The sequence below is a fragment of the Acinetobacter nosocomialis genome (assembly GCF_041021905.1).
GTDB classification, from domain to species: Bacteria; Pseudomonadota; Gammaproteobacteria; order Pseudomonadales; family Moraxellaceae; genus Acinetobacter; species Acinetobacter nosocomialis.
This window is the reverse complement of the sequence record NZ_CP157432.1, coordinates 403700-519042: the sequence shown is the minus strand read 5'-3', so window position 1 is coordinate 519042 and position 115343 is coordinate 403700. Positions and strand designations below refer to the sequence as shown.

Genomic DNA, 115343 nt, shown 5'->3' with positions numbered 1-115343 from the left:
CGGCAAGCGTCCAGTCGTTGGTAACAACGTCTCACACGCCAACAACAAAACCAAGCGCCGGTTCGAGCCGAACCTGCACCACCACCGTTTCTGGTTAGAAAGCGAAAAACGTTTTGTACGTCTTCGTTTAACCACTAAAGGTATGCGTATTATTGACAAATTGGGTATCGAAAAGGTTGTTGCAGACCTTCGTGCTCAAGGTCAAAAGATCTAAGGAGTCTGAGCAATGCGTGATAAGATTCGTCTCGTTTCTTCAGCTGGTACAGGTTATTTCTATACCACGACTAAAAACAAACGTACTATGCCGGAAAAAATGGAAATCAAAAAATTTGATCCAAAAATCCGTCAACACGTGATTTTCAAAGAAGCTAAAATCAAATAATTTTAGCGTCGAAAAAAACGACTTCTTAAAGAAGTCGTTTTTTTTTTGCATTTTTTTTATACCTGCCTTTTTGTTAAACTTTCTACATATTCCGCCTTGGCATTTTTTATGCTTGTCTTTAGCCTAACTCACGTAAAAGGAGTTTTTAGTGCCGCATGACGTAGATTTAATTATTTTACTTGCTGTTGGTTTCGGTGTTGCCCTCTTTTTTGGCTATATAGCCGCCCGACTACGACTTCCCCCTCTTATTGGCTACCTTATTGCCGGAATTATTATTAGTCCGAATACCCCCGGCATAGAAGCAGATATTCATCTTGCCAACCAACTTGCTGAACTCGGCGTAATGTTCTTGATGTTTGGCGTTGGGATGCATTTTTCATTAAATGATCTTTTACAAGTTCGTCGTATTGCCTTGCCGGGTGCAATTTTACAGATTGCTGTTGCCACCTTACTTGGTATTGGCGTTTCAATGTTATGGGGCTGGAGTTTTGGCTCCGCTCTGGTTTTTGGTTTAAGTCTGTCGTGTGCGAGTACTGTTGTCTTATTAAAAGCTTTAGGAGACCGCGGTCTTTTAGACTCTGTAAACGGTAAAATTGCTGTGGGTTGGCTGTTAGTTGAAGACTTAGTAATGGTACTTGTTTTAGTACTTCTTCCAGCTACAGCAGTTTTACTTGGTGGCAAAGCACCAGCAGGCGCGGAAGGTAACATTTGGTTAACGCTTGGAATCACCCTATTAAAAGTGATTGGCTTTATTGCGTTCATGCTCATTGTAGGCAAGCGTGTAGTGCCTATCATTATGCAGTTTGTTGCTCGCTTAGGTTCAAGAGAGCTATTTACGCTGACAGTCGTAGCTGCAGCTGTTTCAATCGCCTATGGCTCTTATGCTATCTTTGGCGTTTCAATGGCCTTAGGGGCCTTCTTTGCGGGTATGGTCGTAAAAGAATCAGACTTTAGCCATCGTGCAGAAGAAGAGACTCTTCCTCTACGTGAAATTTTCTCAATTTTATTTTTCGTTTCGGTAGGAATGTTGTTTGATCCACATATTCTTATCGAGCGTCCACTGCATATTTTGGCAGTTATCGCAATTATTATGGTGGGTAAAACACTTGCTGCAATGGCCTTGGTTTTATTCTTCCGCTATCCAATTAATACTGCTTTGACAGTCGGGGCCAGCCTTGCACAAATTGGTGAGTTTTCATTTATTTTAGCTACATTGGGAGTTTCTTTAGGTCTATTAACCCTAGAAGCGCAAAACCTGATTTTAGCGGGTGCTTTGTTCTCAATTACGCTTAACTCTTTTGTTTTCTCGGCAGTTGAACCTGTACAACGTTGGATTCGTGAACGCTCTCATTTGGCACGACTTCTTGAACGTAGTGGTGACCCACTCGCTATGTTGCCAGATGAAGTCGATCAGGCTTATCTACGCGATCAAGTGGTAATTGTAGGATATGGTGGCGTTGGACGACGTATTACTGAAAATTTAATTAATCAGAATATTAAAGTCGTAATTGCCGAAGAAAATCGTGAAATTGTAGAAAAGTTACGTCAAGCAAATATTGCTGCCGTAAGTGGTGTAGCAACTGAACCCGGCGTTCTCATTCAGGCTCATATCATGCATGCACGACTATTGGTGATTTCCCCTATGGATATTTTAGATATCCACCGGATTGTGGATATTGCCAAACAATTGAACCCTCAAATTCAGGTTTTAATTTGTGCAGAAAGTAAAGAAGAAGCCGCAGTGATTAGAGACGAACACATTGGTGAAGTATTCTATGCGAAAGAAGAAATGGCGAAGAATATGAGCCATCATATTTTAAATCAAATCGAGCTTGCGCATCAGTCAACACATCATTAACGCATACAAAAAAGCGTACTCAAGAGTACGCTTTTTTTAACTTAGGAATTTAGGCTGCTCATCTACAACTTCAGCCTGCCATTCATTAACCTGCTTCTCTAGCAGTCCAAATAAAGCAGCTTGAATCATATGCTGGGCAACGATAGGCGTTTGCTCGCCTAATATCTCTTTTAGTTCATCACTAAATTGAATTTTAACCAAAGGCTCTTTTTCAGAACCAGCATTACGCAAGGCGAGCTCACCACCTTCGAGTTGGACTAACTCCAACACTGCTTCTTGATTTCCAAATAACTCTTTCAATTGCTGTATAGACATATACTTCCTCCATGTTTCAACATGGTGGCAAAGCACCCTTGCACTTTGCATCTCTCGTCTTATTTATATAGGCGCACTAGGATTAAATTTCAAGCGCTCAGACAGTTTAATTTTAGAACTCGACCATTTCGTTACGAAAACCATCAATTAAATGACTTAACTCTCTATGCCATTCACGCAAAATTTTCACATCAGGTAACCATGATTGTGGCCCCTGAGTCACTTTAATGATCAAATTAGAAGAAGTTTCTTCTTCCGGTGTCGGTTCAGTAGGTTCCGGTGCATATTGGCACATGCGGTAAGCACGCTTTAACTCTGCAACAAAACCATCTTTTGCCAATTGCTGCAATACAGAAATTTCAGGAGAAACTTGTCCTTTTGCCGCCATATGCTCTTCAATCGATTTTAATGTCGGCTGCGAGTCATTTAAACGGTAATAACGTACCAGTTCTTGCAGGAATGCTAACATCGCACCATGCAAGTGAAAGACAGCTGTTTCACGATACGCTTGTACCTGCTGTACATGATCAGTTTGCTCTGCTTGTTGACACGCTAGGCGTGCAAAATAGAGTTTTTGATTGGTACGATCGGCATGATAACGAGCAACACGTGACATAACTAAACTTTCCTGTTCTAAAATTGCCATCAATATGGCTATTCTTAGCTTAACGACTCCATTGATAAAATCAACGTTATTTATGGTAAATCCAGAGAGACTTGATAAATTTTACGTTATCCCTCATCACCATCATTGATTAAAAAATTCTTGTTTTCAACAATGAATAGATCTTTAAGAGGTAACTCTGTAGGCACCCATGAAAGGACTTCAAGTGTCTTTACACCTTGGGCTATATAGGTTCCATTTGGAGCAACCACAGAAAGAGCTAAAAATTGTTGCATAAAAGTATTACTCTTCAGCAGCCTTAACGCGAATACCGTAACCTTTTACCTTAAGTGTATTTAGACCTTTGATTGCTTTAATGGCTTCACGCGGATTCGGCATTTCAACAAAGCCAAAACCTTTTGATTTACCTGTATCTTTATCGGTAACAACCACACAAGACTCAACTTTACCATAAGCCTTAAACAGCTCTAAAACTTCAGCTTCAGTCACTGAACGATCTAAATTACGAACTAATATTTTCATTTTCCAACCTTGATTAGCCTTCAAAATAAAGGCCAATATACATTTGAGTATTCACAGTGTCTTATACAGTAGTTTAGTCAAGATCGATACCAAAACCTAAGTTTACTGTTCGTGAAGTGTTCCATTGTTTTTTGGCAAATGGCTGTGGAACTTGCCGATGAATTTTTGCCTGTACCAAATGAGCAGGTAGATCATTTAAGAAATAACTTTCGATTTTACGACCTTGTTCGTCATATGTATCTTGTGACCATGTATTGAGATTTTGCTTCGTCAAAATCAATTCATTTTCCGCACGTGTTAATGCAACATACAATACACGGCGTTCTTCTTCGACTTCATCAAAATCGCCCTGCGCACGCGCATAGGGATATTGATTTGGTGAGACATGCGGCACATAACACACCTTCTGTTCTGCACCTTTAGCCGAATGAATTGTAATTAAGGTCACTAAATCATCATCACCCGCTTTTTCAATTTCAGAAATTGAAATTGGTTCAAGCACATATTCTTCAAGGAACTCACCAAGAGATGCATGCTTGCGAGCAAGTTGTTTGACTAAATCAAAATCTCTAGCGCGACGTGACCAATCTTTAGTTTTATAGTTTTGCTCCAACTGTTCACTTAAGGCATCAAGAGCTAGACCAATACTTGCCTCAACATGCTGCTGTAGCACATCAAGCTGCTTCAAAATCAAAATAGCCTGTAAAGGAACTTTTCCATGACGCTCCAAACGCTGGCAACGCTCTTCGACCTCACTAATGCTCATTAACTCTTGTGCTAACTTGCTGGCCCCAACGTCACCAATACCATCCCATAAGGTTAAAAAGCGCATCCAAGCCAAGTCATCCTGCGGGTTACTCACAATACGTAATAAACTGAGCACATCCTTTACATGCGCTGATTCAAGTAACTTTACGCCCCCAATAAAACGATACGGAATTTCAGCAGCAATAAATGCCCCTTCCAAATAGCGAGCGCTGTACCCAGAGCGGACTAACACCATATGATCGTACCAATTTGCGCCCTGCTGATGCCGCTCTATTAAGTCTTGTGCAATCCAGTTGGCTTCTTCAAATTCATTACCAAACAAATGGAGTTGTGGCTTTTGTCCTTTGCCACGATGTGCCTGTAACTGTTTTTGATAATCGATTGGACTGTGGGCGAGTAACCAATTTGATAAATCTAATATTTCTTGAGTCGAGCGATAATTTAAATCTAAAGTATGAATTACTGCGTCTGGAATCCGCTCTTTAAACGAATGAATGTTTTCAAAGTCGGCACCACGAAAACCGTAAATCGACTGAGCATCATCTCCCACACAAAATAATTTCACCTTACCAATCAGTGGCTGCAAAAGAGCCCACTGTAAAGGGTTGGTATCTTGCATCTCATCAACCAGTAAAGCTTGGCAAAAGCCTGCAACCCAGTTCGTCAGTGCTTCCGAGTTTTGTAAATGAACAGCGACGATCGACAAAATGTCATCATAATCTAAAAAATTACGCTCTCTTTTACGCTGTTCATAGGTTTTCATTAACTCAGCAATTTGTGATTTATATTCATATGCTTCAGGTAATTGCTTGAGTAACGCTTCAGACAGCTTAGATTGCGTATTTCGGGCATAAGAATATAAATCACACAGCTCTGCCGCTTTAGGCAAAACATTATCTTTGTCTTTGCCTCTCAATAAGCGAAACATGAGTAACTGATCATCACGATCAATAATACTAAATTGGGTTAAACCAAACGCTTGCGGATTACGACGCAATAAATACATGCAAAAGGTATGGAAAGTGGATGCGCGAAGGCCTTTGGCTTGTGTTCCAACATGCTGTTCAACCCTTGCAACAATTTCACTCGCAGCACGGCGCGTGAACGTTAAAATCTGAATTTGATTGGCTGACAAACCCTGATCAATTAAATAAGCTGCGCGAGCAACAATGGTTTTAGTCTTGCCACAGCCCGCTCCAGCCAAAACCAAACAGTTTTGTGCTGTAGTAGTTGCTGCTTTTTTTTGCTGAGCATTTAATTCATTAATTAACTTTGCAAGACTCATAACACATATCGCTAAAACACCAAGGCTTAGTTTAACAGACCCATGCCATGAGATGGACCTTCACTCACTAAAAACAAAAAAGGACACCCTAGGTGTCCTTTTGTTCGTTATTTATATTAAGAAACCGTTTTTGAACTAGAAGGCAAATGTTTAATTGCAGAAGCAAGTCCTAAAAAGTTGATTCCCTGAAATAAAATATCTACTGCTAAAAACATTCCCAACACCCAAAAAGGTGAGTCTTTAGAAACTAAAATTAAAATACCGGTAGCGAGTGTTAGTAACCCGGAAAATAAGGTCCAGCCCCATCCAGCGATTGGTCTCAATAAAAATGCATTTATAGTACGAATTACCCCGGCAATAATCAGAGCAATTGATAATAAGCTAGTTAAAACCACAGCCGTAGTCACAGGCGTAGAAAATGCGTAATAGCCCGCCATTAAATACAGCACACCAAAAAGTGCCCACAGCCATCGGCTACCGCCCTTAAATACACTTATGGCAGCGATCAAGTGCAGCACACCACCTATCATCATTAAAATACCAAATAGGAAAACAACCGAAAATGTTGCAAATGGCAGTGAGCTAAATAACACCAAACCAAAAATAATGAGCACAAAGCCTAATATTAGATACCATTTACGATCAGCATGTAGCTGATTACGAACTAAATCATTACCTACAGTTTTCATCATGGCTACTCTTATTATCAGGTATTAGAAAGTTTATATAATGTCATTATAGTGATGTACTTCACATTTATTGTGTGTATAAGATCTGCATCGTTTATTAACAATTGATGGGGATAAAACAGTATTTATCCACAATTTTATTTCAACCATCCAACTTCTTGAGCAGTCGGTAAACCGATTACAGTTTCTTGTAAATCACTTGGCATTTTATTGGTCTGTTCAGATAATGGTGTTCGACCACCCATGATTTCTGCTCGTGTTTGTGGATAAAGAGGCACCTTTTCAGGTTGTGCATAGCCTAATGGATAAATCGGCTGGCCTGTTTTTAAATCATATTTATCTTTTGCGCCAAAGCCGTGTAATAGCTCGTGAACGATAACAACCTGATTTTGTGGGGCTTGCTCTCGTGTAGCAAACAAATTAACGCTACCAATACGGCCTTTTTCTAAAGCAGTCGAATGCACCAAAACTTTTTGATAACTTGGATCATAATAATTTAAATAAAGTTTGAGTGATGCGCCCCTATCTTCAGGCTGCTGTTGTCGCCATGCATAAAAACGAAACTTTAAGCTCCACCAAATGACATTCAGGATATTGGCATTTTGAGGAACTACAGGCGGCCTCTGCTGTAGTTGCTGCCCTAAACGAATATCAAAGTTACTAGATTGCCCACGATAATGCTGTGACCATTCACTTAGGTAGCTTTTAAGCGTTTGGAAGTCAGCGTTTTGTAGCTGATGAATATAAGTTTGCGTGGTTTGTAAACCATCCGCATTTATTGGGTGCAATACCACAACAATAGGCTGATTCCAGTCTTGGTTTTGGTCACGCCATGCCTGAACTGCAACGATTAATAAAACAATCAATAGACACAAAATCCGAATGTTTTTCCACATTCTTGTTCCCCATAAAAATTAAATTTTCTTTTCTTGTTCTATATATAAAAAATGCTAGCTGAGCTAGCATTTTTCATTTGTCTTATTTAGCCTTCAATCCATTTACCGTCTTGGTAAATCAGGCTCCATTTAGTTTGTTTACCTTCTGGTGTTTCAGATCCCACATACTGTGATTGGTTCTTACGACTAAACTTCACAATCGTTGGGTTACCTTCAGGGTCTACATCCGGAGCTTGTAAAATAAACTGGTATTTTGGATCAAGTTGGTCAGCAACACTACGAAGCTCAGCAACTTTTGGTGCACGTGTTTCACGAATTTTCGGGAACTTACTTGCAGCCAAGAACAGACCAGCCGCGCCATCACGTAACACAAAATAATCATCATGTTTGGTCGAGCGCAAATGTTCCATCTTGATTGGTTCTACGCGTGGTGGTGCAGGTTGACCATTTTTCAAGACTTTACGGGTATTATCACAGCTTGTACAAGCGAAATACGGACCAAAACGGCCAGTTTTAAGCTGCATTTCACCATCACATTTATCACATGGAATGGTTGGGCCATCATAACCTTTGATCTTGAACTCGCCTTCTTCAAGCTCATAACCATCACAGTCTGGGTTGTTACCACAAACATGTAACTTACGGCCACCATCAATGACATAACTGTCCATTGCTGTACCACATTTAGGACAACGATGTTTAGACATCAAGTCTGCGGTTTCAGCACTGTCATCATCAGATAACGCTGCTAATGACTCAACTGGTGTTAAGTTCAAAGTTCCTTTACAGCGTTCTTTAGGCGGCAAGTTATAACCTGAACAACCTAAGAATACGCCTGTAGTACCCGTACGAATCTGCATTGGTCGTGAACATTCAGGACAATGTACTGCTGGTACTTCAACTGGTTGATTACGGCGCATTCCCTGCTCACCTTGAGCATTGGTCAGACGCTTTTTAAAATCACCGTAGAATGTATCGAGTAATTCTTTCCAATTACGCTCACCCGTTGCCACACGGTCCAGCTGACCTTCTAAATCTGCGGTAAAAGCATAATTCATCAGGTTATTAAAACTTTCATCAAGACGATCCGTTACGATCTCACCCATTTTCTCGGCAAAGAGACGGCGATTTTCTAACTTAACGTAGCCACGTTCTTGAATTGTAGAAATAATGGCAGCATAAGTTGACGGACGACCAATACCACGTTTTTCAAGTTCTTTTACTAAAGATGCTTCAGTAAAACGAGCTGGTGGTTTAGTAAAGTGCTGACTCGGATCTAGCTTTTCTAATTTTAAAATTTCACCCACTTTAATTGCAGGTAAAATGATATCGTCATCAGATTTGTTAGCACCACGAACTTTAGTGAAGCCATCAAATACAAGCGTACGGCCTTTTGCCTTTAACTCCACATTGCCAGCTTCAACGGTTAAAGTTGAAGATAAATATTCTGCCGGAGTCATTTGGCAAGCAACAAATTGACGCCAAATTAAATCATATAAACGCTGCGCATCACGCTCTACACCTGCAAGTTGATCACCTGTAAGTGCAACATTTGACGGACGAATTGCTTCATGGGCTTCTTGAGCACCCGCTTTGTTACCATAGCGGTTTGGCTTTGCTGGTAAATATTTCTCACCAAACTGGCTTTCAATATGAGCACGGACCATACTTACAGCGTCATCACTCAAGAATGTTGAGTCCGTACGCATATAGGTAATAAAACCAGCTTCATACAAACGTTGCGCCAACATCATGGTTTTCTTTACAGAGAAACCTAAGCGTGTACTTGCCGCCTGTTGTAAAGTCGACGTGATATATGGTGCACTCGGATTCACCTTAGTCGGCTTATCTTCACGCTGTGCAACTTTATATTCAGCGCCCTTTAATACATCCAACAGGGCATCTGTTTCAGCTTTGTTCTTTAATTTAAGTGTTTTACCAGCCTGTTTCACAGCCTCAAGACGAATATCATCTTTTTTAGCTTTAGTGTCTGCAAACACTTGCCAATATTCTTCTGGAATAAAAGCACGAATTTCACGTTCACGTTCAACAACAAGCTTTACCGCTACAGACTGTACACGACCTGCTGACAAACCACGGGCAATCTTTTCCCATAGTAATGGCGAAACCATGAAGCCTACTACACGGTCCAAGAAACGACGCGCTTGCTGTGCATTAACACGGTTTAAATCTAGGCGAGTTGGCTGTTTAAATGCTTCTTGAATGGCATTTTTAGTAATTTCGTTAAATACCACACGATGATAACGGCTATCGTCACCACCAATCACTTCGCGTAAGTGCCAAGCGATTGCTTCCCCTTCTCTATCCAAGTCCGTTGCGAGATAGATTGCATCTGCATCTTTGGCAAGTTTCTTGAGTTCAGCAACAACATTTTCTTTGCCAGGTAGAACCTCGTAGTGTGCTTTCCAGTCATGTTCCGGATCGACACCCATACGATTAATCAGCGCAGATTGGGCTTTTTGTTCTTTTTCAGCTTCAGTGAGTTTTGTCCGGGCAGCCGGCTTTTTCTCTGTTGATTTGCTGCCGCCTGTTGGCAAGTCACGTACGTGACCTACAGAAGACTTAACAATGTACTGCGAACCTAAATATTTGTTGATGGTTTTCGCTTTGGCAGGCGACTCCACAATCACTAAGGCACGTTTATGTGCAGCAGAGGCAGTAGATGCTGTGCTTTGAGATGCAGAGCGCGAGGTATTCGCCATATAAAATGTTATTCCTATACCAATAAATTTAAAAATCAGGCTTCAGCCAAGGCCAACAGATAAGCCTTCATCTCATCTAATTGCGTGGCTTTTAGGTCCGATTCCTCATCCCAATAAAGGCCCACACAGTTTGCCTGCATATCAATAGCATAAATCCCTTTTAATGCAATGGGAGAATCATTAAATTTCTCATCACCCTGCACTACTTTTAATTTTCCGTCTATAACACGAGCACGCATGAGCGTTAAACGAGCATCGGGGATCAATACACTATAATAAGCAACCATGCTGGCACGCTTTTCAGTTGCCATCGGGACATGTGTCCATTCAGGTGCGGCAATTATGCGTGGATGTAGTCCCATTTTACGGGCTTTGTCTCGCATAATACCGAGTGCCTTTTCACGCGGACTCACTCTTAAACCAAAAATGGAGCCCAGCACAAAAAGAACAATGATAACGGTAACCCAAATTCCGATATTGTCCATAGCAAAACCTATTAATCTCTTTTATTAGAGTTGCATAAGCTGACCAGAAAACGCAAGTTACATCATAAAAATAATGTCCAATTAACCGACGAGGTTAAAAACTACAACATTTCCTCATAGATATTCTTAGCAATCTAGGCACAATATTTAGGCGCTCTTTTCAGTTTCAAGAGTAGCTAACTTACCAAACTGATCCAGATGTGCATCTCCCCACGTTTTTAGAGCAAGAAGTATATGCTCAAGCCCACGTCCTAAATCAGTCAGGCTATATTCCACTTTAGGAGGAACTTGAGGATAAACCTCGCGATGAATAATGCCATCTTGTTCTAACTCACGAAGCTGATTGGTGAGCATTCTTTGCGTAATGCTTGGAACTCGTTTACGGATTTCATTAAATCGTAAAGTTCCTTCATTTAATAAATGCCAAAGAATGACGCATTTCCATTTGCCATCAATCAAACTGATCGCGGCTTCAACTGAACAACCCGGTGAGCAGTCAAAACTTGAATGTCGAGCTTTTGCCATTTTACAGTATCCTTTTTGACACTATGAGCGTTATTTGTCTGTAGTCACTATTTTTAAGCTTACGTTATGATCAAACTCTCAACAAGAGGAATCACAATTATGAAAGCTGTCGCATATCAAAAAGCAGGTCCCATTACATCGCCAGAATCACTCGTTGATATTGAACTCGATACACCTGTTGCGAAGGGGCACGATTTACTAGTTCGCGTGCAAGCTATTTCAGTAAATCCAGTCGATACCAAAATACGTAAAAATATAAGTGCGGAATCCGGCTGGAAAGTGCTTGGCTGGGATGCTGTAGGCGTGGTTGAAGCGACTGGAGATAAAGTCACTCAATTCAAAGTAGGCGATGTTGTTTGGTATGCAGGTGCTTTAAATCGCCAAGGCAGTAATAGTGAATTGCAATTGGTTGATGAACGTATTGTTGGTCATAAACCAAAAATTTTAGAAGCAACAGAGGCAGCAGCTCTCCCTTTAACTGCAATCACAGCTTGGGAAATGCTATTTGATCGTCTGCAAGTTCCAAAGACTGCACCTGCTAATACAACTATTTTAGTGATTGGTGGAGCTGGCGGTGTAGGTTCAATTACCATTCAGCTTCTTAAGCAATTAACTAACCTCACGATTATTGCTACAGCTTCACGCCCTGAAACAAAAGAATGGGTAGAACAACTAGGTGCCGACTATCTATTAGATCATCGCGAGCCTTTAGCCCCACAAATCAAGCAATTAGACTTAAATGCACCTTCATATGTGTTCTCGACCACTCAAACGTATCAGCATTTATCAGATATTGTAGAGTTGATTGCACCACAAGGGCATTTTGGCTTAATTGATGACCCTGAACAGTTAGATATTAAACCGTTTAAATCGAAGTCTGTATCCGTACATTGGGAATTTATGTTTACACGTTCAATGTTTCAGACTGAAGATATGCAAAAACAAAGTGACCTATTAAATGAAGTCAGCAAGCTGGTTGATGAAGGGAAAATTAAAACAACTGTGACTGAAGTTTTAAGTCCAATTAATGCTGAAAACTTAAAACGGGTTCATCAGCAAATTGAAAGTGGAACAACAAAAGGGAAGATTGTTTTACAAGGTTTTTAAGTAAAATTCAAAATACCTCCTAATAAAAAGGCAAGTATTGAACTTGCCTTTTTATTAATAGTGCGGAGGTTTATTCGTTAAAGGGTCAAAAGGTGCAATGCCTTCTGATAAATCCGAAGATTCCACACGTTGATAAAGCAATTGCATTTGTTTTTTCAAATCAGCTATTTCCTGAGTTTGAATAGCGAGTTGTTGATTTAATTGTTCAACTAAATCATCCAAAAATGTAATTCGCACTTGCAAATCTTCAATGGGTGCGGAAAATGACGCTTGATCATCATGATATGGTGGTTTAGTCATTTAAATCCTCATTTGAGATTCTGGAAAACATTATGGCCTATATTACCCTAAGGGATGTCCAACTTGCTTTTGGCGGACCTGCCCTGCTCGATGGCGCGAACTTTAATCTAGAACGTGGCGAACGAGTCTGTTTAATTGGGCGTAATGGTGAAGGTAAGTCTACTTTACTTAAACTCATCGAGGGAAGCTTATTACCGGATTCTGGTGAAGTTTCTATCCAAAATGGTTTAACGGTTTCCATGTTAGCCCAAGACGTTCCAATGGATTCAGGTAAGGTTGCTGATATTGTAGCAGACGGCGCAGGAGAAGCGGCTGAAGTACTCAAAGCGTATCACCAAGCAACCGATGCTTGTATGCTTGGCGATATGGAAGCTTGCGACCGTATGGGTAACCTTCAGCACAAGCTAGACCAACTAGACGGTTGGGCACTTGAAAACAAGGTTAATGCTCTATTAAGTAAAATGGGTCTCGACCCAAATGCAGATTTGGCAGACTTATCTGGTGGACGTAAACGTCGTGTTTTACTCGCTCGTGCTCTTTTAACGCAGCCAGACGTATTGCTTCTAGACGAACCAACCAACCATTTAGATGTTGAAAGTATTGAGTGGCTAGAAAAATTCCTACTCGATCAAAATAATTTAACACTTCTATTTATTTCGCATGACCGCTCTTTTGTAGATAGCATTGCGACTCGAATTGTTGAACTTGACCGCGGCATCTTACGTGGCTACGAAGGTAACTATTCACGCTATTTGGAGCTTAAAGCTCAGCAAATGGAAGCCGAAGAGAAACAAAATGCTTTATTTGATAAAAAATTAGCTGAAGAAGAGGCTTGGATTCGTCAAGGCATTAAAGCACGTCGTACACGTAACGAAGGCCGTGTTCGTGCATTAAAAGCTTTACGCGAAGAATCGAAAGCACGCCGTTCACAACAAGGCAAAGTGAGCATGGCGACTCAAGAAGCAAATCGCTCTGGTAAATTAGTATTTGATATTGAGCACTTGAGCGTATCTTATGATGGTAAACCACTCATCAAAGACTTCTCTACGCTTGTCATGCGTGGTGACCGTATTGGCTTAGTCGGTGATAACGGTGTCGGTAAAACGACTTTAATTAAAGCTATTTTAGGTGAAATCGAACACGGTGGCTCTGTTAAAACAGGTACTCAATTAGAGATTGCTTATTTTGATCAATTACGTAATGCCTTAGATCTTGAAAAAACAGTCATGGCAAACGTTTCAGAAGGCTCTGACTTTGTTGATGTAAATGGCAACCGTCGTCATATCTACAGTTATTTACAAGATTTCTTGTTCTCACCTGAACGTGCACGTACACCAGTAAAAGCCCTTTCTGGTGGTGAGCGTAACCGTATTTTGCTTGCTAAATTATTGCTTAAACCATCGAACCTGATTGTGATGGACGAACCAACCAATGACTTGGATATGGTAACTCTTGAGCTACTTGAAGAGATGCTCTCCGAATATAAAGGCACGCTATTACTTATTTCGCATGACCGTGCATTTATGGACAACGTTGTCACTTCTACTTGGGTCTTTGATGGTAAAGGTGGTATTGCAGAGTACATCGGTGGTTACCAAGATTACTTACTACAACGCCCAGATGAAAAAGTGGTAGACCAGAAGTCTGACGTTAAGAAAGCTCAGGCAAAAGCTGAAGCTGAAAAAGCTGCTGTTCAAAGTAGCGTAAAAAAGGTGAAATTGAGCTATAAAGACCAACGTGAACTTGAGCAACTTCCTGCTGAAATTGAAAAGCTGGAAGTTGAACAAGCCGAGCTTTCTGACAAACTTGCAGATGGTTCATGGTTTGTGTCTGATGCAGATGCTGCGACTCAAGCAAGTCAACGCCTAGCAGAAATTGAAGAATTATTGCTTGAAAAATTAGAGCGTTGGGATGAACTTGAGCAAATGAGTAAAGGCAGTTAATCAATAAAAAAGGGCTTTAATTAAAGCCCTTTTTTTGGATTTAGAATTTCTAGTAATGCCATAAAAGGTTTATAAACAAATAAAGAGATGAAGCGAATTAAACGTTCAAATATCTGTAACTGCAAAATCATACAAGTGAGGATAGCCAAAACAAGACTAATCAAAATATTGATCTCGACCGAATATTTAAAACTTAGTTGATGAGTCAAAACAATAATTACAAAACCATGCAATATATAAACTGGTAGCGTTTTTTGGCCTAAACCGATCCAAGGTTGTTTAAAGCTTTGAGTGAGTATAAATAAACTCAAAACTCCCATAGCCGATAGCAACATTATTACACTGCGAATCAGCATTCCTTGCCAAACATCCACATGTAACTGTAGATAAGATAAACTGCCAAATAACCAGTAATAACTATAATGACTTATAGCCGCTACAGCAGTAATGATGAATAATGTAATAACAGCAAATAACTTTGCATAAGGCAACTGCGATATATACTGAAAAATGGTTTTACCATAAATCGCCCCAGCCATAAAAAAAGGTAGAAATACGAAAATTCGACCCATCGAATAGCTGTAATTATTGATGGGTGAGCATCCAACCAGTAAAGCTAAAACTATTGAAAACAGAACTGGATATGCCGTCTTTTTTAGGAAAAAAGCGAGAACCGTCCAAGCTCCCATGCCAAATAAATACCATAACACCCAATAAGGTTTAGCAAACCATACCAAATGAAATGTACCAGTCCAAAGACTTCCATTATAAAAAGCGTCAAGCAATTGAAATAAAAACTGGAATGGCAAATATAACGATAAAAAGTAAATTAATTTTTCTAGTATTTTCTCTTCTTTAAAAAACATGCCTGATATAAAAATAAAAGCTGGCATATGAACAAAGTAAATGCTCCCTAAAATCGCTTGATTTAGAGACTCGTTCCAGCCAATTAACCTTTCAAGGTAATGACCTAATACAACCAGAAAAATTAAGATGCCTTTTGTAGCATCGATATGGAGATTTCTCATAAATTTCTATGAAATCAGGATATTCATATCATACTGAATTATTCTTATTTTTTGATTCAAAAAGACAATGAATAAAGTTTCGCTGTATATAAAATAATTATGATATACCTACCAGTATAATAATATTTAAGGATAATTCCGTGCTAGATCTCTCTCAAATTTTGGCATTCGGACTCATTTGCTTGGCGATGGTACTCACCCCGGGTCCGAACATGATTTATCTTATCTCTCGCTCCATTAGTCAAGGCAAAATAGCAGGTTTTATTTCCCTCGGTGGGGTTGCTGTTGGTTTTGTATTTTATATGCTCTGCGCTTCTTTCGGGATCACAGCGCTTGTTGTGGCAGTTCCATATGCTTATGACACAATTCGTATTGTCGGTGCCATATATTTACTCTGGCTTGCATGGAAAGCATTACGTCCAAATGCAGCGCCTATTTTTAGTGTAAAAGACTTATCTATTGACTCACCATTAAAATTATTTTTAATGGGCTTTTTGACAAATTTACTTAATCCTAAAATTGCAATTATGTATTTGTCTTTATTGCCACAGTTTATACATCCACAACAAGGCAGTATTTTAGCGCAGTCCATTCAACTCGGGACCATACAAATTTTTGTCAGTGTTTCAGTCAATGCACTGATTGTATTTTCTGCAGGTAGTATTGCGCTCTTTCTACAGCAAAAACCGCTTTGGGCGAGCATTCAACGCTGGATTATGGGGACTGTATTAGCCGGACTCGCTGTTCGTATTCTTTTAGAACACCGCCGATAACCCACTTTGTTTTCTTCCCCCTGCTCTAAAACTTCAATTTACTCCTGTGTATTACGACGATAAATTCAGTTCGTGATACACTTTTGCCAGTTTTAACTTTTTAAATTCTTTATATCGTTATGAGCCAAAAGCAGCCTTATACGCCCGGTGAGTTTCAATGGTCCTTTTTATTACCTAAATATTGGGGTGTATGGATTGCGATTACTTTCCTCATGCTTTTGGCTATTTTACCATGGGCGATCCAATGGCGTTTAGCTCATGGATTAGCAAACCTTGCTTGGAAATATTTAAAATCTCGTCGCAAAACTACTATTCGTAATTTAGAAGTTTGCTTCCCTGAATGGTCACCTGAAAAAGTACAGCAACAAGCAAAACAAGTTTTTGTAGATATGATGCTTGGTATTTTTGAGACCTTAAACGCATGGTATAAGCCTTACTGGTTTAAAAACCGCGTCACAATTGAAGGTTTAGAACACATTACTGATGCTCAAGCTCAGGGCAAAGGTGTTTTATTACTGGGAACTCATAGTACTTTGCTTGATGCCGGTGGTTATGTATGTGCTCAATATTTTGAACCCGATGTTGTTTATCGTCCTCAAAATAATCCACTACTCGATATGCTGATTTATCGCTGCCGCGGCACAATCTACAAAGCACAAATTGATCATGATGATATGCGCGGCTTAATTCGTCACCTTAAAGATGGTGATGCCATTTGGTATAGTCCCGATCAAGACTTCGGGCTTAAACAAGGCGTTATGGCACCATTTTTTGGAGTGCCAGCTGCGACAGTAACGGCTCACCGTCGTTTATTAAAAATTTCCAAAGCGGTTGCTGTTCCTTTATATTTTTATCGTCATGGCGATGTACAGGACCCTAAATATCATATTCTAATTGAACCTGCAGTCGACAATATGCCAAGCGAAGATGAAGTCGATGATGCAACCCGCGTGAATAAGATTATTGAGAACCAGCTTCGTATCGCACCAACTCAATATATGTGGTTTCACCGTCGTTTTAAGACACGTCCTGAGGGATATGAAGAGATCTATTAAATAATCTTCAGTAACGGCCGCACTGTAGTAATAAACATCTAAATAAACACCAACATGTACTATCGTGCGAAGGCGACAAGGACGTCGCCCGTTGGACTACGACATCATGGATGTGTCGTTAGTCCAACAAATGGTTTTGTTACTTTTGCCAAAACAAAAGTAAGGAGTAAACTCCACCTATTAAATGAATAACCGGTAAAACACCGCTTTGCTACAACCTAAAGGCAAAATCAATGAAAGTGATGCAACTTCTCCCAGAACTCAATAGCGGTGGCGTAGAACGCGGCACACTGGAAATTGCAAGTGCACTGGTTGCACAAGGCCACCAATCTTTGGTTGTATCAAATGGCGGACGATTAGTGTCTCAACTTGAAGCCGAGGGCTCTAAACACTTAACACTACCGATTCATAAAAAATCTTTATCGAGCTTATGGCAAATCCGCCCTTTACGTCGACTTATTGAAGAGCATCAGCCCGATATTGTTCATGTACGCTCACGTGTTCCTGCATGGCTTACCCATTTTGCTTTAAAAGGAATACCAGCCCATAAGCGCCCTCACCTCATCAGTACAGTACATGGTTTCTACTCAGTCAATCGCTATAGTGCGATCATGACTCAGGCAGAAAAAGTAATTGCCGTTTCTGACAGCGTGGTTAAATACATCACTGACCATTATAAAAACTGTCCACCACAAGATATTGTCCGGATTTATCGAGGGATTGATCCAGCTGCTTTCCCGCATAACTACCAACCCTCAGCACAGTGGTTTAATCAAGTTTTTAATGACTTTCCTGAACTCGAAAATAAATTTTTACTTTGCTTGCCTGGCCGTATTACGCGTTTAAAAGGACATGAAAGCTTAATTGAATTGATGCAACAACTTCAGTCGCAATATCCTCAACTTCATGCTGTTGTTGTGGGGGGTGCCGATGCTAAAAAACAGGCCTATTTAAGTGAGTTGCAAAGCACCATTCAAAACAAAGGACTTGCAGATAAGATCACCTTTGTAGGACATCGCTCAGATATACGTGAATGGCTCGCTTTTAGCGACATTGTGCTCTCTCTATCCAATCAAGCAGAAACATTCGGTAGAACAGCATTAGAAGCACTGTCAGTCGGTACGCCAGTAATTGGCTGGAACCGTGGAGGTGTTGCAGAGATTTTATCTCATGTATATCCACAAGGTCTTGTTGAAGCCGAAAATGAAAAAGCTTTATTAGAAACAGTAAAGCATCATATTGAACAACCTCAAACAGTCGCTCCTGTGACAATGTTCAGTTTAAAAGATATGTGTGACCAAACCCTTGAGCTCTATCAAAGTGTATTGAAATAACATAATAAAAAACCCGCGATCATCGCGGGTTTTTTATTAACTAAAAGAAAGCAGTCTTATTTAAAGGTTGCTTCATAAGCAGCAGCTTTTTCATAGTCATATTGTTTTTCCCACTTACTGATAACAAGTACAGCAAGTGCGTTACCAACAACGTTCAACGCAGTACGTGCCATATCCATGATACGGTCAACACCAGCAATAAACGCTAAGCCTTCCACAGGAATACCAACACTACCTAATGTCGCTAATAACACAACAAACGATACGCCAGGAACACCTGCAATACCTTTCGAAGTAATCATTAATGTTACAACCAAAATAACTTGTTGGCTGATCGACATTTCAATACCGTAAAGCTGTGCAATAAAGATTGCTGCGATACTTTGATAAAGCGTAGAACCGTCAAGGTTAAAAGAATAACCAGTTGGGATTACAAAACTAGAAATCGCTTTTGGTGCACCATAAGCTTCCATTTTTTGCATAATACGCGGTAAAACTGTTTCCGAACTTGCAGTCGAATACGCCAAGATTAATTCATCTTTCAAAATCTTAAACAAAGTAAAGATATTGATGCTGAACATTTTTGCAGTTAAACCAAGTACCACTAAAGCAAAGAACAAGATTGCACCGTAAACCAATACAACCAATTTACCTAATGGAATAAGTGAAGCAAAACCAAAGTTTGCAACAGTTACAGCGATTAAACCAAATACACCCACTGGCGCATATTTCATGATGATGTGTGTCACACGGAACATTGTTTCCGATACAGCATGAAATACATTTAATAATGGGTCTTTTGTTGTAGCTGGCAATGAAGATAAGCCAATACCAAAAAGCACAGCAAAGAAAATCACTGGTAACATTTCGCCATGTGCCATTGAACTAATAATGTTCGTTGGGATAAGCGATAATATCGTCTGGATAATACCATGAGACTGTGACTGTACTTCTTCAGTTGTATGCTTATATTGAGAAATATCAGTTTGAACCAGTTGAGACATATCAATGCCTGAACCTGGATGGAAGATATTTGCTGCAACCAAGCCGACCAAAATAGCAATAGTAGTAATAATTTCGAAATAGAGAATGGTTTTAAAACCAAGACGCCCAAGACTTTTTGTACTGCCAACACCCGCAATACCTAAAATCAATGTAGAGAAAACGATTGGAATAACAATCATTTTAATCAGGCTAATAAAGATCTTACCTAACAGCGTAAGAACGTTATTTACAATACTATCTTTGATTTCAGGCTGATTATGTAAAACAGCCCCGACAACTATCCCTAGGATTAAAGCAATTAAAATTTGCCACGCAAGGCTAAATTTAAAATTCTTCATAAGACAATCCTTATGCACCGCAAAGTATCAAATATGAGAGGGAGAAGACCACTATCTTAGAGTGAAACCTCAATATGTACACTAATTTCCAAACAGAAATTTAAATGCACAAGCAAATCACAACCCGCCGATCCGGCGAAGTAAACAACAATGCCTGTTGACGATCCAACATGTCAACGATCGGCACATTCTATTGAGATTTGCCAATTAAACAAGTCCAATTTATGTCTAAATAGACCAAAGCCTATATTTATTCTTCAATAATCTATAAAAACAAAAACTTATCAAAAAAAATTTTTGTATCTATTTTCATCGAAAAAGGCTCGGATATATAAAAAAACTTATGGACAACTACCTATAATTAAATAGATTTTAAAATTAAGATAATCTTAAAAATATTTCTTTAATTTACAAATAATTAAATAGTATTTATATAAAATATCAACCCGAGTTCTGCGTCCTGCAAAACTCGGGTAAATGAGGTTGTGCTTTCAGGGTATATAATTCTTTTTATTGCTTCCGTTCTAACATCTTATCCGTGATGTCGTTCCATATCAGCTTAGTGCATCCTTACTTGGGATTATCCATTCCCGCTTCCGTGTGCCGATGAATGTAGAATACGGGTTTTAGTTCCCCCTGCCTATTGGACCTAGACTCAAATCTTTGTACGATATTGCTTACAACCTGCTTTTATATACTTTTCTCTTTATAAGGCTCTGCAATTTCATCAGTCACTATTTTTTCTTCTTTTTCAGCTTTAGCAATACCTTCTTGTATTGCAGCTTGAGCTTCTTCTTCATCATCTTGAGTTTCTTCAACTTCTTCTTGAATCTCTTCAAATATTCGACCTGTTTGTAAAACGACGTAGACAGGAAAATGATCTGAGCCCATATGAGATAAACGCTGCATTTTTACTAAACCAAAGTCTGTACTATGAAAGATATGATCAAGTGACCAACGCAATAAAGAGTAATCTGCGTGAAAAGTATTAATAAAGTGTCGGCCAACTCGCGGGTCGAGTAATCCACTAATACGCTGAAATAAACGTGTTGTTCGTGACCATGCGACATCATTTAGATCTCCCATCACGATACAACTCTCATCCAGATCTTTAATTTGATCTCCAACAATTAAAAGCTCTGCATCTCGTAGTGTTGAATCTTTTGCTTCAGTTGGACTAGGCGGCTTAGGATGTAAACAGTAGAGCTGAACAGGCATCCCAGAACGTAAGATTACAGTGGTATGAATAGAAGGAATTTCATTACTTAAAATGAACTTGACCTCAGTATTTCTAAGCGGTAATCGACTATATAAATGCATGCCATATAAATTATCTAATGGTACAGGCACACGGTAAGGGTACTCCTCTTCAATTTCTTTTAGAGCATTTTCCCATGTCTTGTCACTTTCTAACGTCAACAATAAATCAGGTTTTAATGTCCGTACATGCTCAAGTAATAAATGATATTTATCATTGGGTGTAAGCACATTAGAAACAATTAGTGAAATCTGTTTTTTAGGATCTACTTGATGTTGCTTTACCTTTTTAACCTGTTTTTTCCAAAACAAGGTATAAGGCAAAACCATTTTAAGTTGATAAGCAATTGCTGCAATGAGTACTGCAAGCAAAAGCTCACGCCATATGTTCCATTCAGACGGCCAAAACAACATGCCAATTAAAGCAATAAAGCCCACAAACAGAATTTGTAAACGTGGAAAATCAGCCCCTCTAAACCACCACTCATCACGAGGGATAAGTGACCAGAAAGTCAACCAAATCACCACCACAGACACAACTTCGATATAAATCATTGAAATTACTCTTTTAAGATGATTTGTTTTTTAATGTTTTTGTCATCTTTATCAATTTTGTATGTAACATAAACAAGATATTCTACTCAATAAAATTGCTGTTTTGATTCTGTAACGCTTGCAGTTGTGAGCACTTTTGATACACTCAACTCCCCCTAACAATTTTAACGCACCGAGGCAAAATGACATGAAAGTAGGTCTGGTCGGTTGGCGCGGGATGGTCGGTTCCGTCCTTATGCAACGTATGGTTGAAGAGAATGATTTTGCTCATATTGAGCCATTCTACTTCTCTACCAGTAATGCAGGTGGTGAAGCTCCTTCATTTGGTGGTAAGACTGCCCCAGCACTTATGGAAGCTACAGACATTACCAGTCTGAAGCAAATGGATGTCATTATTACCTGCCAAGGTGGTGACTACACGTCTGAAGTTTTCCCACAGTTAAAAGCAACTGGTTGGGATGGCTACTGGATTGATGCTGCATCTACTTTACGTATGTCTGATGATGCAATCATCGTTCTTGATCCAGTTAACCTTAACGTAATTAAAGACGGTTTAGCGAAAGGTACTAAAACTTTCGTTGGTGGTAACTGTACAGTATCACTTATGTTGATGGGCGTAGGCGCACTTTTCCAAAATAATTTGGTTGAGTGGATGACTGCTATGACTTATCAAGCAGCATCAGGTGCTGGCGCACAAAACATGCGTGAGTTGTTAACAGGTATGGGTTATTTGTACAACAATACCAAGACATTGTTAGATGATCCTAAATCTGCAATTCTTGATATTGATCGTCAAGTTGCTGAGTTACAACGTGGTGAAGGCTTCCCTTCTGCGAACTTTGGTGTGCCACTTGCTGGTTCATTGATTCCTTACATTGATAAACAGCTTGAAAGCGGTCAATCTAAAGAAGAGTGGAAAGGTCAAGTTGAAACCAACAAGATTTTAGGTAACTCTCAAATTGTTCCTATTGATGGTCACTGTGTGCGTATCGGTGCAATGCGTTGCCACTCTCAAGCATTAACCATCAAACTGAAAAAAGATGTTCCGCTTGATGAGATCGAAGATATGATTCGTAACTCAAACCAGTGGGCTAAAGTTGTACCAAATACACGTGAAGCATCAATGACTGATCTTACACCTGTAGCTGTGACTGGTACCTTAACTGTACCTGTAGGCCGTTTACGCAAACTCAATATGGGTAAAGAGTATCTCGGTGCATTCACAGTAGGCGATCAGCTACTTTGGGGCGCTGCTGAACCTTTACGTCGTATGTTACGTATTTTAGTAGAATACAAAAGCTCATAATTTGACCTGAATTATTCAGTCAAAATAAAAAGCCGATCACATTTGATCGGCTTTTTCGTAACTGGTTTGTGAAAAATTAACAATTTATTTACATTTCATTATTGTATAATTTTGAACGACTTTACGACTGATCAGGTCATGGATTGAGATGACTGCATATAACAAATTAAAAATTGCCATTTTCACCATTATGTCTTCGCCTTGTGTTTATGCGATTACATTAGATCCTATTCAAATTCAATCTGCACCTGGGGAATTACTTTATGCAGAAATGAATTTTCAGCAAGCGGATCCAAATACCCCATTACAAGTCAGTTTAGCCACTCAAGAAGATCTTAATAGTTTGGGAGTCACTCACCAACCTCCTGGTAATCTGAATTTTTATACACGCCAAAATGGCCAAGGTTCTGGCGTTATTGTGATTACCTCATCTCGCCCTATTATTGATCCTGAACTGAATATTGTCGTAAAAGTTAGTGAGGGTAATGCAACTCGCCTTCAACATATTAAAACTGTTTTAAAGCCATCACCTATTAAAAAGGTTGCTGCGAATGAAACTCCACTTTCACCACAATTTATCGTAAATGAAAAAGACATTGCGTTAAACCTACCTGAAAGTGCTCGTTATACGGCTGCCGATACCTCATCAACCGTAATAGACACTACAACGAATGAACGTAATTTAAGTATTAGCACTGGAGCTGCTCCAACTTTAAATAGCTCTGCTCCTATGGCTTCTGTTACAGACCAATCTTCAGCTCAAGCGCCACAGCAAACTATCGCAGCAATGAGTAATGAACCATCTGCTGTAGAAAAACAGCCATCTACGCCTCTTAAACCAAGCAGTGACAATCAAGCCACTACAGTCAAAAAAGTAGCTCAATCTAAACCTGCTCAACAAAAAAATCTATTAAGTAAAAACACACAAAAAAAACAAAAAATCAGCACTTATAAAGGCCCAGCACCTACCGGTAAATATGTTGTACAACGGAATGAGTCTTTATGGACTATTGCTAATCGTATCGCAGCACAAACTAAACAACCTGTAGCTAAAGTCATGCGAGATATCCAAGCTCAAAATCGACATGCTTTTATCCAAGGCGATGTAAACCGTTTACGTCAGGGAATTTCACTAAATTTAACAGCAGCAAATACAGCCAAAGCGCCTCATACAAAACCTAAATCAACTGAAGCTAACTTAGCAAAACCTACTTCTGGCCGAGCTAAATATCGTTTGCAACAAGCTGAAATGAGCATTGTGGCAGAGAACAGCCCAAATTCTAATCATGGAAGTGCAAAAAAGAGCACACAACAAGGTCAAAACAATACTGAGTTAGCAGTAAAAGTTATGACAACTCGAGAAAAAACCGTTACATTACAAAGGAATGTAACCAAACTAAATCAAACTTTAAGTTTAAAAGACCAACGTATTCAACTTCTGAATGCGCGTTTGGCAGAGTTACAGCAGCAATTAAAAGCACAGCAACAAACTCACAAGCAAAAACACTAAGTTAAAACCAGAGTTAGCTCGCTTTATATTGCAAAATTTTATTTTTTAAGGGGAAAGTAATGTTATATGTGATTCCGTTTATCATATTACTCGTGGTCGCCGTTGTTTTAAAAAAGCGCGAGAATGGCCAAAAACAAGAGACCACCTCCCCAAAAAGTATAAGTAAAAAATCGGGCAAAAAAGCAGGTGCCAAATCGAGTAAAAGCTCGCGTGAAAAAAGTAAAGCCAATGTAGTTGAAGAAATCACTCCTGCTCTTCCACAAAGTAGTCCTGTTCCTGAGGCTGTTCGTCAAAATATTCAACAGCTCATTCAAGAAAAACAGTTTTCAGCGGCTGAAGCTCAAGTCAATCAGGCACTAAAAAAAGACAATACCCAGCACGAATTGTATTTATTACTTCTTGAAGTTCATATTGCTCAAAAAGATGAATTCGCGATTCAACAACTAATTAGCCACATTCGCAGTTTGGCATTAAATGAAATCGCGATTAAAGCAGAAGCAAGACAAAAAGAATATGAGTCTGCAAGACAACCTGATGCTATTGATTTTCCTCAAGCTCAATCATATGAAGAACCGAAAAACACACCTGACACAACTGCTCAGTTTGACCAGTTAACAACAAGTTCTTCTGAAACTTCTTTTGATGACTTACAGAAAGACTATACACCTGTAAAACAAGAACCAGCGGTTGAAGTTGAACCTTTAGAATTTAACTTTTCATTTGAAAAAAATGCAGCTACCGAAAATATCAGTCAACCCGTACAGGAACCAGAACAATCAACATCTCAGCAAATACCAGAAGTTTCGTCATCTCAAGAAACAAATGAACTAGCTGATTTAGAGTTTTCTTTTGACTTGGCACCTCTGCATGAAAATGAAGAAAAAACTCAAGCAGTAGAAGTAAAAGCAAATCAAGAAAATAGCCTTAATGCATTAGATTTTAACCTTGACTTAAATCCTTCAATTTCAGAAAAGAAATCTGATGAACAAGTTCCATCATTAGATGAACTTACACTCGTAGAACAAGCACCATTAGAAGCGACTTCTATCGCACCTCTTGAGTTTTCGCTAGATGAACCTGCACTAGTTACAGCACCAGAAATTGAAACTCAAAACCATTTAGATGTAGTAACTAAAGAGGCTACTCAAACTCAAATAGAGGATCCACTTCTAGAGGCATTTCCAGAATTAAAACAAGTAAATGAAAGTGAGCTCGACTTAAAACTGGCTGAGCAATATATCAAGTTTGGTGAGAACCAAGCAGCGCGCAATTTACTACAGGCTAATGAGCAAAAATTCAACACAGAACAACAACAACATGCGAAAAACCTACTTAATCGCATAGCTTCTTAGAACTGTTCGATTTACCATAAGCAGTCAGAGATGACTGCTTTTTTATGCCTGCAAAAATATGAAAAAAATAGCCTTATTTTACATGGGTGGTACTTTTGGCTGCGTCGGTGAGCCTTTAGCACCTATGCCTTATGACCAATTCTTACCTCAACTTGAGAAAGTGATACCTCCACACTTAACAGTTGACTGCTTTGCAGCACCCAATATTGTCGATAGCAGTGCATGTACGGCACCTGATTGGTTACGTCTAATTCAACGCATACAACAACTACAACTTGAAGGCTATCAGCATTTCGTTGTTATTCACGGTACAGACACGCTCAGTTATGCGGCTGCGACCCTAGCTCGCTTTTTAGGCCAAAGCTGTCATATTGTGATTACTGGTAGCCAATACCCGTTACTCAATGTTCAAGGTGATAATACTCGTGAATTCACTGATGCAATCGAGAACTTATATCTTGCATTAGAACAAGTGATTAGCTTACCTGTAGGTGCTTATCTTGCATTCCATCATCAAGTATTCCATGCACAAACTGCATTAAAAACTCATACAACTGAACTCGATGCATTTTCAGGTTTAAGTAGTGAAGTTGAATTTACGCCTCAACAAAATGAATTGATCGTACAAGATGCTCAAATTGAACGAGCTGCTTCATTTCAGATTTTAAACTGGATGATGCAACCGATTTCAACACAGCACTTGGTACAACAGTTACGTCACTTACTTCCTGCTCCACCGCACTTTTTAGTGTTACAAGGCTTTGGTACAGGCAATATCGCAGTTAACCCTGAACTATTGGCAACATTAGATGAACTCTATGCTCATGGTTGTGTTCCAATCTTGGCAACACAAGTGACATTTGGCGGCATTGACCAACGTTATGCAATTAGTGCATGGGCCAAAACTGCAAAAATTGTCATTAATGATGCACATAGTCATGCAGATCTTTATGCAAAAGCACTTCAAATCTATTTAAAATACCCAACCCCAGAACAATGGCTCAGCCATTGGAATGAAAATTTGCATTAAATAGAGGTAAAGCTATGCAACGTTATGCGGTCGGTATTGAGTTTAGCGGAGTTCAATATCGAGGATGGCAAACACAACAGCCAGGCGTTGCCAGCGTTCAGGAAACTATTGAGCGTGTACTCAGCAAAATCGCAGATGAACCTATTGCACTTCACGGTGCGGGCCGAACAGATGCGGGAGTACATGCAACGAATATGGTGGCACACTTCGATACGAACGCCATTCGTCCAGAAATGGGATGGTTGAGAGGAGCAAATAGCCAGTTACCTAAAGATATTTCCATTCAGTGGATTAAACTGATGGATGAAAATTTTCATGCACGCTTTAAAGCAACGGCTCGACGTTACCGCTATGTTATTTATAACGCTCCTTGTCGACCAGCCCTCTTACATAAACAGGTCACGCACATTTACCAACAGCTAGATGTGCAAAAGATGATTAAAGCTGCTAGTAAATTTGAAGGTACACATAACTTTGAAACCTTTCGCGCAGCAGCATGCCAGTCCAATAAACCTGTTCGACATGTAACGCATTGTCGTCTATTTGAACATGGCCGCTATTTAGTGTTAGATATTCAAGCAGATGGTTTTTTACACCATATGGTGCGTAATATTGTTGGATGCTTACTCGAAATTGGTCAAGGTATGTATGAAATAGACCATATCGATACGATGTTTGCAGCACAAGATCGTAAAGCAGCAGGAGTCACTGCTCCACCTGACGGTCTCTACTTTATTCAATGTTACTATCCCGAGCAGTTTGACTTACCACAACCACCACTTGGGCCACACTGGTTAAACCTACCTGAGTAGGCTTAACCCATTTTTATTAGCGGTGCTGTTTACGCTTACGGTACTCAACTGGTGTTTCATTAGTCCAACGTTTAAACGCACGATAGAACGTACTTGGTTCAGAGAAACCCGTTAAATACACAATACGCTCCACACTCTCACTGGTATTTGCCAAAAGTTTTTTAGCTAAACGACAACGATAGTCAGAAAGTATTTGTTGGAAACTAGTATTCGCTTCACTCAACTGAGTGCGTAAACGACGTGGCGTAATATTTAGTTGTGCTGCTACAGTTTCTAGCGTAGTTTCTCCACTTTCTAGTGTTGAACCAATCGCTCGACGAACCTCACCGACCAAATCATAACGTGCCAATTCTTGTAGCTTTTCAATTGCGAGCTGTTCATGCAGTTGCAATAGTTCAGGTTCCGCCTGCCAAAGCTGGAAGTCTAAAATAGCAGGGTCAAAATATAGCCTTGTTTCTTTTTGCCCTAAACTTACCGGACAGCCATAAACTCGGAAATATTCATCTTCCGAAGCACCTTCACTAAAGTTAAAATCGATGAAGATAGGATGAAACTGACCTTCGGTAATAAATTTGAAGAATCGAAGCACACCAGAAATCGCACATTCTGAAAAATGACGATTCACAAGGTTATCAGCCCCCACTTGCTCACCATTGGTTAAATAGCAACGCCCATCTTCGACAACCAGCTTTGCATCAAATGCATCACTAATTAGACGTTGATACGCTAAAGCTCTTTTAAGGCCTTCACCAAAGGTTTCACTACTAATAAATAAATGTTCAATCACCTGACCACGGTACAAAGGCAAATGCTCACCTAAATGCAAACCGATGTCTGGATCTTTACTGACTTCCTGAGCTGCAGTCCAAAAGGCATACTGTGCACTTAACGGAGTACGTGCATTTGTATCGACCTGATTTAAAGCGACTCCCGCTTTAGTTAATATTTCTTCTGTTGGCAATCCTGCACGACGAATTGCTTGATAGCCAAAACGTAATACAACTGATGCATCTGTTAGCTGACCCACGCAGTGCCCTTCCATGTAGATACTTCATTGATACTTAGGAGCTGTTGACTCTTTATGCATGAACAGTCCCTAATAACTATGATTTTAGATTAGCGTTGATTGACCAAACTGACAACAGAATTAGAGTTGTTTTGTGAAAAAAATTACATCTTTTTTTACTAGTCATAGTTTAACCAGATGCTTTAACAAGAAGATGTCTATCTTGTTTTTTTTAAATAAATTGACTATAATTTGCGCCTTTCCAATTTGATCATCAGGTAGGCTATGGCCAATAAAGAGGAACTCATTGAGTTCGAAGGCGTTGTCACCGAAACGCTTCCTAATACGATGTTCCGTGTACGTCTTGAAAACGGTCACGAAGTTATTGCACACATTTCTGGTAAAATGCGTAAACACTATATCCGTATTCTTACTGGCGACAGTGTAAAAGTCGAAATGACTCCATATGACTTAACTAAAGGTCGTATTACGTACCGTGCTCGCTAATTAGTGAATGCAAAAAAGCCACTTCATGATGTGGCTTTTTTATTGCTTTATTTATTCACTTAATCGACTAGACTTACATCCAACTGTTTGGCATTCACGCAATCTTTCTTGTAGCCAATGGTTTCTTTCCTGCGTTGTCTGTAAACGACACTGCACGTCTACACTATTTCTATTTGAATCTGTACATTCAGCATCACGTTGACGTATCCACGCAAGCTGAGACTTCTTAAGCGTATTTCTTTGCGCCGCATTCAATTTTGCTCTTAATGCCTGATAATTTTTATTTAGATCCGCATCAGCACTCGCATAGATTTTATTTGTACAGTAAATATCATCATAGGTATTACGAGTAGTATCGCAATTATCGGCATATACCGCTGTTACTCCAAAGCTGCATAAAAGTGCTAAAAGTATTTTTTTCATCATGTTTTCCTTAAGTTTTTTGCAAAATAATTATAAAGCCTTTCAGATGTGAGTATGAATTGCTAGATAAACTCATCCTCCATTTATCATAAACTTCCTTTTTTTCTTTACAAGCTAGGCAATCCAACCTACCGTTATCTAACAATAAATATAATTTGATAGAGAGAAAAATGAATATACCGAACTTATGCCGAATAACCTTGCTCTCAGTGATGTCTATTTATTTGAACGGTTGCGCAACTCAACCACGCCAATCTGTCGACTTACAAGAATATTTAAAAGGCTTTCTGGGCAAATCATCGACCACCATTCAACAAGAACTAAACTTACGCGGTCTTGGCTTTCAAATTGCGCATGTTCCACAAAAAACATCAAATCAACTCATCTACACGATTCTACGGCCATTAAGTATTCCCATTCCTATGGTGAGTAATGTAGAGATGGGTGGTAATCCAGTTCCTATTCAATCGGGGACATTAGGGAGCAACTCTTACGATGTTAATTTTAATTGCAAAGTTATTTTTCAGCTTAAAAATGACATTGCTGAATCTATTCAATACGAAGGTAAAGCTTGCTAAACACAACCATAAAAAAACGCAGCTTGAAGCTGCGTTTTTTAGCAAAGTAGCGATTAAGCAAGAGCAGCAACGACTGCTTCACCCATCTCGGCTGTACCTACTTTAGTCATGCCTTCAGACATAATATCGGCTGTACGGAAACCTTGATCAAGTACTTGCCCTACTGCATCTTCAATTGCTTTAGCAGCAGCTTCTGCACGGAATGTATAACGAAGCATCATTGCAACAGAAAGAATGGTTGCTAATGGGTTTGCCACATTTTGACCCGCAATATCAGGCGCCGAACCATGACAAGGTTCATACATGCCTTTGCCATTTTCATCTAAAGAAGCTGACGGCAACATACCAATTGAGCCTGTAAGCATTGCTGCTTCATCAGACAAGATATCGCCAAACAAGTTGCCTGTCACGATTACGTCAAACTGTTTAGGCGCACGTACAAGCTGCATGGCAGCATTGTCCACATACATGTGTGAAAGCTTAATATTTGGATAGTTGGCTTGCTGTAAATCCGTGACTGTTTGCTTCCAAAGCTCTGTTACTTCTAAAACATTGGCTTTATCTACAGAACACACTTTACCGCCACGTAATCCTGCAAGTTCAAAAGCAACTTTTGCAATACGCTTAATTTCGCTCTCAGAATAAACGTCAGTGTTATAGCCCTGTTTTTCACCATTTTCGAGTTCACGAATACCACGTGGTTGACCAAAATAGATGCCACCTGTCAATTCACGAACAATTAAAATATCTAAACCAGCAACAATCTCAGGCTTTAAGCTAGAAGCATCGGCTAATTGTGGATATAAAATCGCTGGGCGCAAGTTAGCAAACAAGTTAAGTTCACTACGAATTTTTAAAAGACCGCGTTCAGGGCGAATAGAGCGTTCAATAGTGTCCCATTTTGGTCCACCAACGGCGCCTAATAAAATGGCATCAGCTTTTTTGGCTTGCTCACTTGTTACAGCTGGATACGGTTCTCCATGAGCATCAATCGCAGCTCCACCTAACAAGCCATGTTCCCAAGTCAAAGACAAATTAAATTTTTCATTTACTTTATTTAATACTTTTTCTGCTGCCCCAACAATTTCAGGACCAATCCCATCGCCAGCCAAAATTAAAATCTGTTTAGACATGAAGTTTTCCATTTTCAAAGACAAGACAGTGTTATGACTGTCGTGGTGTTAGTTTTTTCTGTTCGAGAAATTCACCGAGTCCTGTGGTTACATCAAATGGTCGACAAAAACGGCGAATTACACGCCCATCCTGCTCTAAGTCAACACATAATGGATCTGGTACAGAAACATTCAGCAAACTACCCGAACGGTTAGATTTGTCTCGGTACATTTTAAACATATAGCGATGGTTGGCTTTGAATTGGTGAATAACATGGATGGTTTCTGCCCGATCTGGAGAAATCGGATAGTAACGAATCACCACTTCATATTGTTTGGCAGGCACAGATAAATACAAACTATTGCTTTGACTTAACACCGAACCATTTAATCTCACAATTCCTTGATGAATTGCCTGATTACTAATACGACGTGTCTGTGCATCAACAACAGTAATATCATTTAGCCGTTCAAATTCGCAACTTTTTGCGCCCGAACAATATATTGCTGCATTCTGCCCCAAATTTTCTTGTTCAGCCTGCTTAATACGAACAGTATCCACTACATTGTAAGTGCTCTGACAAGCACTTAGTGTTATTGCGCACAGGCCCAACAAAAAGCTATGAGTAACGTTCCTCTTCATTGTTCAAGCCCAATCCTCATCTAGTGCATAATTTTAAGCTGTTGTTATGCTTTAGCATGTTAGCAAGAGTTTGAACACGACGCCATGACTATGTTTAAAATGTACCAAAAGGTTAATTTATCTCTTGGAATACCCAAGGACGAACCTGTTTGGTTTTTTCTTCATAAGCGCGAATTGCGTCCGCATTTTGAAGGGTTAAGCCAATATCATCCAAGCCATTTAACAAGCAATGCTTACGAAATGGATCCACTTCGAATTTAAATGCTTCACCTGTTGGTGTACGAACTTCTTGCGCAGCCAAATCAATTGTTAATTGATATCCTTCATTCGCAGCACATTCTTTGAATAATTGATCAACAATATTCTCAGATAAAATAACTGGTAACATGCCGTTTTTAAAACAGTTATTAAAGAAAATATCAGCAAAGCTTGGCGCAATAACGGTACGGAAACCATATTCGTTTAATGCCCAAGGTGCATGCTCACGACTTGAACCACAACCAAAGTTCGTACGAGCAATTAAAACTGTTGCTCCCTGATAACGTGGTTGATTCAAAACAAAGTCCGGATTTTTTGGACGTACCGAGTTATCTTGACCTGGGTAACCTTCATCCAAATAACGAAGTTCATCAAATAAGTTGTCGCCAAAACCAGTACGTTTAATCGATTTTAAGAACTGTTTCGGAATAATTAAATCTGTATCAACATTGGCACGATCTAATGGTGCAACGATACCTTGTTCAACTGTATAAGCTTTCATGGTTTGCTCCAGACCGAATTAAAATGAACGAACGTCAACAAAATGACCTGCAATCGCAGCAGCAGCTGCCATTGCCGGACTTACCAAGTGAGTACGGCCACCATTACCCTGACGACCTTCAAAGTTACGGTTTGATGTCGATGCACAGTGTTCGCCCGGTTGTAACTTGTCTGCATTCATGGCTAAACACATTGAACAACCCGGTTCACGCCACTCGAAACCAGCTTCTAAGAAAATTTTATCCAAACCTTCTTTTTCTGCTTGCTGTTTCACTAAACCAGAACCCGGAACAATCATCGCTTGCTTAATGCTAGAAGCCACTTTACGACCTTTAACTACCTCAGCAGCAGCACGGATATCTTCAATACGTGAGTTAGTGCAAGAACCAATAAATACACGGTCAAGTTGAATTTCAGCCAATGCCTGACCTGCGTTTAACCCCATATATTGATACGCACGTGTCCAGTCACTACGTTGTACGTCATCTTTCGCTTGTTCTAAAGTTGGTACAGCTTTAGATACTGGAATTACCATCTCAGGTGAAGTACCCCAAGATACCTGTGGTTCAATCTCTGCGCCATTTAACTCAACAACTGCATCAAAAACAGCATCATCGTCTGAATGTAAAGTGTTCCAATAAGCAACCGCTTGTTCCCACTGCTCACCTTTTGGTGCGTAGCTACGGCCTTTTACGTATTCAATGGTTTTGTCATCAACTGCAACCATACCAACACGTGCACCCGCTTCAATCGCCATGTTACATACCGTCATACGTCCTTCAATCGACATATCACGGAAAACTTGACCACCGAACTCAATTGCGTAACCCGTACCGCCTGCGGTACCGATTTTACCGATAATCGCCAACACCACATCTTTTGGTGTTACGCCCTTACCTAAAACGCCATCAACACGAACCAACATATTTTTTGATTTTTTCTGAATCAAACATTGTGTCGCTAAAACGTGTTCAACTTCAGATGTCCCGATACCATGTGCCAAACAACCAAAGGCACCGTGAGTTGCTGTATGCGAGTCACCGCATACCACCGTCATACCCGGTAAAGTTAAGCCTTGTTCAGGACCAACAACATGTACAATACCTTGGCGAATGTCATTAATACCGAATTCAACGATATTAAATGCTTTACAGTTATCATCTAAGGTCTGAACCTGAATACGAGACGTATCATCTTCAATACCTGCAATGCCCTGATCACGCTCTTTTTTAGACGTTGGAACGTTGTGGTCTGGTGTAGCTACGTTTGCGCTTAAACGCCACGGTTGACGACCCGCAAGTTGCAAACCTTCAAATGCTTGTGGACTTGTTACTTCATGCAATAAATGACGGTCGATATAAAGTAAGCACGAACCATCATCACGCTCTGTAACTACGTGGTCATCCCACAATTTGTCATATAAAGTTTTGCCTGCCATGTCGTCTTGCTCCATTGGACTGGGTAATTCTAATCTTTCTTCGATTATAGCCAGAGTTTTACATAAATCTAATTTATCATTTTTATAAATTAGAAAACTTTTAGGAATCATTCCTGAATGTCTTAATATCGGTCAAAATATATAAATGGGATTTGTTAATGATTATCATTTGCATAATCCATTTTTAATCTTATACTCTCATCTCTATACTAAAAATATCAAATACAGATAGAGAGAATGGTTATGGCTAATATTCAAAAATTCGTTGTTAATAATCAACGTACATTAAAGAAAACCTTAAGTTACTACATTATGCATATTACGGTAGCCATGCTAGTTGCCTACTTTGTAACGGGTAATATTTGGATGGCTTTAACATTAAGTATGTTAGAACCAACAGTACAGGCATTTGCATTTTTCTTTCATGAAAAAGTATGGGCAGCAAAAGACCGCCGTATATCAGCTTTAAGCAAAAATGAGACAACTGCTTAGATTAAGATTAATACGCTAAATCACAACTTTATAGAACGTTGAGCTGCAAGCATGATACGATTTTGGCTTGGCAACTTTAGCCTCTCTCGATTTTTCTATTCCAAGTAGAGTTGTATTATGAATCTTGCAGCCTTTGAAGCTTTTGTAAAAGTTATGGAAACAGGTTCGATCTCTGTGGCTGCGGATCAACTATTTATTACCCAACCTGCTGTCACCAAACGTATTCATAGCCTAGAAGAGTACTTTGGTGTAAAGCTATTTGAGTCGGCAGGCCGTGGGGTTCAAGCAACTCATGCTGCGCATTCATTATTACCAAAAGTTAAAAGCTGGTTAAATGAACTTCGAGATATTCACCACACGCTAAGTCATGAACAAACCCAAATACAAGGTCGTTTAAAAATCGGGACGAGTCATCACATCGGTTTGCATCACTTGCCTGCTCCGCTTAAACACTTCGTTCAGCAGTTTCCTCAAGTCACGCTAGACGTACATTTTGTTGATTCCGAACAAGCACACGAACAGGTACTTGCTGGCGATTTAGAGTTAGCATTTTTAACACTCCCGCCCTCAGGTGATGAGCGCCTTAACTATATTACGATCTGGAATGATCCTTTAGTTTTTGTAGCTGCTCCATTTCATCCCTTGGCTCAAAAAAAGAATTTGACCTTACAAGATTTAATTGAATATCCAAGTTTGCTGCCTGCCGCACAGACTTATACAGCTCAAATCACTTTAGCTGAGTTTGAAAAACAAGGCCTTAAACCGAAAATTACCATGAGCAATAACCCTCTTGAATCTATTCGCATGTTGGTCTCTATTGGTTTAGGTTGGTCAGTTTTACCAAAAACTCTGCTGAATCAAGATATGCAGCAGCTTGATTTAAATGTCGAGATGAATCGTCAATTAGGCATGGTATGGCATCCTGCACGTACTCAATCTAGAGCCATGCAGGAACTAATTAAAATGATGCAAGAATAACGGTATTAATGGCTATATTTTTTAACAAGGATATAAATCAAAACCGCGAAAGGTAGTAGTAAAAATAGAACGCCCCAACTGAAACATATGGCAGCGAAAATAATTCCGCCAAGTGCACTCATAAACAGTAAAGCAATGATATAAATAAGTAACTCACCAAAAATAGCGGTAATGAGCTGATCTATAAATTCTTGAAAGAAACCATTGCTACCTTTACTTTTAGTGCGCTTATTTTTAGTCATGCTATTTTAATTAATAAAGTTATATATTGATTAGAAATAATACTGTAAATATATACCCTTTACTCTACTATCCTTATACTTTTCGCTTAAGATTCATGATCGTGAAGAATCCATATTCAAATATAATTAAAGTCGGTTTATATATATTTATAACTTTAGCTATCTTAGTTCTAGTTACATTTATTTGGTTTAAACCGATACGTGTTATTTTCGCCCATCACCTTTCATTGTTACATTGTGATGGTCAAGTCTGTGTAGATGATCCAAAGACACAACCTCTTGCGAACACACTTTATAATCAGGCATTACAAGAAACCCAAGATAAATTAGGTGCTTTTCATCAACAGCCCACTATGGTTTTTTGCTCCACTCCACAATGTGCCAATACCTTTGGTATGGAAAAAGCAGCCGCTAAAGCGGTTGGTAATTTGGGGTTATTGGTTGCACCACGAGGCTGGAAAGATTTCTATATCACTCATGAACTTATTCATCATCGACAAGCCGAAGAATGGGGAAATATAGCAATGCTGACTAAACCTAAATGGCTGGTAGAAGGCATGGCTTATAGCTTAAGTGATGATCCACGCCCTACGTTATCAGAGCCCTTTCAGCAATGGCGGGCGCAATTCAAGCATTGGCATCAACAGAACCCTGACCCAAATATTTGGCATGTCACAGAGAAAGTTAAATAATTTATTAAAGTGCATCATCTCCGGCGAGCTGAATCTTACTATCAGCAATTTCATTCATAAATTGCTGATAGTCGTTTAGATTACGCTCTGCATATTCTTCTGCATAGGTTTGTAATACGTCTATAATCGTATCACCCTCTCCAAGATATCCTATAAGCACATCTGCATTTCCCGATTTTGCATGGGCATGCGCTAAAGCCAAGCCACAATCTTCAGCATACTTATAGAAATACTCTTCATCCATATCCTTAAGATTAAAAGAGATTTTCATATCACGTAACTGACGTACATGAAAATGTTGAGTTGATATTGAGGAAAATCCAAGAAATATATCACTTGCGGCTTGCATCAGTTGCTGTCCATGTATTACACGTTCACCTTCGTGATTTACTTTTTCTACAAATAACGGACTAAGAATTGATGGATTCGCTTCTTTCATTTGTAAAATTAACGGCTCCCGATCTGCATCCTGAAATAATGCTATGGCTGATCGTGTACCAACACTTCCAATACCAACCACTTTAAAAGCCACATCTGTACATTGATAACGATCAAAAAGGACTTGGCGATCATATTTCAAAGAGTCACGGTATTGTTTAAAGAATACGTCAACATCTTTACTAAATGGTTCATCTGCATTTGGGTGCCATAATAACGGCGCATCATCTACAAAATGACGCAAGCCTGTATCTTGGTCTTGCTGTGTAAGCTTCGGCAATACAGAGTACACCGTTTTTTTCTGCGCAGAATCAAGATCCTTTTCGCTTTTCTTTCTTAGTTTTCGGCATTCAGTATTTTCTAATAAGGTAACAGCATCAATTTTTTCATACCAAACTTGTAGGGGCGAAAGTTTCGCATTTTCCAATAAGTGCTGACGATAACTATTCAGCATTATTTTAACTGCTTTTAAACCCACTTTATCTGCAAGATTAATATCGCGTGCTGCAATCACAAAACTGGTTGCTAAACGCTTTACATCCCATTCAAACGGGGCAACTAAAGTTTCATCAAAATCATTAATTCCGAATAACAGGTTACGTTCTGGACTTGCAAAACCACCAAAGTTACTTAAATGACAATCACCACAAATCTGTTGAAATAAACCTGAATTTAGTGGCTCCCACACTTGGTCAAATAGCATCAAAGAAGGCATGCCACGATAAAATGTAAATGGTGAAACGCTCATCCGTTTTGCACGAATCGGTTTGAGTTTTTCTAAACGTCCTTGGTTACTCCAATCATAGATCGTTAAAGCAGTTGTTCCTTCTGGCCGTTCAGAAAGTTTTGAAAGTTGTTCAAGCGGTACTTTTTTCCGTTGAGTCTTACCTAATTTAAAACCCTCACTTTTACTCAGTAATTTTCCTTGATAGCTATGACGTGTTAAATCAATGCTTTGATTATTCCAAAGTTGTTCTGGTAATTTAATCTGTGGTGTTTTTGACATTATTACCTCTTTTTTTAAATTTATTTTTATTGAACTTATCAATATTTATTTTTGGATTAGGATTTTCATGGGATATAAAAAGGATGATTTAAACCTAATGAATTAAGAGTTGGAAAACCTTAAATACCGTATGGGTCTTCCAACTCTACAATCTTAAATCGACCAGTCCTGAATTTCCCAGTTATGCTCTTGAGCTAACTTTTCTAGACGATCATCAGGATTTACAGCAATTGCATGTGTTGCATATTCAAGTAAAAAACGGTCATTGATTGAATCTGAATAAGCCCAAGACTCAGACACACTGCGTCCAGCCAACCAATCGTCAAGACGCGCAAGCTTACCTTTTTGATAACATGCCAAGCCCGCAACTTTACCTGTATATTTGCCATCAACAACTTCGGCATTGGTTGCTAAAATTTCAGTAATGCCAAATTCACGGAAAATCGGCGCCGTAATAAAATCACTCGTTGCCGTAATACCCACAATGGTATGGCCTAAATCTTGATGTTTCTTAATCGCCTCAAAACCTTTAGGACGCATTTGAGGGCGAATTACTTTTTCCATAAACAACTGATGAAGCTCAGTTAAATAGTTATTGTCATGCTTAGTTAAAAAGCCAAAAACAAATTCATTATAAGCATAGGGGTCAAGTTGCCCAGCTTTGTAATCTTCATAAAATTTATCATTCATCTGACGATGATGAACCGGATCAACCAAACCTTCATTGACTAAAAATTCACCCCAAGAATGGTCTGAATCGGTATTTAACAAGGTATGGTCTAAATCAAACAACGCCAGTTTCATGAAAATTCTCGTTTAAACTGAAATTTAAGAAAAAAAATGTAAATCTATCTCCGCTAGTCGATAGAAATTCGTTAAGATCGTAACAATTTAAACATTTTACTTTGATCTTTTCGAGCTGGACATAAAAAGTTGTTGGTCCCCGTGGTCAAAGTCAACGATATAGACAAATATTTAGGTAGCCAAATGATCGACTCAGAAGGTTTCCGACCGAATGTCGGGATCATTTTGGCAAACGATGATGGACAGGTTTTATGGGCAAAGCGCATTGGTCACAATGCTTGGCAATTTCCACAAGGAGGCATCCAGTTTGGAGAAACCCCTGAACAGGCACTTTTTCGAGAACTGAGAGAAGAAATCGGCTTATTGCCCGAACATGTCCAGATTATTGCGCAAACCAAGGGATGGCTGCGTTATCGTTTGCCACATCGGTACATTCGGTCAGACTCTGACCCCGTATGTATCGGACAGAAACAAAAATGGTTTTTACTGAAGTTAACTGCGCCTGCAAAAAATATTCAGTTGAACCTCTCTGACCCGCCCGAATTCGATGAATGGCAGTGGGTTAGCTATTGGTATCCTCTTGGTCAAGTGGTGAACTTTAAGCGTGATGTTTACCGCAAAGCCATGGTGGAGTTGTGTACACAGTTGCCTATGCAACAATTACCCTAAAAATCATTTATCTAGCAAATGATTTTTATTAAAAGTGCTGTTATAAATACATTCATAGTCTAAAAAATACTGGAGTATACATCCATGTCAAACATGCAACTCGACACTCTAAGACGCATTGTCCAAGAGATTAATGCGTCCGTGAGTTTGCATGAATCGTTAGACATTATGGTCAATCAGGTTGCTGAGGCCATGAAAGTGGATGTTTGCTCTATTTATTTACTCGATGAACGCAATCAGCGTTATGTCTTGATGGCCTCAAAAGGCTTAAATCCAGAATCTGTTGGACATGTCTCATTGCAGTTAGGTGAAGGCTTGGTCGGTCTGGTTGGGCAACGTGAGGAAATCGTTAACCTTGATAATGCCCCAAAGCATGAGCGCTTCTTGTACTTACCCGAAACGGGCGAAGAAATTTATAACTCATTCCTCGGCGTACCTGTCATGTACCGTCGTAAGGTTATGGGTGTTTTAGTCGTCCAAAATAGACTTCCTCAAGATTTTAGCGAAGCAGCCGAGTCCTTTTTAGTTACGCTATGTGCACAGCTTTCCGGGGTAATTGCACATGCTCACGCGGTTGGTAATATCGATGTATTTCGTAAACCAAGCAATGGACCTGCCTATAAAACCTTCCAAGGCGCTTCAGGTGCAGGCGGTGTTGCTTTAGGCCGCGCTATCATTTTATATCCACCTGCCGATTTGGGTGCTGTCCCTGACCGTGAAGCAGAAGATATTAGCCATGAACTTCGCCTTTTAGATCAAGCGATCTCATCAGTTCGTTCAGAGATTCGTTCTTTAGACGAAAAAATGCATGATTCACTCATGGCAGAAGAACGCGCTTTATTTAGTGTTTTCTTAAGAATGCTAGATGAAAATGCATTACCCGCAGAAATTAAAGATCTGATTCGTGATGGTCATTGGGCACAAGGTGCTGTACGTCGTGTAATTGAAAAGCACACTGCCCTATTTGCGCAAATGGAAGATGACTATCTTCGCGAACGCGTTTCCGATCTTAAAGATTTAGGCCGACGTATTTTAGCGTGTTTACAAGAAGAAGATTCTAGCCACCGTGAACTCAGTCCAGACAGTATTTTAATTGGTGAAGAAATTAGTACTGCTGCGCTCGTCGAGTTACCGGTCGATAATATCGCTGCTATTGTAACCTCAGAAGGTGCAGCTAATTCACATATGGTGATTGTGGCACGCGCATTAGGTATTCCAACTGTAGTTGGTGTTACTGAACTGCCTGTAAATACGCTTGATGACGCGGAAATGATTGTGGATGCCTATCAGGGTCGTGTTTTTGTGAACCCTCCACGTCGTTTACGCCAACGCTATAAAGAAATTCAAAAAGAAGACGAGCAAATCGCAAAAGATCTCAAACAATACGAGACCAAAGAAGCGATTACTCCTGATGGGGTTTCTGTTCAACTATTTGTAAACACAGGTCTCATGATTGATGTTGTTCGCGGCGTACAACGCGGCGCGCAAGGTGTAGGTCTATACCGAAGTGAAATTCCATTCATGTTACGGGAACGTTTCCCGGGTGAAGAAGAACAACGTGCAATCTACCGCCAACAGTTGAGTCACTTTGCCAATAAACCAGTGGTAATGCGAACCCTCGATATTGGTGCCGATAAAGATTTACCGTACTTTAGTATCGAAGAAGAAAACTCAGCATTAGGATGGCGCGGTATTCGTTTTACACTCGATCATCCAGAGATTTTCTCAGCACAAATCCGAGCAATGCTCAAAGCCAGTATTGGTTTAAATAACTTGCATATTCTATTGCCAATGGTGACAACAGTAAGTGAAGTCGAAGAAGTACTTTATTTACTTGAGCGAGACTGGATAGCCGTGCAAGAAGAAGAGCAAGTTAAAATTACTAAACCAAAAATCGGGATTATGGTAGAGGTACCAAGTGTACTGCTACAAATTGATGAGTTTGCTGAACTTGTCGATTTCTTCTCGGTTGGTTCAAATGACTTAACTCAATACTTACTTGCGGTAGACCGTAATAATCCGCATGTGGCTAGCGTATATTCACACTTCCATCCATCTATTTTGCGTGCGTTGACTCGACTGGTGAAGGAATGTCACAAATACCAAAAACCGGTAAGTATTTGTGGTGAGATGGCGGGTGACCCATTATCAGCAATCTTACTAATGGCAATGGGCTTTAATACTCTTTCTATGAGTTCAAGCAATATCTTGCGTGTGCGTAAAGCAATTTGCCATGTACCAATGACAGATGCGCAAAAGTTACTTGATGATGTCATGAAAATGAATAACCCGCTTATTGTAAAAAGCTGGCTTGAGTATTACTTTAAAACGCATGGTTTGGCGGATATGGTTAAATCTAACCGCCTTGTCACCGTATAAATATTTAAAAAAGGAGAGTTTTAACTCTCCTTTTTAATTGAACTAGTTTTAGTTTTTTCTTTTTTCAAATCCCCATTTACCGTACTCAACAATTTTGCTTAACCCTTAAAATCGATTTTACCTATTAATATAGACAATTTAATCCATTTGAAAAATAAACAATCAAATTTTAGTATATTTAAAGAACGAAATTGAAAGATATTGCGATGTTTCAATGATTAAGGAGCTCATGCCATGCATCATTATTTGCAAAAGTCGAACCATTTTCCCTCTTGTTTTTTAGCCTTCATGCAGTAAATTGAAGGAATAATAAACAAAGGAAACTCATGTATTGTTGAATAAAAATGATGAGCTGACATAACAGTGAAAAATTTTTAAAACGGTTTATCTCACCACTTGTTTCCTCATTTCTTTATTCGATAAGCATCATTTTTTTAACCCAGAAGTCCAGGAAAATGAGCTTTCGGTTCCATTAAGAGCTCAAATAAATATTACCCAGAGAGAATATAATCATGTCAAACGAATCAAAATGTCCTTTTTCAGGTCATAACTCAAAACCGCAAGTAACAGTCGGTGGTGGCACGACTAATTTGCACTGGTGGCCAAATCAATTACGCGTCGACTTACTCAATCAACATTCAGAACGCTCTAATCCACTTGGTAAAGATTTTAATTACCGTGAAGAATTTAAAAAAATTGACTACTACGCACTTAAAGCGGATATCAAAAATGTCTTAACCGATTCCCAAGATTGGTGGCCAGCCGATTGGGGAAATTACACAGGCTTATTTATTCGTTTAGCATGGCATGCTGCCGGCACCTACCGTATGGGTGATGGCCGTGGTGGTGCGGGTCGTGGTCAACAACGTTTTGCGCCTTTAAATAGCTGGCCCGACAACGCAAGTTTAGATAAAGCACGCCGTTTACTATGGCCTGTTAAACAAAAATACGGTCAAAAAATATCATGGGCTGACTTATTTATTCTTGCCGGGAATATTGCACTTGAGTCTTCTGGCTTCCGTACCTTTGGTTTTGGTGCAGGCCGTGAAGATGTTTGGGAACCAGACAACGATGTAAACTGGGGCGATGAAAAAGAATGGTTAGCTCACCGTAACTCTGAAGCTTTAGCTGGCAGTAATCTTGCGGCAACCGAGATGGGACTAATTTATGTAAACCCTGAAGGCCCAGAAGCTAGCGGTGACCCAAGATCAGCTGCGCCTTTTATTCGCGCGACTTTCGGCAACATGGCAATGGACGATGAAGAAATTGTTGCTTTGATTGCAGGCGGTCATACTTTAGGTAAAACTCACGGTGCAGCCTCTGCTGACCATGTTCATGCCGATCCAGAAGGCGCTCCAATTGAGCAAATGGGCTTTGGCTGGGCAAATAGCTATGGCACAGGTGTGGGTAAAGATGCGATCACGTCAGGTTTAGAAGTGATTTGGTCACAGACACCAACACAATGGAGCAATTACTTCTTTGAAAACCTATTCAAATACGAGTGGGTACAAGAACGTTCACCTGCTGGTGCAATCCAATGGGTAGCAGCAGATGCTGAGGCAATTATTCCTGATCCTTTCGACCCGTCAATTAAACGTAAGCCAACAATGTTGACTACAGATTTGACTTTACGTTTTGACCCTGAATTTGAAAAGATCTCTCGTCGCTTCCATAACGACCCTCAAGCTTTCGCAAATGCTTTTGCTCGTGCCTGGTTCAAATTAACTCACCGTGATATGGGTCCAAAAGCACGTTATTTAGGTCCTGAAGTCCCTGCTGAAGATTTAATTTGGCAAGACCCATTACCGGCCGCTAACGCTATTCCATCTGCTGCAAGTATTGCTGATGCAAAAGCAAAAATTGTTGCATTAGGATTATCTGCCGGTGAGTTGGTTTCTCTTGGTTGGGCATCAGCATCAACATTCCGTGGTGGAGACAAACGCGGTGGAGCAAACGGTGCACGCATTGCTTTAGCTCCTCAACGTGGTTGGGAAGTCAATAAAAAAGCTGTTGAGACTTTAACTAAAATTGAAGAACTCAAAGCATCAACTCAATTATCATTGGCTGACTTAATTGTGCTTGCAGGGAACATCGGTGTAGAACAAGCTGCTCAGGCGGCAGGTTTCAACGTTAGCGTACCATTCGCTCCTGGTCGTGTAGATGCATTACAAAGTCAAACTGATATCGAAACTTTCCAATTACTACTCGGCGCTGCTGATGGCTTTAGAAACTGGAAAAAACAGGGAGTCAACACACCAGCTGAAATCTTATTGATTGATAAAGCTCAGCAACTGACTTTGACTGCACCAGAGTTAACTGCATTAATTGGTGGTTTACGTGTACTGGGCACCAATTGGGATGGTTCACAGCATGGTGTATTCACTCAGCAAGTCGGTGTACTTAGCACAGATTTCTTTACAAACTTACTCGACATGTCGAATGTATGGGCACCTGTTGATTCAACAAGTGAAGTATTTGAAGGCAAAGATCGTAAAACAGGTGCAGTTAAATTTACTGCAACACGCAATGATTTAGTCTTTGGTTCTAATTCAATCTTACGTGCATTGGCAGAGGTTTATGCTCAAGCCGACGGTAAAGAAAAATTTGTTAAAGACTTTGTTGCAGCATGGACAAAAGTCATGAATCTTGACCGTTTTGACTTAGCTTAATTTAAGTCGAAATAATAAAAAGCCAGTTCAATTTGAACTGGCTTTTTTAATATAAAAACCATAGGCTTTTAGACAGTCAATTTATGCCCTTCTCGAATACAATAAAAGGGATTAGCAAGTTTTGATGAAGCTTTAATAGCTTGAGCTAAAGCATGTTCAGGGTCTTCCCGATCTTCATCTGTTAACTGGAAAGTTCGATAGTGAATCGCAACAGAACGATGCGCTTGTAAATCCAAATGTGCATGAACTGCATCTTGAGGGTTCATGTGAACGTAGCTCATTAGTTTACGAGGTTCATAAGCTCCAATTGGAAGTAAAGCAACACGTGGTGCGCCATAACGTGCATGTATCTGTTTGAAGTGTGCTGCATAGCCAGTGTCACCAGCGAAAAAACAATGACCTGTTTTTGCTAAAACCGAAAAACCACCCCAAAGTGCTTTATTTTGATCACGTAAGCCCCGCCCCGAACCGTGCTGAGCAGGTGTATAGACAATTCTTAACTCATGATAAGGAATTTCTTGCCACCAATCCATTTCAATGACATGGAAATCTTTAGGCAAGTAAAACCCGTTGCCAAGCCCTGTATAAATCGGCATCGCAAATTTCTTGTGCAACCATTCAAGCGTTGCCAAATCCATATGATCATAATGATTATGGCTCAGTAAGACTCCATGAATAGTGGGCAACTGTTCCAAAGCAAAACCGGCCGGGCATACACGGCGTGGTCCACGCCCATGCAACGGACTCGCATAATCACACCAAACCGGGTCGGTAATAAAGTTATATGGTCCAATTTGAATGAGTACAGTAGCGTGACCTACAAACCATACTTGCCAATCATCTAAATCCGCATGAGGACGGTTCTGTGGTAAGGCAATTGGTGTATTCACACGAGTTTCGTATTCACCTTGAATATCAACATTCCATGTATAAGATTCACGAGTGACTAACCAACGCAATAATTCTTTCGATCCTCGTGCAGGCGATCTAGGCTGCTGATTATAAAAACGGGTGTCGTTTTCATGGCCCAATTCAGGATGACAAAAAGGCGGTTTTATCCATGTATGCGTCCAACAGGACTGAGTCGGCAATTGATAAGTTAATGTCGGCTTGTCTTTCATGGGCTTATTCTATGGTTGTAGCATCAGGAGGATGATTCATTCAATTTTCTATCTTAGCGATTTAAATAAATTAAGCTATGACACTTACACTTATTTATCATATAAATATCCCTTTATTTTTGTCGCCGCCGACATACACCAATCTAAAGTGCCACAAAAAAATGTTTAGATGTGTTGAGTTTGTGATTCGTTACTTACAGTTCTTATTAAAAGCTACTGTATAACATAACAATAGTATATAATAAGTAATCTACAGCTAAAGCATGAACTACTTTTATCTTAGTTATTCAATAAATCTTTTAAATTGCTTAATTTTATCAACTTTTATCGATGCTTGATAAACTAAAAAATAGAGCAATATAAGTGTGATACATTTACTATAAAAATACTTTCCAAAATTTTTCGCTAAAAAAATCAACACCTAAATCTCTGCATTAATAATAGATTTTTTCATAATATGAGAAAACTTTAAGTGATTTTTAAAAAAGAAATTAAAATTTCCTATGAAAATTTAAAAAAAACAGTTAATAATCGGCAATTAATATATTTTATAAATTAATAATTAAGAAAAATTTCATATTAATTTAATAATGATTTATAAATTTTCATTTATTTTATAAATATCTAAAGCATCTTCACGCTATATAGTTTTATGCTTTATACTTTACTTAAATCATAGTAAGACATTTTTTGGATTAGTCTTATGGAATTACGCCATCTTCGATATTTCATCACTGTTGCTGAAGAATTAAATTTTAGTAAGGCCGCTCTAAAACTCTATACTGCTCAACCCTCCCTTAGCCAACAAATTAAAGATTTAGAAGAAGATGTCGGTGTACGACTTTTAAACCGCACAAAACGTAAAGTCGAGTTAACTGAAGAAGGTGAAGTATTTTTAGAACATGCCCGTTTAACACTTGCTCAAGCAGATAAAGCTGTAGCGATGGCACGTCAAGTCTCAAAGGCCAAACAACAATTATTACGTATTGGTTTTGTCCCCATTGCAGAAATGAAAATTTTCCCGTACGTACTTCCAAATCTACGATTACAACATCCTGACCTGACCATTGAACTATCAAGCTTAAATAATACAGAACAACTCAAAGCATTAAAAAGAGGTGAACTCGACATCACCTTCACTCGTGATAATACCGAAACCGATGAAATCCAAAGCCAATTTGTTTTAACAGAACCATTAATTTTTTTATTACCTAGAAACCATCCTTTGGCTAAATATGAACGCATTCCTGTAAAAGCTTTACACGGTATAGATTTTATTATTCCTGCCGCCGAACAATCGAATACGCTGCACAATACTATTTTAGAATTTACTAAAACTCATGGTATTGATCTGAATATCGTACAAAAGGCCGATAGTATTTTACTCAATATTAATTCTATTGGGTCAGGTCTAGGTTGTACGATTTTACCAGCCTATGTTGCACCTCTAGGTGTATCAAATACAGTAGTTCGCCCTTTGGATGTGGATTTACCTTCTTTAGATTTATTTGTCAGTTATCGTAAAAATACAGAATCTGTAGGTGTTAAAAGATTTATTGACCAGCTCAATAAAGTGTTTCATCTTGATAAGAATCTCGATTAAATACGACAAATTAAAGTTAACTTTATTTGGCAATAATAAATTAGTTAGAAAATCTAAATTAAAGTATAAAATAAATGAGCTTAAGATTTATTTTATACTTTTGATCCATTATTTAAATTGCGATAATTTTTTATATTTTAGCTTATCAAAAATATTATTTAAAAAGACAATCAAAAGTATAAACAATATATAAAACTTAATGTTAAATTAACCAAATAGTAAAAAAATAGTTTTTACGGCATAAGGAGAGTCGAGTAAATGTTGGGACTATTAAAGCATTTGGGGCGTAGCGTAAAAAACCGACCTCACTTCTTTATTGCTTTATTCGTTGGCGTTATTGCCGGAATTCTATTGACTTGGTTTACCTCATGGAAATGGTCTACTATTTTATTAGTAAGCTGGAACGGTTCGATTGGCCTATATTTATTGAATGTTTTCAAACTTATGAAAAATGCTGATCACTCTCAAATGCAGCAGCAAGCTAAAAAACAAGATGAAAGCAAATGGGTCATTATGCTGATTGTTTTACTTGCAATTTCTATGTGTCTAGTTGCTATATTAGTACAGCTGTCTCAGCTTCCTTCTGACCATTATGCAAAATTAGGACACGTTGCTTTAGCTTTACTTACCATTGTTTCAGCATGGCTTTTTATGCACACCGTTTTCGCCTTGCACTATGCACATGACTTTTACATGGCTTTATCCAGAAATGAAGAAAGTGGTGGATTAGATTTTCCAGGGACCAAAAATCCAACATATCCTGATTTCTTATATTTTAGTTATATTATTGGTACTTCAGCACAAACAGCAGATGTATCGGTTACCACTAGGCATATGCGTTTGCTAAACTTATTTCATTTCGTTCTGGCATTTGGCTTTAACACGACTATTTTAGCAATTTGTATTAACGTCGCTGCGGGTTTTATTAGCAATTAAAGCTTTTGATTAAAAAACAAAAAGCCACCTTAAAAGGTGGCTCGAAGCAGCATAGGTTTACAATAATCCGCCCATACTGCTTTGTTTTAGCCCTTCACGTTGTTTAATCGTTTCAACATAACGTGTAATGGTAGGGTGTGATTCAATCGTGTTCATTTTCAATTGCCATAACAACATCGCGCCCACGCTGACATCTGCTGCCGTAAACTGTTCACCACATAAGTATGGATTAGCCTCACTCAGCCCTTGAATCAAAGCTTGGTAAGCATCGTTGTAATCACCATAACTCACAAACATTTTTTGCTCAGGAGATACTTTTATTCCTAGAGCTTTATCAACGCCAGCAGCTTCCCAAGGTCCAGCCATCATAAATAACCAACGATAGTACAAACCACGCTTCGGATCATTCAAGGCTGGTGCCAAGCCTTTGTCACTAAACTTGTCCGCAAGATATGCGCAAATTGCCCCTAACTCATAAATAACAACATCGCCATCTACCAATACAGGTACTTTTCCAAAAGGATTAATTTTTAAATATTCTGGTGACTTCATCTCGGTTCGGTATGCAACTTCAATACGTTCACATTCAACACCAAGCTCGACTAAAAGCCAGTCGATCACTACACCACGCGATTCTTTGTTAGTATAAAGTTTAAGGCTCATTTTTATGGCTCCTTGTTTATCGTGGTTCTAGTCTACAAATATCTGTTGTCAGTTTTTGTCAGTAGTCTGCGATTCTTGTGCCCACCACTGCTGGAAGAGTTGCTGCTTAAATGATGGATATAATTCTTGGGTTAAACTTAAGTGTTGAATACGATCCATTCTAAAATGTCGAAAGTCTTGTCTTAATTCACACCATGCGGCCAACACAATTTTGTCATTAAAGTATCCCAAGGCAAAAGGCCACAAGATTCGAACACTACTTCGTTGTTGTTCATCCTGATAATGCATCGTAATTTTGACTTGCTGCCGAATGGCTAAACGTACTTGTTCAACCTGATTTTTATCTACAGGCAGCCATGTGTTAAACGCTCTTAAGGTTGTTTGCTGTAATAAATATTGGCGATGTTCAGGCAGAACAGAATTTAATTTAGCTAAGATTGATGTAGAAGCCGATTGTAAAGATTGATCGGGTACACTCTTCAACCAATACAACGCCAGAAAAATAGCTTCAACTTCATTTTCATTGAGCGTCATTGGTGGCAATACTATGTCTTCTTTAAGCTGAAATCCTAAACCCGCTGATGCATCGATTCTCACACCTTGGGCACGTAGACTATCGATATCGCGGTAAATACTACGAACACTAATTCCCATACGCTCAGCCAAGACTTGTGCAGTCACTGGATAACGGGATTCACGAAGTTGCTGTAAAAGATTTAATAAACGAATAGAACGGCTCATTTTTCTCGTCTTATTGTTATTGGACATACAATAAGAGGGAATAAATTCCCCCTTCTTATATCATTCTAAATTACGCTACATCTGCATTAGAGAGCTTTGCATACTCTCTTAAAAAGTTGTGCAGTTCAGGTACATCTTTAGCAATCGTTAAAGGCTGGAACTGTTGTAGAACTTCGATTGAATGCACACCATAGCCAACACCAATACGTGGCATACCTAAACGCTGTGCCATCTCAAGATCATAGCTACTATCACCAATCATTATGGCACGCTCGACGCTTACCCCTGTTACATTCAAAATTTCCTGCAACATAAGCGGGTCTGGTTTTGAACGGGTTTCATTGGCTGCTCGAGTAACATCAAACAGATGAGTACTTTGTGTTTTTGCAATCACACGGTCTAATCCACGGCGGTTTTTACCCGTTGCGACTGCAAGTTTTAAACCTTGAGCTTTTAAGTCATGAAGTAACTCAGAAATACCTTCGAACCATGCATCATTTGTCGAGTTGGCAATATAGTGATCGCCATATGCTTTTAAAATCGATTCATGTAGCTCTGGTGTTTCCGGAAATAAAGTTTGCATTACTTCCGGTAAACCTAAACCGATAATACTTTTTGCGGCTTCATCCGTTAGCGTTAACTCATGCTGCTCGGCCGCATGCTGTAAACTTGCCACAATCTGACCAACAGAATTATATAAAGTACCATCCCAGTCAAAAATCACTAATTCGGTTTTCAGACTCATTTTGCTACTCTCAAAGCCTCTAATAACTGGGTCATGTCTTCTGGTAACGGTGCTTCAATCGTTGGATAACCCGGAATATCTAAACGCATGGCATGCAAACACAAACGGCGTGCTTCAGGCCCCGCATAAGCAGTGTTGTGACCATATTTATCGTCACCCAGCAAAGGATGTCCAATACTTAAACCATGTACACGAATTTGATGGGTACGACCTGATAAAGGCGAAGCATGAACCAGTGTGGCATTTTTAAAGCGCTCTGCAACCACCCATTCGGTTTTACTTGGCTTACCTTCTTTAGATACACGTACGCGACGCTCGCCATTTGCTAACTCATAGCGAAATAGAGGAGCATCAATGAGTTGTTTATCAAGACTTACCTGACCTTTTACAATAGCGGCATAGGTCTTACGAATTTTGTGTTCACGCAACATATCTTGTAGCAACTTTAAAGTGCTACGCTTTTTACTAATCATGACCAGACCAGAAGTGTCACGGTCAATACGATGAATCAGTTCTAAATATTTTTTACCTGTTGCCGCGCGTAGTGCCTCAATCAAACCATACGCCATGCCACTACCGCCATGTACGGCAATACCTGAAGGTTTATTTACAACTAATAGGCCTTCATCTTCGTAAACCACACGGCTTAATAAACCTTGAGCTACACTGTCGCTTACAGGAACAGCAGTTTCATCTTTTTGTTCATAGCGAATAGGCGCAACGCGAATCTGGTCCCCAATTGTAAGTTTGGTCTCGGCTTTAATACGTTTTTTATTCACGCGAACCTGACCTTCACGAATCAAACGATAAATTCGACTCTTTGGTACACCCTTCAAACGTGAAAACAGGAAATTATCGATTCGTTGTCCTGCTTGATGCTCATCCACCTCAAACCAAGTGACACTTTGCCATTGCTGTGTAGAATTCATACTAATATTTAAACCTGAAATTTTACGAAATTTGATTAATAAATGACCGATTAGCTTAGTTTTTTCACAAGAAATCTAAGCTTAGCCCATAGGCAGATGCTGCAAGGTTTGATATAGTCAGCGCACGGATACCACCGTAAGTGAACATCTAAAGGGAAATTTTCCTGATTGAAACCTCAATCAAAATGATGCTTTCATCACCAGCTCGGACAGGTCCTAAAGAATTATGCCGACGCCGAAGGCTTATTATATCGGCAAAATGACAAACTGTTGCGTTTAATTCAGTTTGTTCAAAAAAATATGTTACCAACTCTAGTTGGTTATGGAACGTAAACTGATACACATCAGACAAATCGCTCCTTAATGTTGCCTTCAGGCTAAAGCGTTGATGCATTGGAACTGCCGAAAGCACCGATACGATGAGCATTCCGTATCAAACTTCCAATAAAGAAGTCACTTCGCGCCCAATGACAGTGAAAGTCATTAACCAATGCACCGCTCACCCGCCAGTGAAGCAAAAGGGAATTCCGATTTAAAGGTTGAAGCAGTATTGCCTACATCACAGACGAGAATCGAAGCTAAGGCTAAATGTAGCCGGTAACAGATGACTCAGACCACAAGTATTTTGAGATCTGGGAAATGATCCGTCATGTTCGATGTTCGTTCAGAACCTTTAAGTTTGTTTGGTTTGTTTGTGTGAGTCACTATTAGGTGTCACACCCATGAAACGTATGTTGATTAATGCAACTCATGCCGAAGAAGTTCGCGTTGCACTTATCACTGGTAATCGTCTTTACGATTTTGATTTAGAGAATCGTACCCGAGAACAGAAAAAATCCAATATCTATAAAGGCCATGTCACCCGCGTAGAACCTTCATTAGAAGCTGTTTTTGTTGAATACGGCGCAGGTCGTCAAGGCTTCTTATCTATGCGTGAAATTGCGAACAGCTATTTTCAGGCAGACCCACGTCAAACTTCAAACATTCGTGAACTTATTACTGAAGGCACAGAGCTTTTAGTTCAGGTTGAAAAAGAAGAACGTGGTAATAAAGGTGCAGCCCTTTCTACTTTTATTTCTCTTGCAGGCCGTTATTTGGTTCTTATGCCAAACAACCCGAAAGGTGGTGGTATTAGCCGTCAAATTTCAGGTTCAGTGCGTGAAGAGTTAAAAGAAATTTTAGCGTCTTTAAATGTACCTCGTGGTATGAGCGTTATTGTACGTACCGCTGGTATTGGCCGTACTCAAGAAGAATTACAACTCGACTTACAACACTTGCTTGACCTTTGGGCACAAATTCAAAGTACAGCAAGCTCAGGCCCTTCTCCGATGCTTGTTCATCAGGAAGCTGGCGTTGTAACACGTGCGATTCGTGATTACTTACGTGATGACGTTGCTGAAATCTTAATTGATAGTGAACAGGCTTATAACGAAGCATATAACTTTGTTAAAGCAGTTATGCCACGTCAATTAGACAAATTAAAAACTTATACTTTAAACGAGCCATTGTTCGCTCATTTTGGTATTGAAAGCCAAATTCAAACTGCTTACGAACGTGAAGTAAAACTTCCTTCTGGCGGTTCAATCGTAATTGACCAGACTGAAGCTTTAGTTTCAATCGACATTAACTCTGCGAAATCAACTCGCGGACATGATGTTGAAGAAACTGCACTGAATACAAACCTTGAAGCAGCAGAAGAAATTGCTCGTCAACTTCGTCTTCGTGACATTGGCGGTTTAGTTGTCATCGACTTCATCGATATGACTAAAGAACGCAATCAACGTATGGTTGAAGCAAAACTTCGTGAAGCAACCCAAAGCGATCGTGCCCGTATTCAGTTCGGTCAGTTGTCTCGTTTTGGCTTAATGGAAATGAGCCGTCAACGCTTACGTCCATCGCTTGAAGAAGCAACAGGTTATGTATGCCCTCGCTGTCATGGTACAGGCATGGTTCGTGACTTACGTTCACTTTCTCTTTCAATCATGCGTAAAGTTGAAGAGATTGCTCTTCGTGAACGTCATGGTGAAGTTCAGGTTGAAGTTCCAGTTGAAATTGCAGCCTTCTTGCTTAATGAAAAACGCCATAGTTTGGTGTATTTAGAGCAAACTTCTGGTGTACGTGTAACAGTATTACCTCACCCGCACTTAGAAACTCCACATTACGAAATCGCTTATAACCCAGATGGTTTTGCTCCATCTAGCTATGAACGTACTGAAGCAACTCGCTCTAGTGAGAAAGAGTTAGGTTATGAGTCTTCTGAATGGCATTTAGAAGAAGCAGATCATGCTCATGTAACAGCCCCTGCTTCAAAAAATGGTTCTGCTCAGAAAAAGACAAGCCATACAACTCAACCTGTAGTACAGCAACCTGCAGCTCAAAAAGCAGCAAGTCCTTGTGCATGGTTAGAAAACTTATTTGTTCAAAAACAAGCGCAAACTGTTGATCAATCTCGTTCAGCACAAAACGCTGCTGCTGCGATTGAGCAAATGGTAAATACGGGTGCTGTTAGCCGTGGTCAGTTCGGTCAAGTAGCCGTACCTGCTGTTGCAGAAGTTGCACCAGTTCAAACAAATAACGCTTATATTTCACAGTCACCTGTGAAACAAGAAGTTCGTGAACATGTTGAAAAAGACGATAAATCTCAGCAACAACGTCAGAACAACAAAAAGCGTAAACATAAAGAGCAACGTGAGCAGCATCACCAATCTCATGAACAGCAACATCAAGTGCATGAAGAAGTGGTTCAGTTGTCACGCCAAGAGCAACGTGAGTTAAAACGTCAGCAAAAACGTCAACAACAGCAAGATCAGCAACATCAAAATAATGATGTACAACAAACTGAAAATGTTGTTCCACGTCGTGATCGCAATAATCAACAGCGTCCGAACCGCCCAAATCGCCACCGCGATCCAAGCGTATTAAATGAAAATCAAAATACGCCGGCACCAGTTGTTGTTGATGAAAAACAAGTTAAAGTTGATGTGATTGATGCGCCTAAGCATGATGTCATGAACACTGCTTTAATTATTAATGTTGATCAAGGTCAAAGCGAGATTGTGGCGCTTACACCTGAACGCCAAGTTGAGCGTGTTGAGTCTGCTCCTGCTGAAGTTGCTCCGGAGTCAACACCAGCTCCTGTTGCAGAAGAGAAAGCAGTTGTTGCTGAAGCAAAAAATGAAGCTCAGCCAACTGAACAAGCTGCTCAGCCACAAATCCAACGTGCTAGCAATGACCCACGTATGCGTCGTCGTCAGCAACGTGAGGCTAAACAAGCCAAAGCTGCTGTGCCATCTATTGCGCCATCGCAAATACCAACTTTGGCACAACACACGATTGGTAGCTTAATTCGTCATGTATATGGCGAAGACTGTACCGTATTGATTGAACAATTTGGTTTAGTACCAACGTTTAATCGTGCATTGCAAAAGTTTGCAGAACAGTATGCAAGTACTTTAGTGGTTGAAGTAACTTCTGAAACAGAAGAGAAAAAGCCTGTAACTCGTGATGCAGAACTTCCAAGCCATAAACCGGCTGAAGAAGCAGAACCAGCACCAGTACTTCCACTTACTCCATCGCAAACACCGACTCCACGTGTTGCAAATGACCCGCGTGAACGTCGCCGTTTAGCAAAATTAGCTGCGGAGCAAGCATTTGAGCAAGTGAAACAACAACATTCTGCTCAAGAAGAAGTTGTAACTCCTGCTCCTGTAGCAGAAGAAACTGTTGCTACTGCACCAGCTGAAACACAAGCTACTGCTGAACCAGAACAGCAACCGCTTGAACTTAATCAGTCAACTGAAGTTGCACAGCCTGAAGCTGCTCCTGTAGAAGAAAAAACTACAGAAACAGTAGCTGAAGCTCCTGTAGCAAAAGAACCTGCGCCATCAAAAGCAACAAGCAAAGCGAAAGTAGCTCCTGAAGAAACAGCGGCTCCGACTGAAGCGGCAGCTGATGCTGAAACAGAAGACGCTAAAGCCGACAAGGATAAACCAAGTCGTCCTCGCCGTCCTCGTGGCCGTCCGCCAAAAAAAGCTAATCCTGTAGCTGAGTAAGCCATTTGCTCAATTGCAGCTAATTTAAACAAACCTAGTCATTTCGATGACTAGGTTTTTTTTGTTATTTTTAACCAATTAGGTTGATTGCACTAGAAGAAAAGTTTTAAAAGCATGGTGAACCATGAAAACTATTGGACTTTTTGCCCCACAACCTTTTTTGGATTGATCGAAAAATAAATAGGATTGATATGAGCCAGACAACACAGACCGATATCATTACGCTTGGTGATGTTGCCACAAGACTTCCTAGCTTCATTCCCAAAGTACCCCATATCCTAAATGGTCTTAGACAGGCTTATTTAAGAACATCACATACTCCAACAGGTTTGGGTATTGCTTTTGAAAAAGCTGTTAAGCGAAATCCTAAAGGCGCGGCATTATTATTTGAAGATCAAAGTTATTCTTATGAAGCTTTAAATGAATGGGCAAACCAGATTTCCCATTACTACCTTTCGCTGGGAGCGCATAAGGGTGACGTCATTGCTGTAATGATTGAAAACCGCTCTGAGCTAATCGCAACAATTATTGGTTTAGCCAAGATTGGAGTCACGATTGCGCTTGTGAATACATCACAAGTCGGTAAGGTTCTTGCTCATAGCATCAATCTGGTAAAGCCAATTGCTGTTATTGCGGGTGAAGAAGTTCGTGCTGCTATTGACGAAATTCGTCAGGATTTAAATGTTCCTAAAGATCGTTTCCACTGGTTCGCAGATCAGGCAACCCGTCAAAATTCGGGTACAGCACCTCAAGGTTATATCAATCTAGCTGACCAAATTGATCAATTTCCAAAATTTAACCCATCCACTACCCATTCTGTGACTGGTAATGATGGCCTGTTTTATATTTACACCTCTGGTACAACAGGTTTACCAAAGGCGGTTATTTTCAAGCACAGTCGCTGGACATTAGCGTATGGTACTTATGGCCATATCTTAAACTTAGGACCAGATGACGTTATGTACGTCACCTTACCGCTTTACCATGCAACAGGTGTGGTGGTTTGCTGGTGTGGTGTAATTGCTGGAAGTGCAACCCTTGCAATTCGTCGTAAATATTCGACTAGCGCATTCTGGAAAGACGTTCAAAAATTTAATGCATCTGCTATTGGTTATGTCGGTGAACTTTGTCGCTACTTAATGGATGCTCCTGTTACGGAACTTGACCGTAACCATCGTGTTACCAAAATGATCGGTAACGGCATGCGCCCAAATATCTGGGACAAGTTCAAACAACGTTTCGGTGTTAAAGAAGTGCTTGAGCTTTATGCATCGAGCGAAGGTAACGTCGGATTTAGCAACATTTTCAACTTTGACAACACAGTTGGCTTCTCTCCTACACCATATGCCATTGTTCAGTTCGACAAAGAAAAAAATGAACCAATCCGCGATAAAAACGGCTGGTGCCAAAAAGTAAAAGCAGGTGAAGTTGGCCTACTCATTGGGAAAATTACTAGCCGTTCTCCATTTGATGGTTACACCGACCCTGAAAAGAACAAGTCTGTGATCTGGAAAGATGTTTTCAAAAAAGGTGACTCTTATTTCAACACTGGTGATTTAGTTCGAGATATCGGTTTCCGTCATGCTCAGTTTGTGGACCGCCTAGGCGACACTTTCCGCTGGAAAGGTGAAAACGTATCGACCACTGAAGTGGAAAACATGGTGTGTGAATACGAAAAAATTGCTGAAGCTGTTGTGTATGGTGTAGAAATTCCAAATACCAACGGCCGTGCTGGTATGGCAGCAATTACGCTGGCAGATGGTGAAGAGTTAAATGATGCAGATTTAACCGAAATGGTCACTGTGTTTAAGAAGTGTTTGCCTGCTTATGCTGTACCGGTATTTTTACGTGTACAAAAAAAGGTCGAAACAACAGGCACATTTAAATATCAGAAGAATAAACTGAAAGAAGATGCGTTTAATCCGAGCAAAACTTCTGAACGTTTACTCGCTTTATTGCCTGGTGCAAGCAGTTACTGTGACATCACAACTGAAATTTTTGACAACATTCAGGCATATAAATACCGTTTTTAGTTCATTTTTTAGCTAAACAAGAGGAAATCGTGCTTTTTATAGGCAATCATGCAAATGTTTTTAAATTTCCTCTTGTGTTAGTTGAATAACTTGCTAAAATACGCGACATCAAAACGATACGGGTCGTTAGCTCAGTTGGTAGAGCAGCGGACTTTTAATCCGTTGGTCCCGCGTTCGAGTCGCGGACGACCCACCACTTATCTGTTTTGAACCTATTTGGGTCGTTAGCTCAGTTGGTAGAGCAGCGGACTTTTAATCCGTTGGTCCCGCGTTCGAGTCGCGGACGACCCACCAAATTCTAAAAAGCCTCTCACAATTTGAGAGGCTTTTTTTATTGTTATCTTATTTTCTTTTTATGACTAAAAGATGACGATACATTTTCGATTTAAAACCTCTCCCACCCAATTCATAAAAACTTCTAATCGTTTCGGAATATAAGTCCTGTTGGGATATAAAATATTAAGTGGAAGTGACGGTGCACTATAAGCACTCAGGACTTCAACCAAGATTCCCTGCTCAATTTTATCTTGAACATCATAGTAAGGAACTTGAATAATCCCTAAACCTGCACAGGCCGCAGCACTATAAGCTTCGGTATTATTTACACTTAAAGCACTATCCATCATCACGCTTCCTCCTTGATATACAAACTCCCCCTGCTTTTCACCTACGGCTCCTGCATAGTTAATGAGTTTGTGCTGAGCTAGATCTTCTAATTGTTCAGGCATACCGTACTGTTCTAAATAGCCTCTACTTGCACAATTCACCATAACTAAATGACCAATAAATCTTGCAATTAAACTACTGCTATCTAGTTCACCTACCCGAACAACACAGTCAATTCCCTTTTCAATTAAGTCAGTCATGTCATCAGAACTATTAAGCTGCAAATGTATATCTGGATAGCAATGATAAAAATCTGACAGTTCAGGAATAATTACTTGATGCACAATCCGACTGGGCATCGAAATTTTTAATGTACCTCGGTAATGCTGTTTTTGGGTCTGAATGAGTTGTTCTAATTGTTCATAGTCCAATAAAAGATTTTGGCATTCTGGCAATATTCGCTGTCCATCTTGCGTAAGACTGACTTTACGTGTAGTTCGATGAAATAAGCGTACGCCATAGTGAGTCTCAAGCTGTTGAATAGCACTCGTTACTGTTGAGCGCGGTAAATCGAGTCGATGTGCAACCTCACTAAAGCTTTGTCGTTTAGCGACTTCTGTAAAAATAAAAAATTGCTGCAAACGATCCATTTAATTGTTCGTATTTTCTGAATAGTTAAACCAAACTAGCACAATTGATCAAAAATTACCGCCAATCTAGACTAAAAATACATTAAAACAAGTCATCATAGGAACAATCATCATGACAACTCATAGCCTCAAAGATAAAGTTGTATTGATTACTGGCGGTGCTAAAAACCTCGGCGGACTCATTAGCCGAAAATTTGCAGAACAAGGAGCAAAACTCGCAATTCACTATAATAGTTCAGAAACTCAAGCAGATGCCGAGCAAACACTCGCAGACGTAAAAGCCTTAGGTACAGATGCAATTCTAATTCAGGCAGATCTAACAGATATCGATAACATCGAGAAGCTATTCTTAGACACTAAGCAGCATTTTGGTGGAATAGATATTGCGATTAATACAGTTGGAAAGGTCTTAAAGAAGTCGTTTTTAGAAACAACAGAACAAGAGTTTGATAGCATGAGCGATATCAACTCAAAAATTGCCTATTTCTTTATTCAATCGGCGGGTCGTCATTTAAATGACGGCGGCAAGATTTGTTCAATCGTGACTTCACTTCTTGCAGCCTATACTGGGTTCTATTCAACCTATGAAGGTTTAAAAGCACCTGTTGAACATTACACTCGCGCTGCATCAAAAGAATTTGGTGACCGCCAAATTTCTGTGACTGCTGTTGCGCCAGGACCAATGGACACACCATTCTTTTATGGTCAGGAGTCTGCTGAAGCAGTGGCTTACCATAAATCGGCTTCAGCTTTAGGTGGACTTACTAAAATTGAAGATATTGAGTCTCTCGTTCGCTTTTTAGTCACCGATGGTTGGTGGATTACGGGCCAAACGATTTTCGCAAATGGCGGTTATACCACCCGCTAAAATTAAAAAAGCCGCATCTCATCATGCGGCTTTTCCTTTAGGACTATTTAATTATAAAAACTCTTCCAGTACCGAATTTAAGAAAATATGCCCTTGCTCTGTACAGGCCAAACGAGCGCTGTCCTCTACCAGAAGTTTCCTCGCCCGTAATGAAGTAAGCACATCATTTAAATCATCTAAACTTAAGCCTGTACGCTGTTTATATAAATCGGCTTTTACCCCATCATTTAAGCGTAAAGTATTCATCATAAACTCAAAAGGTAATTCATCTGCTTCAATCTTTTTCATTTGCAAATGTTCTGCTGGAACTTTAGCTAAATAGTCTTTCGGCAAACGAGTCTTTTGGAAACGATAGACGCCATCTGACTGTGTTACTTTGCCATGTGCACCTGCACCAATTGCAAGATAATCACCAAACTCCCAATAATTTAAATTATGAGCTGAAGGCTGCTCTTTACGCCAAGCTGACACTTCATAATTGATAAAGCCATTTGCTTTTAGATATGCTTCGCCTTGCTCTTGAATATCTTCTAACACTTCATCTTGAGGTAGAACAGGCTGCGTTCGGAAAAACACGGTATTTGGCTCAATAGTAAGTTGATACCAACTGATATGTGTAGCACCATGCTCTACAGCCATCTTTAAATCATAAAGTGCTTGCTCTAGTGTTTGTTCAGGCAGCCCATGCATTAAATCGACATTAACTCGCTTAAAGCCTGCTTGTCTTGCTTGCTCTATTGCATCCATAGCATTGTTTGCTGAATGAATACGTCCAAGCTTTTGCAAGTGATCTGTATTAAAAGTCTGTACACCAATCGACAAACGATTAATACCCGCCTCTAAATAGCCTGCGAACGGGTCATGTTCTAGTGTTCCCGGATTAGCTTCTAAAGTAATTTCACAGTCATCTTCAAAGTTAAGTAATGACTTAAGCTGCTCAAACAGCCATGCATAACCTTTAGCAGAAATAAGTGAAGGCGTTCCCCCACCAATAAATACACTGTGAATTGAACGCCCTTGTGCCATCTCAACTTGAGTTTCAAAGTCGGCCACTAAGGCTTTTAAATAGATTTGCTCGAGTTCTGACGAAAGCGCACCATCAGGCACCGCATGCGAGTTAAAGTCACAATATGGACATTTACGCACGCACCAAGGCATGTGGATATATAAAGATAACGGAACAGAAGCAGGGTTTAATACAGCCAAGGAACAGGGTCCAATTTACACAATATTTCTATTTTAACATGACTGCATCAATGGGCTTATGAAAACATACCTTAATTGCTTTAGACTGTTTTTAAACATACTTAAATATTGATAAAAATGATGAAATTCTCTAGTCAACTTTTCCTGATCTTACCCTTAGCTATGGGAATCGGTGTTGCCATGGCTTTTCAGACTGCAATCAATGCTCAGCTTCGTGAGCAATTACACTCACCATTACAAGCGGCATTGTTATCATTTTTCATAGGCACTATTGTCTTGGCCATTATGGTGTTCTTCCAAAGTGCTGAAAAACCCTCTTTAAGTGAAATATCTAATATTCCTTGGCTTCTTTGGACCGGAGGATTCCTTGGGGTTTATGCAATTAGCATGAGCATTTATACTGCACCTAAGCTTGGTTTTTTAACCTTTACAGGGTTAGTCGTTTTTGGACAATTGGTCATTTCTATGTTACTTGATCATTTTGGCTGGTTAGGTACCGAAAAGACACCTGTTACATGGCAACGGTTTCTTGGTGGAGTGGTCATCTTTGTTGGTGTGTTACTCACCTTGCAGCGCTAGTTTCATTTTTATATTTATAAAGAGTACCTTTTGTGTCGAATGTCACGTCGTTTCGGGCTGAATTAAAACAACTCTTCCATTTAATGTTACCTATTTTAATTACGCAGTTTGCTCAAGCAGGGTTCGGGTTAATTGATACCATTATGGCTGGGCATTTATCTGCCGCAGACTTAGCCGCTATTGCGGTAGGTGTAGGTTTATGGGTTCCCATTATGCTTCTGTTTAGTGGAATCATGATTGCCACTACGCCGTTAGTTGCAGAGGCAAAAGGCGCGAGAAATACAGAACAAATTCCTGTGATTGTTCGTCAGTCATTATGGGTTGCCATCATTTTAGGTGTAATGGCTATGCTCATTTTGCAGCTTATGCCTTTTTTCTTACACGTATTCGGTGTTCCAGAAAGCTTAAGACCTAAAGCAAGTTTATTCTTGCATGCTATTGGTTTAGGTATGCCTGCTGTAACTATGTACGCAGCGCTACGTGGCTATTCAGAAGCTTTAGGCCACCCACGTCCTGTAACCGCGATTAGCTTATTGGCCTTAGTGGTTTTAATCCCACTTAACATGATTTTTATGCATGGCTTAGGACCAATACCTGCTTTGGGTAGCGCAGGCTGTGGTTTTGCGACCTCCATTTTACAATGGCTGATGCTGATCACTTTAGCAGGCTATATTTATAAAGCTTCTGCTTATCGAAATACCTCTATTTTTAGTAGATTTGACAAAATTAATCTGACTTGGGTTAAAAGAATTTTAAAGCTTGGCTTGCCAATTGGTTTAGCAGTGTTCTTTGAAGTAAGTATTTTTAGTACAGGTGCATTAGTCCTTAGCCCATTAGGTGAAGTGTTTATTGCTGCACACCAAGTGGCTATTTCAGTTACTTCTGTGTTGTTTATGATTCCGCTATCACTTGCAATTGCCTTAACCATTCGCGTGGGGACGTATTATGGTGAAAAGAACTGGGCTTCCATGTACCAAGTACAAAAGATTGGTCTAAGCACAGCAGTATTTTTTGCTCTACTGACCATGTCTTTTATTGCTCTAGGCCGTGAACAAATTGTCTCGGTTTACACTCAAGATATAGACGTTGTACCTGTTGCCATGTATTTGCTCTGGTTCGCAATGGGGTATCAGTTGATGGATGCCCTACAAGTCAGCGCTGCCGGCTGTTTAAGAGGCATGCAAGACACACAAGCACCAATGTGGATTACCCTAATGGCTTATTGGGTGATCGCTTTCCCAATCGGGCTTTATTTGGCACGTTATACCCATTGGGGCGTAGCTGGCGTATGGCTTGGTTTAATTATTGGTTTAAGTATTGCCTGTGTTTTACTGCTCTCACGGCTCTACCTAAATACAAAGCGCCTAAGTCAAACCTAATAAAAAAGCCGATGAAATATCGGCTTTTTTATTTTATGCAGACTTTGCGCGCGGGCTTGCTCCAATTTGCCAGACAAAAGGTAAATCCGTACGGTTTACTTCCCAATCTCCAATCACTTTTTCTTTATAAATAAGCGGATTATGTGAAGACACAGTACGCGCATTACGCCAGAAACGGTCAAGTTGTTTCGTTTGGCTACTTGCTGATGCACCTAATGCATTAAATAACTGACTTGTTAAATCAAGCACTAAATTGGAAATCACGACCTGCCCTTGTGCCGACTCAAGCTCGGCATCTACATTAAACTGATGCTCTTTCACTTCAGACTCGGCAAAATGGCTTTCATAAGCCTTTTGTAATGCCTCGGCCGTTTTCAAGGTGATTGCTTCACTTGCATAAGCTTGAGCTGAGGCCTTACCGACCACTTGTAAAACTTGTGGGTCGTGACGAACCAAGTCACCATTACCATGACTAAAAATACGTTTGCGTTCACGAATTTCCTGACTGAACGTCTCGACTGCAGCGCGCGCAATACCTGTTAATGTTGCAAGATGCACCACCTGATAAAAAGCGGTTTGATACTTAAAACGTTGGTCAAATGGGATGAGGTTTGAAGCTGGCAAATGAACTTGATGTACTTTTAAAGTACCACTGCCGGTTGTCTTTTGACCAAAGCCATCCCAATCATCAAGTACACTTACACCTGTTTCATGACGGTAAATAGCAGCAATCACATGACGGTCATTCACCTCATCGTAAGCAAATAAATCAATCCAGTCAGCAAAAATACTTCCTGTTGAATAGTACTTTTCGCCATTTACCACCAAGTTACCCGAAGCGTCTTTGGTGACACGTGTAACGACATCACCAATCTGTACGTTTCCAACTTCTGTCCATGCATTTCCGACTAAATCGCCTTGTATAAAACGCTGAAACCAGACCTCTTGTGAGTGCTCTTTATGAGCAACCAAACGGTCTTCAACAAATGCAAAATGACCACGTAAAGCTTGTACAATATTGGAATCAGCTTCTGCTAACTCTGCTAAAAGCTGGAACAGTTGAGGTAATGAAACCCCATCTCCACCATATTTACGGGGTACTCGTACAGCACCCAACTTAGCTTCTTTTAACCACTGAATCGGTTCAAAAGGTAAGATTCGCTCTTTTTCCCGTTGAATTGCACCTTGCGCAATTTTTTCAAAAATGGGACGAAATCTGTTTGCAACCTTCTCATAATCCGCGCCTACCGATAGTTCTTCTAATTCAATTTGAGCTGTTGTCATCGTTATTCTCCTAATTTTGTTTTTTCTTCAATTTAACTCCATGCATGACGAGGTGGTTGAACTCCATTGAGGTAGTAGTTACCGACAATGTGATATTTCCAACGCACAGGGTCATGCAAGGTGTGGGTACGGGCATTGCGCCAGTGACGGTCAAGGTTGAGTTCAGATAAAGTAGAACGCGTACCCGATAACTCAAAAAGTTTATTGGCAGCCAAAATAGCAATTTCTGTGGTAAGTACTTTTGCCTCGGCAACCAATAGTGTCGCTTGGTTTACATGTTCTTCGCTGGTGTCAGCAATCGCTTGATCAATTGCATCTCCAGCCAAGTCAAGGACTGCTTCTGCTGCACGCAGTTTGATTTTTAAGTCACCAATATTTGCAATGGTGTAAGGGTCATCGCTGGCTTTTTCCAGACCTGAATCAATCCATGCACGGCTGTGATTTTTGACGTATTGAATCGTTTCTTCAATTGCACCACGCGCAATACCTGCATCGACTGCAGCCTGAATAAACTGAGAAATAGCACCTGCTGGTGTTGGGCGTTCAAATGCTTGGTAAATCGGAACTAAATATTCTTCACGTACTGGCACCTGATTCAGCTCTACCGTACCGCTAGCCGTGGTACGTTGTCCAAAACCAGACCAGTCATTAATAATATTGACCCCAGATGTTTCACGTGGCACAAGTGCAGCATAAGGTTGCCCCTGTTCATTTACAGCAACAATTGGAATCCAGTGGGCAAGCAAAGCACCCGTTGCAAAGAATTTTTTGCCATTAATTTCATAGCCATGTTCGGTCTTTTCAAGTTTAGTTGTGAGCTCCGCGACTGTCCTACTGTGTTTTTCCGAAAATGCATTGCCAAAACGAATTCCTCTTAGCACCAAATTAAAGAAGAACTGTTGCTGTTCAGGTTTCGCATCTAGTCTTAAATGTTCAATAAAAGCCAAGTGATTTTGAGGCAACTGAGCAAGAGAAGGATCGACACTTGCAATTGTTTTGATCACTTCTGCTAAAGTTCGATACTTGACTTGTGCGCCACCAAATTGCTTAGGTACTGTAATGGCCCATAGGCCGCTTTGTGAGAACTGCTGAATTTCATTTAAGGGTAAACGGCGCTCTCTATCACGATCTGATGCTTCTTGTGCAAACTCTTGAGCAAGTTGCTTGGCAATCTCAATTGCTTCTTCATCAGAACGAATAATATGTGCATCTTTCGACTGCTCGAATACAGATAAAGGAACCGCTTGAGAGCGCCCATAGGACGAATTTAGACTGGTCATAACTTTTATTGTCTCTATTTCTTATTTAACATGTCCTTCACCTTAGCACTAAAAAAACAGCGACTTTATAGATATTAAAGCTTTGTTTATGAAATGAATTTTGAAAAGCTTTTCACATTTTTTACTTTAAAAATAACGTTTTGTTTTTCGAAAATTTTCTTACATGCGATAAACAATTTCATATAGGCTTTTTAAGTTTTGTCACCTATGATCAAAACTAGACAATATTATGTTGTAGTCAACGAGGTATCGAAGATATGGCAAAGAATGCAAGTTCACCTGGCAAACGATTTATGAAACTTGCAGGAATGACCGCGAGCATTGCAACAAAAACCGTTTCTAACTCGATTCGAAACCTGACTGCGGATGAAGAACAGAAACTGGCTGCAAAAACTAAATTGTTTCAAGATATCGGTCTACAGATTGCAGACACCTTAGGCGAAATGAAAGGTGCTGTCATGAAAGTTGGGCAAATTGCATCGCAATATAAAGATATCTTCCCACCAGAAGTTGCTAAAGCAATATCAAAACTACAACGCCAAGCTCCAGCCATGCCTTTTGCAGCGATTCAGCAACAAGTTGAACGTGAGCTTGGAAAACCGCTCAACGCTGCCTTTAAATCTTTTGATGAACAGCCTTTTGCTGCTGCATCGATTGGACAAGTTCACAAAGCAGTTTTGCCAAATGGTGAACAAGTTGTGGTTAAGGTTCAATATCCCGGTGTTGATGAAGCCTGCGAAAGTGACTTAAAACAAGTACGTTTAGCACTACGCTTAATGGGTGTACTTAAGATTGATAAAAAGCTGCAAGATCAGCTTTTTGCAGAGATTCAAGATAGTCTATCAGCAGAGCTTAACTATGAAATCGAAGCTCAAAATCTTGAGGTCTTTAAAACTTTTCATAGTAAATTAGACGACAAAATTATTATCCCGACTGTTTATAAAGATTACTCTTCAAGACGTATTTTAACCTTAAGCCTTGAACAAGGTGACAGTATTGAAACTGCTAGTTCTTGGCCTATCGAAATTCGAAACACAATTGGCCGACGTTTAATCCGCGCTTTAGGTCAGGAAATGTTCTTTTTAAAACGTTTTCACTGTGACCCTCATCCGGGTAACTTTGCCTTCCGCCAAGATGGCAGTGTCATTATTTATGACTATGGCAGTGTTAAAACGCTTTCCAATGAAATTGTCTATAGCTTTAAACGATTGGTGAATGCAGCTCGTCATGAAGATATTGATCTTATTGAAACTGAGTTACTTGCTCTACACTCACTGACCGAAAAAGGTAAATTCCCGAGCGATCTTTATAAACTCTGGATTGAAGTGTTATTGCGTCCGCTTACCACAACCTATGATTTTGCAGAGAATTCATCACATCATGATGGCATGTTACTCGTGAAAAAGTCTTTAAAATATTGGGATGTCTTTAAACCTTCACCAGATACATTAATGGTTAATAGAACCATTTCAGGACACTACTGGAACCTCATTCACTTAAAAGTACATGACAACCTGAATGATTTATTTGAAGAGCTGGTTCCACCTTCTAACTAACTTAATTTACTTATCAATGTAGCCTTTTAGGGTTACATTGACTTATTAATTGTTATGTTATAACATTTCTTTAATCAAAAATAATTTAGGACAATCTCTCATGCGTAAAGATATTCATCCTGCTTATCAACAAGTGTTATTTCATGACACCAATGCAGACGTGTACTTCTTAATTGGTAGTACCATTCAGACGAAACAAACCAAAGAATATCAAGGACAAGTCTATCCTTATGTGACTCTTGATATTTCAAGTGCATCACACCCGTTCTATACAGGTGAAGTACGTCAAGCAAGTAATGAAGGGCGTGTTGCAAGCTTTAACAAACGCTTCGCCCGCTTCAATCGTAAAAGTTAATCTTACGTTAAGTTTTAACCAATACACTTAAATCATTGGAAGCCTAAGACTCATCTCCTCCACTTAGGCTTCTTTTTTTATGTGGATTTTTTCTATATTTTTTTCAGTTGTGTATAAACTAAAACTTATCCACATCTTGTCTAAAAAATATTCTCAATTTTCCAAATATCCCATCATTTTTTTATAGCTCCCACGCTTTCAAAGCGTGTATTCGATGCTATGCTTAAGCCCCATTTGTTAGGAAGTTTAAGATTATGGCACAAGAGTTACTTGCCCAATTACAAGCAGGCACAGCAAAATTTTCAGACGTTTTAGCTTATATTGAAGCACGCTACCAACATACTCCAACAGCTTTTCAAAATGGCGCACAGCATAACGCTGCAACTGAAAATCAAGGCAGTGCAAAAGTTTTCTCTTTTGCCAAGTTACAAGGTTTAGACCAAGCACAAACTTTAAGTTTATTTGCAGAGCACTACGCATCTGTATTGGCTACCCCAGAGGGAACTGACCACCAAAATATTCGTCAGTTTATGCAAAATGGTTGGGATGGTGTGAAGTTGGAAGGTCAGGCTTTAACTGAAAAGTAATTAAGAATTTGTGAATACACGAGGGAGTCTTACCGTTTATTCTCAAATGAAAGTAGCTAATTCTGTTACTTTGGTTTTGCCCAAAGTAACCAAAGACATTTGTCATCAACAGAACCTGTTCCCTGTTTACACTTATCAACTATCTTGCAAAAACAAGATATAGCTGATTTCAGTCAGGCTGTTGATGACTTTAACGCGTATCAAATCCTAAAATAAATCAGATGTTTTTAATTCATCATTTACTATCGTGACAAGCGGCATGAATGCCGCTGTTTTGCTGTGCTACATGGATGTAGCATCAGCGAAACAGAAGATTTTTGCTTACTTTTGATCTTTCAAAAGTAAGGTATGCCTATACAAATGCTCTTTGAGAATATCGTAAAACGGAGGCCGTGCCGTATATCTCGCTCCTTAAACATCGGAATATCAGTTGCCCGCTACCCAATAATAAGTCGCCAACCCCAAACACGTAAAAATTAAAGACCCAATTAAATGAATAGAAATCGCCAACATCGCCATTCCCCACTTACCACTTTGCAATAAGGTGACGATCTCAATCGAGAACGTTGAAAAAGTAGTTAAAGCACCACAAAAACCGGTAATCACAAAAAGCTTATAATTCGGGTTCAAATCACTATGAGCAAAATAAGCCATCGCAAAACCAATAATAAAGCCACCGACCAAATTAACAGTAACAGTACCCAACGGAATTTGCGGATAAATCGGGTTGAGTTTTAAACCTAAAAACCAACGCAACCACGCCCCTAGAACTGAGCCTAAAGCAATTGAAAGTAAAGGATAATACATAGAACCACCCCTTTAGTGAGATGCTAAAAGAGCAAATAAAAATGATGGGAAAAGTGACATGGCGTACTCCAAAAATAAGCAGAGTACGCAATAACCTACGTACCCAGCGATATAAATATATGAGGGTAACGTAGGCATCATTAGCCAATACGGCGGTTTTTCAAGGGAGGAATGCCATCTCCCTGTTTTAAGTATATTAAATCATCTAAAAGTTGATTAAAACATACTTTTTAAATCATGGACGTTCATCGTATTGCGGTAAATCGTCACAAATGCTTTCCCACTCTGCTTTTGAAGCAGCAAAAATATGCATTGTCGGCTTTTGGTCTAATGGTGTATCTAGTGTCCCAATTCTTAAACGATACATTTCTGGTTGGGCATCACGCGAACTAATAAGCGGTGAACCACATTCACTACAAAACCAACGGTACACACCGTTCACAGCAAATTTTTTGACGAGGTCTTCACCTTGTGTAATTTTAAAATCTGCACTGTTGACAGGAGCATTCGTGGCAAATGCTGTTCCATTGGCTTTCCGACAGCGTTGGCAATGACACTGAATAATATCTCCGATACCGCCTTTAATTTCATAGCGGATACCCTGACATAAACAACTTCCTTGATAAACTGGTGATGTCTGAGACATGTTCTCATAAATCCTATTATTATTGATCGCTCAAAAATAACACTTTTCACATATCAAACATAGCACCAAATTCGCTGTTATTTTTCTAAGAATGAATGCACACCTTCACCAGCTGCTCGGCCCGTAGCAAAACATGCTGTAAGCAAATATCCGCCTGTAGGAGCATCCCAATCCAGCATTTCGCCACAGCAAAAAACACCTGAAGTTTGCTTAAGCTCTAGACTTTCAGTTAATGCACCTTGCTTGACGCCACCAGCACAACTAATTGCTTCTTCAATCGGTCTAAAACCATCTAATTTAATTTGAAGTGCTTTAATTTGCTGAGCCATAACCTCTGGTTGGCTCCATAGCGATTTATCAACCACTTCTCTAATTAAGTTAATTTTGGCCGTGTCTAAGCCCGCTTTACGCCAGATATTAGTAAGCGATTGTTTTTTGCTAGCCTGTAACTTTTTAACTAACTGTGTAAGCTCTACATCAGGCAATAAGTCTAAAAATAGATTTAAACTTTTTCCTTGTTTTTGTTGTTCTCTTAAAGCTCGTCCGAGTTTATAAATGACCCCACTTTCTAAACCGTAGTGAGTAATCACAATATCACCATGAGTAACTTGGTTAGGTTCAACCCACGCATTGATACGCTTTAAAGGTTCCCCAAAACAACTTTCCATAAAAGCTGACCAAGTGTGCAATACCCCTGCGTTACTCGCTTGAAAAGGTTCGATACTGGATTGATCCATCCATTTTTGCCAAGCGCCATCACTACCCAATTGAGACCAAGACACCGCTCCGCATGCTAATACCACTGCATCGTATTGTTGGGTAAAAGTTTCAGTGATTTGATTATTTTGGTTTTCTAAAGTCACTGTTGTACCTTGCAAATTAATACAACGATGACGATAAAAGAATTTAACTTGCTGTTCTGCTAAACGTTTTAACCAAGCACGAAGTAAAGGAGCAGCTTTCATTTCAACAGGGAAAATACGACCGGAACTACCTACATACGAGTCTATTCCCAGACTTTTCATCCAGTTCTGAATCCAGACTGCATCCCATTTTTTAACCCACGGTTTGAGCCATTCTGCATGGTCATAACGTTCAATGAACTGGGCTAATGGTTCAGCATGCGAAATATTTAAGCCCGTTTTGCCTGCCATCAAAAACTTACGCGCAGCCGAAGGTTTTTGCTCAAACACATCAATTTCATAAGCATACTGACTCAGTACCTCAGCTGCCATTAAACCAGCCGGACCCGCACCAATAATGGCAATCCGCTTATTCGCCATGTGTTTGCCCTTGCATTGGCGTAAACTCATCAAATCGAGTTTGATAACCTTCCGGCTTGGTCATAATGAGCTGTTGACAAGGCTCGCCACGCTCTAAATATTTAATTTCAAAATGAGTGCGTGCAGAGGCTTGCGCAATTTTTTCTTTTTGGTAAAGCAGCTTCCACACGTTTAATAACTGTTGTTCAGCTTCTTCAATATATTCAGGAATATTACTTGCTAAAGTAATAGTTCCACCTGTTTTCAGGCGTGATAACAGGAACTCAAAAAATGGCATGTTCAACCAGCGTTGTGCTGGATTATGAGGTTCTGGGTTCGGATAGAGAATAAAAAAATGTTCAACTTGAGCAGGGTGTAAAGCATGTACAACCCAAGGTAAAGCATCTGCATGTACAGGTACCAAGTTGTCTCTTGGTTCCAAACCATGCTGCTTTTGCATCGCTAAGAATTTTTCTCTAGTTCGTTCAATTGCATATAACGTGTGCTGAGGATTTTGCCCACTAAATAGCAAAGCATGTTTACCTTTGCCTGCCCCAATTTCTACACAAATCGGAGTATTTTCAATTGGGGTAAAATCACGAGGCGCTTGCATACGTTGTGCTTGAAATTGACGAATCTGCATAATCACATCAAACTAAATAAAAATCGGCACAAGTCTAACAAGTCACCTGACTTTTGCCTAATCTATTTCTCTTCACTTTGAGGATATCGCTTTATGCCACGTACATTCCCCTGCCCACGTTGTGGTGAACCAAGTGTTTGGGAAGGCAATGAATTTCGTCCGTTTTGTTCTGAACGTTGTAAACTCATTGATTTAGGCGCTTGGGCAAACGATGAATATAGACTGCCTACCCAAGATGCTCCTCAGCAAGACAAGGGTAGTCAGTATGAAGATGATTATGAAGATTAACCCGCTTTACCTGCGACAAAAGGGTTAAATTGTTTTTCATAGCCAATGGTACTCATTGGACCATGACCTGAAATAAATTGGGTTTGATCTGGCAAGCTAAAGCATTCACGTTGAATCGATTCAATGAGTTGCTCATGGTTACCACGTGGAAAGTCTGTTCTGCCTATTGAGCCTTTAAACAGGACATCGCCAGTCCAGAGTAAACCATGATTCTTGTTATAGAACATGACGTGACCTGGTGTATGTCCTGGTGCAAAACGCACTTCAAACTCATCTTCACCGAGTTTTAGCACTTCACCGCCTTCAAGCCATTGATCAACTTTTACTGGCTGTGGAATTGGAAAACCATAACGTGCTGAAACTTCCTGAATCATATCTAGCCAGAACTGATCTTCTTTATGCGGACCAACAACAGGAACACTCCACTCTTTTGCGAGTTCACCCACTGCCCCTGCGTGGTCTAAATGCCCATGAGTGAGCCATAACGCTTTTACTTTTAAACCTAAGGCTTCTACTTCTTTCTTCAAAACAGCAGCGTCACCGCCTGCATCAATCAAAACTGCTTCTTTTGTTTCACTGTCCCAAACTAAAGAACAATTTTGAGCAAAAGCAGTAACTGGAACAATTTTGACTTGCAGCATAAGAACCTCTGGCTAAAACGCAATTAACGGTGGGCTAAGGTATGGGTAAGGGCATCAAGATTAGCCTGAACTAAACCTGCAAGCAAATCAATATGAGCTTGATCGCTATTTAAAGCAGGAATGTAAGCATAGCTTCCGCCACCTGCCTCTTGAAACAACTCAGCGTTTTGTATAGCGAGCTCTTCAAGTGTTTCTAAACAGTCAGCAGAGAAAGCGGGACTTAAAACCTGAACAGACTTAACGCCTTGCTTCGCCCAATCTTGTAAGAGCTGATCGGTATAAGGTTTCACCCATTCTTGTTTTCCAAACCGTGATTGGAAACTAATAGCCCATTCATCATCTTTTAAATGCAAAGCTTCAGCGACTAACTTTGCAGTAATACGACAACGATCTGCATAAGGATCTCCTTTATCTGCATAAGGCTGCGGAATACCATGAAAAGACATCAATAGTTTTTCAGGCTTACCATGCTGTGCTTGATAAGCTAAAACACTTTCTGCCAGTGCTTGAATAAACATTGGGTGCTGGTAGTAGTCTTTAATAATGGTCAAGCCTGGCAAATTTCGCTGAGTAGGAATCCACTTAGCAAATGCGTCATATAACGGTGCTGTCGATGTGGCAGAATACTGAGGAAATAAAGGCAATAAAATGACATGCTCTTGTGGATGAGCTGCTAACTTTTCTAAAACTGCATCAATACCCGGATTACCATAAGTCATGGCGGGCAACACAGTTAAGTCAAACTGTTTATTTTCACGCTCTAAATAAGCCTGCACACGTTGAGTTTGCTCAAATACAATTTCACGCATGGGCGAATCGGTAGACCATACCGAAGCATAGGCATGCGCTACTCTTTTTGGGCGAAAAGGCAAGACAAATAGATTTAAAATAATCCACCAAATGAATTTTGGAATTTCAATCACACGTGGATCAGATAAAAACTGCTTTAAAAAACGGCGCACCGCTGGGACATTTGCCTCATCCGGCGTGCCTAAATTCGCTAAAATGACAGTAACTTTCGGTTTTTGTTCAAACGACATGTGTAAATGCCTTTCAATTCATCTTATGACACTAATGTAACAGCTTTCATGGTCATATCTAAATTGAATCGCTCTAAGCTTTTAATCGAGTACTCCGATGATTCCATTTATAACTCAGCAAGAGCTTTTGCGCTTTTGTCGTCACCTTCCATAAACTATGCTGCTGATCAATCTTGGTTGGAACAATCCAACCCTGTGATTGCATCTGATTTTTAATACGGAATAGTGCCTTGTGATTAATCTGTGCGCCAGCCACCGCATGTGCTCTTGGCAGCTCCTGACGGGCATCCTCTAGTCCTGCATGATTGAGATATTCATTGAGACAAGTTCCAAAGTTTTCTTCTGGCATGGCTGTCTCAAAATGTTTAGCCAATATACTTAAGAGCTGTGACCAAGTCATTTGTCTCTGACGCTTAAGCTCTCTAAAGTTGCCATCTTGAAAAGCTTGAATCTGATATTCAAACGCAAAAACATCATGTGGAGCCACTTCATTGGTTTGAGTTGATGACTCTACTAACTGTTGCTCTAATTGTGAAATTTTACTTTTTAATCGATTAATTTCATCTTCTAATTGATGTGCTTGGTGTGCAGGTACCCAGCCTTGCCCCACATGCTGTTCAACTATTAGAGGCATATTTAAACGGACCGCTAACTCTAAGTCACGAGGGCTTTTAAAGTAAAATATGTGGTGAGCTTCATGTAATAGTTTTTTTCTAAATGCGAGAAATTTTTCTTTAAGCTGTGGATGAGCCTCTTGTAAATGCATCTCGCGGCTTTCCGGCTGTTCATGCATAAATACAACAATCGGTTTAGCTCGACTTAAAGCGTATTCATACTCTAGAGCAAAGTAACTAGCACCAGAAATAGATTGTTCACCATACTGGCTACCTAGCAACAAAACAACATAATCCGATTCATCAATTTGCCGACGGGCAAGTGTTGTAGTTAAAGGACTTCTATACTCTAAACCCCAAGCAAAAAAACCCATACTGACTAAAGTTTGAGAGAGAACCATACGTTCAGGTTGCATCTCGCGACCTGATGTTGAAATAAAAATCTGATAGCGTGTATCGAGCATAACAATACCCTTATCGCCCCATAATCTTAATATGGCCCAAATAAGCCAAGATTATGAACCGCCCCAAATAAGAAAAATAAATATAAAAAAACGCTTTCTTCTGAATGCCTACAACAGAGCTCAACTCAGATTGTGTAGCGTCCATGTCAATTCTTGTGGAATCATATTCTGTAAAACAGGTTGCAATGCTTCGGCATTATTACCACTTACATAACATTCAATACGTGCAACATTCTGACGTATTTGGTCACATAATAACTCATTTTTTATTAAAATACGGGCTGTTTGTCGGGCAACTGCCAATCCCGAATCAACCAGTGTGAATTGGTTATCAAAAAGATGATGAATTGCTTCATTTAAGAACGGATAATGTGTACAACCGAGCACTAAATAGTCAGCCCCTTGATCGGCTGCAGGCTGTAAAACCTCTTTTAATGCATTCAAACAAACAGGACTCATTTGCTGGCCTGCTTCGACACAAGGAACAAGCTCCAGATTGGTTAAAGTCATGACTTTAACACCCGCTGGAACAGCAAATTTTTCAACGACATCTTTAATAAGTTGCCCACGAAAAGTAGCAGGCGTTGCCAATACTGCAACTACTTTAGAACGGGTTTGTAATACGGCAGGTTTTAATGCCGGTACTAAACCAACAATGGGAAAGTGCTCGCCATAATGTTCACGTAAATGGTCAAGACTAAATGCTGAGGCAGTATTACATGCCACGACTGCAATTTTACAACCTTGGCGGTATAACCAGTCGACAGCGCGAGCGGTAAGCTCTCTAATTTCTTCATCAGAACGAGGGCCATAAGGAACATAGGCTGTATCGGCATAATACACAATATGTTCGTTTGGCAAATATCTGGCAATTTCTGCTGCAACTGACATACCTCCAATACCTGAATCAAAAATACCAATTGGGGCATCTGCCGATGCTTTAGGCATAGATTCTAATTCGGTAAATAAAGGCTGTATGGCTGTCATGGCAGTACTAGAGAGTGTCGGAAAATTTCACTCTATAAAGCTTAAACCTCAAGTGCCTAATTGCAAGTGCAAATTACCACTTTTTAACTGCAAAATGGTTTCGCCTTTATCATTTTCGACCAGTGTTCCGTAGTTCACGAGATGATAGAAAGCCTGACGTTGAATAAGCGCATTAATACCAAATCGGACATGCACGTATGGGCGTAATTCTCCTGCATATTCGCGCATAAAAATCGGGTGTTCTGCATCAACTAAAATCACATCTTGATTGGTGGTAGTCAGTTGCAAAAACTGATCACCTGAAATTTCAACCTGATCGACCTGATTGACCAATAAAGGTTCATCTTCAACTTCGATTTCAATTTGTTCTACAGGGGTTTTCAGGTAGAATTTACCCTCTTCTTTCCATAGGACTTTGGTAAACAAATCCAATAGGGCTTGGCGCTTGATTAATTGACCTTCGTGCCACCATTCTCCATTGGCTTTAACCGTTAAATCCATTTTACCGCAATGCTTTGGATGCCATTGCTCTAAAGGTGGGATTGACCTTTTGTGACTTTGCTGTACACCTTTTAAGTATTGTGCAATGTTCATTAAGTTTTTATCATCAGATAACGGTATTTTTCCCATATCCGATGGGGAATTATTTTGATTTACCATAGTTTATGCCTTGCTGACGAGAAAATATGACGACTCAGCCAATTGGCTAGATCATGGTTTAAAACTATACTAGCCAAAACGATAAAAGGCACAATAGCATATTTGCGCCTATGGATTAAAACTCACGGCAGCACCGGATGATCTGACATTACGGTTGCCACCTTTAAGTATTGAGGAGTCCTACATGGAACACATCGAACGCGAATCGATGGAGTTTGACGTTGTCATCGTAGGTGCAGGACCTGCAGGTCTATCTGCTGCGATTAAGATCCGTCAATTAGCGATTGAGAATAACTTACCCGATCTTTCAGTTTGTGTAGTTGAAAAAGGCTCTGAAGTAGGTGCGCATATCTTATCTGGTGCTGTACTTGAACCGCGTGCTATTAATGAACTTTTCCCAAACTGGAAAGAAGAAGGTGCGCCTCTTAACGTGCCTGTAACTGAAGACAAAACTTTCTTCTTGCTTTCAGAAACTACGTCTAAAGAAGCACCTCACTGGATGGTTCCAAAAACCATGCACAATGACGGTAACTATGTTATCTCGCTAGGTAACGTTGTTCGCTGGTTAGGTCAAAAAGCTGAAGAATTAGAAGTTTCTATTTTCCCTGGTTTTGCTGCATCTGAAGTGCTTTACCATGAAGACGGTACTGTAAAAGGTATTCAAACTGGCGACATGGGTATTGGTAAAGATGGCGAACCAACGCATAACTTTACTCCGGGTTATGAGCTTCACGCTAAATACACCCTCTTTGCTGAAGGTTGCCGTGGTCACTTAGGTAAACGCCTAATTGCAAAATATAATCTTGATAAAGATGCTGACCCTCAGCACTACGGTATCGGGATTAAAGAACTTTGGGAAATTGACCCAGCAAAACATAAGCCGGGCTTAGTGATGCACGGTGCAGGTTGGCCATTATCTGAAACTGGTTCGTCTGGTGGTTGGTGGTTATATCATGCTGAAAACAACCAAGTGACTTTGGGTATGATTGTGGACTTGTCTTATGAAAATCCACACATGTATCCATTTATGGAAATGCAGCGCTGGAAAACTCACCCACTTATTAAACAGTATTTAGAAGGTGGTAAGCGTATTTCTTACGGCGCACGTGCTGTAGTGAAAGGCGGTTTCAACTCATTGCCTAAATTGACTTTCCCAGGTGGTTGCTTAATTGGTGATGATGCAGGCTTCTTAAACTTTGCAAAAATCAAAGGCTCACACACTGCCATGAAATCAGGCATGTTATGTGGTGAAGCTGTATTTGAAGCGATTGCTGCTGGTGTAGAAAAAGGCGGTGACCTTGCGATTGCTCGTGTTACTGAAGGTGAAGATTTATTCGTTAAAGAATTAACTTCATACACTGACAAATTTAACAACAGCTGGTTAAAAGAAGAGCTTTATAACTCTCGTAACTTTGGCCCAGCAATGCATAAATTTGGTCAATGGATTGGTGGTGCATTTAACTTTATCGACCAGAACGTCTTTAAAGTTCCATTCACTTTGCATGATTTGAAACAAGACTTCGCTGCATTGAAAACTGTTGATACAACGAGCTTTAAGCCAAACTATCCAAAACCAGATGGCAAGCTTACATTTGATCGTTTGTCTTCGGTGTTTATCTCAAACACTGTACATGAAGAAAATCAGCCAGCTCACTTGAAGCTTACTGATCCTTCAATTCCAGTGAATGTGAACTTACCAAAATGGGATGAGCCTGCTCAGCGCTACTGCCCTGCTGGTGTTTATGAAATCATGGAAAATGATGATGGTTCTAAACGCTTCCAGATTAACGCAGCAAACTGTGTTCACTGTAAGACTTGTGATATTAAAGACCCATCTCAAAACATTACATGGGTAACGCCTGAAGGCGGCGGTGGTCCGAATTACCCTAATATGTAATAAAAAAGCCCCGAATAATCGGGGCTTTTTTATTAGTATCCACTTATTGAAAAGGCGGTATTTTTGATACTTTTAGATTAAAATTCTTTTTATAGAAAATAAATGTGCCTAATAAAAATAAGCTAAGAAAACCAAAATTCCGTGCTAGATCAATATACCAAGCTGATTTTCCAAACAATAAATCAATCATTAGCATAAATCCCATGAATCCTGTATGTAAGATGAGGCTATTATTAATTTTTGATTCTGGAGCAAAAGATGTATTTCTATAACCTAATATAATTGAACCGAGAATTATAAAAGTGAATAAAATTATTGTAGCCATAGTCTCAGTTAACCAAGAAACTTTTATACTTAACAAACCAGCAAGACATGCGAACCAAAGGAAAATAAATAAGCTTCGTTTTAGAAAATAATCTTTCATTTTTATATGCCATTTATATACTTAATTTTATTGATTATATAATGATTCTTATTTGTAAAAAAATTATCATTTTAAAATAATTTAAATATTTAATGGCTCCCAACACTATTCATTAGAAGCCTTATTTATTCTATTAACCCTTTTTCACCAGATAATGAAATTCTTTATGACCATTTTCATCTAAGCGTTCTTCTTGCAAAAGTAACTCGTGACCTAAATGCATACAAAATTTAGGAATATCCCACGAAGTCGAATTGTCTGTTGCGAAGACCTCAACCACATCTCCAGACTTAGATTTACGAATGGCTTGATGCAACATCATGACAGGTTCCGGACAACGTAAACCACGCGTATTGAGTTGTACAGTAGGTGAAATAGGTTGTTCTGACATAACAAACTCGAACAAATAGAATTTTCACATTTTAGCATAAACTGATCACTGACTTATGAACTGTAACTGGTGTTTACATAACAATATGTGTTTTGTCTTTTACTTTGTTTTATAGATGCATAAGGGCCTTTTCTTCGGTATGATCAATGTATTCATTTGATACATTGAGTCTTTAGGAAAGATCATGCAAGAGGAACCGAGTCCGTCGTGGGGAATGCGAGGCTTACGAAAGTGGTTAGGTACAGCGCCCGAAACCCGAGATGAATTATTAAAACTAGTCCAAAATTCACGTCGTTTTTTAGAACCTGATACTGTTGCCATGCTTGAAGGTGTTCTTGACCTTCCTGCTACAAAAATTCGTGAAGTCATGACGCCACGAACAGCAATGATCAGTATGCAAGAAGATGATCAGTTACTTGATATTCTTCACGTATTGGTTGAGTCTGCTCACTCACGTTTTCCAGTTTTCTCAGCTGACCAACCCGATAACGTCGTCGGTATTTTATTGGCAAAAGATTTACTGCCATTTTTGACTGAACCGAATACCAAATTAGATATTGGCTCGCTTATGCGCCAGCCATTATTTGTGCCTGAAAGCGCACGTTCAGATCAAGTTCTTCGTATGCTCAAACATACCCAAACCCATATCGCAATTGTCATTGATGAATATGGCTCTACGGCTGGTCTTGTTACGCTTGAAGATATTCTTGAAGAGATTGTTGGTGAAATTGAAGACGAACATGATACTGCTGATGAAGATGCACAGTACATTGTTCCAGATAACGACCATACTGTAGCGAATGCATGGATGGTGCAGGCACTTACACCAATTGAACACTTCAACACTGTTTTAGATGCTGATTTTTCTGACGATGAAGTAGAAACTGTCGGCGGTTTATTGCTTCAAGAAATTGGTCTAGTCAGTGATTTACAAGGTCAGACAGTTGAACTTGGAAAATGGTTATTTACGATTGTTGAAGCAGATGCCCGCACTATTCATCTGATTCGAGCTGTACGTCAATGAGAGCATACTTTGAAAAGCTGTTAGATTCTTCGCAACAACAAAAACAGCTTCCTTTAATTTTTCCATTGCTCATTGCTTTATTTTCAGGTGCCTTGTTCAGTTTTGCACTGGCACCTTATTATTGGTGGTGGCTGGCAATTTTGTCTCCTGCCCTACTCTATGCGACATTGCATAAACGCTCAGCTAAACAAGCATTTGCGATTGGCTGGAGTTATGGTTTTGGTTTATGGTTTGTAGGGGCTTTCTGGCTCTATACATCTATCCATGTATATGGCGATACCAATGCCTTTTTAAGCGTATGTATGATTGCTGTTATGGCTCTTGTGATGGGGTTATTTACAGCATTTCAAACTTGGGTTTATCGACGCTTCTTCCCTGAAACACCGCTGACTTTCGCCCCTCTCTGGATTGTTTTTGAGTGGGCTAAAACTTGGGTGTTTACAGGTTTCCCATGGCTATTTGTAGGGTACGCTTTTACCGAACGTTTACTTGATGGCTATGCACCGCTATTTGGTATTTATGCAATTTCTTTCGTGGCAATTGTACTAGCATGTGCTTTAGTTGAAGTTCTGCGTAAGCGTATTTTCTGGGTTATTCCTTCTGCCCTATTAGTTTTAGGTGCATGGGGAGCATCATATATTCAGTTTGTACAACCTAAAGCGGCTAAACCACTGAGCGTTTCGCTTATTCAAGGTAACATTCCACAAGATTTAAAATGGCTAACCGAGTATCAAGTTAGAACATTAGAAATTTATGCAGGTTTAACTCAATCTGAATGGGGCCGTGACCTCATTGTATGGCCTGAGTCTTCAATTCCACTCTTCCAAACCGACATTGAACCGTTTTTGGATGCCATGGATGCACAAGCGAAAAAGAACCATACTGCTTGGGTAACCGGTATTCCTTATTGGGATGTTGCAAAATCACATCAAGTCGGCAGTCCTCTGTATTACAACAGTATTATGGCGTCTGGCAGCGATTCAAGCGGCCTTTATAAAAAGCAGCGTCTTGTGCCGTTTGGTGAATATATTCCGCTTTCAGGTTTACTCTCTTGGGTATTACCAGCCATGCAAAATGATATTAGCATGAGCGGATTTACACGTGGTGAGAGCAACCAGAAACCACTCTTAATTAAAGGGCATGCGCTTGCTGCTGCAATTTGTTATGAAGTGGCATATCCAAACCTGACACGACGTAATGCAGAAGATAGCGACTTCTTGGTGACTGTATCTAATGATGCTTGGTTTACAGGTACTGCTGGCCCATGGCAACATTTACAAATGGTACAAATGCGCGCGAAAGAAAATGGTCGCTGGTTTATTCGTGCAACCAACACAGGTGTAACAGCATTTATTGATCAAAATGGTCATATCACTGAACAAGCACCGATTGATAAAGAGTTTGTCTTGAGAGGTGATTTACCGGCTATGCAAGGCCAAACTCTCTATAACCGTTTAGGTGATTATCCAATTTTAGGATTTGCAGTATTACTGTTGGTTTTAGGTTGGATCTATCGTCCACGTAAAGTTGATGTGTCTTATAAATCACGTCGCTAAGTTATAATAGCTTTGTACCCAGAGGAACTTCAAACTCTGGGATACAAAGTGCAACATCCCCATCTGCGTTATGAAACCCTGTCACTAAGCATTCTGACTGAATAGGACCAATTTGTTTTTTAGGGAAATTCACGACAGCAACCACTAATTTATCAATCAAGTCCTGCGGTTGATAAAGTTTAGTAATCTGGGCACTCGATTTACGTACACCCAATTCTTCACCAAAATCTACATGCAGAATATAAGCAGGTTTACGCGCCTTTTCAAAAACCTCAGCTTGAATAATTTTACCTACACGAAGCTCTACTTTTAAAAAATCATTCCACTCGATTTGTTCCATTTACTTTTCTCATATTCTTAAATATCTGATTTGAAGCATATAATATGTACAAATAAAGAAACACCCTCTTTTTATTTTCAGCTCTCAAAATTCATGTTAAATTAAATCTGCTGACTCAAAAGCCGTAAACGTTTACGTCAATCAACGTGCCAACATACCTCCAACAATGCTTGGAGCTATTTATTCAAAATATTTTTATATTTTGAATGGCACGGGCGTTTGTTGGTTTACGGAGTTAAAATGAAAAACTCAAAATCTTTATCTAGTTTTAGAAAACTTCCAAATCGCTATACCTCTATCGTTTTACCCTTTCTTTTATCGATCATTATGACTTTTGTGGTTTCAATGATTAGTACATTACGAAGTTTGGGATTAGAAGAATTTTCTCTATATGTATGGATGTCGGCATGGGCAATTTCTTGGATAATCGCTTTTCCAACATTACTTTTAGTCTTACCGATCGTCCGTAAAATCACGACACTATTGGTACAGCCTGCTTAAACAAAAAAGACGTAGATTTAATATCTACGTCTTTTTCAAAAATGAAGTTAGCTATCAGTATTAAAAAGCGATAGATAACTGCAAAGATAAATAGGCAACTAGACTTGATAAAAAAACCATTGGTACATAGCGATAAGCTTTAAAAACTAATTGCTCATATTTAGATGATATTTGTTTCGCTTGCCATATGCTTGCTTTTAATGCAGTGAAAAAGCTCACCATTAACCATGCACTGACAATACTTAATGCGAAGAAACCAATCATGATTTGGCTGCTACCTTCTGTACTCAGCCATAGTTTTAATGAAACTTCAGAAATTGGTAATAATGCTAAAATCAATAGGACAGACTTAAGCATCGCCCAATGAAACTGATTCAGTTCATCAAGTACGAGAAATGCTTTCATTTAATCTCTCCCATAGTTTTATAAAGTGGTTTTTATTTATTATGCAAAGCTTTTATTTAAATATATAGCTTATTTTCTCTCATATTTTAACTTTCTTGTAACTATTAAATATGGGAATAATTCTTATTTTAAATCTCAAAATTAGATATTAACTTTTTTACCTTATTTTCAATTAGTTATTATATTTTTGTGATTAAGAAAGATTATCAATTCGGATTATCGTTTCATCTTATTAACCGAATCGATAATCTCTCTTACATTTTAATTAAGGCTGGTAGTAAATATCGGCATCGTTACCTTCACCACCTTCTTTACCGTCTGCACCAAATGAATATAAGTCAAAAGGATGACCGTCTTTTCCAGGAATGACATATTGAATATCATTTTTCCAACTGTCTTTAGGATAACCACCTTTCACATAACCACCTGGCATCCAGTTTTTTGCTGTAGCAGGTTGATTAATAAGTGCATCTAGTCCACCTTCTTGCATAGTTGGGAAATGTCCGTTATCGAGCTTGTACTGATCTAAAGCACCCGCTACCCCCTTCAAGGTAATTTGAGTGGTATCGATTTTAGCTTTTTCACTACGCCCCATGACGTTCGGCACAATTAAAGCCGCCAACACACCTAAAATAACAATCACGACCATGACTTCAATAAGGGTAAAGCCTGAGGCACGTTTCATTCGAGCACCGCTCGAACGTGCTGAAAGTCCGAAAGCTACGCTTGAGGTTTTTTGAGCATCCTTAACGTGCTCTTTTTGTTTCATGACCATCTTCATCATTATCTCTAATATCAAAGTTATTAAATCATATTGTTCATATTTACGATTGGCAGCATAACCGCAATTACAATAACCAACACAATGCTTGCCATTAATACCAGCATAAGCGGTTCAAGTAATGCCAATAAGGTTGAAATAAATGTCGTCACCTCACGGTCTTGCATAGTTGATGCACGTTCCAGCATACGGTCAAGCTCACCTGATGCCTCACCACTTCGAATCATTTGTACCATCATTGGTGGGAAATAACCACTGCGCTCCAATTGCGTACCCAAGTTACCACCTTCGGTAACACGCTCAGCAGCATGGGCAATAGAGTCACGGATGACCCAGTTATTGGTCACAGCAGCACCAATTTTTAGAGCATCCACCAACGGCACACCCGAACGAGTCAAAATAGATAAAGTACTGGCAAAGCGTGCAGCATTAATACCACGAGACAGTTTACCGAATAATGGCAATTTGAGTGTTAAGCGATCAAAAGCATAATGACCAGCCGTTGTTTTTAAAAACCGCACAAAGGCAACAACGCCTATCACAGCAAAAAGGATGATAAAGACCCACGCATGGCGAATAAAATCACTCGCTTTCATTAAAGCGACTGTAATCCATGGTAAGGCATCTTTGCTTTGATCGAAGGTTTTTACAATCTCTGGAACCACATAGGTCATTAATCCCATCACAATACCAAATGACATCAGCATTAAAATGATTGGGTAAATCATGGCACCTTGAACTTTCTTTTGCATGGCAAAACGGTTCTCAGTGTAGTCTGATAGCTGATCTAAAATAAGATCTAAATGACCTGAACGCTCACCTGCTGCAACCGTTGCAATATAAAGGTCAGGAAAACGACCTGACTGTTGCATGCCTTGCGCAAGTGAATGCCCTTCTAATACTCTTGAACGAACCGAGAGTAAAAGATTTTGCACATGTGCTTTTTCACTTTGTCTGCTCACGGCGCGTAAAGCTTCTTCTAAAGGAATTGCAGCAGCGACCAAAACGGAGAGTTGTCTGGTCATCAGTGCTAAATCATAAGCACTAAACTTTTTCTGGAATAGCCCGTGGCTTTGATGCTTATCTTTTTGCTCAACAGGGTCAACGCTAATCGGAGTCCATGCTTTATCGCGTAATTGTTGGCGAATCTGACGTGCTGAGTCTCCTTCAAGCACCCCCTTTTGCTGCTTCCCTGAAGCATCAATAGCAGTAAATTGATATGCAGGCATGGTAATGTTCTAATTTTCCAAAAATAATAGTCGCTGCTGTTGCATCTATGCTACGCAATCATTCATATTCATTCTATAGCCTGTGTAGAATACCCAAGTCCTCTTCACGACGCTATGCCGTTTTTTAAAATTGACGAAATGAGCCTCTATGACCATAACGCCAAAGCCTGATTCAGTTGTTTATCGTGTGCGTGTTGCCGTACCTGTGCATCTGTACGACACTTTTGACTATACACTCACCAAAGCACAATATGAACGGGCTCAAATAGGTTCACGCGTCGCAATTTCATTTGGACGGCAAAACCTGATTGGTATCATTACTGAAAAAGTTGACCCACAAGAATCATTTACAGGTAACTTTCAGCTTAAAGCCATTTCTGAACTTTTAGATGATGAGCCTATTTTAGATGAACAAGTTTTAAATTTATTGACATGGTCAGCACAATATTACCAATTTCCGATTGGTGAGGTCATGCAAACTGCTTTACCTGCGTTATTACGTCAGGGTAAACCCATGGATGTGTTATTTCATTTATGGAAAATCATTCCATGTGACAATGTTGAAGCTCTGCTAAAACGCTCAATCAAACAACAAGACGCTTATCAAATTTTAAAATTACACCCTGCCGGAACTACAGAAAATATTCTTAATTTGAGTGGTGTAGAAACTGCGACACTTAAAGCACTTCAAAAGAAAGGACTGGTAGACTGTACGCTTGAGCCACATGACTTTAGCCCAGCACCCGTACAATTGGCTCAAATGCCACTCACGCTCAATGAAGACCAAAAGAAAGCAACTCAGCACGTCATTAATGCACAGCATCAATATCAAGCGTTTTTGTTAGATGGTTTAACGGGAAGTGGTAAAACTGAAGTTTACCTGCACATCATGCATGAAGTGCTAAAACAAGGTAAGCAAGTATTGGTGTTAGTTCCTGAAATTGGTTTAACCCCTCAAACCATTTCGCGCTTTAAGTCTCGTTTTAACTGCGACATTGCTTTATTACATTCGGGCTTAAATGACTCTAAACGCTTACAAGCATGGCAACAGGCACAGACTGGAAAGGCCTCTATTATTTTAGGGACGCGTTCAGCCATTTATACGCCGCTGCCACGTTTGGGCCTTATCATTTTAGATGAAGAACATGACCTGTCTTATAAACAGCAAGAAGGCTTTCGTTACCATGCGCGTGATGTCGCGCTTTACCGCGGACATTTACAAGGCTGTCCTGTTCTTTTAGGTTCGGCAACCCCAAGCATTGATAGCTATCACTTAGTCGAAACTGGCAAGTTAACTGCACTTCAGCTGAACCAACGTGCAGGCCATGCACTTTTACCAAAAATGCATTTGATTGATCTTAAAATTGTCAAAAAACAACATGGTATTAGTCAGCCTTTAATCGAACAGATTAAAAATACCTTAGCAAGAAAAGAACAGGTTTTAATTTTTTTAAACCGACGTGGTTATGCACCTGTTCTGGTCTGTGAAAGTTGTGGTTGGCAAGCGAATTGTCCGCATTGTGATGCGCATTTTACGTTGCACACTCAGCCCTACTCTTACTTACATTGCCATCACTGCGGCACAGTTCATCGCTTGCCAGATCACTGCCCTGAATGTCAGCAAAAGAGCCTCAAAACTTTAGGTGCTGGCACAGCCAAGGTTGAAGAGCATTTACAAGAATTATTTCCAGATCATGATGTGATTCGGGTCGATCGTGACAGCACCAGCCGAGTAGGTAGCTGGCAAAAAATTTATGATCGCATTCAGCAAAATAAACCTTCGATTTTGCTTGGTACGCAAATGTTGGCAAAAGGTCACCATTTTCCACATGTGACCTTGGTTGCTATTTTAGATATTGATGCAGGTTTATTGAGTGTCGATATTCGAGCGCCAGAGCGTACTGCTCAATTGATTGTACAAGTGGCTGGTCGTGCAGGTCGTGGAGAACATAAAGGCCATGTTTATTTACAGACTTTAAGGCCAGATCACCCTTTATTAACCACGCTTATTGAAAAAGATTATCGGGCAGTCGCAAAGCAAACATTGGCTGAACGTAAAGTTGCTTTACTGCCGCCTTATCGTTATGCAGTTTTAATTCGTGCTGAGTCAAAAGATCGTGACTATACTTTACATTTTTTAAATGAAGCTGCCGAGCAACTTCGCCAAATTGCAGGTGGTATTGTTGATATTTGGGGGCCAATTCCCGCACCAATGGAACGTAAAGCGGGACGTTACCGCGCCCATATGGTGATTTTGTCTGCTGACCGCGCTCGTCTGCATTTTTACTTAAGACAATGGTGGGCTCAGTTGGTCCATGCGCAAAGACAGCATCAACTCAGACTCTCTATTGATGTTGACCCGCAAGAATTTAGTTAGATGACTTGAATATCATGGTGTGAAGAAACCTTTTTGGCTTTACACTTAAAAAGATCAATACATTCGGGGTAATGAATGTCATTCCTACTGCAAGCAACTATTTTTCTTGGAGCTTCTCTGATTTTAGTCCCTTTGGGTAAACGCTTAGGGATTGCAACAGTTTTAGGTTATTTATTTACGGGCATACTTCTTGGCCCAAGTGTTTTAAATATTGCCCATGACCCTGAAGCCATTATGGAATTGGCTGAGTTTGGGGTCATCTTACTTATGTTCCTGATTGGCTTAGAGTTACGTCCACAGCGCTTATGGGAAATGCGTGACTCTATTTTCGTGATGGGAAGTTTGCAAGTGGTGATTACGGGCATAATTCTCATGCTCACCATATTCTTGCTATTTCAACAACACCTCACTTCGAGCTTTGTGATTGGTTTTGCGCTTGCGCTATCTTCTACGGCTTTTGTATTACAGCTTCTGTCTGAAAAACAACAGCTCAATACGACTTATGGCCAGCAATCATTTTCAATTTTACTGTTCCAAGATATTGCAGCAATACCTTTACTAGCAGTCATTCCCCTCTTGGCAGGAACCGAATCTACCCATCATGGTATTGCTTATTTTGCTGCCATCATCGCAACATTTAGTGGACTATTCCTATTTAGTCGTTATGTGATGCGTCCATTTTTTCGTTTTGTCGCAAAAAGTGGTGCGACCGAACTGATTACCGCAGTGGGGTTATTTATTATTCTTGCTGTTGTGCTACTTATGGATACTTTAGGAATTAGCACGACACTAGGCGCTTTTCTTACTGGGGTGCTTTTAGCCGACTCAGAATTTCGTCATGAACTTGAAGCAAGTATTGCTCCGTTTAAAGGGCTATTACTTGGTTTGTTCTTTATGACTGTGGGCATGACCACACAACTGTCTTTATTTATTGAAATGCCTTGGCTCATTATTGGCGGAGCGATAGGCTTACTCGTTATAAAAACCCTCGTGTTGACCGCTATTGCCCGCTATAAAAAATATAGTTGGAACAATAGCCTGCTGCTTGGAACATGTTTAGCGCAAGGTGGTGAATTTGCATTTGTCATTTTAAGCCTCGCCAAAAGTGAAAAAGTTTTGACTGATGCTTTATTAGAACCTGTTACCCTGATTGTGACGTTGTCGATGGTCCTTACCCCAGTGATTTACTGGATTATGGCAACTAAAATCATTCCTTTGTTTAATAAAGAACGCCCACCTGAATATGATGAAATTCCGCAACAAGATAATCCAATTATCATTGCTGGGTTTGGTCGCTTTGGACAAATTATTGCGCGTATTGCCCGCTTGCAGCACTTAGGCTTTACTGCCATCGACAACAACCTTCACCAAGTGGACTTTGTGCGTCGATACGGCGGTAAACTCTATTATGGCGATGTCACCCAACCTGACTTACTTCGCTCGGCAGGCATCGAAAAAGCCCAAGTATTTATTCTCGCAATAGACGATGTCGAAGACTCTATGAACGTTGCACGGCATCTAAGATTGAACTATCCACACATAAAGTTACTAGCACGTGCACGTGACCGACACCATGTACATCTATTAAGAGACTTAGGTGTTGAACATATTTGGCGTGAAACCTATTTATCATCACTAGGTATGGCTTATCGCGCTTTACGCGAACTTGGTATTTCCGATGAACAAGCCTATAACAATATCGAAATCTTTCGAGATTATGATGAGAAATTACTCATTCAGCAGCAAAGCATTTATACCGATGAACAAAAGGTTTTTGAAACTCATCGTAATGCGCTGGCTGAACTTGAACATCTCTTTGAAAGCGATGCACAGCAAGCCGCATCAAGACATGACGTGAATTTAAAGCGTCATTTACAACCAAATCGTATCGACATTACACGAGATCACGAAGAATAACTTGAGATTTCGCAAAATGGCTATATTAAGGACTTATTCACATTGCCTAAATGATTGCGACAATCGGTACAAGAGTTGCCGATGTCCTGCTTGCAGCCACGCTGCATTCCCTAAGCTTGATTAAACCGAAGTTGTTATAATCTGCTTAGGGCCCTGGAGAATATTATGTCTGATTTACGCCAACGCTTTTATATAGAGGACTTTCCTGTTCGCGGTGAAGTAGTTCATCTGGAAGAAGCATTACAAACTATTTTAGCTCAACGCGACTACATGCCTGCGGTTAAGATTCTATTAGGCGAGATGTTGAGCGCGACTGCATTACTTGCAAGTACTTTAAAAATCAAAGGCCGTATCAGCTTGCAAATCCAGGCTAGCGGCTCTTTCAAATGGGCTATGGCTGAATGTAATCACTTAGGTGAAGTTCGTGCTTTAGCAGACTACGAAACAGATCCACGTTTTATTGAAGCAACTGACAGCAGTACAGTCCTTGGCGCTTTAGTTAATCCAATTTTATTTATTAACATCGAACCTGAGCATGGTGAGCGTTATCAAGGGATCGTACCTCTTGACCAAACAAACTTAGCGGGCTGTTTGATGCAGTATTATGATTTATCTGCTCAAATTCCAACTCGTATTGTATTGGCAAGTACAGCTAAACGCTCTGGTGGTTTACTCATTCAGTTATTACCTCGTCATGATGAGGAAGAGCAAAAACTGGTTGATGAAGATTTATGGCCACGTTTAACCATGCTGACTGAAACGCTCAAGCCTGAAGAACTAACTGAGCTTTCAGCGAATGAAATTTTGTATCGTCTCTATAATGAAGAAGAAGTACGCTTGCCAGAGGTTGAACATTTAAAATTTGGCTGTACTTGCTCTAAAGAGCGCTGTGCTAAAGCACTCATTCAAATTGGTGTTGATGCTGTTCATGAAACATTGGAAGCACAAAACCCGATTCAAATGGATTGCCAGTTCTGTAATACTCGTTATGAATTCACTGCCGAAGAAGCATTGGGTTTATTTGGTGAACACTTGAGTTAATCCCTTACTTTATAAAAAGGCGGTCAAACCGCCTTTTTATTTATCTATAATTTTTGATGATAATTTTCAGCATGTTATTTTAAATCAGTTAATATGAGCTTACTTGATAACCCAATAAATAAGATGCTTATATTTCATGAATTATTTTGATTATTTTCTCTTTATTTTCAGTGTCATTATTATGATTGCGACCCCTGGCCCTGTCATGATCTTGGTGGCAAGCGCCGGACTGAAAGGCGGATATAAAAAAGCACTGGAAACCATTTTTGGTACAAATCTCGCCTCACTGGTTTTAATTTTTATTTCGGTACTCGTACTTAAAGGAGTACTCGGTATTAATGAAAGCTATTTAAATATTATTCGTATTTTAGGCTGTCTCTATATTGGCTATTTAGGGTTTAATATTCTCAAAGAAGTCATCCAAGCCCCTCATCCGGAAGCAATACAAACCGTTTCTGCCCAAAATGGTGGTTTTAAAAAAGGCTTTTTAGTGGGTATTTCAAACCCTAAAGATATTATTTTCTTTTCGGCTTTCTTTCCTCAATTTGTCTCTATTTCACCTAACCTAAATTTCAGTTTGACCCTTCTTACACTGACATGGATTGTTTTAGATTTTTTAACCCTATCTTTAGTTTATGTATTCTTCCGTCGCCTTTCTAACAGCCACTTATACCCTAAAATACTCGGCTTATGCGGCCTATTGCTTTTATTAATTGCCCTATACGGTTTATATCAAACTTTCATATAAAGAATGAGAGGCATAGTCCTAATCGACTTATGTCTCTTCCACCTAGTCTCCCATTTTTGTAAGAGAACAACTCTTATACAATCTAGCTCATTGAAAGCCTTAAAAATTGTTTCATAATGAAATAAACAACACCATCGTGATAAAACATTATGGCCAAAAATTATTATGAAGAATTAGGGGTTAAACGAGAAGCCTCTGCTGATGAAATTAAAAAAGCATATCGCAAATTAGCTCGTAAATATCACCCCGATATCAGCAAAGAAAAAGATGCAGAAGAAAAGATGCAGGCTATTAACGTCGCCTACGACACCTTAAGCAATGCCGAAAAAAAGGCTGAATATGACCAAATGTTAGACCACCCACAAGGTTTCAACGGCTTTGGCCAAGGTGCAGCTCAAGGTGGATTTGATGGCGCACGCTTTTATCGTCAGGGCTTTACAGGCGGCGGTGAACAAGCTGACTTTAGCGGTTTTGAAGACCTATTTGGTCGTTTTGGTGCAGGCTTCGGCGGTGGACAACAGCAATATCAAAGACAACAACGTAGTTATCGGGGTGAAGATCAACATGCCAGCATAGAGGTCGATCTTGATATTGCCTATCATGGGTCAACACAACAGATTACCTTACAAATTCCGACTGTGAATGTTTATGGTGAGCCTGAGGTACAGCGCAAAACCCTACAGGTGAAAATACCTAAAGGGATGAAGGAAGGCCAACAAATTCGTCTAAGCGGACAAGGGCAAAGTGGCATCAATGGTGGTGCCAACGGCGATCTTTATATCGAGATTCAATATAAAGATACAGATCGTGTTCATGTAGAAGGCAGTGATGTATATTTAACTGTAGATGTAGCTCCATGGGAGGCCGCATTAGGTCAAGGTATTGAAGTAAAAACACCTGCAGGACCTTTACATGTCAATTTACCAAAAAATGCAAAACAAGGACAACAGCTACGTTTAAAAGACAAAGGGATACCAAATAAAACGCCAGGCCATCTTTATTTAATTTTAAATATTGTATTCCCACCTGCGCATTCTGAAAAAGAAAAAGAAGCCTATCAGCAATTGGCAGAAGCCTTTGCTTCATTCGAACCTCGTTCATCTCATTAGGGAGCAAGATCATGACAACCATCCATTATCGAGAAATTGTATGTGACGGCCACACCTTTAGTGCTGAAGTCGTTGATGAACAATGTACATTTGATCTGCAACAATTTGCTCAAGCCTGTGGTCAAAGCCCAGACTGGATTCTCCAGCTCATTGAGTACGATATTTTAGCGATTGATACTCCACCTGAAAAACATCAGTTCATGGGTGAAGATGTTATTCGCGCTCGTAAAGCCTATCGTTTGCAACGTGACTTTGATGCAAGTTTGGCAGCAGTTGCGGTGATGTTAGATTTGATTGATGAAGTGCAACAACTTAGAAAACAGTTGAAGCATTTCCATTAAGATTTTTTCTTCTAAATAATCTTTAAAGTAGGTATGAACTAACGTGATGGGCGGCATGGATGCCGCCTTTTGGACTGCGGTAACATGGATGTACCGTCAGTCCAATAAAGGGGTTTTTGTTACTTTTGCCCAGTCAAAAGTAAGGATATGCCTATACAAAAAATATCTAATTAATCCATATATTTGAGGCAGTACTAACAAATCAACTTTAATGATCTTTGAAAATTCCTATTACTTCAACCGAGTAATCTTCTCCACTTCCTTCAAAGTCTGCTTAATCGGTTCATATTCCAAAAACCAGAACAAATTCATACGCTCTTGGCGGTGCTGCTGAGCCAATAAATCAATAACGCTTTTCTCACCACGCCCCACTAAATGCTGTCTATAGAAGTAGTACAACAATAAAACTGTACTGAGCAACATGACACCGAGCATAATCCAGAAACCCACTGGCGACTTAAGCCCCGGAATAAACTCAAAGTTCATTCCGTAAATACCAGTTAAAAGCGTAAGTGGTGCAAACACAGCGGTAATAATGGCAAGAATACGCATATTTTCATTGGTCTGGTTTGCAATCGCTGAGAAATGCAAATCTATTGCCGATTGAATCGCACTCCGTAAACGTAAAGTATGTTTTTGAATACGCTCGACATGACTCATTAAATCATTCAAACGAACTAATAAAAGATCTTGTGAACTATGCGTACGCTCACCAATCACATGATGATAATTTTCTACAATTTCATCCCGAAACTCTTGTAGAGTTTCGATTTGTTCTTCACACAAGTTTTCGACCTGCTGAAAGGCCATGTTTTCATGAAACAGTTGATGCCATTGTTTAAAACGACGATTGCCCTGTAATAGTTGTTGTTGCCAATGCTCGACTCGTCTGGTTAAAGGCGAACGAATATCAAGATAACCATCCACCATGCTATTGAGCAGACGCAAACACAAATCTACAGGTGAATTAGGCAACTTACGGGTTTTATTTTGTTCTTCTAAGGTTTTACATAAAATATTTTCAAGACGCTGAATATAATTTTCAATCGACTTGTTGCCCTGCTCACGTACACTAATCAGAACTTTAGGGGTAAAAATAAAACTAATTGGCGTGGTAGCTAAGCCAAACACACTCTCATGTGTTTCTCCATTTTTAATTTCATCATCAGGTGTAACAAGCTTTTTGAAAATGAGCAGGTCATATTCTTCAAGCGTATCAAAGGCACAGGGGTGCTCGATATTGGCAATATCTCGCATATGAAATTCATTAATTGCGACATCTGAAAGCTGCTGAATTTTTTGTTGCCACTCTTCATTATGATTAACAACGTCAGATCTCACACTATCAATCCAGAAAAATTCCAGAACATGTTCAGTGTGCTTTTCTCGGCTCAAAAAAACATAGCCATCCTTTTGATGACGATAAAAATAATAAACCTGCATACCACGTCGATCTATTTGTGTGTTACTTGCATCATGCCATAAAAAAAGCCCGCATCAAGCGGACTTTTTTAGTGAGTTAAGCAATTATGCTTGCTCAATATCTTTCATAGTCAATTTGATACGACCACGGTTGTCAACATCAGCAACTTGTACTTTCACTTCCTGACCTTCTTTAAGAACATCAGTTACGTTCGCAATACGCTCATTAGAGATTTGCGAAATATGAAGAAGACCATCAGTACCTGGCATAATGTTTACGAATGCACCAAATTCTACAATACGGATAACTTTACCGTCGTAGATTTTACCTGGTTCAACTTCAGCAGTAATCGCTTGGATTTTTGCAATTGCAGCTTTAGCAGCAGCTTTAGTTTCACCAAATACGCGAACTGTACCGTTATCTTCAATATCAATAGCAGCTTTAGTTTCTTCAGTAATTTGGCGGATTGTTGCACCACCTTTACCAATTACATCACGAATCTTGTCCGGATTAATTGTAATTACTTCGAATGTTGGAGCATGCATTGAAATTTCAGGACGAGCGCGTGAAATTACTTTATTCATTTCATTAAGGATGTGCATACGACCAGCAAATGCTTGGTTTAACGCAACTTCCATAATTTCTTCAGTAATACCTTCGATCTTGATGTCCATTTGAAGTGCAGTAATACCGTTTGCAGAACCTGCTACTTTAAAGTCCATGTCACCAAGGTGGTCTTCGTCACCTAAGATGTCTGAAAGTACCGCAAAACGATCGCCTTCTTTCACTAAGCCCATTGCGATACCCGCAACTGGTGCTTTAAGTGGAACACCTGCATCCATAAGAGATAATGACGCACCACATACAGAAGCCATTGAAGATGAACCGTTAGATTCAGTAATGTCAGATACAATACGAATAACGTATGGGAAGCGGTCAGCAGCAGGAAGAACAGCTTGAACACCACGACGTGCTAAACGACCATGACCAATTTCACGACGCTTAGGACCAGACTCACGACCTGTTTCACCTACAGAGTATGCAGGGAAGTTGTAGTGCAACATGAAGTTATCAGTTTTAGTACCAGAAAGCGTATCAACCATTAACGCATCACGAGTATTACCTAAAGTTGTTGTTACTAACGCCTGAGTTTCACCACGTGTAAATAATGCAGAACCATGTGCACGGTCTAATACGCCAACTTGAACGTCGATTGCACGAACAGTTTTAGTATCACGACCATCAATACGTGGCTTACCTGACAAGATGTTGTCACGTACTGTACGGTATTTAAGGTCTTCAAATAATTCGTTTACTTCGTCAGCAAGACCAGTTTCGTCATTTTCAGGAACAAACTGAGCTACAGCTTCTGCATAAAGTGCATCTAATGCTGCATAACGATCTTGTTTAACCGCAATCGTATACGCTTCAGAAATTTTAGCTTCGAAAGCTGCTTTTAATTGCTCACGAAGTGTTTCATTTTTAGCTGGAGCAACCCAAGTTGATTCCACTGCACCGGCAGCAGCAGCAAATTCTTTAATTGCTTGAATCGCGATTTGCATTTCGTCATGACCGAAAAGCACTGCACCAAGCATTTGGTCTTCTGAAAGTTCTTTTGCTTCAGATTCAACCATTAATACAGCCGCTTCTGTACCAGCAACTACAAGGTCAAGGTCAGACTGAGCCATTTGTTCAAAATTCGGGTTTAAAACATATTCGCCGTTAATTAAACCAACACGAGCTGCACCGATTGGGCCACGGAATGGTGTACCTGCAATTGCTAATGCAGCAGAAGTACCTAACATTGCAGCAATATCAGCTTCCATAGTTTTGTCAGAAGAAACAACTGTTGCTGTTACTTGAATTTCGTTGAAGTAACCTTCTGGGAACAATGGACGAATTGGACGGTCAATAAGACGTGAAATTAAAGTTTCAGCTTCAGAAGCACGACCTTCACGCTTACCGTAACCACCAGGGATACGACCAGCTGCATATTGTTTTTCTTGATAGTTAACTGTTAACGGGAAAAAGTCTTGACCCGCTTTTGCTTTAGATTGAGCAACAACTGCAACTAAAACAGTTACGCCGCCCATTGTAATTAAAACTGTATTTGCTTGACGTGCAACGCGACCCGTTTCTAAAACGACTTGATGTTGACCGAACTGGAATTCTTTACGAACGATGTTAAACATTGACATGTATTGTATTTTCCTAATTTTATTCTAGTGAGACCCCTAAGGTTTGGCATTCAGACTACAACTATTGGTAGATAAATGACAAAGCTTAGAAGCCATCACACTAGACCAAAAATTTTAAATAATATTAAACGCAAAGAAGGAGCGCACAAGCGCCCCTTCTATAAATCGCCTAACAGTTGATTAGGCGAAACTTTCTTTCCAGAAACAAAGCATAGCAACATGCGATAAACCGAAAACAAAGCAAAATCGAATTAACGACGTAGACCTAAAGCACCGATCAAAGCAGTGTAACGCTCGTGGTCTTTACCATTTAAGTAGTCAAGTAATTTACGACGTTGGTTAACCATACGGATCAAACCGCGACGGCTATGGTGGTCGTGTTTGTGAGCTTTAAAGTGACCTTGTAAATCATTGATTTGAGCAGTCAATAAAGCTACTTGTACTTCTGGTGAACCAGTGTCGTTTTCAGCGCGAGCAAATTTAGCAATGATCTCTGCGCGGTCTGCATTAGTTAAAGCCATTCGATTTCTCCGAGATGCTTAAAAAATAAAATGATATGAATCAGTTGAGCGCAACTGACTGCCGTGCATCACTACAGCAAGTTGCCTATTTTAAGGTATCTATATATGGATTGCAAAATTGTTTTCAGTTACCTGTCATTTTAGACACTGACATACGCATCCGAACCCTGCACACTTGACCGTCAATAAAAAGAAAGAAACGCGAGGGACGTGTGAAAATATTTTCGACCAACACCTGTCCAGTACCAGACGATATTGGATCGGTCATTCATCACAAAGATGAGGTACCTGCTGAACAAGGTGGAATGAATGAACGTCAGGTTCAAAAGATCTGGAAGAGTATTGAGTCGCTCTATAAAACCGGGAACTATCCGCTCATTACTTTTTGTTTACGTAGACAAGGGAAAATTTTATTAAATCGAAGCATTGGCTATGCTCAAGGGAACTCTCCAGAAGGTTTGCAAAATAATGCCCTCATCGCAACGCCGGATACTCCTGTTTGCTTATTTTCAGCATCCAAAATGATTACTGCTATGTTGATTCATCTTTTAGATGAAAAAGGTGAAATCAACTTACTTGACCCCGTCAGTTATTACATTCCTGAATATGGTGTAAATGGGAAGCGCCGTGCGACCATCTTTCATTTGTTAGCACATCGGGGAGGCATTCCTTATGTTGATGGAGAAGTCACTCCTGAACTGCTTTTTGATAAAGATGAAATTTTAAAGCGCCTATATGCAGCAAGACCTGTTTCTCCAGCAGGAAATCACCTCGCCTATCATGCAGTAACGGCAGGTTATATTTTAGGTGAAATTATTGAGCGAGTCACAGGACAAGACCTTCGCCAATTTGTGCATGAGACCATCGAGAAGCCTATGGACATGCCTTATTTCAACTATGGTTTGAAGCCAGAGTATCGCTCCAAAGTTGCACTCAATTGTGCAACAGGTTTACATCCTCGCTTAGGAACAGATCATTATTTAAATCATGTACTAGGTGGCGGCTTACAACTCGCTGTAGATGTCACTAATGATAGCCGCTTTATGGATACCATCTGCCCTGCTGGCAACATTTATACCAGTGCCGAACAAGCTGGACGCTTCTTTGAAATGCTTTTAAGTGGAGGAAGTTACCAAGGCAAACAAATTTTAAGTGAGAAAACAATTTTTAGAGCAACTCTACCGACCACAGGAGTTAACATTGACCGAACCTTATTAATACCTATGCGTTATGCACTAGGTCCCATGCTCGGTAGCAATCCAGTAGGTTTATTTGGTCCAATGACTGGACAAGCTTTTGGTCATCTCGGCTTTTCTAATATTTTATGTTGGGCCGACCCAGAGCGAGATATTAGCGTTTCACTGTTAACCACTGGAAAGTCCGTAGTAGGCACTCACCTTCCGGCTCTAGCCAACTTGCTCTATCAAATTTCTAGCCAATGCCCACGAATTCCTAGAGATCAGCGTCGCTCATTGTTTGGTAGCGATTCACATGAAACAGATCTAGTCTAAATCGTAATAACTTAGCGCTAAAATAAAAAACCCAAGCATTTCTGCTTGGGTTTTTGGCGCTGTAGTTCTTGTTTATCGTGTTTATCGCTGTTCTTATTGTTATGTGTGAGATGCTTTCCACATCCTTCTTCTCGTTTTACTCACTTCCGTTGTTTTTATTTCTATTTCCTTATGTGATGTATTTTGTCATATCCAATTATGAAGAAAAGTAGTATTTTTCTTATCATCATGTAAGCGAAAACGTACAGGTCTGTCTAATATTTAGCGTTTATCTGTAACAGCTAAATAACGTACGGTTCTGTATAACATTTAACTTAACAATTCACGCGAAAAATGCCCATTTAAGAATCATATTACAAATAAATATATTAATATGCTTGAGTTAAATTATTGATAATCAGAATAAGAAATAGCACGACGCAAACAAGGGGTTATTTAATTTATTTAACGTGATAAAAACTCAAAATATAAAAAAGCCCTGTAGTCTCTCCCAAAACTACAAGGCTTAGCGGCTGTAAGTTTCCTCTTTATTCACCTACTTCATTGTAAGTTCGCAGTCTCTCGACTTAAGTTGTTATTATTGTGCGATTTTGCCCGACATTCCTTGCCAAGCTCGTTGTGCGTTTATAATCTCAAAAACAGGGTATGTTCTCTAGCAGCAAATATCTCGAATCCATGTAAGCTTTTTCTTACAAGGGCAAAAATATTAAGTTTGCCTTAACGAACTAACCGATTAACTTTTTCAACTAAACCGCTTTTTCTGGTCGTACGAACTGTAAAAGATTGCAATAAAGCCTCTGGATGAACCAACAGACTGACCACTTTTTTCGCTCGTGTAATCGCAGTGTAAATTAACTCTTGGCTTAACAAATTCTTAGCGGCCTGATCGAGAACAACAGCAGTATGTGTAAATTCAGACCCTTGCGATTTGTGAATGGTTAAAGCAAATGCACTTTGAATACTTTTAGGTAATCGGTTTGCAGCAACCCACTTATTTAAACTTGGGAAATAGACTTCAAACTGTTGCGGCTGGGTTCTATGTTCAAAACATAAACCAATGTCACCATTTGAAATACCAAGCTGGTAATCGTTATAAGTCATCATGACCGGACGGCCTACATACCATCCTCCTAAAGTCACAATACCTAGCTGTTGTTGTAACCAGCGTTCGGCATATTGATTAAGTTGCTGCAAGCCAAATGGCCCATGACGAACTGCCGTTAAAATACGGTAGTCATCGAATGACTTAACGATATTTTCAATATGCTCAAGTGATCGATCATCTTGTAAATAAGCTTTTAGGCTTTGCACATAGCCTTGAAAGCCCACCATCAATTTTTGATAGTAAGCTTCCAGCTCTGTAAATGATCCTTCAGGTAAATATTCAAGCTGAACTACATCGGGCATATCAGCTTCTAAAGGAATTGAGCGTAATTCTGAAACCTGAACAATATCAATTTCAAATTGTTGTAAAACTTGCTCATGGTTGATTTGACTAGTTTGCATTTGAATAAATCGAGCAACCTGACCAATCAAAGCACCTTCTGCAAAACGACGGCTGGTTTGAAGGTGAACACGGTTTTCAGATAAAGCCTCTATTTGCTGTAAATCTGCAAGTACTGCTCCAACATCTACAGAAGCAAGCTGGTTGGCATCACCTAATAAAATAATTCGACACGACTCAGGAACAGCTTCAAATAATAACGTTGCCAGATTTAAATCCAGCATAGAGGCTTCATCCACCACAATAACGTCATAAGGCAACGGCTGTTTTTGATTAAACCGTGGAGTTTGACTATGCCCCATACCTAATAACCGATGGATAGTTTGGGTACTTTGGTTTCTTAGCTCATCACTTATTAATCCCGACTCAAGCAGTTTGGGATCATTAAACGAGTTTTGTAAGGCTTCTTGCATACGTTGTGCAGCTTTACCCGTCGGAGCAGCCATCGCCACACGAATATGCGGAATTGCCTGACTAAGCACAGCAATAATACGAGCGAGCGTATAGGTCTTACCTGTACCCGGTCCACCTGTAATAATACTTAAGCTCTGCCGAGTCACCATTTGCAAAGCAGCTTGCTGATGAGGATCAGTGAGTAAGTCTAAATGCTCTTCACATGAAACAGGTTGAATTGGTTGTTGCTTTAATCGGCGAATTTGCTCAGCTAGACGTTGCTCTAGGTTCCAATATCGGTATAATGCCAACCCCTGCCCGTCGTGGACACAAGGGGCAACTTGAGACTTTGCTTGTTCAGCAGATATCACCAGTTGGCCAAGTGTTTCTATTTGCTCTGGGCTAATCTCAATACAACTGTCACCCTGCAAGCTCGCTTCAATCAGCTGCTGCAAAAAATAAGCTGCCTCTGGAGCTTGTGTCTGTGCAGTAAACGGGGCTTGATTTAGAAAGGTACTCCAAGTCATTAACCAGCTTAAATCGCTTTGTTCAGGGCTATTTAGATTGTCCACACACTTATCCACCTAGTTTTCCACACGCTTGTCCACATGGTTATAGACAGGCTTATCCACACCCCAAGTATTTGTTAATTCTAAAATTAGATCATTTATCAGCATTTTTTATGCAATTTTATCCTCAGCAAAGTACCCTAAAATAGCATCAAGGCGTAGAACAAATTCTGTACTTGGCTGCCAATAATAATAGCCTTGCTCAGCTTCGCCATTCATACCGCGTAAGTAAAGATAAGTTGCCCCACCTAAGTGTTGTTCAATATCATAATTCTGCATTTTGACTTTTAAATAACGATGTAACGCAACCAAATACAGGCCTGCTTGTAGCCAATAGCTGGCTAAAGACATACTTTGTGCAATGCTTTCTACACTGTAATCGGCAAGGTTTTCACCTAAGTAGTTACTCTTATAGTCAGCAATGTGATAACGCTGCCCATCAAAATAAACCAAGTCTATCGAACCATTTAAATAGCGAGCAGAACGAGCCTCTAATAACTCTGGCATTTCCATACCATATTCAGCAAAAAGTTGATGAATACGTTTCATGGCTAGCACACGATCTGACAGTGCTAAATAAAAAGGACACTCTGATAAATAGTGCTCTGGCTGTAACTGATTTAAACGAAAACCTTGATATAACGGCGTACTTAGAATCTCTTGCAACCATTCGGCCACAGCGTGATAAAGCGAATATTCCGCTTCTTGTTCTTCGGGAAAGCTTTCTTGGTATTTGATTAATAAATCTTGCCACAAACTACTGTAGTCATTTTTAAAACGACGGCGTATTTCACTTACCCACTCATCTGAACATTGAAAATCAATATGTTCAAAAATTTCATGTAAGAAATTACCTGCGAGCGTCCCTCTCGGAAAATTGCTTTTGATCCAGCTAATTGGCTGTGCTGCGGGCGCCTCAACAGAAATAACCTGATCGAGTTCATCCTCGGCTAAAACAGCTTCATGGCTCTGGCTCGCAAGTAAATCTGTACCTACTTTATGTCTTAAATGCTGTGCCAGATAACTAAAACTGGTTTTGCCTCTTGAATAAAAGCGCTGATCAGGAAAATGCTGTGCCTGTATCTCAATAATATTGATGTTTTGATTTAAATGCCTTGCAGCAGGTGGTTGCTCCAAAATTATTTCATCGGTACAACAACGGTGCTGGAATGGTTCAGCTCTGTTTTTCCAAAATGCCAAACCTGAAACAGACTTGCCATCCGTATCTTGTAAGAGCGCATAAACACGATGACTTGCCCGGGTTAAAGCAACGTACCATAGACGATTTTGTTCCGCTAAAGCCCGTTCTTCATGCTGCTTCAGCTCGGTTTCGTTTAAATATGTTTTATCGGCAATCGCAACGACACGTTGTGTTAGAGTTTGAGCCGACTCTGGAACCGTTATATCTTGGGTCGAGAAGTTAAGTGTCTTGTTATTTTCCCGAAATGGCTTGTCGGCCCCGAGCAAAAAGACAATTTTAAACTCAAGACCTTTTGACTGGTGAATGGTCATGAGCTGTACGCCAGCTTCACTCGACAACCTACGTTCTAACTCCCATTCACGGTCAAGCGGTGACTGTAGTTGCTTGAGATACCAATGATAGAGATTTTGCGCACCCTGATATTTCTCGCTATGTTGGCTCAAAATTTCGGTCAAATGACGCAAGTTCACCACAACCCGCTCATTATCTTTACTCTGGACAGCAACCAGATTTTTCCAAATGCCAAATTGGTTTAAACATTGCTGCCATGCTACTAAAAAGCCCTGAGCTGACCAAAGCTCACGAATAGCATCAAAACCCGTCATAAACTGGCTTAAACCTTCGGCCGTTTGTTCGAGTTGCAACAGCTGTTTAAGGTCCATAGCAAATAAACGGCTAATCAAAGCTCGTTTTACTTTGGCCTCATCGTAAGGATGGAGTATCGCTGTGAGTAAGGCCCCAACATCCTGAGCAATAGTGCAATCAAAAACACTTCGTTTTGATGGCCGGTTAACTCGTATTCCTAAACGTTCTAATTCAAATTGAACTTTATCAAGGCCATCATGATTACGAGACAAGACCGCAATATCATCTTCATTTAAGGTTTGAGTCTGCGCATCTTTTTGAAAATAAAGTTGTCCAGCATGTGACTGATTGAGTAAATCACGTATTTTCCACGCAACTTGCTGTGCCTCCGTTTCCTTGTCTTTTAGCATGAGCCAACGTAAAGGGTACGGGTTAGGCTGATTTTGATCGATTAAAACTGGGTGAGGTCGAGTCCCTGCACGAATCGGATCATATTGAACCTGTTCACCAAAGTCGATTTGCCTTTGAAATAACGCATCAACCACTTCAACCAAGTCAGCGACTGAACGGTGGTTATGAATTAACTTATATTCACGGCCATGCTTTGCCTGAATATCTTTGTAGGCATTTAAAAAGGTGAGCATATCCCCACCACGGAAACCGTAAATTGCCTGCTTACGGTCCCCCACCATAATCATGCAACCTTTTTGGTAACGTTCTGGATGACGCCAAATGCTGGCGAGCATGTCATCTTGGTCTTGGTTGGTGTCTTGAAACTCATCAACCAAAATTAAGGGGTATCGAGCCTGCACAAATACGGCGAAACGTTGCCCCTGCTCACCCTTTAAAGCTTCTGACAAAGTGCGAATTTGCTGAGAAAAAGTCGTCTCGCCCTTGTTTTGTAAAACCTGTGGTAAACGTTTTTTAACCTCTACACACAAATAAGCTTTTAAATAAATATCAAGCTGATCGAACTGTTCAGCATAGTTTTTCAGCACACCAAACAACTGCTGAATCTGCTGAATACAAGGATGCTGATAAAATCCATCCGAAATTTCGGCAGGACATTTCTTGAAAATTTTCTGATCGGCAAGTTGGCCTAAAAACTTAAAAACGAGTTCCCGTTGTACTGCTAAAGACCCATCAAAAACTAAAATACTGTCGCTTTGCTTTAAAACTTGTAATAACTGTGGCAAACATTCACTAAATAACTTATTAAATGCCCCATTACGAAATATTGTACCGCTTACATGTTTATAGTGTTCGCCATCAAGCGAGTAATACGGTTCTAGAAGACTGATATCAATTTCTGCTGCCAACTGTTTGAGCTGAGCAAGCTGTTCAAACTGAATGGTAGGCTTTTCGGGAAGTTTAAAATGAGCCGAACTAAAATTCAGTGAGTCTTCGACCAGTTTGACAAAACTGTCGACACTTTTTAACTCACCTGCCAGATACAACGCATCAATCACGGTTTGAGGCTGAGACTGTATCCATTCACGTAAAACATCATGAATCAGTTGTCGGCTATAGGTTTTGGCATCATCGGTAATTTGAGCACGTTCAATTTTGCCGCTCTCAAAAGCAAACTCACGTAATAGCTTTTGGCTAAAGCTATCGAGTGTTCCGACAAATAGCTCATCTAGCTGATCGATGACGAGCTTTAAACGCTCACAGGCATAGGCAATACGTGTCGCAAAATGCTTGAGAACATGTTGCAGTAATAAATCAGATTCTTGCTCAGCCTGTAAAAGGATCTCTTTTTCAGTCAAGCTCCGCTTGGCATCTAAGTAACGGTAGGTTTCGACCAAACGCGCACGAATTCGGCTTTTTAACTCGGCAGCGGCAGCACGGGTGAATGTTGTTGCAATAACTTGGCCCGGTAAATATTTCTCAAGAAAAATACGGACCATTAAACTCGACAGTGTATAGGTTTTCCCGGTACCCGCCGAAGCCTCAATTAAATGCAGTCCACTAAATTCAATATCAATAATAGGTTGATAAGACACCTGTACTCTTGAGTTCATGCCTTACTCCGAATGTTGAAATTGAAAAACCGGATGATACAGGTCATAAGCAAACTCATCACAAGCATGTTGAAGTAATGCTTGTGCATCTTGTTCTTGCAAAATGAAACGCCAGTCTTGATGTAACTTGCACGCTTCATTTTGTGTCATATCGATAGAAGTAAATGACCCTGTTTCATTCCAGTATTTTAACAGCTCCACATAGCTCTTCTCATCGAGTTTTATTTTTTCTGTGGGATTTGTTGTTTCCCACTGATATGCCTTAGCTTTTTCAAGTGGCTTTAATAATAAAGCCGCTGGTAACACGAGTGGCTGCTGTTGAGCATAACGCCAGATTTTAAACCACGGTTGTAAATACTGCCGAGCTTGCACCGAACTAATACCTTTACAGATGACAGTTTGATCACTAAAAACCACAATACGGCGTCTTTCAGCTCCTGCACTTCCTTCATTTAAATAGGCCAACCAAAGCAGGTACTCTAACCAGACTTTTGCACGTCTTTTTGCTCGGGCACTTGATGCTTCCATGCTGACCCAATCTTGAGTTTCAGATTTTGGCACCGTAATATTCATATGAAGCTGTTTGGCAATTCGCCACACACGCTGCGTGGTTTGAGTCACGGCTGACGCATAGTGATGAAGACGCTCAAGCAAACACTCTTGTTCAAAAATGCCCTGTTGCCAAGCACTGTACTGAACTTTGCCTACAGGCAACTGATCAAGTAGAGCTTCTGGCTGTGCCTGCTGTTCATTTTGTTGCAAAAAATGTCGAATGGTATAGCGGCCCAAACCATCTAAAAGCAGAGGTTCATTCTGATCTAGCTCCCCAACACTTCCCAAGTTTTCTACGCCTAAAGTTTTTAAATATAGACGTGCCGGGAAAGTCACATCTTGTATCCACTGATGGCTGTCTAAAACCAGCATGTCAGGTATTTCTAAAGGATAAGATGTATTTGCCCAAGGCTTAAGAACACCAGAAGCTTGCTGAATTTGCATCGCCACATTAAACCAGTGATCTTGGTAGCGAATATAACTTTTCTCGGCCATAAAACCCTTCGGGTCAAACGGCTGTAAATAATGTAAGTGATAGAGCTGTTTTAATTGAGACGGAATTTCAATGCCTTCAATCACTTCACGGTCAGGTGCATTTGGCTCCGGTTTTACAATAAGCGCAAGATGCTCACGGAACTCTTGAAGAATACTAGAAGGATCTCTCACCTCACCGTCATTAACATCAAAACCGTTATAAAACAGCCATAAGTTTTCTTGAGCTAAAAGTAAGGCATCCAAGAAAGCACCTTGATCATCCTCAAGACGGGAACGGTCACCTAGTTGTTGACGTAATGCATCCATCAAATCAAATGGCACGTGGGTATCACGGTTTGGAAACTGCCCTGCATCAAGGTTCAACATCACAATTAAGCGATAAGGCAAAGGACGAATTTGTCCAATCTGGGCAAAGGTAATCTGTCCGGTCGGTTCAGCTTGGGCTGTCTGATTTTCTAAAGTTCGCTGAATCTCATCCAGAATATAAGGCAAAGGCAAGGTGATTTTACGTAAGGCGCCTGTTTCTGTCTCGGCATAGTAGCTTGCAAGCGTTAACATACGCTCTTGTTTTTTTACAATTTCCCGCGCAGTTTTTAAAGCAGCCACACCGGCCTGCTCAAACTCGATAATATCTTGCGAGAGTATTTGTAGCCAGTATTCCACCGTATAACTCTTTTTCTGCTCATGCATAATGAGCCAGTCACGGCGTTCATTTAAATCTTGATAAATCTGAATGAGCGTACCAATAAGCTCAAAATCACTCGGTTGGACCTTAGCGTAACTCAGCACCTGATTAAATGTAGCGTGTTCAGGAATTGCTATACCGAGCGCTAACCGCTCTAAAGCAAATTTAAAGCTATATCGATAATCATCATCGCCGTCACATAAGCTACGTTTCAGATGCTCTGCATCAAGCCCACGTTTAAACCCTGCATCGGCAAGTAAGTTTAAAATTCGTTCTACTTGAGCATATTCAAGTGCATAACGCTGCTGTGTCGCATGCAAACCAAGCCAGTCAGCAAAGTCATCAAAGCCAAATCGCCCTTGCATGAGGTTAATTCGGCCAATTACGGCACGCCATGCATTGAGTGCATCAAGTGAGGCAACACCTGCTATTTTGACAGGCAAATGCACGCCTTGCTCAGTCGCTGTAGCAGGAAAAACACTTCGTATTAAAGGCTCTACCTCAGCCAAATTAGGAACCAAAACCAAAATATCATTTGGACGACGCGGCTGTTCGTGCGGTTTTGCCAACCAGCCAATCAATTGTTCTTTCAATACTTCAAGTTGCCGTAATGTCGAGTGGCAAACATGAATCTGAATTGAGTCATCGTTAGGGGCAAGCTCATATTGCTTGGCTTGGGGCTCCACCAAGTGCAAAATATCTGACTGAACTTTACCAAGTAAACTTTCAGGAAAATCATCTACAAAGGCATCCACCCACTTACCCTCTTCACCTGTAGACAAGTTTGAGAGTAAGGAGAAGTGGTCGCGGGCTTGTTTCCCTAATCTGGTTAATAGTGGATGTCTTGACTCACGCGCCTCAGCATTAAAGTTAAGCGTAAATTTATTAAAAAAATCGGCAATTTCCGCATCGGTCGCTTGGGGATTCTTTGCTATAAAACGCTCTTTTACCCCTAAGTCATAGCGCTGTTTCCAGAGTGGGTCGACACTATCGGCCCAATATTCTTGCGAAGGGTTATAGTGCAAAATCAACACATCAATGTATTGCCCTAAACGGCGCAAAAACTGAAGCTGGCTAGGCGGTAAGTCTAGCAAAGTAAAAATGACTATTTGCTCCGGCAAACGAGCCAATGCCTTCTTCTGGCGCTCAGGATGCTCTAACTCTTGCCAAAACAACTCATCAATTTGCTGCATTTGCATAAAATCATCATGAAAATGCTGCTGCCATAACCAGCGCTGCCAACGCTCTAACTCTTGTGTTTGCTGTAAAGTAAATGCCGAAACTTCTTTATCTTTCTTCGCAATATACTTTTCGATATCAAGTGATCGACCTTGACCCCACGCTGCTAACCAGTTATTTGGACAAGTACAGGTATTTTCACAACCCCGCTGGCACTGTCCCCGATAGACCATGTAGTTACTAAATAAATCGGCAACCTGCTCGGCAACCCAATACAACATTTTTTGTTTTTTTAGCTGCTTCTCAATCCCTTGTTCGAGTCGATCTGCGCTGTCATAAATACGTTGAACAATAGAATGCAGTGGATGAGAGCCATCTATACTGATCTCATCAGGCTGAATAAATTCTTGTAAGGCTTGATGTACACGCCATTTAAAAATCAAGCGTGGAATATTGGCCTTACGAACCTGTTCCTTATGCGCCGTGAGGACCTGTTGATAGGCATACCACTGAAACCCGCGCACACGTTGGTGGAACTGGTAGTTGGCGCTCATTCCTTGTTGTTCTGCAAGTTTTTGTATCAGCCATTGCTCTATGGCAGGACTTGGCACAATAAAATGCTGGGCTTTCAAAACCTGTAATGGATGCGTTGAAGGTTGGGACGTAGATGCTAGTACGCCCTGCAACAACACATCAATACGTTGACTTTGAATAACATGGATGCCCATTTATTTCATATCCTACTCGCATAATTTATGCACAAAATCATAAACATTCATTACTATACAACTGAATCTGACTATGTCACGTTGGTTTAAACACAGCATAATCTCATTTTAGGTGTCACTTACCTTATGTTGGCAAGGCACCTTTAAGGAACACATTACAGGTAAAACATTATGAAAATTGATAACATTCCTGACTATATTGATCCTAGCCTAAATCTGGAACAAATTCGCGATGAGTGCCACGATCTCATTCAAAAAAGAGCTTACGTCTCTGCTGGTGCAGCAATTGTACCCATTCCTTTTTTTGACGTGGTAGTAGATTTGGGAATTTTGTCACAGCTTATTCCCGATATTAATTCCCGTTTTGGTTTAGCGCCTGAACATGTCAGCGTCTATGATCCAAAAACAAAAACCATTCATTGGGATGAATTGCGTAAACGTGGCTTTCAATTTTCAGGTTTTGTGGTCGCGCGTACAACCGTTAAAAAAACTTTTAACGGTTTCTTTGGCAAAATCGTAACGAAACAAGTGACGAAATTTATTCCGTTAGGCGGACAAATTGTTGCAGCAAGTTTAGGTTATTTTATGATGAAAAAAATAGCCCAAACTCACTTAAATGACAGCTACAATCTTGCTAAACGTATCCAACAAAAAGGACGCAACTCAACAGTACTTGAGCATTAATATAGTCCTATCATAATTTTAAGGCACATGACTGTGCCTTATTTTTTACTTTTAAAATTTACACAATAAAACAAAAGATATATTAAAAACTTTAATCTTCACTTATTTTTTTAAGTTTTACTAAAGTTTAAAAGTCTATTATTCAGTTTACAATGCCAAATGAAATACGGAGAGCCATTGTGGAATATGGACAATCAACATCCCGTTTACGTGCCATTTTTAATGTGACCAGTGGCAACTTCCTAGAACAATATGACTTTTTTCTCTTCGGTCTGTATGCAAAAGCGATAGGTGAAACTTTTTTCCATTCTGATAGCAGCTATGGCGCACTAATGAAAACTTTTTTGGTATTTGCCGTTAGTTTTTTAATGCGTCCAATTGGCGCACTCGTCTTAGGTCCATATGTCGATCGAATTGGACGCCGGAAAGGACTGATGGTCACCTTAAGTATTATGGCAATTGGCTCATTGTTAATTGCACTAACACCTGGATATGCCACTATCGGCTTTGCAGCCACTGTCTTAATATTTGTTGGCCGTTTAGCCCAAGGTTTTTCAGCTGGCGTTGAGTTAGGTGGTGTTTCGGTTTACTTATCTGAAATTGCGGAACCACATAACCGTGGTTTTATTACCAGTTGGCAATCTGCCAACCAACAAGTTGCTGTAATTTTTGCTGCCACATTAGGCTATTTAGTCAGTCTAGCCTTTACGAAAGCACAAGTTGATGCTTGGGCTTGGCGTATTCCATTTTTTGTCGGTTGTGCAATTATTCCGTTTATATTCTGGTTACGTAAATCTTTAGCCGAAACCGAAGCTTTTGCCTCTCGAAAAGAGCATCCAACAACTAAACAAATTATGTCAACGCTTGCAGCGAATTGGAAAATTGTAGTCGTTGGAATGTGTATGGTTGCAACAACTACAACCATGTTCTATTTCATTACAGTTTACACCCCAACTTATGGAAAAGAAGTCCTACACTTAACAAGCACAGAAAGCTTATTTGCAACAGTGATGGTGGGAGCAAGTAATTTTATTTTATTACCTATAGGTGGTTATTTATCAGATAAAATTGGCCGAAAGCCATTATTAATCACCACAACCATTTTAATTTTTGTAAGTGCCTATCCTTTATTAAGTTGGCTAACTCAAAACATTAGTTTGGCACACATGTTACTTTCACTACTATGGCTATCTCTGCTCTATAGTTTCTATAACGGCGCATTGGTCGTTTCCCTAACTGAAATGATGCCAAGCTCTGTAAGAATTGCTGGTTTTTCTGTAGCGTATAGTCTTGCCACTTCTATATTTGGTGGGTTAACACCTATGATTGCCACATATCTTGTACAAGAATCTGGCAGCAAAAGTATGCCTGCTTTCTGGTTAATGTTTGCCGCAATCATCAGTTTGATTGCAACGCTTATTGTATTTCGCAATCGACAAACTCTTGCTACAAAATCCTCTTCAATTGAGGATCAATTTGTACAACCAACAGTTCAATAATATTCAAACAGTTAAAGGAGACGTTAGTCTGCCTTTAACTGTTTTAAAATCGCTCTTAACACTTCTAAACGCGCAGTATATTTATCATCAGTGGCAACAATATGCCAAGGAGCATATTCGGTACTGGTTCGTTCAAACATATCTGCTGCTGCTTTTAAATAATCATCCCATTTGTCACGATTACGCCAGTCTTCTGCGGTAATTTTAAAGCGTTTATGCGGTGTCTCTTCTCTGGCTTTAAAACGTTGTTCTTGCTCATCTTTACTAATCGCTAGCCAAATTTTTACCACAATAGTTTGGCTATCAAATAAGTCTTTTTCAAAGCGATTAATTTCGTCGTATGCTCTTTGCCATTCCAAAGGTGACGCAAAACCTTCAACACGTTCTACTAGCACTCGGCCATACCAAGTACGGTCAAAAATCGTAATTTTTTCGGCTTCATTAATGCGGTTCCAAAAACGCCACAAATAAGGATGCCTTGCTTCGAAACGTTCAGGTGCTCCAATACAATGAATATCATATTCACGTGGGTCTAGATTTTTGACAATGCGCTTAATGGCACCCCCTTTGCCCGAAGCATCCATTCCTTCAAAAGCAATCACAAAATTACGTTTATCAAAACGCATGGTATCGGCAATTTTTTTGCTGAGTTTATCGAGCTCTTTTTTGTACTCAGCTTTATCAAGCTGTTCTTGAGCAGGTTTTAATAAACTCTCGGGAATCTTGGCCTGCTGCCATTTCCCTTTGACTTCACTTTCATGTTCAGGTAGCTGACGCATATGTTGTAAAAGATACTGAGCAAAAAATTGATCGCGCTGTTTTTCATCTTCCCCATCAATAATGTACCAATCGTCAGTGAAGCGGCGGCGTAACTTTTGCAAAGTGTCATATTGTTTTTTATTACGCCAGTCTAGGCCGTGGAGTTTATGCCAATGTTGTTCAGAAGGGTCTATTTTATCTAAACGTTTTTGCAATGATTTCCAAGAAAGATCAAACCAGACTTTAATAACATCGACATAATTATTTTTTAGGTCTTGTTCAAATGAACGCATATTTTCCACATATGCATCAAAACGTGCCTCATCCAAAGGCTCTGACACATGCGTCGCGGTAACCAACAAGTCGCTATACCAATTGCCAAACATCACCACAATTTGGCCTTCAGTCGGAATAAACTCTGAATATGACTGCCAAAAAGCTTCTGTATCTGTCAGCACACGCGGTGCATCTGCTTTTACCCTTAGATATCTCGGATCTAACCATTCTCGAAGCTGTTTAACAGCCTCACCTTTTCCGGCCAGTTCGATACCACTCATTAAAATGAGCGTACTTTTAGCATTTTTTTTACCGCGACTATCTTTTAAAGCATATTGTGCTTCAATCAAATCGACCGAAAGCTGTTCTTCATCTCGAATTTCAAATTTTGGTTGTTGTTCACTCATAGTCCACTGCTCTAATCTTTTATTGTTTAATTTCGTTGTTATTTAACTTATGCGCTTAGATGATGAATTGCTATACAAATTATGTCATTGCAGCAAAATTCTGTCTAAAAATTGACGCATAAATCATTTTTTTTACATCTACTCGCCATAGTAGAAGGTTACAATGCCTTTTATGATTTTTTGCAAATAGCCCAATATTAGAGCCTTAAATGTCTAAACTCGCTGCTTTTGATGATCTTTTACAACAATATAAAACATTTAATTATCACGATAATCCAGTGCTTGCCCAGCGTTTGCAAGATGTACAAACATGGTTAAAAGAGCGGATGAAAGAAACGCATCACGACTTTTTTAATCTGCCAGAGCACAAGCTCATGTCAGAGTATTTTTTAAACCGTTTATATGGCGGCCCAGAGTTTGATGCGCTTGCTGCACAAATTGAACGACTATTGAAATATGCCCATAAAGCAGAAAAAGTCCTACCTGAAAACGCAATTAAAACAGGAACAAAGTCGGTAAGTTTGGCTGTACTTGCCACGCAACTTGATGAACAAGTGGCCATGCAGCTTCTTGAAGACTATCCAGCAGATACAGTACTCACTGATGAGATCATGCGTTTAACCTTAATCAAGCTTGATCAGGCCGAAGCCCGTTACCAGCAGCTTGCCCTTCTTGATGACTTAGGGATAGCACTCGATAAATACATGCGTTCATTTATGATGTTCACTGCTTTTAAAATGTGTAAAGGTATTGCACAAAAATATCACTTCGAATTGATGTATGATTTTATTCAAGATGGTTTTACCGCAATGAAACCATTAAAATCAGCAGAGGCTTTTATTAAGACTTTTACGGAAAAAGAACGTCAGATTGTTGAAAAAGTACATTCAGGACATCCGAATCCGTTTAGAGTGTGATAAGGTCGGCACATAGAAAAAACTCAACCTCGCGAAGTTGAGATTTTATTCATTATATTTGCATGATGATGCCTGTAAAAATAGACAAAATCTGTCATCATGCAGAACTTATTCCGTTTCACTTGAGTTTGAGTCTAGGAGAGACAATATGTCTAACGAAAACCAAAAGCCAACATCTCCAACTGAGCAGGCACAAAGTTCAGACAAAGTTAGCCCATTCCTAAGCTCACCTTTACCGCAAGGTACCCCTCAAGGGCAACAACAAACTTTACAGCAAACCTTAACAGATACACCTGTTAGCGGTTCTGTACCAAAATACAATTTACCACGTGGTGCAGGCAACACTGGCAACGTTGGTGAAACAACTCACTTTGGTTACTCAACAGTTCGAACCGAAGATAAAGCTCAAAAAGTTGCTGAAGTTTTCCACTCGGTTGCAAGCAAATATGACCTTATGAATGACTTGATGTCATTTGGTATTCACCGTTTATGGAAACGCTTTGCAATTAACATGTCTGGTGTTCGCCGTGGTCAACACGTGTTAGACATTGCTGGTGGTACAGGCGACTTAGCAAAAGTATTTAGCCGTGAAGTTGGTCCTCAAGGTCATGTGGTACTTTCAGACATTAACGAATCTATGCTGAATGTTGGCCGTGACCGTCTGATTGATGCAGGCTGTACCAATGTCGATTTCGTACTTGCCAATGCTGAAACTTTAGAACCTTTTGCAGATAACAGCTTTGACCTTGTTACCATTAGCTTTGGTCTACGCAACGTAACGGATAAAGATGCTGCGCTTGCCTCTATGTTCCGTGTACTTAAACCAGGTGGTCGTTTACTGATTCTTGAGTTTTCTAAACCAGTATTTGAGCCTTTTTCAAAACTTTATGACCTCTACTCATTCACCGCTTTACCGATTATGGGTAAATTGGTTGCCAATGACTCAGAAAGTTATAAATATTTGGCTGAATCAATTCGTATGCATCCAGACCAACGTACCTTAAAAGGCATGATGGAAAATGCCGGCTTCCAGAACTGTGACTATCACAACCTGACTGGCGGTATTGTTGCTGTTCACCGCGGTTTCAAACTGTAAGGGATAGCGATATGTGGTCGATTCTAGCACTCGGTGCAGTCGAACGTATCATTCATCATCTGATCGATCTGGATGCATTAACCCGCATTCAGCTCAATCAGTTACAGGGCAAAATGTTGCGTGTTGTCATCGATAGCCCGCAGCTTTCTGTCGATGTATTCTTTGACCAAGAAAAAGTACGTCTTGAACCTACTGCAACTGGGCACAGCGAAAAACCTTCTATTTTTGAACAACGCCCTTTTGATCCGCAATTTAAAATTTCTGAAGCAACAGCTACTTTACATATCAAAGATGTTGTTGAACTCATCAAACTATTGGTGAGCGATCCCGACCAGATTGGTAATATCCCGCTACAAGGTGACTATCATCTATTACAGGATATTCAAAAAATTATGCAGCAGGCTGAACCTGATTTAGCTGCGCATTTATCAAAATGGGTTGGCCCTCAACTCGCTCATGAAATTGGTAAGATTCAACTTGCACCCAAGCATCTAAAACGCTCTCTTCAAAGCCATCTATTTTTCGCTGAAGATGCTTTAAAAGAAGACAGTGGTTTATTTGCCCCACGTTGGGAAATGGACGATTTAAATCAAGCTACGCGTAAGCTTAATCAAGATATTGACCGTCTAGAAGCTAAATTACAGCAGCTCAATGCACAACTACAACCCACTCAAGACTAGGTAAGACCGTATATGATTCCGCACGTTTCACGTTTACTCGAACTTTGGCGTATTGCAGCGCACTATAGACTCGATACGTTGTTCCCTGCGGATGAACTACCAGTTAAAGCTAAACATGCATTAAATATTATTAAGATGCATCCGGCAGCATGGTCGAGTCGTGAGCGCAAGAATCCTTTAAAGCTTAAAGAAGCTTTAGAAGACATGGGACCACTTGCAATTAAGCTTGGGCAGTTACTGTCAACTCGACGTGATTTGATTCCACCTGAAATACTCGCTCAATTGGTTTTACTTCAAGATCAGGTGAAACCTTTTGATAGCAATGTTGCCAAACAACGTATTCAAGACTCTTTAAAAGCAGACGTAAATACACTATTTGCTCGCTTTGATGACCAACCCCTTGCTGCTGCCTCAATTGCACAAGTTCATACAGCGGCACTACATGATGGCCGAGAAGTTGTTGTTAAAGTCACTCGTCCAGATATTCGTAGCCAGATTTTACAAGACTTTGAAATTTTGGCATGGCTAGGAAATACACTAGAAAGCCGCCTTGAAGCTGCTCGTGCATTACATTTATCTGAAATTATTCAAGACTACCGCCAGATCATTTTAAATGAGCTGGACTTGAGTATTGAGGCAGATAACACTCGTCGTATGCGCCATTACTTTACTGGCTCAACCATGATGTATGTGCCAGAAGTCTACATGGACACCAAAGATGTTATGGTGGCTGAACGTATTACTGGTGTGCCTATTTCAGACACGGCAACCTTTGACCGTTTAGGCATGGACCGCGCACAACTTGCAGAAAAAGGCTTAACGATTTTCTTTACGCAAGTATTCCGCGATAACTTTTTCCATGCCGACATGCACCCCGGCAATGTCTTTGTAGAAACTATCAATCCAAGCAATCCACGCTTTATTGCACTGGATTGTGCGATCATGGGTGAGCTTTCTAAGCATGACCAAATGACGGTTGCCCGCATGTTGCTTGCCGTAATGAATAGCAACTTTATGCAGCTTATTCAAATTGTGCATCAAGCTGGCTGGATTCCACCGGGTACCGATCAAGACGCTTTAGCACGTGAGATGCGCCGTACTGTTGGGCCAATGGTTTCTAAACCTATGGATCAACTTGATTTTGCAGGTATCTTAATTCAAGTGATGGACATTGCCCGTCGCTTCCATCTTGAGATTCCACCACAGCTCATGCTGCTGCTCAAAACTTTAGTGCATGTAGAAGGCTTAGGTACGGACCTTTATCCGCAACTCGACATCTGGAAATTGGCAAAACCTATTTTGACAGAATGGGTTAAGTCCAACATGAACCCAGTCAAAAATGTAAAAGAACTTGGCCAGCAATTACCTGACCTGCTTTTAGGCGCTCAAGATTTCCCAAGCTTAATTATTGATAGCTTAAATGGTTTAAAGAACCAATCTGCTTGGCAGGACCGTCAGTTACGTGAAATTCAGCAACTTCGTTTGCAAATGGAACATCAACAGCGTCGTAGCTGGATGTTTGGCAGTACCATGCTGAT

Annotated in this window: 102 protein-coding genes, 2 tRNA genes, 2 pseudogenes and 1 riboswitch (2 of these 107 running past the window's edge); of the genes and pseudogenes, 51 read left to right on the top strand and 55 right to left on the bottom strand. The window is 40.0% G+C overall.

What is annotated here, in order from left to right; translation table 11 throughout:
- The 3 genes from rpmB to ABLC00_RS02440 form a co-directional block, all read left to right on the top strand.
- Positions 1–214: the 3' portion of a 50S ribosomal protein L28 gene (rpmB, locus tag ABLC00_RS02450; RefSeq protein WP_000048256.1), read on the top strand. 23 nt of this gene lie to the left of the window's left edge; 214 of the gene's 237 nt are visible here — the last part of the coding sequence; the start codon falls outside the window, past its left edge; it ends in the stop codon at positions 212–214.
- A gap of 12 nt (positions 215–226) precedes the next feature.
- Positions 227–382, top strand: coding sequence for a 50S ribosomal protein L33 (gene rpmG, locus ABLC00_RS02445; RefSeq protein ID WP_001205031.1), 156 nt, complete (start codon positions 227–229; stop codon positions 380–382).
- 148 nt (positions 383–530) lie between these two features.
- The gene (locus ABLC00_RS02440) at positions 531–2240 is read left to right on the top strand and encodes a cation:proton antiporter (RefSeq protein WP_032009867.1); all 1710 of its coding nucleotides are present in this window, start codon (positions 531–533) and stop codon (positions 2238–2240) included.
- A gap of 36 nt (positions 2241–2276) precedes the next feature.
- Here the strand turns inward: ABLC00_RS02440 and ABLC00_RS02435 are convergent, their stop codons facing one another.
- The 10 genes and pseudogenes from ABLC00_RS02435 to ABLC00_RS02390 form a co-directional block, all read right to left on the bottom strand.
- Entirely contained in the window at positions 2277–2555 is a 279-nt protein-coding gene (locus ABLC00_RS02435) for a hypothetical protein (RefSeq protein WP_002053465.1), read from the bottom strand.
- A gap of 112 nt (positions 2556–2667) precedes the next feature.
- Entirely contained in the window at positions 2668–3171 is a 504-nt protein-coding gene (locus ABLC00_RS02430; protein ID WP_033846505.1) for a DUF6586 family protein, read from the bottom strand.
- Positions 3172–3293: 122 nt separating this feature from the next.
- Positions 3294–3455: pseudogene (locus ABLC00_RS02425) on the bottom strand (ASCH domain-containing protein); the annotation flags it as partial.
- 7 nt (positions 3456–3462) lie between these two features.
- Positions 3463–3702 (bottom strand): RNA-binding protein, encoded by a 240-nt coding sequence (locus ABLC00_RS02420; protein WP_000699342.1) that lies wholly within the window; start codon positions 3700–3702, stop codon positions 3463–3465.
- A gap of 73 nt (positions 3703–3775) precedes the next feature.
- Positions 3776–5755, bottom strand: a complete 1980-nt coding sequence (locus ABLC00_RS02415; RefSeq protein ID WP_033846422.1) for an ATP-dependent helicase — start codon at positions 5753–5755, stop codon at positions 3776–3778.
- A 116-nt stretch (positions 5756–5871) separates the two neighbouring features.
- Positions 5872–6444: an HdeD family acid-resistance protein gene (locus ABLC00_RS02410; protein ID WP_006580460.1), complete on the bottom strand. Its 573-nt coding sequence runs from the start codon at positions 6442–6444 to the stop codon at positions 5872–5874.
- Between the two features lie 137 nt (positions 6445–6581).
- The gene (locus ABLC00_RS02405) at positions 6582–7340 is read right to left on the bottom strand and encodes a hypothetical protein (protein WP_033846421.1); all 759 of its coding nucleotides are present in this window, start codon (positions 7338–7340) and stop codon (positions 6582–6584) included.
- 86 nt (positions 7341–7426) lie between these two features.
- The gene (topA, locus tag ABLC00_RS02400) at positions 7427–10063 is read right to left on the bottom strand and encodes a type I DNA topoisomerase (protein ID WP_002053435.1); all 2637 of its coding nucleotides are present in this window, start codon (positions 10061–10063) and stop codon (positions 7427–7429) included.
- Positions 10064–10098: 35 nt separating this feature from the next.
- A complete protein-coding gene (locus ABLC00_RS02395; protein ID WP_002053270.1) occupies positions 10099–10548 on the bottom strand; it encodes a hypothetical protein in 450 nt (149 codons plus the stop codon).
- A 147-nt stretch (positions 10549–10695) separates the two neighbouring features.
- Positions 10696–11073: a helix-turn-helix domain-containing protein gene (locus ABLC00_RS02390; protein ID WP_017393951.1), complete on the bottom strand. Its 378-nt coding sequence runs from the start codon at positions 11071–11073 to the stop codon at positions 10696–10698.
- Between the two features lie 99 nt (positions 11074–11172).
- Here ABLC00_RS02390 and ABLC00_RS02385 point away from each other — a divergent pair, with 99 nt between their 5' ends.
- Positions 11173–12180 carry a zinc-binding alcohol dehydrogenase family protein gene (locus ABLC00_RS02385; RefSeq protein WP_033846420.1) on the top strand — a complete coding sequence of 336 codons (1008 nt, stop codon included), beginning with the start codon at positions 11173–11175 and terminating at the stop codon, positions 12178–12180.
- 54 nt (positions 12181–12234) lie between these two features.
- Here ABLC00_RS02385 and ABLC00_RS02380 read toward each other — a convergent pair whose 3' ends face one another.
- Positions 12235–12480, bottom strand: coding sequence for a SlyX family protein (locus tag ABLC00_RS02380; protein ID WP_002053395.1), 246 nt, complete (start codon positions 12478–12480; stop codon positions 12235–12237).
- Positions 12481–12512: 32 nt separating this feature from the next.
- Here ABLC00_RS02380 and ABLC00_RS02375 point away from each other — a divergent pair, with 32 nt between their 5' ends.
- Complete coding sequence (locus ABLC00_RS02375) at positions 12513–14423, top strand: ATP-binding cassette domain-containing protein (protein ID WP_002053207.1); 1911 nt, start codon at positions 12513–12515, stop codon at positions 14421–14423.
- Positions 14424–14443: 20 nt separating this feature from the next.
- Here the strand turns inward: ABLC00_RS02375 and ABLC00_RS02370 are convergent, their stop codons facing one another.
- The gene (locus ABLC00_RS02370; RefSeq protein WP_033854151.1) at positions 14444–15451 is read right to left on the bottom strand and encodes an acyltransferase family protein; all 1008 of its coding nucleotides are present in this window, start codon (positions 15449–15451) and stop codon (positions 14444–14446) included.
- A 140-nt stretch (positions 15452–15591) separates the two neighbouring features.
- On the opposite strand from ABLC00_RS02370, the gene ABLC00_RS02365 reads away from it, so the two are divergent.
- The 3 genes from ABLC00_RS02365 to ABLC00_RS02355 all read left to right on the top strand — a co-directional run bounded on the left by ABLC00_RS02365 (position 15592) and on the right by ABLC00_RS02355 (position 18613).
- Positions 15592–16224 carry a LysE family translocator gene (locus ABLC00_RS02365; RefSeq protein WP_004883388.1) on the top strand — a complete coding sequence of 211 codons (633 nt, stop codon included), beginning with the start codon at positions 15592–15594 and terminating at the stop codon, positions 16222–16224.
- Positions 16225–16343: 119 nt separating this feature from the next.
- Positions 16344–17279 carry an LpxL/LpxP family Kdo(2)-lipid IV(A) lauroyl/palmitoleoyl acyltransferase gene (gene lpxL, locus ABLC00_RS02360; protein ID WP_033846418.1) on the top strand — a complete coding sequence of 312 codons (936 nt, stop codon included), beginning with the start codon at positions 16344–16346 and terminating at the stop codon, positions 17277–17279.
- Positions 17280–17512: 233 nt separating this feature from the next.
- The gene (locus ABLC00_RS02355) at positions 17513–18613 is read left to right on the top strand and encodes a glycosyltransferase family 4 protein (protein ID WP_033846417.1); all 1101 of its coding nucleotides are present in this window, start codon (positions 17513–17515) and stop codon (positions 18611–18613) included.
- Positions 18614–18669: 56 nt separating this feature from the next.
- On the opposite strand, the gene gltP is transcribed toward ABLC00_RS02355, so the two are convergent.
- Positions 18670–19956: a glutamate/aspartate:proton symporter GltP gene (gene gltP, locus ABLC00_RS02350; protein ID WP_348941075.1), complete on the bottom strand. Its 1287-nt coding sequence runs from the start codon at positions 19954–19956 to the stop codon at positions 18670–18672.
- A 690-nt stretch (positions 19957–20646) separates the two neighbouring features.
- Positions 20647–21768, bottom strand: coding sequence for an endonuclease/exonuclease/phosphatase family protein (locus tag ABLC00_RS02345; RefSeq protein WP_033846416.1), 1122 nt, complete (start codon positions 21766–21768; stop codon positions 20647–20649).
- Positions 21769–21955: 187 nt separating this feature from the next.
- On the opposite strand from ABLC00_RS02345, the gene asd reads away from it, so the two are divergent.
- From asd to truA, 5 genes are all read left to right on the top strand, one after another.
- Positions 21956–23074 carry an aspartate-semialdehyde dehydrogenase gene (gene asd, locus ABLC00_RS02340; RefSeq protein ID WP_002053322.1) on the top strand — a complete coding sequence of 373 codons (1119 nt, stop codon included), beginning with the start codon at positions 21956–21958 and terminating at the stop codon, positions 23072–23074.
- A 148-nt stretch (positions 23075–23222) separates the two neighbouring features.
- Positions 23223–24584 carry a FimV family protein gene (locus ABLC00_RS02335; protein WP_033854153.1) on the top strand — a complete coding sequence of 454 codons (1362 nt, stop codon included), beginning with the start codon at positions 23223–23225 and terminating at the stop codon, positions 24582–24584.
- 59 nt (positions 24585–24643) lie between these two features.
- A complete protein-coding gene (locus ABLC00_RS02330; protein WP_033854154.1) occupies positions 24644–25936 on the top strand; it encodes a hypothetical protein in 1293 nt (430 codons plus the stop codon).
- Between the two features lie 58 nt (positions 25937–25994).
- Positions 25995–26966 (top strand): asparaginase, encoded by a 972-nt coding sequence (locus ABLC00_RS02325; RefSeq protein WP_022575806.1) that lies wholly within the window; start codon positions 25995–25997, stop codon positions 26964–26966.
- Positions 26967–26980: 14 nt separating this feature from the next.
- Positions 26981–27778 carry a tRNA pseudouridine(38-40) synthase TruA gene (gene truA / locus ABLC00_RS02320; RefSeq protein WP_022575807.1) on the top strand — a complete coding sequence of 266 codons (798 nt, stop codon included), beginning with the start codon at positions 26981–26983 and terminating at the stop codon, positions 27776–27778.
- Positions 27779–27794: 16 nt separating this feature from the next.
- On the opposite strand, the gene ABLC00_RS02315 is transcribed toward truA, so the two are convergent.
- Positions 27795–28805 carry an AraC family transcriptional regulator gene (locus ABLC00_RS02315; RefSeq protein ID WP_004710706.1) on the bottom strand — a complete coding sequence of 337 codons (1011 nt, stop codon included), beginning with the start codon at positions 28803–28805 and terminating at the stop codon, positions 27795–27797.
- Positions 28806–29069: 264 nt separating this feature from the next.
- Here ABLC00_RS02315 and infA point away from each other — a divergent pair, with 264 nt between their 5' ends.
- Entirely contained in the window at positions 29070–29291 is a 222-nt protein-coding gene (infA, locus tag ABLC00_RS02310; RefSeq protein ID WP_001284370.1) for a translation initiation factor IF-1, read from the top strand.
- A gap of 51 nt (positions 29292–29342) precedes the next feature.
- On the opposite strand, the gene ABLC00_RS02305 is transcribed toward infA, so the two are convergent.
- On the bottom strand, positions 29343–29717 hold the full coding sequence (locus ABLC00_RS02305; RefSeq protein ID WP_002053311.1) for a lysozyme inhibitor LprI family protein: 375 nt from the start codon (positions 29715–29717) through the stop codon (positions 29343–29345).
- A gap of 167 nt (positions 29718–29884) precedes the next feature.
- On the opposite strand from ABLC00_RS02305, the gene ABLC00_RS02300 reads away from it, so the two are divergent.
- Positions 29885–30292: a hypothetical protein gene (locus ABLC00_RS02300; protein ID WP_022575809.1), complete on the top strand. Its 408-nt coding sequence runs from the start codon at positions 29885–29887 to the stop codon at positions 30290–30292.
- Positions 30293–30345: 53 nt separating this feature from the next.
- Here the strand turns inward: ABLC00_RS02300 and leuB are convergent, their stop codons facing one another.
- The 4 genes from leuB to leuC all read right to left on the bottom strand — a co-directional run bounded on the left by leuB (position 30346) and on the right by leuC (position 34244).
- The gene (leuB, locus tag ABLC00_RS02295) at positions 30346–31425 is read right to left on the bottom strand and encodes a 3-isopropylmalate dehydrogenase (protein ID WP_032009888.1); all 1080 of its coding nucleotides are present in this window, start codon (positions 31423–31425) and stop codon (positions 30346–30348) included.
- Positions 31426–31456: 31 nt separating this feature from the next.
- A complete protein-coding gene (locus tag ABLC00_RS02290) occupies positions 31457–32047 on the bottom strand; it encodes a hypothetical protein (protein ID WP_004710709.1) in 591 nt (196 codons plus the stop codon).
- A 112-nt stretch (positions 32048–32159) separates the two neighbouring features.
- Positions 32160–32807: a 3-isopropylmalate dehydratase small subunit gene (gene leuD / locus ABLC00_RS02285; RefSeq protein WP_004883413.1), complete on the bottom strand. Its 648-nt coding sequence runs from the start codon at positions 32805–32807 to the stop codon at positions 32160–32162.
- 18 nt (positions 32808–32825) lie between these two features.
- Positions 32826–34244: a 3-isopropylmalate dehydratase large subunit gene (gene leuC / locus ABLC00_RS02280; RefSeq protein ID WP_002053327.1), complete on the bottom strand. Its 1419-nt coding sequence runs from the start codon at positions 34242–34244 to the stop codon at positions 32826–32828.
- 237 nt (positions 34245–34481) lie between these two features.
- Here leuC and ABLC00_RS02275 point away from each other — a divergent pair, with 237 nt between their 5' ends.
- Both ABLC00_RS02275 and ABLC00_RS02270 read left to right on the top strand, forming a co-directional pair.
- Positions 34482–34736 carry a DUF2061 domain-containing protein gene (locus ABLC00_RS02275; protein ID WP_000244901.1) on the top strand — a complete coding sequence of 85 codons (255 nt, stop codon included), beginning with the start codon at positions 34482–34484 and terminating at the stop codon, positions 34734–34736.
- 117 nt (positions 34737–34853) lie between these two features.
- On the top strand, positions 34854–35714 hold the full coding sequence (locus ABLC00_RS02270) for a LysR family transcriptional regulator (protein WP_001046500.1): 861 nt from the start codon (positions 34854–34856) through the stop codon (positions 35712–35714).
- 5 nt (positions 35715–35719) lie between these two features.
- Here the strand turns inward: ABLC00_RS02270 and ABLC00_RS02265 are convergent, their stop codons facing one another.
- On the bottom strand, positions 35720–35956 hold the full coding sequence (locus ABLC00_RS02265) for a hypothetical protein (protein WP_006580478.1): 237 nt from the start codon (positions 35954–35956) through the stop codon (positions 35720–35722).
- A 95-nt stretch (positions 35957–36051) separates the two neighbouring features.
- Between ABLC00_RS02265 and ABLC00_RS02260 the strand changes: the two genes are divergently transcribed.
- Positions 36052–36648, top strand: coding sequence for a hypothetical protein (locus tag ABLC00_RS02260; RefSeq protein ID WP_020992382.1), 597 nt, complete (start codon positions 36052–36054; stop codon positions 36646–36648).
- Between the two features lie 4 nt (positions 36649–36652).
- Here ABLC00_RS02260 and ABLC00_RS02255 read toward each other — a convergent pair whose 3' ends face one another.
- A complete protein-coding gene (locus ABLC00_RS02255) occupies positions 36653–38092 on the bottom strand; it encodes a DUF2252 domain-containing protein (RefSeq protein WP_033846412.1) in 1440 nt (479 codons plus the stop codon).
- A 153-nt stretch (positions 38093–38245) separates the two neighbouring features.
- Positions 38246–38896, bottom strand: a complete 651-nt coding sequence (locus ABLC00_RS02250) for an HAD family phosphatase (RefSeq protein ID WP_002053378.1) — start codon at positions 38894–38896, stop codon at positions 38246–38248.
- 183 nt (positions 38897–39079) lie between these two features.
- On the opposite strand from ABLC00_RS02250, the gene ABLC00_RS02245 reads away from it, so the two are divergent.
- From ABLC00_RS02245 to katG, 3 genes are all read left to right on the top strand, one after another.
- The gene (locus tag ABLC00_RS02245; protein ID WP_000567255.1) at positions 39080–39565 is read left to right on the top strand and encodes an RNA pyrophosphohydrolase; all 486 of its coding nucleotides are present in this window, start codon (positions 39080–39082) and stop codon (positions 39563–39565) included.
- 84 nt (positions 39566–39649) lie between these two features.
- Complete coding sequence (gene ptsP, locus ABLC00_RS02240; protein ID WP_004710729.1) at positions 39650–41944, top strand: phosphoenolpyruvate--protein phosphotransferase; 2295 nt, start codon at positions 39650–39652, stop codon at positions 41942–41944.
- 512 nt (positions 41945–42456) lie between these two features.
- Entirely contained in the window at positions 42457–44613 is a 2157-nt protein-coding gene (katG, locus tag ABLC00_RS02235; RefSeq protein WP_002053304.1) for a catalase/peroxidase HPI, read from the top strand.
- A gap of 68 nt (positions 44614–44681) precedes the next feature.
- On the opposite strand, the gene ABLC00_RS02230 is transcribed toward katG, so the two are convergent.
- Positions 44682–45734, bottom strand: coding sequence for an MBL fold metallo-hydrolase (locus ABLC00_RS02230; protein ID WP_004710732.1), 1053 nt, complete (start codon positions 45732–45734; stop codon positions 44682–44684).
- Positions 45735–46437: 703 nt separating this feature from the next.
- Here ABLC00_RS02230 and hcaR point away from each other — a divergent pair.
- Positions 46438–47337, top strand: a complete 900-nt coding sequence (gene hcaR, locus ABLC00_RS02225; protein ID WP_002053339.1) for a DNA-binding transcriptional regulator HcaR — start codon at positions 46438–46440, stop codon at positions 47335–47337.
- 258 nt (positions 47338–47595) lie between these two features.
- Positions 47596–48273 carry a DUF1345 domain-containing protein gene (locus ABLC00_RS02220; RefSeq protein WP_004710735.1) on the top strand — a complete coding sequence of 226 codons (678 nt, stop codon included), beginning with the start codon at positions 47596–47598 and terminating at the stop codon, positions 48271–48273.
- Positions 48274–48330: 57 nt separating this feature from the next.
- Here the strand turns inward: ABLC00_RS02220 and ABLC00_RS02215 are convergent, their stop codons facing one another.
- From ABLC00_RS02215 to ABLC00_RS02200, 4 genes are all read right to left on the bottom strand, one after another.
- Positions 48331–48936, bottom strand: coding sequence for a glutathione S-transferase family protein (locus ABLC00_RS02215; RefSeq protein ID WP_002053331.1), 606 nt, complete (start codon positions 48934–48936; stop codon positions 48331–48333).
- A gap of 48 nt (positions 48937–48984) precedes the next feature.
- On the bottom strand, positions 48985–49677 hold the full coding sequence (locus ABLC00_RS02210; protein ID WP_033846411.1) for a YafY family protein: 693 nt from the start codon (positions 49675–49677) through the stop codon (positions 48985–48987).
- A 70-nt stretch (positions 49678–49747) separates the two neighbouring features.
- Positions 49748–50422 (bottom strand): HAD-IA family hydrolase, encoded by a 675-nt coding sequence (locus ABLC00_RS02205; RefSeq protein ID WP_004710739.1) that lies wholly within the window; start codon positions 50420–50422, stop codon positions 49748–49750.
- The gene (locus tag ABLC00_RS02200) at positions 50419–51351 is read right to left on the bottom strand and encodes an RluA family pseudouridine synthase (protein ID WP_033846410.1); all 933 of its coding nucleotides are present in this window, start codon (positions 51349–51351) and stop codon (positions 50419–50421) included. The genes ABLC00_RS02205 and ABLC00_RS02200 overlap by 4 nt, the downstream gene beginning before the upstream one ends.
- Positions 51352–52073: 722 nt before the next feature.
- Here ABLC00_RS02200 and ABLC00_RS02195 point away from each other — a divergent pair.
- From ABLC00_RS02195 to ABLC00_RS02180, 4 genes are all read left to right on the top strand, one after another.
- Positions 52074–55403 (top strand): Rne/Rng family ribonuclease, encoded by a 3330-nt coding sequence (locus tag ABLC00_RS02195; protein WP_033846409.1) that lies wholly within the window; start codon positions 52074–52076, stop codon positions 55401–55403.
- A 191-nt stretch (positions 55404–55594) separates the two neighbouring features.
- On the top strand, positions 55595–57436 hold the full coding sequence (locus tag ABLC00_RS02190; protein ID WP_004710745.1) for a long-chain-acyl-CoA synthetase: 1842 nt from the start codon (positions 55595–55597) through the stop codon (positions 57434–57436).
- A 120-nt stretch (positions 57437–57556) separates the two neighbouring features.
- Positions 57557–57632 (top strand) — tRNA-Lys (locus ABLC00_RS02185).
- 22 nt (positions 57633–57654) lie between these two features.
- Positions 57655–57730: transfer RNA gene (locus ABLC00_RS02180), tRNA-Lys, on the top strand.
- A 65-nt stretch (positions 57731–57795) separates the two neighbouring features.
- Here ABLC00_RS02180 and ABLC00_RS02175 read toward each other — a convergent pair.
- The gene (locus ABLC00_RS02175; protein WP_033846407.1) at positions 57796–58692 is read right to left on the bottom strand and encodes a LysR family transcriptional regulator; all 897 of its coding nucleotides are present in this window, start codon (positions 58690–58692) and stop codon (positions 57796–57798) included.
- A 112-nt stretch (positions 58693–58804) separates the two neighbouring features.
- On the opposite strand from ABLC00_RS02175, the gene ABLC00_RS02170 reads away from it, so the two are divergent.
- Entirely contained in the window at positions 58805–59560 is a 756-nt protein-coding gene (locus ABLC00_RS02170) for an SDR family oxidoreductase (RefSeq protein ID WP_033846406.1), read from the top strand.
- Positions 59561–59611: 51 nt separating this feature from the next.
- On the opposite strand, the gene hemW is transcribed toward ABLC00_RS02170, so the two are convergent.
- Positions 59612–60766: a radical SAM family heme chaperone HemW gene (gene hemW, locus ABLC00_RS02165; protein WP_033846405.1), complete on the bottom strand. Its 1155-nt coding sequence runs from the start codon at positions 60764–60766 to the stop codon at positions 59612–59614.
- Between the two features lie 117 nt (positions 60767–60883).
- Here hemW and ABLC00_RS02160 point away from each other — a divergent pair, with 117 nt between their 5' ends.
- The gene (locus tag ABLC00_RS02160) at positions 60884–61345 is read left to right on the top strand and encodes a DMT family transporter (RefSeq protein WP_001984522.1); all 462 of its coding nucleotides are present in this window, start codon (positions 60884–60886) and stop codon (positions 61343–61345) included.
- Between the two features lie 32 nt (positions 61346–61377).
- Positions 61378–62724, top strand: coding sequence for a multidrug efflux MATE transporter AbeM (abeM, locus tag ABLC00_RS02155; RefSeq protein WP_004710751.1), 1347 nt, complete (start codon positions 61378–61380; stop codon positions 62722–62724).
- A gap of 33 nt (positions 62725–62757) precedes the next feature.
- On the opposite strand, the gene ABLC00_RS02150 is transcribed toward abeM, so the two are convergent.
- Positions 62758–64008: an acyl-CoA dehydrogenase family protein gene (locus tag ABLC00_RS02150; RefSeq protein ID WP_004710753.1), complete on the bottom strand. Its 1251-nt coding sequence runs from the start codon at positions 64006–64008 to the stop codon at positions 62758–62760.
- Between the two features lie 32 nt (positions 64009–64040).
- Positions 64041–65288 (bottom strand): SfnB family sulfur acquisition oxidoreductase, encoded by a 1248-nt coding sequence (locus ABLC00_RS02145; protein WP_033846403.1) that lies wholly within the window; start codon positions 65286–65288, stop codon positions 64041–64043.
- A 257-nt stretch (positions 65289–65545) separates the two neighbouring features.
- Between ABLC00_RS02145 and ABLC00_RS02140 the strand changes: the two genes are divergently transcribed.
- The 3 genes from ABLC00_RS02140 (at position 65546) to ABLC00_RS02130 (ending at position 67786) form a co-directional block, all read left to right on the top strand.
- Entirely contained in the window at positions 65546–66844 is a 1299-nt protein-coding gene (locus ABLC00_RS02140) for an AarF/ABC1/UbiB kinase family protein (RefSeq protein WP_002053487.1), read from the top strand.
- Between the two features lie 100 nt (positions 66845–66944).
- On the top strand, positions 66945–67199 hold the full coding sequence (locus ABLC00_RS02135) for a type B 50S ribosomal protein L31 (protein WP_001224256.1): 255 nt from the start codon (positions 66945–66947) through the stop codon (positions 67197–67199).
- 254 nt (positions 67200–67453) lie between these two features.
- Positions 67454–67786: a HopJ type III effector protein gene (locus ABLC00_RS02130; RefSeq protein WP_033846402.1), complete on the top strand. Its 333-nt coding sequence runs from the start codon at positions 67454–67456 to the stop codon at positions 67784–67786.
- Between the two features lie 135 nt (positions 67787–67921).
- Here the strand turns inward: ABLC00_RS02130 and ABLC00_RS02125 are convergent.
- The 5 genes and pseudogenes from ABLC00_RS02125 to ABLC00_RS02105 all read right to left on the bottom strand — a co-directional run bounded on the left by ABLC00_RS02125 (position 67922) and on the right by ABLC00_RS02105 (position 71150).
- Positions 67922–68047, bottom strand: a pseudogene (locus ABLC00_RS02125) (hypothetical protein).
- A 165-nt stretch (positions 68048–68212) separates the two neighbouring features.
- Positions 68213–68593, bottom strand: a complete 381-nt coding sequence (gene crcB / locus ABLC00_RS02120) for a fluoride efflux transporter CrcB (RefSeq protein WP_017393978.1) — start codon at positions 68591–68593, stop codon at positions 68213–68215.
- 124 nt (positions 68594–68717) lie between these two features.
- Positions 68718–68784: riboswitch (Fluoride riboswitch) on the bottom strand.
- Between the two features lie 44 nt (positions 68785–68828).
- Entirely contained in the window at positions 68829–69239 is a 411-nt protein-coding gene (locus tag ABLC00_RS02115; protein ID WP_017393979.1) for a GFA family protein, read from the bottom strand.
- 77 nt (positions 69240–69316) lie between these two features.
- Complete coding sequence (locus ABLC00_RS02110) at positions 69317–70522, bottom strand: TIGR03862 family flavoprotein (protein ID WP_033846401.1); 1206 nt, start codon at positions 70520–70522, stop codon at positions 69317–69319.
- Entirely contained in the window at positions 70512–71150 is a 639-nt protein-coding gene (locus tag ABLC00_RS02105) for an SAM-dependent methyltransferase (RefSeq protein WP_080775582.1), read from the bottom strand. Before ABLC00_RS02105 ends, ABLC00_RS02110 begins: the two co-directional genes overlap by 11 nt.
- Before the next feature lie 87 nt (positions 71151–71237).
- Between ABLC00_RS02105 and ABLC00_RS02100 the strand changes: the two genes are divergently transcribed.
- A complete protein-coding gene (locus tag ABLC00_RS02100; RefSeq protein WP_033846399.1) occupies positions 71238–71432 on the top strand; it encodes a DNA gyrase inhibitor YacG in 195 nt (64 codons plus the stop codon).
- On the opposite strand, the gene ABLC00_RS02095 is transcribed toward ABLC00_RS02100, so the two are convergent.
- The 5 genes from ABLC00_RS02095 to ABLC00_RS02075 all read right to left on the bottom strand — a co-directional run bounded on the left by ABLC00_RS02095 (position 71429) and on the right by ABLC00_RS02075 (position 75838).
- The gene (locus ABLC00_RS02095) at positions 71429–72073 is read right to left on the bottom strand and encodes an MBL fold metallo-hydrolase (RefSeq protein ID WP_031981859.1); all 645 of its coding nucleotides are present in this window, start codon (positions 72071–72073) and stop codon (positions 71429–71431) included. The genes ABLC00_RS02100 and ABLC00_RS02095 overlap by 4 nt on opposite strands.
- Before the next feature lie 23 nt (positions 72074–72096).
- Positions 72097–73113: a ferrochelatase gene (hemH, locus tag ABLC00_RS02090; protein WP_033846398.1), complete on the bottom strand. Its 1017-nt coding sequence runs from the start codon at positions 73111–73113 to the stop codon at positions 72097–72099.
- Positions 73114–73186: 73 nt separating this feature from the next.
- Positions 73187–74191 (bottom strand): DUF4062 domain-containing protein, encoded by a 1005-nt coding sequence (locus tag ABLC00_RS02085; RefSeq protein WP_033846397.1) that lies wholly within the window; start codon positions 74189–74191, stop codon positions 73187–73189.
- 120 nt (positions 74192–74311) lie between these two features.
- Positions 74312–75178 (bottom strand): glutamate racemase, encoded by an 867-nt coding sequence (gene murI, locus ABLC00_RS02080; protein ID WP_000125351.1) that lies wholly within the window; start codon positions 75176–75178, stop codon positions 74312–74314.
- Positions 75179–75226: 48 nt separating this feature from the next.
- Positions 75227–75838 carry a DUF1285 domain-containing protein gene (locus ABLC00_RS02075; RefSeq protein ID WP_002053462.1) on the bottom strand — a complete coding sequence of 204 codons (612 nt, stop codon included), beginning with the start codon at positions 75836–75838 and terminating at the stop codon, positions 75227–75229.
- A 184-nt stretch (positions 75839–76022) separates the two neighbouring features.
- Between ABLC00_RS02075 and ABLC00_RS02070 the strand changes: the two genes are divergently transcribed.
- On the top strand, positions 76023–77735 hold the full coding sequence (locus tag ABLC00_RS02070) for an electron transfer flavoprotein-ubiquinone oxidoreductase (protein ID WP_033846396.1): 1713 nt from the start codon (positions 76023–76025) through the stop codon (positions 77733–77735).
- Positions 77736–77778: 43 nt separating this feature from the next.
- Here the strand turns inward: ABLC00_RS02070 and ABLC00_RS02065 are convergent, their stop codons facing one another.
- Positions 77779–78159: a hypothetical protein gene (locus ABLC00_RS02065; protein WP_004710769.1), complete on the bottom strand. Its 381-nt coding sequence runs from the start codon at positions 78157–78159 to the stop codon at positions 77779–77781.
- Between the two features lie 133 nt (positions 78160–78292).
- Positions 78293–78550 (bottom strand): sulfurtransferase TusA, encoded by a 258-nt coding sequence (gene tusA / locus ABLC00_RS02060; RefSeq protein WP_002053527.1) that lies wholly within the window; start codon positions 78548–78550, stop codon positions 78293–78295.
- A gap of 184 nt (positions 78551–78734) precedes the next feature.
- On the opposite strand from tusA, the gene ABLC00_RS02055 reads away from it, so the two are divergent.
- Positions 78735–79574 carry an HlyC/CorC family transporter gene (locus ABLC00_RS02055; RefSeq protein ID WP_002156911.1) on the top strand — a complete coding sequence of 280 codons (840 nt, stop codon included), beginning with the start codon at positions 78735–78737 and terminating at the stop codon, positions 79572–79574.
- On the top strand, positions 79571–81130 hold the full coding sequence (gene lnt / locus ABLC00_RS02050; RefSeq protein WP_033846395.1) for an apolipoprotein N-acyltransferase: 1560 nt from the start codon (positions 79571–79573) through the stop codon (positions 81128–81130). The genes ABLC00_RS02055 and lnt overlap by 4 nt, the downstream gene beginning before the upstream one ends.
- Before the next feature lies 1 nt (position 81131).
- On the opposite strand, the gene ABLC00_RS02045 is transcribed toward lnt, so the two are convergent.
- Complete coding sequence (locus ABLC00_RS02045; RefSeq protein WP_002156976.1) at positions 81132–81470, bottom strand: tRNA-binding protein; 339 nt, start codon at positions 81468–81470, stop codon at positions 81132–81134.
- A 240-nt stretch (positions 81471–81710) separates the two neighbouring features.
- Here ABLC00_RS02045 and ABLC00_RS02040 point away from each other — a divergent pair, with 240 nt between their 5' ends.
- The gene (locus ABLC00_RS02040; protein ID WP_004710772.1) at positions 81711–81971 is read left to right on the top strand and encodes a DUF2798 domain-containing protein; all 261 of its coding nucleotides are present in this window, start codon (positions 81711–81713) and stop codon (positions 81969–81971) included.
- A 60-nt stretch (positions 81972–82031) separates the two neighbouring features.
- Here the strand turns inward: ABLC00_RS02040 and ABLC00_RS02035 are convergent, their stop codons facing one another.
- The 3 genes from ABLC00_RS02035 to gspF all read right to left on the bottom strand — a co-directional run bounded on the left by ABLC00_RS02035 (position 82032) and on the right by gspF (position 84386).
- A complete protein-coding gene (locus ABLC00_RS02035) occupies positions 82032–82376 on the bottom strand; it encodes a hypothetical protein (RefSeq protein ID WP_006580970.1) in 345 nt (114 codons plus the stop codon).
- Positions 82377–82641: 265 nt separating this feature from the next.
- Positions 82642–83157 (bottom strand): type II secretion system major pseudopilin GspG, encoded by a 516-nt coding sequence (gene gspG / locus ABLC00_RS02030; protein ID WP_004710774.1) that lies wholly within the window; start codon positions 83155–83157, stop codon positions 82642–82644.
- Positions 83158–83180: 23 nt separating this feature from the next.
- Positions 83181–84386: a type II secretion system inner membrane protein GspF gene (gene gspF / locus ABLC00_RS02025; RefSeq protein ID WP_004699003.1), complete on the bottom strand. Its 1206-nt coding sequence runs from the start codon at positions 84384–84386 to the stop codon at positions 83181–83183.
- Positions 84387–84534: 148 nt separating this feature from the next.
- Here gspF and ABLC00_RS02020 point away from each other — a divergent pair, with 148 nt between their 5' ends.
- The 6 genes from ABLC00_RS02020 to ABLC00_RS01995 all read left to right on the top strand — a co-directional run bounded on the left by ABLC00_RS02020 (position 84535) and on the right by ABLC00_RS01995 (position 91919).
- A complete protein-coding gene (locus ABLC00_RS02020; RefSeq protein ID WP_033846394.1) occupies positions 84535–86763 on the top strand; it encodes a primosomal protein N' in 2229 nt (742 codons plus the stop codon).
- A 75-nt stretch (positions 86764–86838) separates the two neighbouring features.
- On the top strand, positions 86839–88680 hold the full coding sequence (locus tag ABLC00_RS02015) for a monovalent cation:proton antiporter-2 (CPA2) family protein (protein WP_033846393.1): 1842 nt from the start codon (positions 86839–86841) through the stop codon (positions 88678–88680).
- 165 nt (positions 88681–88845) lie between these two features.
- The gene (locus ABLC00_RS02010; protein ID WP_033846392.1) at positions 88846–89721 is read left to right on the top strand and encodes an Hsp33 family molecular chaperone HslO; all 876 of its coding nucleotides are present in this window, start codon (positions 88846–88848) and stop codon (positions 89719–89721) included.
- A 136-nt stretch (positions 89722–89857) separates the two neighbouring features.
- Entirely contained in the window at positions 89858–90469 is a 612-nt protein-coding gene (locus ABLC00_RS02005; RefSeq protein WP_004883506.1) for a LysE family translocator, read from the top strand.
- Between the two features lie 149 nt (positions 90470–90618).
- Positions 90619–91578, top strand: coding sequence for a DnaJ C-terminal domain-containing protein (locus tag ABLC00_RS02000; RefSeq protein WP_033846391.1), 960 nt, complete (start codon positions 90619–90621; stop codon positions 91576–91578).
- A gap of 11 nt (positions 91579–91589) precedes the next feature.
- Positions 91590–91919 carry a chaperone modulator CbpM gene (locus ABLC00_RS01995; protein WP_000207459.1) on the top strand — a complete coding sequence of 110 codons (330 nt, stop codon included), beginning with the start codon at positions 91590–91592 and terminating at the stop codon, positions 91917–91919.
- Between the two features lie 231 nt (positions 91920–92150).
- Here ABLC00_RS01995 and ABLC00_RS01990 read toward each other — a convergent pair whose 3' ends face one another.
- The 3 genes from ABLC00_RS01990 to rpsO form a co-directional block, all read right to left on the bottom strand.
- The gene (locus tag ABLC00_RS01990) at positions 92151–93362 is read right to left on the bottom strand and encodes a magnesium transporter CorA family protein (RefSeq protein WP_004710786.1); all 1212 of its coding nucleotides are present in this window, start codon (positions 93360–93362) and stop codon (positions 92151–92153) included.
- Positions 93363–93446: 84 nt separating this feature from the next.
- Positions 93447–95534, bottom strand: a complete 2088-nt coding sequence (gene pnp, locus ABLC00_RS01985) for a polyribonucleotide nucleotidyltransferase (RefSeq protein ID WP_170318156.1) — start codon at positions 95532–95534, stop codon at positions 93447–93449.
- 257 nt (positions 95535–95791) lie between these two features.
- Positions 95792–96061 carry a 30S ribosomal protein S15 gene (rpsO, locus tag ABLC00_RS01980; protein WP_001229357.1) on the bottom strand — a complete coding sequence of 90 codons (270 nt, stop codon included), beginning with the start codon at positions 96059–96061 and terminating at the stop codon, positions 95792–95794.
- A 212-nt stretch (positions 96062–96273) separates the two neighbouring features.
- On the opposite strand from rpsO, the gene ABLC00_RS01975 reads away from it, so the two are divergent.
- Entirely contained in the window at positions 96274–97572 is a 1299-nt protein-coding gene (locus tag ABLC00_RS01975; protein ID WP_033846390.1) for an EstA family serine hydrolase, read from the top strand.
- A 717-nt stretch (positions 97573–98289) separates the two neighbouring features.
- Here the strand turns inward: ABLC00_RS01975 and recD are convergent.
- From recD to ABLC00_RS01960, 3 genes are all read right to left on the bottom strand, one after another.
- Positions 98290–100041 (bottom strand): exodeoxyribonuclease V subunit alpha, encoded by a 1752-nt coding sequence (gene recD / locus ABLC00_RS01970; protein ID WP_006580962.1) that lies wholly within the window; start codon positions 100039–100041, stop codon positions 98290–98292.
- A gap of 108 nt (positions 100042–100149) precedes the next feature.
- Positions 100150–103848, bottom strand: a complete 3699-nt coding sequence (locus ABLC00_RS01965) for a UvrD-helicase domain-containing protein (RefSeq protein WP_033846389.1) — start codon at positions 103846–103848, stop codon at positions 100150–100152.
- A 3-nt stretch (positions 103849–103851) separates the two neighbouring features.
- A complete protein-coding gene (locus ABLC00_RS01960) occupies positions 103852–107487 on the bottom strand; it encodes an exodeoxyribonuclease V subunit gamma (protein WP_033846388.1) in 3636 nt (1211 codons plus the stop codon).
- Between the two features lie 171 nt (positions 107488–107658).
- Between ABLC00_RS01960 and ABLC00_RS01955 the strand changes: the two genes are divergently transcribed.
- Together ABLC00_RS01955 and ABLC00_RS01950 are read left to right on the top strand one after the other, a co-directional pair.
- Positions 107659–108171, top strand: a complete 513-nt coding sequence (locus ABLC00_RS01955) for a hypothetical protein (protein WP_004710796.1) — start codon at positions 107659–107661, stop codon at positions 108169–108171.
- Between the two features lie 179 nt (positions 108172–108350).
- Entirely contained in the window at positions 108351–109670 is a 1320-nt protein-coding gene (locus tag ABLC00_RS01950) for an MFS transporter (protein WP_348941078.1), read from the top strand.
- A 23-nt stretch (positions 109671–109693) separates the two neighbouring features.
- Here the strand turns inward: ABLC00_RS01950 and ABLC00_RS01945 are convergent, their stop codons facing one another.
- Positions 109694–111112: a polyphosphate--AMP phosphotransferase gene (locus tag ABLC00_RS01945; RefSeq protein WP_002157012.1), complete on the bottom strand. Its 1419-nt coding sequence runs from the start codon at positions 111110–111112 to the stop codon at positions 109694–109696.
- 209 nt (positions 111113–111321) lie between these two features.
- Here ABLC00_RS01945 and ABLC00_RS01940 point away from each other — a divergent pair, with 209 nt between their 5' ends.
- The 4 genes from ABLC00_RS01940 to ABLC00_RS01925 all read left to right on the top strand — a co-directional run.
- A complete protein-coding gene (locus ABLC00_RS01940; RefSeq protein ID WP_002157018.1) occupies positions 111322–112029 on the top strand; it encodes a hypothetical protein in 708 nt (235 codons plus the stop codon).
- A 148-nt stretch (positions 112030–112177) separates the two neighbouring features.
- The gene (gene ubiE / locus ABLC00_RS01935; protein ID WP_002156970.1) at positions 112178–113125 is read left to right on the top strand and encodes a bifunctional demethylmenaquinone methyltransferase/2-methoxy-6-polyprenyl-1,4-benzoquinol methylase UbiE; all 948 of its coding nucleotides are present in this window, start codon (positions 112178–112180) and stop codon (positions 113123–113125) included.
- Between the two features lie 11 nt (positions 113126–113136).
- The gene (locus ABLC00_RS01930; protein WP_031952286.1) at positions 113137–113805 is read left to right on the top strand and encodes an SCP2 domain-containing protein; all 669 of its coding nucleotides are present in this window, start codon (positions 113137–113139) and stop codon (positions 113803–113805) included.
- A 12-nt stretch (positions 113806–113817) separates the two neighbouring features.
- A protein-coding gene (locus ABLC00_RS01925; RefSeq protein ID WP_004710805.1) for an AarF/ABC1/UbiB kinase family protein crosses the window boundary here: on the top strand, positions 113818–115343 show its 5' portion. The gene runs 94 nt beyond the window's last position; the window shows 1526 of its 1620 coding nt (coding positions 1–1526); it begins with the start codon at positions 113818–113820; its stop codon lies off the right edge, out of view.

What these genes read in the sequence shown, in the direction of transcription:
- rpmG (WP_001205031.1), top strand. Translation starts at nt 227, where the DNA reads ATGCGTGATAAGATTCGTCTCGTTTCTTCAGCTGGTACAGGTTATTTC.
- ABLC00_RS02435 (WP_002053465.1), bottom strand. Translation starts at nt 2,555, where the DNA reads ATGTCTATACAGCAATTGAAAGAGTTATTTGGAAATCAAGAAGCAGTG.
- ABLC00_RS02430 (WP_033846505.1), bottom strand. Translation starts at nt 3,171, where the DNA reads ATGTCACGTGTTGCTCGTTATCATGCCGATCGTACCAATCAAAAACTC.
- ABLC00_RS02420 (WP_000699342.1), bottom strand. Translation starts at nt 3,702, where the DNA reads ATGAAAATATTAGTTCGTAATTTAGATCGTTCAGTGACTGAAGCTGAA.
- ABLC00_RS02415 (WP_033846422.1), bottom strand. Translation starts at nt 5,755, where the DNA reads ATGAGTCTTGCAAAGTTAATTAATGAATTAAATGCTCAGCAAAAAAAA.
- ABLC00_RS02410 (WP_006580460.1), bottom strand. Translation starts at nt 6,444, where the DNA reads ATGAAAACTGTAGGTAATGATTTAGTTCGTAATCAGCTACATGCTGAT.
- ABLC00_RS02405 (WP_033846421.1), bottom strand. Translation starts at nt 7,340, where the DNA reads ATGTGGAAAAACATTCGGATTTTGTGTCTATTGATTGTTTTATTAATC.
- topA (WP_002053435.1), bottom strand. Translation starts at nt 10,063, where the DNA reads ATGGCGAATACCTCGCGCTCTGCATCTCAAAGCACAGCATCTACTGCC.
- ABLC00_RS02395 (WP_002053270.1), bottom strand. Translation starts at nt 10,548, where the DNA reads ATGGACAATATCGGAATTTGGGTTACCGTTATCATTGTTCTTTTTGTG.
- ABLC00_RS02390 (WP_017393951.1), bottom strand. Translation starts at nt 11,073, where the DNA reads ATGGCAAAAGCTCGACATTCAAGTTTTGACTGCTCACCGGGTTGTTCA.
- ABLC00_RS02385 (WP_033846420.1), top strand. Translation starts at nt 11,173, where the DNA reads ATGAAAGCTGTCGCATATCAAAAAGCAGGTCCCATTACATCGCCAGAA.
- ABLC00_RS02380 (WP_002053395.1), bottom strand. Translation starts at nt 12,480, where the DNA reads ATGACTAAACCACCATATCATGATGATCAAGCGTCATTTTCCGCACCC.
- ABLC00_RS02375 (WP_002053207.1), top strand. Translation starts at nt 12,513, where the DNA reads ATGGCCTATATTACCCTAAGGGATGTCCAACTTGCTTTTGGCGGACCT.
- ABLC00_RS02370 (WP_033854151.1), bottom strand. Translation starts at nt 15,451, where the DNA reads ATGAGAAATCTCCATATCGATGCTACAAAAGGCATCTTAATTTTTCTG.
- lpxL (WP_033846418.1), top strand. Translation starts at nt 16,344, where the DNA reads ATGAGCCAAAAGCAGCCTTATACGCCCGGTGAGTTTCAATGGTCCTTT.
- ABLC00_RS02355 (WP_033846417.1), top strand. Translation starts at nt 17,513, where the DNA reads ATGAAAGTGATGCAACTTCTCCCAGAACTCAATAGCGGTGGCGTAGAA.
- gltP (WP_348941075.1), bottom strand. Translation starts at nt 19,956, where the DNA reads ATGAAGAATTTTAAATTTAGCCTTGCGTGGCAAATTTTAATTGCTTTA.
- ABLC00_RS02345 (WP_033846416.1), bottom strand. Translation starts at nt 21,768, where the DNA reads ATGATTTATATCGAAGTTGTGTCTGTGGTGGTGATTTGGTTGACTTTC.
- asd (WP_002053322.1), top strand. Translation starts at nt 21,956, where the DNA reads ATGAAAGTAGGTCTGGTCGGTTGGCGCGGGATGGTCGGTTCCGTCCTT.
- ABLC00_RS02335 (WP_033854153.1), top strand. Translation starts at nt 23,223, where the DNA reads ATGACTGCATATAACAAATTAAAAATTGCCATTTTCACCATTATGTCT.
- ABLC00_RS02330 (WP_033854154.1), top strand. Translation starts at nt 24,644, where the DNA reads ATGTTATATGTGATTCCGTTTATCATATTACTCGTGGTCGCCGTTGTT.
- ABLC00_RS02325 (WP_022575806.1), top strand. Translation starts at nt 25,995, where the DNA reads ATGAAAAAAATAGCCTTATTTTACATGGGTGGTACTTTTGGCTGCGTC.
- truA (WP_022575807.1), top strand. Translation starts at nt 26,981, where the DNA reads ATGCAACGTTATGCGGTCGGTATTGAGTTTAGCGGAGTTCAATATCGA.
- infA (WP_001284370.1), top strand. Translation starts at nt 29,070, where the DNA reads ATGGCCAATAAAGAGGAACTCATTGAGTTCGAAGGCGTTGTCACCGAA.
- ABLC00_RS02305 (WP_002053311.1), bottom strand. Translation starts at nt 29,717, where the DNA reads ATGATGAAAAAAATACTTTTAGCACTTTTATGCAGCTTTGGAGTAACA.
- ABLC00_RS02300 (WP_022575809.1), top strand. Translation starts at nt 29,885, where the DNA reads ATGAATATACCGAACTTATGCCGAATAACCTTGCTCTCAGTGATGTCT.
- leuB (WP_032009888.1), bottom strand. Translation starts at nt 31,425, where the DNA reads ATGTCTAAACAGATTTTAATTTTGGCTGGCGATGGGATTGGTCCTGAA.
- ABLC00_RS02290 (WP_004710709.1), bottom strand. Translation starts at nt 32,047, where the DNA reads ATGAAGAGGAACGTTACTCATAGCTTTTTGTTGGGCCTGTGCGCAATA.
- leuD (WP_004883413.1), bottom strand. Translation starts at nt 32,807, where the DNA reads ATGAAAGCTTATACAGTTGAACAAGGTATCGTTGCACCATTAGATCGT.
- leuC (WP_002053327.1), bottom strand. Translation starts at nt 34,244, where the DNA reads ATGGCAGGCAAAACTTTATATGACAAATTGTGGGATGACCACGTAGTT.
- ABLC00_RS02275 (WP_000244901.1), top strand. Translation starts at nt 34,482, where the DNA reads ATGGTTATGGCTAATATTCAAAAATTCGTTGTTAATAATCAACGTACA.
- ABLC00_RS02270 (WP_001046500.1), top strand. Translation starts at nt 34,854, where the DNA reads ATGAATCTTGCAGCCTTTGAAGCTTTTGTAAAAGTTATGGAAACAGGT.
- ABLC00_RS02265 (WP_006580478.1), bottom strand. Translation starts at nt 35,956, where the DNA reads ATGACTAAAAATAAGCGCACTAAAAGTAAAGGTAGCAATGGTTTCTTT.
- ABLC00_RS02260 (WP_020992382.1), top strand. Translation starts at nt 36,052, where the DNA reads ATGATCGTGAAGAATCCATATTCAAATATAATTAAAGTCGGTTTATAT.
- ABLC00_RS02255 (WP_033846412.1), bottom strand. Translation starts at nt 38,092, where the DNA reads ATGTCAAAAACACCACAGATTAAATTACCAGAACAACTTTGGAATAAT.
- ABLC00_RS02250 (WP_002053378.1), bottom strand. Translation starts at nt 38,896, where the DNA reads ATGAAACTGGCGTTGTTTGATTTAGACCATACCTTGTTAAATACCGAT.
- ABLC00_RS02245 (WP_000567255.1), top strand. Translation starts at nt 39,080, where the DNA reads ATGATCGACTCAGAAGGTTTCCGACCGAATGTCGGGATCATTTTGGCA.
- ptsP (WP_004710729.1), top strand. Translation starts at nt 39,650, where the DNA reads ATGTCAAACATGCAACTCGACACTCTAAGACGCATTGTCCAAGAGATT.
- katG (WP_002053304.1), top strand. Translation starts at nt 42,457, where the DNA reads ATGTCAAACGAATCAAAATGTCCTTTTTCAGGTCATAACTCAAAACCG.
- ABLC00_RS02230 (WP_004710732.1), bottom strand. Translation starts at nt 45,734, where the DNA reads ATGAAAGACAAGCCGACATTAACTTATCAATTGCCGACTCAGTCCTGT.
- hcaR (WP_002053339.1), top strand. Translation starts at nt 46,438, where the DNA reads ATGGAATTACGCCATCTTCGATATTTCATCACTGTTGCTGAAGAATTA.
- ABLC00_RS02220 (WP_004710735.1), top strand. Translation starts at nt 47,596, where the DNA reads ATGTTGGGACTATTAAAGCATTTGGGGCGTAGCGTAAAAAACCGACCT.
- ABLC00_RS02215 (WP_002053331.1), bottom strand. Translation starts at nt 48,936, where the DNA reads ATGAGCCTTAAACTTTATACTAACAAAGAATCGCGTGGTGTAGTGATC.
- ABLC00_RS02210 (WP_033846411.1), bottom strand. Translation starts at nt 49,677, where the DNA reads ATGAGCCGTTCTATTCGTTTATTAAATCTTTTACAGCAACTTCGTGAA.
- ABLC00_RS02205 (WP_004710739.1), bottom strand. Translation starts at nt 50,422, where the DNA reads ATGAGTCTGAAAACCGAATTAGTGATTTTTGACTGGGATGGTACTTTA.
- ABLC00_RS02200 (WP_033846410.1), bottom strand. Translation starts at nt 51,351, where the DNA reads ATGAATTCTACACAGCAATGGCAAAGTGTCACTTGGTTTGAGGTGGAT.
- ABLC00_RS02195 (WP_033846409.1), top strand. Translation starts at nt 52,074, where the DNA reads ATGAAACGTATGTTGATTAATGCAACTCATGCCGAAGAAGTTCGCGTT.
- ABLC00_RS02190 (WP_004710745.1), top strand. Translation starts at nt 55,595, where the DNA reads ATGAGCCAGACAACACAGACCGATATCATTACGCTTGGTGATGTTGCC.
- ABLC00_RS02175 (WP_033846407.1), bottom strand. Translation starts at nt 58,692, where the DNA reads ATGGATCGTTTGCAGCAATTTTTTATTTTTACAGAAGTCGCTAAACGA.
- ABLC00_RS02170 (WP_033846406.1), top strand. Translation starts at nt 58,805, where the DNA reads ATGACAACTCATAGCCTCAAAGATAAAGTTGTATTGATTACTGGCGGT.
- ABLC00_RS02160 (WP_001984522.1), top strand. Translation starts at nt 60,884, where the DNA reads ATGATGAAATTCTCTAGTCAACTTTTCCTGATCTTACCCTTAGCTATG.
- ABLC00_RS02150 (WP_004710753.1), bottom strand. Translation starts at nt 64,008, where the DNA reads ATGACAACAGCTCAAATTGAATTAGAAGAACTATCGGTAGGCGCGGAT.
- ABLC00_RS02145 (WP_033846403.1), bottom strand. Translation starts at nt 65,288, where the DNA reads ATGACCAGTCTAAATTCGTCCTATGGGCGCTCTCAAGCGGTTCCTTTA.
- ABLC00_RS02140 (WP_002053487.1), top strand. Translation starts at nt 65,546, where the DNA reads ATGGCAAAGAATGCAAGTTCACCTGGCAAACGATTTATGAAACTTGCA.
- ABLC00_RS02135 (WP_001224256.1), top strand. Translation starts at nt 66,945, where the DNA reads ATGCGTAAAGATATTCATCCTGCTTATCAACAAGTGTTATTTCATGAC.
- ABLC00_RS02130 (WP_033846402.1), top strand. Translation starts at nt 67,454, where the DNA reads ATGGCACAAGAGTTACTTGCCCAATTACAAGCAGGCACAGCAAAATTT.
- crcB (WP_017393978.1), bottom strand. Translation starts at nt 68,593, where the DNA reads ATGTATTATCCTTTACTTTCAATTGCTTTAGGCTCAGTTCTAGGGGCG.
- ABLC00_RS02115 (WP_017393979.1), bottom strand. Translation starts at nt 69,239, where the DNA reads ATGTCTCAGACATCACCAGTTTATCAAGGAAGTTGTTTATGTCAGGGT.
- ABLC00_RS02110 (WP_033846401.1), bottom strand. Translation starts at nt 70,522, where the DNA reads ATGGCGAATAAGCGGATTGCCATTATTGGTGCGGGTCCGGCTGGTTTA.
- ABLC00_RS02100 (WP_033846399.1), top strand. Translation starts at nt 71,238, where the DNA reads ATGCCACGTACATTCCCCTGCCCACGTTGTGGTGAACCAAGTGTTTGG.
- ABLC00_RS02095 (WP_031981859.1), bottom strand. Translation starts at nt 72,073, where the DNA reads ATGCTGCAAGTCAAAATTGTTCCAGTTACTGCTTTTGCTCAAAATTGT.
- hemH (WP_033846398.1), bottom strand. Translation starts at nt 73,113, where the DNA reads ATGTCGTTTGAACAAAAACCGAAAGTTACTGTCATTTTAGCGAATTTA.
- ABLC00_RS02085 (WP_033846397.1), bottom strand. Translation starts at nt 74,191, where the DNA reads ATGCTCGATACACGCTATCAGATTTTTATTTCAACATCAGGTCGCGAG.
- murI (WP_000125351.1), bottom strand. Translation starts at nt 75,178, where the DNA reads ATGACAGCCATACAGCCTTTATTTACCGAATTAGAATCTATGCCTAAA.
- ABLC00_RS02075 (WP_002053462.1), bottom strand. Translation starts at nt 75,838, where the DNA reads ATGGTAAATCAAAATAATTCCCCATCGGATATGGGAAAAATACCGTTA.
- ABLC00_RS02070 (WP_033846396.1), top strand. Translation starts at nt 76,023, where the DNA reads ATGGAACACATCGAACGCGAATCGATGGAGTTTGACGTTGTCATCGTA.
- ABLC00_RS02065 (WP_004710769.1), bottom strand. Translation starts at nt 78,159, where the DNA reads ATGAAAGATTATTTTCTAAAACGAAGCTTATTTATTTTCCTTTGGTTC.
- tusA (WP_002053527.1), bottom strand. Translation starts at nt 78,550, where the DNA reads ATGTCAGAACAACCTATTTCACCTACTGTACAACTCAATACGCGTGGT.
- ABLC00_RS02055 (WP_002156911.1), top strand. Translation starts at nt 78,735, where the DNA reads ATGCAAGAGGAACCGAGTCCGTCGTGGGGAATGCGAGGCTTACGAAAG.
- lnt (WP_033846395.1), top strand. Translation starts at nt 79,571, where the DNA reads ATGAGAGCATACTTTGAAAAGCTGTTAGATTCTTCGCAACAACAAAAA.
- ABLC00_RS02045 (WP_002156976.1), bottom strand. Translation starts at nt 81,470, where the DNA reads ATGGAACAAATCGAGTGGAATGATTTTTTAAAAGTAGAGCTTCGTGTA.
- ABLC00_RS02040 (WP_004710772.1), top strand. Translation starts at nt 81,711, where the DNA reads ATGAAAAACTCAAAATCTTTATCTAGTTTTAGAAAACTTCCAAATCGC.
- ABLC00_RS02035 (WP_006580970.1), bottom strand. Translation starts at nt 82,376, where the DNA reads ATGAAAGCATTTCTCGTACTTGATGAACTGAATCAGTTTCATTGGGCG.
- gspG (WP_004710774.1), bottom strand. Translation starts at nt 83,157, where the DNA reads ATGAAGATGGTCATGAAACAAAAAGAGCACGTTAAGGATGCTCAAAAA.
- gspF (WP_004699003.1), bottom strand. Translation starts at nt 84,386, where the DNA reads ATGCCTGCATATCAATTTACTGCTATTGATGCTTCAGGGAAGCAGCAA.
- ABLC00_RS02020 (WP_033846394.1), top strand. Translation starts at nt 84,535, where the DNA reads ATGACCATAACGCCAAAGCCTGATTCAGTTGTTTATCGTGTGCGTGTT.
- ABLC00_RS02015 (WP_033846393.1), top strand. Translation starts at nt 86,839, where the DNA reads ATGTCATTCCTACTGCAAGCAACTATTTTTCTTGGAGCTTCTCTGATT.
- ABLC00_RS02010 (WP_033846392.1), top strand. Translation starts at nt 88,846, where the DNA reads ATGTCTGATTTACGCCAACGCTTTTATATAGAGGACTTTCCTGTTCGC.
- ABLC00_RS02005 (WP_004883506.1), top strand. Translation starts at nt 89,858, where the DNA reads ATGAATTATTTTGATTATTTTCTCTTTATTTTCAGTGTCATTATTATG.
- ABLC00_RS02000 (WP_033846391.1), top strand. Translation starts at nt 90,619, where the DNA reads ATGGCCAAAAATTATTATGAAGAATTAGGGGTTAAACGAGAAGCCTCT.
- ABLC00_RS01995 (WP_000207459.1), top strand. Translation starts at nt 91,590, where the DNA reads ATGACAACCATCCATTATCGAGAAATTGTATGTGACGGCCACACCTTT.
- ABLC00_RS01990 (WP_004710786.1), bottom strand. Translation starts at nt 93,362, where the DNA reads ATGCAGGTTTATTATTTTTATCGTCATCAAAAGGATGGCTATGTTTTT.
- pnp (WP_170318156.1), bottom strand. Translation starts at nt 95,534, where the DNA reads ATGTTTAACATCGTTCGTAAAGAATTCCAGTTCGGTCAACATCAAGTC.
- rpsO (WP_001229357.1), bottom strand. Translation starts at nt 96,061, where the DNA reads ATGGCTTTAACTAATGCAGACCGCGCAGAGATCATTGCTAAATTTGCT.
- ABLC00_RS01965 (WP_033846389.1), bottom strand. Translation starts at nt 103,848, where the DNA reads ATGAACTCAAGAGTACAGGTGTCTTATCAACCTATTATTGATATTGAA.
- ABLC00_RS01960 (WP_033846388.1), bottom strand. Translation starts at nt 107,487, where the DNA reads ATGGGCATCCATGTTATTCAAAGTCAACGTATTGATGTGTTGTTGCAG.
- ABLC00_RS01955 (WP_004710796.1), top strand. Translation starts at nt 107,659, where the DNA reads ATGAAAATTGATAACATTCCTGACTATATTGATCCTAGCCTAAATCTG.
- ABLC00_RS01945 (WP_002157012.1), bottom strand. Translation starts at nt 111,112, where the DNA reads ATGAGTGAACAACAACCAAAATTTGAAATTCGAGATGAAGAACAGCTT.
- ABLC00_RS01940 (WP_002157018.1), top strand. Translation starts at nt 111,322, where the DNA reads ATGTCTAAACTCGCTGCTTTTGATGATCTTTTACAACAATATAAAACA.
- ubiE (WP_002156970.1), top strand. Translation starts at nt 112,178, where the DNA reads ATGTCTAACGAAAACCAAAAGCCAACATCTCCAACTGAGCAGGCACAA.
- ABLC00_RS01930 (WP_031952286.1), top strand. Translation starts at nt 113,137, where the DNA reads ATGTGGTCGATTCTAGCACTCGGTGCAGTCGAACGTATCATTCATCAT.